Below are 115,343 nucleotides of genomic sequence, written 5' to 3' on the forward strand. Positions count from 1 at the left end.
AGACGCAGAGGACGCGGAGGCCGAGGTCGCGGCGGCGGGCGTGGACGCGGCGGCCCGCGAGGTGAACCCCTCGGCGTCCAGCGGGAACTGCGCCCAGGCCATCTCGTGGCCCGCCTCGGCCCACGGCTGGTCCTGCGCCAGCCGCGCCGTGACGGTCAGCCACAGCTCGGCTGCGTCCTGGTTGTCCTCGCCATCCTCGCCGACCTCGCCGACCGAGGAGAGCAGGTCCTCGATCACGAGGGTCGACGTGTCGCCCGCCACCGTTTCGGGAAAGTCGAGCGTCCCGCTCGCGACCTGGTGACCGTCGCGTGCGACGGACCAGGCGAAGGCCAGGTGATCGAGCGATCGGAAGTCGTAGCGATTGGTCACCGAGATCGCGTTGAGCGTCAGATCCAGATCGAACCTGATCGGCGTGATCACCTTGGCGAACTCGATCAGCCCGGGGGAGGGAGTGCGGTCGGGGAAGACCAGCCCGTCGGCGATGAAGTTGCCGTCGTGCAGCGGCTCGCCGAAGTCACCGCCGTAGGCGTACCAGCGGCGGCCGTCAGCGGTCGTCCGCGCGATCCCGTGATCGATCCACTCCCAGACGAAACCGCCCGCGACGCGCGGGTACGTGTCGATCAGCCGCTGGTACTCGCTCAGGCCGCCGGGGCCGTTGCCCATCGCGTGCGCGTACTCGCAGAGCACGAACGGCACGGCACGGCGGTGGGCGTCGAGCGCGGGGTCGTCGGTCGGCGGCTCCTCGCGGCGGCCGATGGCGTCGACCTCGGCGTGGTTGGCGTACATCCGCGAGTAGACGTCGACGTAGCCGCTGTCCCGGTCGCCCTCGTAGTGGATCGGGCGCTCGGGGTCCCGGGAGCGGCACCACTGCGCCATCGCGGCCAGGTTCCGGCCGGTCCCGGCCTCGTTGCCCAACGACCAGAACAGCACCGAGGGGTGGTTCTTGTCCCGCTCGACCGTCCGCCGCATCCGGTCCAGCATCGCCTCCGCCCAGCGCGGGTCGTCGCTGGGGTTGCGCCGCCAGCCGACCTGCTCGAAGCCGTGCGTCTCCAGGTCGCACTCGTCGACGACCCAGAGGCCGTACTCGTCGCACAGTTCCAGGAAGGCGGAATGCGGCGGGTAGTGGCTGGTGCGGACGGCGTTGATGTGGTGCCGCTTCATCAGCAGCACGTCCTGCAGCATGGTGGCGCGGTCCAGGGCACGGCCCTGCTCCGGGTGCCACTCGTGCCGGTTGACGCCGCGCAGCGTGATCGGCGCTCCGTTCACCAGGAGCACGCCGTCCACCACGGCGATCGAACGAAAGCCGACCCGCAGCCGGACCGTCTCGCGGTCGGTCCGCAGCACGGCGTCGTAGCGGCGCGGCGACTCGGCCGACCACGCCTCGACCCGTTCGATCAGGTGTGGTCCGGCCGGATCGACGTCGTGCAGGCCGAGTTCGGGCACGCTGAGCCGGACGCCGGTCCCGGCCGTCTCGATCGCGAGGGTGCCGGAACCAGTGACGTGGTTCCAGTCGGCGTGGACGAAGAAGTCGTCCAGTGCGGGCTCGGGACGGGCCAGCAGGGTGACGTCCCGGAAGATCCCGGAGAGCCACCACATGTCCTGGTCCTCGAGGTAACTGCCGCTGGACCACTGGTGGACCAGGACCTCGACCGTGTTGGTGCCGGGACGCAGCAACGCCCCCACCTCGAACTCGTGGGCCAGTCGACTGCCCTTGGCGTGGCCCAGCGGCGTGCCGTTGAGGCTGACGGCGAAGCACGAGTCCACGCCGTCGAAGCGGAGCAGGCTGCGCGTCACAGGTTCGGCGTCGGCGGTGACCGGCCAGTCCGCGGGTAGCTCGAAAGTGCGGCGGTACTCGCCCGTCGGGTTGTCGTCCGGGACGAACGGCGGCTCGATCGGGAACGGGTAGCTGACATTGGTGTAGGCGGGGGAGCCGTGGCCGTGCAGCTGCCAGTGCGCCGGGACGGGGAGTCCGGTCCACGGGCCCTGGTCCAGCCGGAACTCCCAGAGGCCGTTGAGGGAGAGCGAGGGGGCGTCGGAGTCGGCGGTGGTGCGGGGTGGACGGGCGCCGACTCCCGGTGCGGGGTCGACGACGTAGGCGAAGGACACGGCGCTCCTGGGGTCGCGGGTCACGGGTCGCACGGTGTTTGTCCCGAATCTAGGAAGAGCGACCCCTTGCGTCAAGACTGAATGATCGTATGATCGCGAAACGAAAGATCGGTGCGGATTCGCTCTGCTCGCTCAGAACGTACGGGGTGCTTCCGGTCGTGCCGATCATGTCCGTCGTTCCGTGAGTCGTCATGCGACGCGAGGGGAAGTACATGCGCGCCACCGCCGAGGCCCGGCACCGGCAGATACTCGACCTGCTCAGTGTGCGGACCAGCCTGCGCGTGGGCGAACTCGCCGTCGCGCTCGGCGTCTCCGTCGCCACCGCCCGCCGTGACGTGGAGGCCATGTCCGTCGCGGGCCTGCTCCAGCGCGCCCACGGCCGGGTCAGCCGTCCCCGTCCCGCTCCGGCGGCGGTCGCGGTCGGCTCCACTCCGGGATCCGCCGCCGGACCGGCAGCCGAACCCGGAGTTGTGGGGAACCCGCAGGTCATCGGCATGTTGGTGCCGGTCGCCGACTACTACTACGCCGAGGTCGTCCGTGGTGCCCGCGAGGCGGCTGCCCGGGCGGGAGTTCGGCTGGTGCTGGGGATCTCGCACTACTCGCCGGAGGCCGACCGGGTCCAACTCGCCGCCCTGGTCGAGAGCGGAGCGGCAGGACTGCTGCTCACACCCAGCTGGGCGTCGGGCCGTCCCGGGGTGGCGGAGGAACGTCGCATCCTCGAACTCGGCGTCCCCGCCGTGCTGTTGGAACGGCGTGCCGATCCCGGGACCGGTCTGGCCGAGTTGGACCGGGTGTGCACCGCGCACGCCGAGGGGGCAGGCCTGGCCGTCCGGCACCTCGCCGAGCTGGGCCGACGCCGGATCGGCCTGCTGGTCCGCACCGACACGCCCACCGCGCACCACCTGCGCGCGGGCTACCTCTCCGCCACCGCAGCCCTGGGTCTGGAGCCGCTGTCGCTCGACCTGCCCGGCCCCAAGGGGAGTGGCGGTGCACCCTTCCACGACCTGGTCGAATCGATCCGTCATGCCCGACTCGACGCTGCTCTGGTCCACACCGACGAGGATGCGCTCCGGCTGCTCCAGGCGCTGCACCAGCACGGCCTGCGGGTGCCGGACGAACTGGCCCTGGTCGCCTACGACGACGAGGTGGCGGCCCTGGCCGATGTGCCGCTGACCGCTGTCGCCCCGCCCAAGCGCCGTCTCGGCGCGACGGCCGTGGCGCTGCTGCTCGACCGGCTTCGTACCGAGCCCGCCTCCGCGGCTCCCAGGCCGAACAGCCATCTCGACCTGTTGCCCTCGCTGCGGGTCCGCAGCTCCTGCGGCGTCTCCGTGGGACGCGGCGGGACGGCGGCGGCGCCGACAGTGGCGCCAGCGGCGGCACCGACGGTGCCCGCGTCCGCTCTTCCGCTCAGGTAGCCATCAGATAACGATCGAGTGATCGAATGAAAGTTTTTCGATGATTCGCTCTTGACGACGAGCGACTCGAAGCCAAGGATGACGCATCATCGCCCACGGCCTCACCGCCGTACGGCCCACGAACGTCGCTCGGATGCCTGAACCCCTCCCTCCCGGACTCCACCCACCGGGGCGTCTCCTGACAGGAGCTCAGCAATGACGCACAGCTCGAACCGCCGTCGCCGCATCTCCCTCGCCGCCTGTGCCGCGCTCACCCTGGTCACCGTCGCCGCCTGCGGCAGCAGCGGGGGCAGCGCCGGTGGCTCCGCCAACGCCTCCTCCGGACAGCCCGTCAACATCACCTTCTGGACCTGGACCAAGAACGCCGACAAGGTCACCCAGGAGTTCAACGCGACCCACAAGGACGTCCACGTCACCTTCGTCCAGACCAGCGGCGGCCCGGCGGGCTACGCCAAGGACGTGGCCGCGATCAAGGCGGGCAACGGCCCGGACCTGTTCAACGTCGAGTACGCGCAGCTCCCCAACTTCGTCAGCCAGGGCCTGGTCCAGGACGTCAGCTCGCTGGTCGGCAGCTCCACCCGCTCCGCCCTCGGCAACGCGATGAACCTGACCACCCTGGGCGGCAAGACCTGGGCGGTCCCGTTCGACATCGAGCCGGAGGTGTTCTACTTCCGCAAGGACCTGTTCCAGAAGTACCACCTGACCGTGCCGTCCACCTGGGACCAGTTCAAGACCGACGCCGCCGCGTTGAAGCAGGCCGACCCCGGTGCCAGCCTGGTCAACTTCCCGATCGACGACCCGAGCATGTTCGCTGCCCTCGCCTGGCAGGCCGGTGGTCAGTGGTTCGGCACGTCGGGCAACACCTGGAAGGTCAACTTCCAGGACCCGGCCACCCTGAAGGTCGCCGCCTACTGGCAGGGCCTGCTCGACAGCGGCCAGGTCAGCCACCTGGTCAGCGCCAGCCCGGCGCTCACCGCCGGGATCGGCGACGGAAGCATCATCGGCATGATCAACGGCCCCTACGAGGCGGCCTACCTCAAGCCCATGACGTCCGGCCAGGACGGCAAGTGGGCCGAGGTCCCGCTGCCGACCTGGGACGGCACCCCGGCAGCAGGCACCGTCGGCGGCTCCAGCTACGCGGTCAGCAAGAACAGCGCCCACGCCGCAGCCGCGATCGAGTTCGCCACCTGGATGGCCACCAACGCCGACGCCGTCTCCACTCGCGTCGCGGGCGGCGCGTCCAGTTCCCTGCCCGCCGACCCCGCCATGGCCGACGTGGCTCAGAAGGCCTTCGACAGCAGCCTCTTCGGCGGCCAGGACATCTACGCCGTCAGCAAGCAGGCCGCCACCACTGTCAAGAGCGGCTGGACCTGGGGCCCGCTGATGCTCTCCACCTGGTCCGACTTCTCCGACGAGTGGGCCAAGCTGGGTGCCGGCGGTTCGATCACCACCGCGCTCCAGTCCGCCCAGTCCCAGACGGTGTCGCAGATCAAGGCGGCCGGCCTGAACGCCCAGGGCTGAGGACCGCGACATGGCCGTTCTCTCCGACCGGGCCTCCGGGCCGGGCCCCGAGCCGGACTCCGGCTCGGGCGTCGGCCCCGACACCGCACCCCGCGGCCGGGCCTCGCGCACCGGGGAATCCCGCGCCCGGACGAAACGCCCCCGGACCGACCGCACCAGGGCAACTCGCACGCGCGGCGCTGCCACCGTGCTGCTCGCCCCCTTCTTCGTGCTCTTCGCCGCCGCGACGCTCGCACCGATCGTCTACGCGCTCTGGTTGAGCCTCTTCAAGCAGCACGTCTCCGGGCTCGGCTTCGGGGGTCCGCCGACGAACATCTTCGCTGGGCTCAGCAACTACCTGGACGTGCTGAAGGATCCGGCCTACCGCGACGGCTTCCTCAACGTCGCGCTCTTCGCCGTGATCTACGTCCCGGTCATGCTGGTCGGCTCGCTCGGCGTGGCGCTGCTGCTCGACTCGACGCTGGCCAAGGCGAAGCGCTTCTTCCAGCTGAGCCTCTTCCTGCCGCACGTGGTCCCCGGCATCATCGCCGCCATCGTCTGGCTCTACCTCTACACGCCGGGTGTCAGCCCGGTGGTGAGCGCGCTGCAGAGCGGCGGGATCAGCTTCGACATCGCTTCGCCCTGGGTCGCCGTCCCCTCCCTGGTCAACGTGGCGCTGTGGGAGGTGCTCGGCTACAACGTGGTGGTCTTCTACGCCGCGCTCCAGGCGATCCCGAAGGAGGTGCTGGAAGCCTCGCTGATTGACGGAGCGTCAGAACTGCGCACCGCGTGGTCGATCAAACTGCCCAGCATCCGCGCCAGCGTGGGGCTGGTCGGGCTGTTCACCTCGATCGGCGTGCTCCAGCTCTTCCAGGAGCCGCTCCAACTCAACCAGGCGTTCCCTGCCGTCATCGGCTCCCAGTGGACGCCCAACCTCTACACCTACGTGGCCGCCTTCAAGAACTCCAACTACGGCTACGCCTCGGCGGGTTCGATCATGTTGGCCGTGATCTGCGGCCTGCTCTCCTTCGGGGTCACCCGCCTGTCCAACCCGTGGAGGCAGTCATGACCACCGCGCTCGACTCCGACTCCAGGGCTACCACCCCGGCACCTCGGCCGACCGCGTCCACGCGACCGGCCAGACCCCGCTGGATGTCCAAGGCCGCGGTCAACACGGCCCTGGTGCTGGCCGGCGTCTACACCTTCTTCCCCGCCGTCTGGATGCTGATGGCCGCGGCCAAGAACGCCAGCGGCATCATGAGCGGGCGCGTCCTCAGCCTCTCCGACTTCGATCTGATGGGGAACCTCTCGGGGTTGATGCACCTTCAGGGCGGCATCTACTTCCGCTGGTTGCTCAACTCCTTCTTCTACGCGGGTGTCGGCTCCGTCGTCTGTGCGCTGGTCTGCTGCGCCGCTGGGTACGCGTTCGACAAGTACCAGTTCCGGGGGAAGGAGAAGCTGTTCGGGCTGGTGCTGCTGGGCGTGCTGGTGCCGAGTGCGGCCACCGTGCTGCCGCTCTACCTGTTGGCGAGCAAGGTCCATGTGGTCAACACCGTCTGGGCGGTGCTGATCCCCTCCCTGGTCAACCCCTTCGGCGTCTACCTGGCCCGCGTCTTCTCCCAGGGCTACGTGCCCGACGAGGTGGTGGAGGCGGCCCGGGTGGACGGCGCGGGGGAGTTGCGCATCTTCGGCTGGATCGGCCTGCCGATGATGAAGTCCGGCTTCGCCACCATCATGCTCTTCCAGTTCTCGGCGATCTGGAACGGCTTCTTCCTGGCCCTGGTCATGCTGGCGGACCAGAACCTCTACCCGGTCAGCCTCGGCCTGTACATCTGGAACAACGCGGTGGCGGGCGACGCGCCCTCGCTGGTCTCGCTGGTGATCAGCGGCTCCGTCATCGCGGTGCTGCCCGTCATCGTCCTGTTCGTCTGCCTGCAGCGCTTCTGGCGCTCCGGACTCACCGCCGGCGCCGTGAAGTAGCCGGGTTCCGTGAAGGAACCGGTGCTCACCGGCGCCGACGAAAGGAGCCTGATCGAATGACCGTGTCCCGACTCCACCGGCCGCGTACCGCGCTGGCCATGGACCCGGGCCTGATGCCGCGCGTCCTCGGACCGGAACAACTGGGACGACTGCACGAGGTCGCCGAGGTAGTCCCGGTGGACGGCGTGCTGCACGACTTCTCGACCGAGGAGGCGCGGGCCGTGCTGGCCGACACCGAGGTGCTCCTCACCTTCTGGGGCTGCCCGCCGGTCGACGCTGCGGTGCTGGCCGCGGCACCCCGGCTGCGTGCCGTCGTGCACGCTGCCGGATCGGTCAAGACCCTGGTCTCCGACGCCTGCTGGCAGCGCGGCGTGGTGGTCTCCTCGGCGGCGTGGGCCAACGCCCTGCCGGTCGCCGAGTACACGGTGGCTGCCGTGCTGATGTCCAACAAGGCCCTGCTGCGGGCCCGGGACGACCTCCGCCGACTGCGGGTCTGGGACGACTGGCACCACCGCTACGCCGACATCGGCAACTACCGCCGCACGGTGGGCGTGATCGGGGCCTCCCGAATCGGTCGCCGGGTGATCGAACTACTGCGACCGTTCGATCTGGACGTGATCGTGAGCGACCCCTACCTGGGCGAGGAGGAGGCGCGCACCCTGGGCGTGCGGGTGGTGACGCTGGACGAGCTGTGCGCGCAGTCGGACGTGGTGAGCATTCACGCACCGTCCCTGCCGGAGACCTTTCACCTGATCGATCGCTCACGCCTCGCCCTGATGCGCGACGGCGCCACGTTGATCAACACTGCCCGCGGCGCGCTGCTGGACGCCGACGCGCTGGTCGACGAACTGTCCACCGGGCGGCTCAACGCGGTGATCGACGTGACCGATCCGGAGCCGCTGCCCGCCGACTCGCCGCTCTACGACCTGCCGAACGTCCTGCTCACCCCGCACATCGCGGGTTCGGTCGGCGGCGAGCTCCATCGGATGGCGGACTCGGCCATCGCCGAAATCGCCCGCCTCGGCCGTGGGTTGCCCTTCGCCCACCCCGTCCTGCGGGAGGAACTCGACCGCACCGCGTAGGCGCCCGCGCTGCCTGCCAGGGAAAGGACCTACACGGGCTGGGCGACCGGGACGTACGGAGTGTGTTGGCGCCTGGCCTGCACGGCAGCCGCCTCCGGTGCGATCCCGGATTCGGTGAACGCCCGCCCGTCGAGCGTCCAGTGACGGTCCGCCAGTATCCCCAGCGAGGCGAAGACCTGGGGTGCGACGTCCACGTGGCGCAGCGGGCGAAGTTGCTCGCCCGGCGCGAAGTCCGGCCCGCAGCAGGCGATCCACGCCGTGCGCTCCAGGTCGCTGTCACCACCGTGCCCGCCCTCGTCGACGTGGCCGTGGTCGGTGACCACGATCACCGTCCACGCCTCCTCGGCATGGCCGGGCCGGGACCGGACCGCGTCGAGGAGCAGCCCGAGTCGCTCGTCGGCCCGCCGGATCGAGGCGTGGTAGTCCTCACCGCAGCCGCGCAGGTGCGCGGTCTCGTCGACCGCGCCGAGGTAGACGAACGAGGCCTCCGGGTCCTCCTCGCGCAGCACCCGGACGGCGTCGGCCACCACGGTCCCGTCGCAGTCCTCCCAGTCCTCGCAGGTCTCGGCGGTCGGCGCGGCGAAGCTCAGCCGCGACGGCCCGTTGAACAGCGGCCCGCCGCCGCGCGCAAGCACCAGCGGCTCCCAGCCCGCGGCCACGTAGGTGCGGCGGCCGAAGCCCCGACTGAGCCGGGTGAGGAAGTCCGGGTAGACCGCGAGCCGGTGGCCGCTGAAGTCGTTGTTCCACACGGCGTGCTTGAGGACGTGCACGCCGGTCGCCACCGTCGCCCAGCACGGCCCGGACATCGTCGGCGTGCCGTCGTCTATCCGCACGGGGGAGAGAAAGCCCGCGCGCACGACGGAGTCCAGGTGCGGGGTCGGCACCTCCCCGAGCAGGTCGAGCCGCACGCCGTCGATGCCCACGACGAGCACGCGACGACGCGGCACGGAGCCGTGCTCCGGGGAGGGCTGGGGTTGGAACGGCATCGCGGTGGGCTCCCCGTGGCGGTGAAGAGAGACGGCTGACTGTGCTGGTTGTGCGGTCACCTTAGCGGTAGGGAGGCACTCCGGAAAGCGCTTTCCATCTGTCTGCTTCTTCGCCGTCGACCAGGCGTCGGCTCACGGCCACCGCGGACCCGTCGGTTCGCCCGGCGAGAGCTCAGGCTCTCGTGGACGCGCGGACGTGGAGGGCGGGGAGCAGGTCGAGGTGGCGATGGGGGAGTTGCTCGTCCGGGCCCTCGGTGAGGCGCTGGAGCAGCAGGTCGACCGCAGTGGCGCCCAGGGCGTGCTTCGGCGGGGCGATCGCGCTGAGCGGGACGTCGGCCAGGGCGGCGGTCTCGTCGTCGTAGGCGACAATGGCCAGGTCGTCCGGCACGCGCAGCCCGTGCGACTGCAGCTGCTGGAGCAGCACCAGCGCGTCCGAGTCGGTGTGGACGAGCGCGGCGTCGATCTCGCCCTCGGCGATCGCGGTCGCCAGGGCCTCCAGCCGCTCGGTGAAGTCCTCCGCGACCGGTGTCCGTGGCGGACGCAGGCCGAGCGCGTCCATGCCGACGCGGTAGCCGGTAGCGATGTAGTCGGCGGTCGGAGTACCGGGTCGGGCCAGCACGGCGATCCGGCGGCGGCCGAGCGAGGCCAGGTGGCGGACGGCGACGCACGCGCCGTGGACGTGGTCGGTGCAGACCCGGTCCAGCGCGGCCAGCGGCGAACCCGGCGTCACTCGGCGCTCCAACAGCACGGTGGGGACGCCGAGTTCGAGCACGGCGTCCTCCTCCTCGGCGCTGGGCGCACCGCTCGGCCAGGTCGGCGTGAGCAGCAGGCCGCCGACGCCCGCGTTCAGCATGGAGGCGATCTGCGCCCGGTCCTGTTCCGGCCGGTAGTCCGAGATCCCGAGGATCAGCCGGACCCCGGCGGCAGCGGCGGCGCTCTTCGCCCCGCGGATGACCTCGGCGTAGTAGTACGAGGCGGCCGGAACCAGCAGGCCGAGCACCGTGTCCGGCGGCAGCACGCGTCGGGTCGGGGCGGCGGCGCCGAGCAGTTGACCGGAGCGCGGCTCGGCCGCCGGGTCGGGCCAGGTGACGAAGCCGTGCGCACGCTGCAGCCGACCGGCTTCGGCGAGGATCTCGACGTCCCGCCGCGCCGTGACCGCGGACACCCCGAGGGCCTCGGCGAGGTCGGTGACCCGCAGCGAGCCGTGTTCCCGGACCAGGAGCAGGATCTGCTCGTGCCGTTCGTCGACGGAAGGGCGCACGGTTTCCCCCAGAGTGAGCGGCTGCGGTGGTGGTGCGGCTGAATCCCTGGGACCGGGACTGGCAGCGCGTCAGGGGAAGCCTAGCGAATCGCCGTACCGGTGCTTTCGCAAAACAATCATCCGGTCACTCGATCAGGTTTGCCGCTGCACAGTTGGACGGGATCCCGCCACCGTCCTGGGGTCGGACGTGGTCAGCCGTGGTCAGCCGGGCTTGTTCGGCCAGGCCGCCGCGTCCGCGAGCCGGACCAGAGCGAACGGGCCGCCCTGCGGGTCCTGCAGGTAGGCGACCTCGCCGTAGCGGCGGGCGCGTGGGGTGGCGACGAGCCGGCCGCCCAGCGACTCCGCGGACTTCACCGCGAGGTCGACGTCGTCCACCGCGAAGTAGACCCGCCAGCGCGGATGCGGCTGTTCCGGACCGGCCTCGCGGATGCCCGCCACCCGGTGGCCGTCGAGCTTCAACAGGATCGCGTCGTCGTCCCGCTCCACCTCCGCCGCGCCGTCCGCGACCGAGTCCATGCCGAAGGACTTGGCGTAGAAGTCGGCGGCGTCCAGTACCGAGGGAGCGAGCAACTCGCTCCACACCACTGACCCGTGGGCACGGCGCAGTTGCCAGCCGACGTGGGCGTGCGCCTCCCAGATGCCGAAGGTGGCACCCCACGGGTCCGCGGCCAGAGCCAGGCGGCCGGCGTCCCCGGAGTCGAGCGGTCCGAGCGCGACCGTGCCGCCGCAGTCGCGGATCCGCTGGGCGACCTGGTCCGCGCTGTCGACGGCGAAGTAGGTGATCCAGTCGACCGGATACCCGGCCTCCTCCGCGATCTCGCCGATTCCGGCGACCAGCCGCCCGCCGACGGAGGCGCGGACGTACGGCCCGAGCCGGGCGGGTCCGGGCCCGAAGTCCCAACCGAGCAGCGCGCGGTAGTAGTCGCACGCCCCCTGGAGATCGTGTGCCATCAGACTTACCCAGCACGGTGTGCCCTGCGGATGTCGCACGGAGTCACTCACTCTCCCGATGCTCCCACCTCACGGCTGCGGAAACCGTCCAAGGCACGAGAATGTCCGCTATGAATGCTCAGTCGTCATCGAATGCCGCGCCGACATCGCTGATCGCTCCGGCGGACCTCGCCGAACTGCTCGCAGGCGATCGCCCGCCCGTGCTCTTGGACATCCGTTGGGCCCTGGGCGGCCCGCCCGGCGCCGAGGAGTACGCCAAGGGTCACCTGCCCGGCGCCCACTTCGTGGACCTGGACCGCGATCTCGCCGCTGCGCCCGGCCGGGCCGGACGGCACCCCCTCCCCGACCCGGCCGTGCTGCAGGCGGCACTGCGCCGCGCCGGCGTGAGCGGCGACCGCGAGGTGGTCGTCTACGACGCCGCCACGTCGATGTCCGCCGCCCGCGCCTGGTGGCTGCTGCGCTGGGCAGGTCACGACGCGGTCCGTGTGCTCGACGGCGGCCTCCAGGCCTGGGCGGACGCCGGACTTCCGGTGTCGCTGACCGAACCCCCGGTCGTGGAGGGCGACTTCACGGTCCGTCCGGGCAGCCTGCCGACGGTGGACGCGGACGGGGCGGCGACCTGGGCGGACCGTCCGGCGGGCGTGCTGCTCGACGCACGGGCGGGGGAGCGCTACCGCGGCGAGACGGAGCCGGTCGACCCGCGCGCCGGCCACATCCCTGGCGCGACCTCCGCACCCACCGGCGACAACGTCGACGCGAACGGCAGTTTCCTCCCGGCCAACGCGCTGGCCGCGCGCTTCGCCGCCCTGGGCGCGACGCCGGACGCGGAGGTCGCCGTCTACTGCGGCTCCGGCGTGACCGCGGCGCACGAGATCCTCGCCCTGCACCTGGCCGGTGTTCCGGCGACGCTGTACCCGGGCTCGTGGAGCGAGTGGTCCGGGGACCCGTCCCGCCCGGCCGCGACGGGCCCCGACCCGCGCTGAGCGACCCGCGCTAAGTGAACCGTGCTGGGCGATCCGGCGGGGAACGGACGAAGGGCCTCGGGCAGTCCGCCCGAGGCCCTCACGCTTTCGTTCGTCAGTCCCGCCTTCGTCAGTCCTGCTTCTTGCGGCGGGTGCCGAAGACGATCTCGTCCCAGCTCGGTACCGCGGCCCGGCGGCCCGGGCGGACGCCGTCGGCCTCCGCCTGACGGTCGGTCGAACCGACCAGGCGGTCGCGGTGGGGGCTGGCGGTGCGCGGCATCAGGATGTCCGCGTAGGCCGAGCCCGCGCCCACCGCCGCCGCGGCCGGAGCCTCCGGCTCGACCGGGACCGATTCCGACGACTCGTCGGACACCGCTCCGGGCGTGGCCACGTCGAGAATGCTGGTCAGCGAGTCCACCGGAGTGACCGGTCCGACCTGCGACACCAGGGCGGAGGGGGACGACGCGGACGCAGCGGCAGAAGCGGCCGGCGGCTCTGCCGTCCGGTCACCTGCCGTCCGCTCACCCGTCGGGCGTTCGATCGGCTTCCGTTCGATCGGGACTCGCTCAACCGGCACCCGTTCAACCGGCACCCGTTCAACCGGCACCCGTTCGACCGGCGTGCGCTCGGGCGCGTGCGGACGCATGCCCATGCCGCGGTCGGCTCCGGGCAGGCGGGCGATGCGCGGGACGAACGGGAAGGTCGGCTCCTCCACCCGCTCCGGCGTCTCGCCGATCAGTGCACGGGCCTCGTCGTCGAGCGGCTGGACCAGACGGCGCGGCGGGTCGTACGTCCAACGGGCCTGCCGTGCGGCGCCCTCGGCGGCGAAGCTGAGAACGATCTCCCAGGTGCTGTCGTCGCGCCGCCACGAATCCCAGCCGGTGCTGTCCTTGTCGGCGCCGCGCAGCAGCAGGCGCTCGGCCACGGCGTCACCCAGCTGCGGACCGGTGCTCTCGCCCGCACGGCGGACCGAGGTCTTGCGGGCCCGCTCGGCCATGAACGCGCGCTCGGCCAGGACCGGGCCCTCGAAGCGGCGGACCCGCTCGACGGAGATGCCCGCCTGCTGCGCCACCTCCTCGGCGGTCGCACCGGCGCGGATCCGCGCCTGGATGTCGCGCGGACGCAGGTGGCTCTCGACGTCGATCTGGCCCAGCCGCGGGCGGTCGCCACGCACGGCGGCGCGCAGCCGCTCGTCAATCGGAAGAAAGTATTCCGTCGAATCGGCAGCCTTGAGCACCAGTCGTGAGCCGTCATTGCTGACGGCTACGACACGCAGTTCGGGCACGGTTACCTCCCGGGTGGTGCCTGCCGACGTCACCTGCGTCGCTGCTCCCGTAACGAGTGTGGCGTGCCGACGGCCGGCCGACCACAACATTGCAGAGTTACCCGGTGTGTCGGCCTCTATCCGCGACTCACCGTTATGGCACAGTTACTTCTTTTGCGTCATGTGACGAGTTGTCACTGCTGCAGCCGATGTTGTCGTTCCTGTGTGCTGTTCTCTTTCCATGCTGTCGCCACGCCTTGCGTGGCGATCACCCCGGGATGAGCGTTCCCGACCGCGCGCAGCCAGGCGTCATGAACGGTACTCCATTCGTGGCATCCAGGTGGTGCGGCTCGCGGCTCAAGTCTCCCCTGAATCATCGGATTCTCAAGGGTCGCCACTCCGATGGGCGTCGACCGACCGACGTACGGTGATCATCTTCACACATTTCGGCCATCCGGAACCATCACATCCATCGAACGGTCGTACCTGGTGCAGTATGGAGAAAGGCGGATATCGAGGGGCATTGGTGGAGGATCTGGAAAAGTCGGCCCGAACGTCCGGGCGAAAGCGCCTCGATCTGAGCTTCACTCAGGTGGCCGCGAGTGCGTTGGCGGCGGTGGTCGGCGCGCTGCTCGCATCCCAGCTCGGGGTCTACGGGACGATTCTCGGTGCGGCGGTGGTCAGCGCGGGCGCGACCACCGGGAGCGCGCTGTTCCAGCACGTCTTCCGGCGCACCGGCGAACAGCTGCGCGAGATATCCGGCGGTTCCGTGCCCCTGGGGCAGACCCGTCGGGTGGAGGCCCTCAGCGGCACCGAGGAGCCGGTCGGGAAGGTGCCTCCGGGCGGGCTGGAGGAGAAGCCGGAGGAGAAGACGCAGGTCTTCGACCCGTTCGACCCGGGCGGCGAGCACACCCGGATGATGGCGCAAATCAACCCGCCGGATCCGGCCGAGACGGTGGCGGTTTATCGCGGGCGCACCACCTGGAAGCCGAAGGGCTGGCGGGTCTACGCGATCACGGCGACGCTCGTCTTCGTGATCGCGCTGGGCGCGGTCGGCGCGATGGAGTTGGCCGTGGGCAAGCCCGCCGGCCAGTTCTTCGGCGGCAGCGGGGGCGGCGGACCGAAGCCGGGCTCGGGCGTGTCCGCGCCGGCGGACCCGTCCGGTTCCTCTTCCTCCTCCACCTCGGCGGACCGCAGCGGCTCCGACCGCCAGGGGCAGGGCAACAGCTCGGGGTCCGGCGCCGCCTCTTCGGGCACGAGCGCGAGCCCTTCTTCCTCGCCGACGCCGACACCGAACCCGAGCCCGAGCTCCAGCGCGGGCGGCGGCACCGGCGGGACCGGCGGGACCGGCGGAGGTGCCTCGCCCTCGCCCGGCGCGTCGTCCTCGACCGGTGCGGGCTCCGGCACGGGCGGATCCGCCGTCTCGGGCGAGGGTGTGGCGCCGAGCGTCACGCCCAGCCCCTGAGAGGCTGTCGGGCCTCTGAGGCTGCCCGGAACCGGGCCCACCGCGTCCCGCGCGTTCGCACGCGCTCAGTCGCCCAGTACGCGGCGCAGATGGTTGTTGCCGAACCGGCGGTCCGGGTCCACCCGGTCCCGCAGCGCGGTGAAGTCCGCGAAGCGCGGATAGACGGTGGCCAGGTACTCCGCGTCGCGGGTGTGCAGCTTGCCCCAGTGCGGGCGTCCCTGATGCGCCGTCATGAGCTTCTCGACCTCGGTGAAGTAGCCCTGGTCGGCGGTACCCCGGTAGAGGTGGACGGCGATGTAGGCGGTGTCACGCCCGCTCGCGGTGGAGAGCCACAGGTCGTCGGCGGGCGCGACGCGCACCTCCACCGGGAACGAGATCCGCCAGTCCGACCGCGCGACCAGCCGCTTGAGCTCGCGCAGCACGGTGATGGCCGCCGCGCGCGGGACGGCGTACTCCATCTCGACGAAGCGCACCCGGCGCGGGCTGGTGAAGACCTTGTAGGAGACGTCCGTGTAGGTCCGCTCCGACCAGGCCTTGCTGGCGATCTTCGCGATGGCGGGAATCGTCCCCGGCAGCGCCCGGCCCACGCGGCAGGCGCCCTCCCAGACGGTGTTGGAGACGAAGTCGTCGTCCAGCCAACGCCTGAACGCCGGCAGCGGTGCGGCGGGGCCGTCGCTGCGGTTGTTGCGCTTGGTGGTGCAGCCCTCGGTGTGCGGGAACCAGTAGAACTCGAAGTGTTCGTTGTCGTCGGCCAGTTCGTCGAAGCGGCCGACCACCTCGTCGAAGGTCATCGGGGCCTCGTGCGCGGTGAGCAGAAAGGCGGGCTCGACGCCGAAGGTGATCGCGCTGACCACGCCGAGCGCGCCGAGGCCGAGCCGGGCGCCCTGGAACAGCTCGGCGTTCTCGGTCGGTGAGCACTGGGTGATCGTTCCGTCGGCGAGCACGATCTCCAGCGCCTTGATCTGCGCGGCGAGTGAGCCGGAGGCGCGGCCGGTGCCGTGGGTTCCGGTGCTGGTCGCGCCCGCGACGGTCTGCACCATGATGTCGCCCATGTTGGTCAGGGCGAGCCCGGCGTGCTCCAGCAGCCGGTTCAGCTGCTCCAGCGGGAGGCCCGACTCGACGGTGACCGTTCCGCTCTGGTGATCGATCTCCCGGATCCCGGTCAGTCGATCGGGACGGACGAGCATTCCGTCGGTCGCGGCGATCGAGGTGAACGAGTGACCGCTGCCGACCGCCTTGACCGTGAGGTCGTCCGCGGCTGCGGCGGATATCGCCTCGGCCAGTTCGGCCACCGATCCCGGGGTGACCACCCGGCGCGGACGCGCGGTCTGGTTACCGGCCCAGTTGCTCCACAGGCCGTGCTGGGTCTCTGTCGACACGTGCTCGCTCCTGCTGTTCCGGCGCCGACCGGAGCCGGCGAGAGCCGAGGAAGGCCGTGGCGACCGCGAGCGACGCCGCGGCCACGGTCACCCAGTAGCCCGCGGAGGCACCCGAGGCGTCCACCACCCAGCCCGCCGCGGAGGAGCCGAAGGCCACGCCGACAGCCAGACCGGTGGTGGTCCAGGTCATCCCCTCGGTCAGCTTGGCCGCAGGAACGATCCGCTCCACCAGCCCCATGGTGGTGACCATGGTGGGCGAGATGGACAACCCGGCGACGAACAGCGCCGCCGCCAGAGCCACGAGGTTCTTCACGAATAGGAGCGGCAGCATACTCACTGCCAGCGTGACGATCCCCACCAGGAACCGCCGGGACAGCGGTCCGTTCAACTTCAGTGCCCCGAAGACGATTCCGGCGATACAGGAGCCGAGCGCGTAGACGGCCAGCACGACCGAGGAGAGCGCCTTGTGGTGGAGGTGGTCGGCGAAGGCCACGGTCACCACCTCGACGCTGCCGAAGACGGCGCCGACGCCCACGAAGGTCAGCACCAGCACCAGCAGTCCGCGGGTCCGCAGCGCCGACGTCCCGCCGGCCTCGTGGCTGTGCGGGTGCAGCGGCGGTTCGGTGCGCGACTGCGTGCAGAAGAGCAGCACCCCGACGGAGAGGAAGACCGTCGCCAACAGCGGTCCAGCCTCCGGGAACCAGGAGGTCGACAGCCCGACCGCCAGGATCGGCCCGACGATGAAGACGATCTCGTCGACCACCGACTCGAACGAGTAGGCGGTGTGCAGCAGCGGCGAGCCCTTGTAGATGTGCGCCCAGCGGGCGCGTACCAGCGACCCCATGCTCGGGATGACGCCGGTCGGCACGGCGCAGGCGAAGAGCGCCCAGTCCGGCGCGCCGAGGGCGGCGCAGAGCAGTAGCGCACCCATCGAGGCGACGGCGACGCCGGTGGCGCGCAGCGCGACCCGGTTCTGGCCGTACCGGTCCACCAGCCGTCCGACCTGCGGCCCGAGCACCGCGGCCGAGAGCGCGACCGTCGCCGAGACCGCGCCGCCGAGGCCGTAGTCGCCGCGCAGCGTGGAGAGCATGGTGACCATGCCGATGCCGACCATCGAGAGCGGCATCCGCGCGACGAACCCCGTGACCGAGAAGGCCAGGCTGCCGGGGGCCTCGGCGAAGATCCGGCGGTACGCGGAGAGACCTGACAGCGCGGCGGACAAGAACGGCTCCGTAAGTCCGTAGGGGCAGGTATCGGCGAAACAGACGGCTCGGCGTACGGGACGTGCCGTAAGGGATGTGGTTTGTCATGACAGCTTACGTGGACATACATGGGATGTCCTACCAATTCTCACCGCTCCTCCGCCCGCCCGCCGCCGCGTCCGGCCCGCTCCGGCGGGCCTCGACCGGGCCTCGGGCGGGACGCCGGGACCGGTCCGGCAGGCGGAGGCGTGCCGGACCGCGGCGCGGGGGATGGCAGGATCGGAGCATGTCCGACGCGCATGCCCATGCTCCCTACGACGCCCTGCTGCTGCTCTCCTTCGGCGGTCCCGAGGGGGAGGACGACGTCGTCCCCTTCCTGGAGAACGTCACCCGCGGGCGCGGCATCCCCAAGGAACGCCTGGTCGAGGTCGGCCGGCACTACTTCCTCTTCGGCGGGGTCAGCCCGATCAACGCCCAGAACCGCGAGCTGCTCCAGGCACTGCGCAAGGACTTCGCCGACCACGGCCTGGACCTGCCGGTCTACTGGGGCAACCGCAACTGGGCCCCCTACCTGCCGGACGCGCTGCGCGAGCTGCTCGCCGACGGCCACCGCCGGGTGCTGGTCCTGGCCACCAGCGCCTACGCCAACTACTCGGGCTGCCGCCAGTACCGGGAGAACCTCGCCGCCGCGCTGACCGTGCTGCGGGAGGAGGGGGTTCCCGGTGCGGCCGAGCTCCGGGTCGACAAGCTCCGGCTCTTCTACAACCACCCCGGTTTCGTCGAGCCGATGATCGAAAGCACGCTTGCGGCGATCGACTTGCTGCCGGCGAGCATTCGATCGAACGCTCGCCTGGCATTCACCACCCACTCGATCCCGAACACGCTCGCCGACTCCTCCGGCGCACCCGGCGACCCCGCCCACGGCCGACCCGGTGGCGCCTACGTCGCCCAGCACCTGGAGGTCGCCCGGCTGATCGCCGAGGCCGTCAGCGCGGCGACGGGCGTGGCGGACCGTCCCTGGGAGCTCGTCTACCAGAGCCGCAGCGGCGCCCCGCACACCCCGTGGCTGGAGCCGGACATCTGCGACCACCTGGAGGCGCAGCACGCGGCGGGCGCGGCGGCGGTGGTCATGGTGCCGATCGGCTTCGTCTCCGACCACATGGAGGTCAAGTACGACCTCGACACCCAGGCCCGGGAGAAGGCCGAGGAGCTCGGCCTCCCGGTCGCCCGCGCGGCCACGGTCGGCGCGGACCCGCGCTTCGCCGCGGCGGTACGCGAGTTGGTCCTGGAGCGCTCCGCGATCGAACGCGGCGAGTCGCCCACCCGCTGTGCGCTGGGTCTGCTCGGCGCCTCCCATGACGTCTGCCCGGTCGGCTGCTGCCCGGCGGCACGCGGCGCGTCCCCGGCCGCGGCAGGTGCGGACTGGACCGACGCGTAGGCGGCCGTGACAACGACGACACCGGCAGACGCAACTGCACCGGCAACTGCAACGTCAAGTGAACAGGAAGCAAAGGGATCATGACGGATCATCAGGACCTGTACGCGGAGCTGCTGGAAATCGCCGTTGACGCCGCGTCACGTGCGGGAACGCTGCTGCGCGACGGTCGTCCCGTGAACCTGGGTGTGGCGGCGACCAAGAGCAGCGCGGTCGACGTGGTCACCGAGATGGACATCGCCGCCGAGAAGCTGATCACCGAGCTGATCGCGGAACGCCGCCCCGACGACGGCCTCCTGGGCGAGGAGGGTGCCTCGCGCGAGGGCACCACGGGCGTCCGCTGGGTGATCGACCCGCTGGACGGCACGGTCAACTACCTCTACGGACTGCCTGCTTGGTGCGTGAGCATCGCGGTGGAGCTGGACGGCGAGGTGGTCGTCGGCGTCGTCGACATCGCCCCGCGCGGCGAGCGGGTGCACGCGGTGCGCGGCGGGGGCGCGTACCTCAACGGCCACGCCCTCTCGATCCGTCCCGCGCCGCCGATGGACCAGGCGCTGGTCGCCACGGGCTTCGGCTACCTCCGTGACCGGCGGGCCCGCCAGGCGGAGGTGGTGGCCGCGCTGCTGCCGTCGCTCCGCGACATCCGCCGCGGCGGCTCGGCGGCGGTCGACCTCTGCGACGTCGCCGCGGGGCGGCTCGACGGCTACTACGAGCGCGGCCTCAACCCGTGGGACTACAGCGCGGGCGCGCTCATCGCCGCCGAGGCCGGGGCGCTGGTGGCCGGCCGCCCGGGCACCCCGCCCAGCCCGGAACTCACCGTCGCCGCCCCGAGCGGCCTCTTCGAGCCCCTGCAGGAGGCGCTGGAGCGCCTGGGCGCCTGGCACGACTGAGCCGCGCTCCCGCCCCCCACAGGTGGGCGCCGCAGGGCACCTCGCCCGCCCACGGCATGGCATAGCAACGCCCCGGACGTTGGTGCTTGTCCGGGGCGGGCGGGGTGCGGGTCGAGGGTGGTCGGGGGTGCGGCGTTACGCCGCAGTAGGCGGAGCGGAAGGCATCAGCTCGATGCCGTGCTCTGCCGCGAGTCGTCGAAGGTCGTCGAGCTCTGACTGCTCGACCTCGGCCAGGAAGTCGTCACCCGACTCCAGGGCGCGATGAAGATCCTGTTCTGCGTTCCTTATGCGCTGAAGGATGCCGGCGGTGAAGGCGTCCATGAGGCATGACCCCCTTGCTGAGTGTCGGGCGACCCCGGCCTCCGAACGTTCGGAGAAACCGGCGCGGATGGCCGCACGGCGGGCGGGTGCGACGCACACGAGTGCCGGAGCGCCAGGAGCGCTCGTGCATCGCGGGTGTACGGAGCTTCCTGCCCACGGCCTCTTCGGGGGAAACCTCGCCGGGGACGAGAAATCCCTCACACCCTCGAACCGGCCCGGAAGCCGGCCCGGAGCCGTCCGGAAGCCGTGCGTAAGCCGTCTGCGCAGCCCGGTTCCGGGGCCGCTTACCAGTGCTTTACAGGCAGGCGAGGCAGGATGGAAGCCTGTGAGCGCGCCCGCAGCGGGTGTGCCGTGCCCGAAAGGACCTGCGGTGCGAGTTCTCGTGGTCGAGGACGAGCAGTTGCTCGCCGATGCTGTCGCCACCGGTCTGCGTCGGGAGGCGATGGCTGTGGACGTGGTGTACGACGGCCAGGCCGCCCTGGACCGGATCGCCCTGAACGAGTACGACGTGGTCGTGCTCGACCGTGACCTGCCCCTGGTCCACGGGGACGACGTCTGCCGCAAGCTGGTCGAGGAGGCGCTGCCCACCCGCGTGCTGATGCTGACCGCTGCCGGTGACATCAGCGACCGCGTCGAGGGGCTGGAACTGGGCGCGGACGACTACCTGCCGAAGCCGTTCGCTTTCAGCGAACTTGTCGCGCGGGTCCGGGCGCTCGGCCGCCGGGCGACGACGCCGCTGCCGCCGGTGCTGGAGCGGGCCGGGATCAGCCTGGACCCGGGGCGGCGCGAGGTGCTGCGGGACGGGCGCCCGATCTCGCTGGCGCCCAAGGAGTTCGCGGTGCTCGAGGTGCTGATGCGGGCCGGCGGCGCGGTCGTGTCCGCGGAGCAGCTGCTGGAGAAGGCCTGGGACGAGCACACCGACCCGTTCACCAACGTCGTCCGGGTCACCGTGATGACCCTGCGGCGCAAGCTCGGCGAGCCGCCGGTGATCATCACCGTGCCCGGCTCGGGATACCGGATCTGACCCGTGGCAGAGCAACGCAGCGTGACCGTGACGCCTCAGCCCGCCACCGGCTCCGGAACGGCGCAGGCGCCGAAGCAGAGCCACTGGTCCGGGGCCGAGGTGCGGGAGTCCGTGCTCCCGTTCCGGCCGACCCTGCGGATCCGGCTGACCATGTTCTACGGCGGGATGTTCCTGCTCGCGGGGCTGGTCATGGTGCTGGTGATGTACCTGTTCGTGGACCAGGCGTTCGGTTCGGCGACGCAGATGCCGCACTTCCGGGTGGGGCAGGGCGTCTTCATCACCACCCCGGACGGCCAGCAGCTCACCGGTGACCAGCTCAACCAGTACCTCTACGGCTACCAGCACGCGCACACCGGCGAGGCACTGCACCTGCTGGTGCTGAAGTCGCTGGCGGCGCTGATAGCCCTGCTGATCATGGCCGTCTTCTTCGGCTACGCCATGGCCGGCCGGGTGCTCAGCCCGTTGGGGCGGATCACCCGCACCGCACGACAGGTGGCCGGATCCGACCTGCACCGGCGGATCGAGCTCGACGGTCCGGACGACGAACTCAAAGAGCTGGCGGACACGTTCGACGAAATGCTCGATCGTCTTGATCGATCTTTCGAATCGCAACGAAAGTTCGTCGCCAACGCCTCGCACGAGCTGCGCACCCCCCTGGCGATCAACCGCACCCTGCTGGAGGTGCAGCTCTCGGACCCGGGCGCCACGGCGGAGCTGCAGCAGCTGGGGAAGACCCTGCTGGCCACCAATGAGCGCAGCGAGCAGCTCGTCGAGGGCCTGCTGCTGCTCGCGCGCAGCGAGAACGAGCTCACCGAGCGGAAGCCGATCGACCTGACCGAGGTCGCCCGGCAGGCCGTGGAGCAGACGCGCGGCGAGGCCGCCTCCCGGCACGTGCGGCTGACCGCGACGCTCCCGCGGGTCCCCGGCGAGGTGGTGGTCTCCGGCAACGGCGTCCTGCTGGAGCGGATGGCGCTCAACCTGATCCAGAACGGGGTCAAGTACAACCTGGCCGCGGACGGCTGGGTGGACGTCCAGGTCCACGCCGCTCCGGACGGCGCCGGGGAGCTCGTGGTGGCCAACAGCGGCCCTCTCGTGCCCGGCTACGAGGTCGAGCACATCTTCGAGCCGTTCCGTCGCGGCAAGGGCCGGGAGCGGACGCACAGTGACAAGGGCGTCGGGCTGGGTCTTTCGATCGTTCGATCGGTCGTGCGCGCCCATGGAGGTTCGATCGAGGCGGTGCCGCGGACCGAGGGCGGCTTGCTGATCCGGGTGCGTATCACGCGCGGCCTGACCTCCTGACCCTCGGTTCCGAAGGCGCAGATCGCCGATTTCGAACGAAAAGTGCTTATCCGACATATCAATCATATCGATCACGCCGTCGAGGCCGCCCGCAGCGGCCTCGACGGCGTTTCAGTTGACCGTCCAGTAACCAGAAAAGCGGCTGTGACGTGCGTCCGTGCCCCTTGCCAGCAGGCCCGTTAACAACCTACGGTGGCGTAACCTACGGAAGCGTAGGTGAGCGTCGTACCGAGAGTTGGATTCACGTGACCATCGCCCCCGACCGCCCCGCCGCCGGCCGCGCACACTGGACCGACGTACAGTTGATCCACGCCCTTGAGGAGGTGGTGGAGCGCGAGCTCAACCGCCATCTGGGCGTGGCCAAGGAGTGGATGCCGCACGAGTACGTGCCGTGGAGCCTGGGGCGGGACTTCGACGGCGTGATGGGCGGGGAGGCCTGGGCGGTCGGGCAGTCGCCGGTCACCGAGGTCGGCCGGGTGTCGCTGGTGGTCAACCTGCTCACCGAGGACAACCTGCCGAGCTACCACCACGAGATCGCGACCATGTTCGGCCGCGACGGCGCGTGGGGCACCTGGGTGCACCAGTGGACGGCCGAGGAGGGCCGCCACGCGATCGTCATGCGCGACTACCTGCTCACCTCGCGCGCGGTCGACCCGGTCGCCCTGGAGCGCGCCCGGATGACGCACATGACCGAGGGCTTCGAGTCCGACAACAACCATTCGATGCTGCACTCGGTGGCCTACGTCGCCTTCCAGGAGCTGGCCACCCGGGTCTCGCACCGCAACACCGGCCACAACTCCGGCGACCCGGTCTGCGACCGGATGCTGGCGCGCATCGCGACCGACGAGAACCTGCACATGGTCTTCTACCGGAACCTGCTGAAGGCCGCGCTGGAGATCGCCCCCGACCAGGCCATGCGCGCGATCGCCGACGTGGTGATCAACTTCCGGATGCCCGGTCACGGCATGCCGGGCTTCGAGCGCGCTGCGGCCAAGATGGCCCTCGGCGGTATCTACAACCTGCGGATCCACCACGAGGACGTGCTCACGCCGGTGCTGCGCCACCTCAAGGTGCCGGAGCTCACCGGACTCGGCGCGGAGGGCCAGAAGGCGCAGCAGGAGATCGGCCTCTTCATGGACGGCCTCGACGCCCAGGCCCGGCGCTTCGAGGAGCGTCAGGAGGCCATCAAGGCCCGTAAGGCGGCTGCTGCGGCCGCTCGCGGCTGAGTCCCGTCGTCGCCTCCCCGGCGGTCCGTCGGGAGGCGACGGGGCCGACAAGTCCGACTTTCCTGAACTGTGATGAACGTCACATTTCATGGAGTCACGACCGGAGGCACGCAGTTTCGGCCAATTTGTAGCCGAAGCGGCGATTACCGACAGTGAACGGCGGCTTTGTGTACAGGCCCTGCGGTTACAGCGTTTCCACAGGTCATGATCACGGTAAGTGGTCAGTGAAGCATAAGCCCGACTCTGTCGTGCACCCGGCGAACGGGGGCATTGATCACCCGCACGAGGGGCAACTCGGGTGTCGATTGAGTAACGGGCCTTGAAGTAAGGCAAAATCTCGCCCTCGGGTCGGGCACAAGTCCGACTCCCTGCGCGTTACCTGCGCTGGAGATACCCGTAAGCACCCATAGGGGGAGAGTGAAGTGGCGACTGACTACGACACCCCACGCAAGACTGATGACGACCTCAACGAAGACAGCATCGAGGAACTCAAGGCACGCCGGAACGAGAAGACGACCAGCTCGGTCGATGTCGACGAGTTCGAGGCTGCCGAGGGTCTGGAGCTGCCGGGCGCGGACCTGAGCAATGAAGAGCTCTCCGTCCGTGTCCTGCCGCGACAGGCCGACGAGTTCACCTGCATGAGCTGCTTCCTGGTGCACCACCGGAGCCAGCTGGCCAGCGAGAAGAACGGCCAGCCGATCTGCCGGGACTGCGCCGCCTGATCGAGCGGTGAGAGGAAGGGGACTCATGGGACCGTTCCGCAAGCCGCAGAGATCCTCGGACGGAGACCGGTCGCACGGTCGGCCGGCCGAACGCTCGAAGGCGGATCCGCTCGCGGATTCCGTCGCCATGGACGACTCCAGACGTGACTCCACCGACGGCTCCGACGACGGAGCCTCGCAGTCGCAGGTCCTGGAGGCGTCCCTGGACGAGACGTCGGCCGATCTGGCACGGATCGCCGCCGAGATGGAGGTCTGGGACGGGTCCGCTCCCGCGGACTCCGTCCCCGCTGAACGGGGTCGTCTGGCCTCGCTCAGCAGGAAGCTGGGGCGTGGCCTCGGCAAGGGCGCCCATGGCGCCAAGGGAGGCGCCGTCGGTCTGGTCGACCGGCTGGTCGACGCGGCTCCCCGGATCGCGATCCGTGACGTGTCCAAACTCCGGGCTCACCACCCCAATGCAGCGAGCGCCGAGGAGTTGGCCGACCGGATCGCCGCCACCGCCGCACGCGTCTCGGGCGCGGTCGGTGCGAGCGTCGGTACCGCCGCGATGATGCCGGTTCCGCTGACGATGCCGGTCGAGATCGCCGCGGAGCTCCTCGCCGTGGCGGCGGTCGAGTTCAAGATGATCGCCGAGCTGTACGAGGCGTACGGGCAGCCCGCCCCCGGAAATGCGAAGCAGCGGGCCACGGCCTATCTGACCGTCTGGTCCGAGCGGCGCGGCATGGACGTGTCCAGCCCTGCCACCGTGATCGCCCTGGCCCGGAGCGCGGGTCTGCGCAAGGCGCTGCGCAAGCGGCTCACGCATGCGGGTGTGCGCAGGTTTCCCTCGTTGACGCCGCTGATGATCGGCGCCGCCGCCGGTGCCTACGTCAACCGCAAGGACACCGCGCGGCTGGCCAAGGAGATCCGCCGCGACCTGCGGGAACGCCGTCCCACCGACCCGGAGTACTGGCACCGGGCCCGCGTGGCGACCACGGACGTCCGGTCCCACTCCCGACGCGCACGGCGCGCGGAGCGCGGCGAGTAGCGCCGACGCGGACGCACGCTCCTCGCAGTCACCCGGAGCGCACTGCCTCCCGAGCGCACTGCCTCCCGAGTGCACGGCCCTCCAGCGCACTGCCCCTGAACGCCGAAGACCGGCCGCGGGCTGTGCCCGTGACCGGTCCGAACGATCGCTTCTCCGTCTGTCGTGCCGCAGGCCTCAGGCGGCCGGGATGGTCTCCGCCTTCGCGGACTCCAGGACCTGGGCGAGACGCTCCGGCGTGCGCGTGGAGAGGTACAGGTACGGCGTCGGGTCGTCCGGGTCGGTGACCGGGATCCGGATGGCCGTCGGGATGTAGCCGCGCAGCAGCATGAAGGCGCGGGCGTCGGCCTTGGCGGTGCGCCAGGTGAAGGCGGCCTCCTTGTCCAGGACCTCGGCCGTGCCGAGCGCGGACACCGGAACACGTGCGTCACCGGCCACCAGGTGGCCCTGCACGACGCGGATCCGCGGGGAGCCGTAGCTGCTCACCAGCATCGCGGCCGCGGCGCCGCCGATGACCAGTCCGAGCAGGCCGGGAATGGGCCCGAAGATCACAAAGACCAGCATGAAGGAGATGCCGCTTCCTACAGGAAGCAGCCACATGGCCGCCGGGGCGGAGAGGCGTTCGTCGTACATGGCTCCCATTGTGCGCCGGGCCGCGACGCGTCAGGGCTCCGGGGGCCTCTGCCTGTAAGGTCGCGGGGTGACCGATCGTCCCCGCCCCAGTCTCACGCCACCGCCTGACGCGGCTCCGCCGGTCCGGCACCCGGACGCACCCGCGCCCGGCAAGGCGATCGAGCCGCACTACGAGCACTGCTTCGCCTGCGGCCCCGCCCAGCCGCACGGCCTGCACCTCTCGTCCCGTGCGGGTGAGGGCGTGGAGGTCTTCGCCGAGTTCACCGTGGCCGCCGCCCACCAGGGTGCGCCCGGACTGGCCCACGGCGGCGTGCTGGTCACCGCGATGGACGACGCGCTCGGCACGCTCAACTGGCTGCTGCACACCACGTCCGTGACCGCCCGCCTGGAGACCGACTTCCGCGCTCCGGTGCCGGTGGGCTCGACGCTCTACCTGCACACCTGGGCCGAGGCCGTCGTCGGCCGCAAGATCTACTGCCGGGGCGAGGCCCGGCTGGACGCGCCGGACGGGCCGCTGGCCCTGACCGCGCGCGCCCTCTTCATCCAGGTCACGCTGGACCACTTCGTCAGCCACGGCCGCCCCGAGGACATCAAGGCGGTCATCGAGAACCCCGACCTGATCAAGCGCACCCGCGCCTTCGAAGTGAACCCGTGAGTCCTCGAAGCGGAGCGCGAAAGATTCACCTGTGAGTGGCGAGCTGAGGACAGGAATGAGCACCGAGATCCACCCCGTCGACGTCCTGCTGCGCCGTCTCGACGACGAGATGCCGGCCCCGGCGTACGAGCACCCCGGCGACGCGGGCGCCGATCTGCGCACCACCGTCGACGCCGTGCTGGAGCCCGGCGAGCGCGCCGTGCTGCCGACCGGGATCGCGATCGCGCTGCCCGACGGATACGCGGCCTTCGTACACGCGCGCTCCGGGCTGGCCGCGCGGTGCGGGGTCGCTCTCGTCAATGCCCCCGGAACGGTCGATGCCGGGTACCGTGGTGAGATCAAGGTGATCGTCGTCAACCTCGACCCGCGCGAGCGGGTGGTCTTCCGTCGCGGGGACCGGATCGCCCAACTGGTCGTCCAGCGGGTGGAGAAGGTCCGGTTCCACGAGGTGGTGGAACTGCCGGGGTCGGCACGCGCCGCAGGAGGCTTCGGGTCGACGGGGGGCCATGCCGCGGTTAGCATTCCCGCGGCCGGGCAGAAAGACTCTTCGGTACCCGACCGGGAAGGACAGTGACCGTGTTCCGTCGTCGCGCCAAGGGCGAGGACGCTGCCGATCAGCTCGACGAGATCGTCGACGCCGACAGCGAGGAGATCGCAGGGGCGACCTCCGAGGATGAGGACGACGCAGACGAGCGCGTGGGCTTGCCGCCCGCGCCCCGCCCCGATGGGCCGTTCGACTCCTCCGAGGTCGACGACGCCAAGGAGGGCCGGGTCGACCTCGGCGGCCTGCTGGTGCCCGGAGTCGAAGGCATGGAGCTCCGGGTGGAGGTCGCCGGTGACGCGATCGTCGCGGCCACGCTCGTGCTCGGCAACAGCGCCGTCCAGTTGCAGGCGTTCGCCGCGCCCAAGAACGAGGGCATCTGGGGCGAGGTCCGCAAGGAGATCGCCGACGGGATCGTCGAGCAGGGCGGTGCTGTCGACGAGGAGGAGACCGCGCTCGGTTGGGGCCTGCGGGCCCGCGTTCCGGTGCAGCTGCCGGACGGCACGCAGGGCGTGCAGCTGGTCCGCTTCGTCGGTTGCGACGGACCGCGCTGGTTCCTGCGCGGCGTGATCTCCGGCCAGGCCGCGGTGCAGCCGGAGTCGGCCGACGCGCTGGAGCAGATCTTCCGCAAGACCGTCGTGGTCCGCGGCGAGGCCCCGATGGCCCCGCGCGACCCGATCGTGCTGCGTCTGCCCGAGGACGCGCAGATGGTCGCCGACGGCATGCCGCAGCAGCAGGGTCACCCCGGTGTGGACGACCTGAACCCGTTCGAGCGCGGCCCGGAGATCACCGAGGTCCGCTAGGGCAGCGCTGTCACAGCCGGTACGACGTGTGCCCGCCCCTTTCCAGGGGCGGGCACACGTGCGAGAGTTCCCGTCGGCGAGGCCCGGAGATTGACCGGACAGCGGGGGGGAACGCGTGACAGGCAGGGACGTGGACGCCGTGGCGAGCGGCGGGGCGACGCAGACGGAGCTGCCGCCCATGGTCGAGGTCGTCGACCTGCACAAGTCCTTCGGCAGCGGACCCACGGCGGTGCACGCGCTGCGCGGGGTCTCGTTCACGGTCCGGCGCGGCGAGCTGACCGCGCTGAAGGGCCGCTCCGGCTCCGGCAAGACCACGCTGCTCAACCTCGTCGGCGGGCTGGACCGGCCCTCCGGCGGGCAGATCAGGATCGACGGCCGCGACCTCGCCGGGCTGGGCGAGGACGGGCTGCTGGACCTGCGCAGGGACCGGATCGGCTTCGTCTTCCAGTCCTTCGGGCTGCTGCCCATCCTCACCGCCGCCGAGAACGTGGGCGTCCCGATGCGGCTGTGCCGGACGCCGGTCGCCGAGCGCGAGGAGCGGGTGCGCGAACTGCTGGCCCTGGTCGGGCTCGCGGACCACGCCCGGCAGCGGCCCGGCGAGCTCTCCGGCGGTCAGCAGCAGCGCGTGGCCATCGCCCGCGCGCTCGCCAACCGCCCCGAACTGATCATCGCGGACGAGCCCACCGGCCAACTGGACTCGGACACCGGCCGCTCCGTGATGCGGCTGCTGCGCGCGGTCGTGCGCAGCGAGGGCGTGACCGCCCTGGTCGCCACGCACGACCCGACACTGATGGAACTGGCCGACCGCGTCCTGGACCTGCGCGACGGGCAGATCGTGTCCGCCTGAGTGCGCTTGCACCGCGAGGCAGTCGTACGACCCAGGGCGCGGGGCTGGTGTTGACGTGCGGCTCCTCTCCTGCCTTCGGCGGGGGGACCCCCAGCGTGGGCGCGACAAGCCGAGCCTGCACTCTCGCAGGTGGTTGCACTGTCCAGGGGCGCGGGGCACTGCGCGAGAAGCCACCCACGCAGGTGGCAGGCCGAAGGTGCGGGGCCATCCGCACGCGGGTGGTGTCTCGCGCGCGCAGTTGATCAAGCAGAGCCCCGCGGCCCTGATCAGAGTGCGACTACATCGCCTTTGCCCCGGCCTACCAGACCTCGGGCTTGCGTCCTGCCCACGGCCTGGCGGCCTCCAGCTGGGCGGAGAGGGAGATCAGGGTCGCCTCGGCGCCGTAGTGGCCGCCGAGCATCACGCCGATCGGGAGGCCCTCGGCCGACCAGTGCAGCGGCAGGTTGACCGCGGGCTGGCCGGTGGCGTTGAAGAGCGGCGTGAACGGCGTGAAGTGGGCCAGGCTGTCGAACTCCGCGCTCGGGTCGGCGTCGTTGCGCAGGCCGCCGACCAGCGCGGGTGGCTTGGCCAGCGTCGGGCTGAGCACCACGTCGTAGTCGGCCATGAGCTGGGCGACCAGCTGGCCGACCGCGCGGAAGGTGTAGAGCGCTGTGGCGAACTCCGGGCCGGAGACCTGCTGGCCGAGGCCGCGCAGGTGCCGGGTCAGCGGTATCAGCTTCTCCTCGTCCTCGGGCGCGACCGGGCGCTGGGTGGCCATCACCGCCCAGACCTGGCGAAAGACGCGAGCGAGCGTGTCGTCCGCAGGGAGCGCCATCTCGTCGACCCGGTGACCGAGACCGCTCAGCAGCTCGGCGGCGTCCCGCGTGGCCTCGACGCAGTCGGCGTGCACCTCGACGCCCGGCACCGGCGCGGCCGTCAGCACGGCGACCCGCAGCGTGCCGGGGTCCCGCTCGGCGTGTGCCCGGAAGGTCTCGCCCGCAGGCAACTCGGGTGCGACGTACGTGTCGCCGGGCATCCTGCCCGCCATCACGTCGAGCAGCGCGGCGGCGTCGGCGACGGTCCGGGCCAGCGGGCCGCTGGTGGAGAGGCCGCTGATGTCGTGCAGGGTCGGGCCGGCGCTGATCCGGCCCCGGCTCGGCTTGATCCCGAACAGCCCGCAGACCGAGGCGGGGATGCGGATCGAGCCGCCGCCGTCGCTGCCGTGGGCGAGCGGCGCGAGGCCGGACGCCACGGCGGTGGCCGCGCCGCCGCTGGAGCCGCCCGCGGATCGGTCCAGGTCCCAGGGCGTCCGGGCGGGCGGGGCGACCTCGTTCTCCGAGTAGCAGGGCAGGCCGAACTCGGGCGTCTGGGTCTTGCCGAGCATGACCGTTCCGGCCTGGCGCAGCCGGGTGACCACATGGTCGTCGACGTCCGGAACATGCTCGGCGTACGCGCGGGAGCCGAGCGTGGCCCGCACTCCGGCCACGAAGTTGAGGTCCTTGACGGGCACGGGCACGCCGTGGAGCGGCGCGAGGGTGCGCCCCTCGCGGCGGGCCTCGACGGAGTCCTCCTCCGCCTGCGCGGCCTGGGCGAGCGCCAACTCCGGGGTGACGGTGACGTAGGCGCCGACGGTCTCGTTGAGCTGCTCGATCCGCTCCAGGTAGTGCTGGGTCAGCTCGACCGGGGAGAGCTTGCCTGTCGCGATCAACTCGCCCTGCTCCAACGCGGTCAGATCGTGCAACTGCGGCATACCGGCCTCCCAGAGTCCTACCAGCGGGTAGCTCCCGCTTCCCGCCCGCGATCCTCGCACCGCGACGGGAGCCTGGCCAGGGGTGTGCGGGCGGCGGATCCACCGCTCGTAGCGCTTGGGGCCGGGGCGGGGGCGGCGGGTGCTGAGTGGCCTGGCGGCGTCGTGCACCAGCACGGCCCTTGGTGGCCCCGGTCCGGCTCTTCCCTCCACGCGCCCGACCGGGGCCTTCCCCGAGGTGTCCTCAGAGCACGACGGTGACGTCGAGCTCGGACGTGCCACCGCCACCGCCGCCGTCCTCGGCCGCGTCGACGACCGCGATCCGGGCGATCCGCCCTGCGGCGCGGACGTCGGCGAGCGCCTGGTCGGCGAGGGGACGCAGTGCGGGTGGGGCGGTGATCCGGGCCTCGGCGACCTCGGTGCGCATGGAGACCTGAGCCTCGGACTTGGCCTTGCGGACCGCGGCGATCATCTCGGCTGCCAGGTCGAGCACCTGCGGCTGCGCGCGCGGACCGGCCAGTTCGCGCAGCTCCTCGGCGTCGGGCCAGGCGGCGACGTGGACCGAACCCTGCTGCCACCAGGACCAGACCTCCTCGGTGGCGAACGGCAGCACCGGGGCGAAGAGGCGCTGCAGTGCGGAGAGGGCGACACGCAGCGCGGCACGGGCCGAGGCTGCGCCCGACGGGTCGGAACCGTCGCCGCCCTCGTCGCCGTAGGCGCGCGACTTGACCAGCTCCAGGTAGTCGTCGCAGAAGCGCCAGAAGAAGGTCTCGGTCCGTTCCAGCGCACGGGCGTGATCGAGGGCTTCGAACGCTTCGGTCACCGCAGCGACCGTTTCTGCGAGTTGTGCCAGCATCGACCGGTCGATCGCCTCGGTGATCGCTTCGGTGGTCGTTGCTTCGTGGCCTGTCTCACCGCCGAGAGTGAGGACGAACTTGCTCGCGTTGAGCAGTTTGATCGCCAGTCGTCGGCCGATCTTCATCTGACCGGTGTCGAAGGCGGTGTCCGTGCCGGGACGGGCGCTGGCCGCCCAGTAGCGGACCGCGTCCGAGCCGTGCTGGACCAGCAAGTCGTGCGGGGTGACCACATTGCCGACCGACTTGGACATCTTCTTCCGGTCCGGATCCAGGATCCAGCCGGAGATGGCCGCCTGACGGAACGGCAGTTCGCCGAACTCGCTGTCGGCGCGGACCACCGCCGAGAAGAGCCAGGTGCGGATGATCTCGTGGGCCTGCGGGCGCAGGTCCATCGGGAAGACCCGGGTGAAGAGGTCCTCGTCCGCGCTCCAGCGTCCGGCGATCAGCGGGGTCAACGAGGAGGTGGCCCAGGTGTCCAGGACGTCCGGGTCGCCGACGAAGCCGCCGGGGACGCCGCGTTGCTCCTCGCGGTATCCGTCCGGCACGTCCGTGCTCGGGTCGACCGGCAGCCGCGACTCGTCGGGGAGAAGTGGCCGGTCGTGGCGCGGCGCGCCGTGCTCGTCCAGCTCGTACCAGACCGGGATCGGGACGCCGAAGAACCGCTGCCTGCTGACCAGCCAGTCTCCGTTGAGGCCGGAGACCCAGCTCTCGTAACGGGTCTTCATGAATCCAGGACTCCAGCGCAGTTCGTCGCCACGTGCGAGCAGCCGGGCGCGCAGCTTCTCGTCCCGGCCGCCGTTGCGCAGGTACCACTGGCGGGTGGTGACGATCTCCAGCGGGCGGTCGCCCTTCTCGTAGAACTTGACCGCGTGCGTCACCGGCCGTGGCTCGCCCAGCAGTTCGCCGCTCTCGCGCAACGCGGCGACGACCCGCTCCCGCGCTGTGTGCGCGGTGGCGCCGGCCAGGGTGGCGTAGACGGACAGAGCCTGATCACTCGTCAGTCCCGACGGCGGCTCGGGCAGGAACCGGCCGTCGAAGCCGATGACGGGTCGGGTGGCCAGCTGCAGCTCCCGCCACCAGACCACGTCGGTGGTGTCGCCGAAGGTGCAGACCATGGCGATGCCGGTGCCCTTCTCCGGATCGGCCAGCGGGTGTGCCAGGACCGGGACTTCGACACCGAAGAGCGGGGTGCGGACGGTCCGTCCGAAGAGCGCCCGGTAGCGCTCGTCGTCGGGGTGGGCGACCAGGGCGACGCAGGCGGGCAGCAGTTCCGGGCGGGTGGTGGCGATCTCCACTCCACTGTCGTCCGGAGCGTGGAAGAGCAGGTGGTGGTAGGCGCCGGGGCGCTCCCTGTCCTCCAACTCGGCCTGGGCGACTGCGGTGCGGAAGGTGACGTCCCAGAGCGTCGGGGCCTCGGCCAGATACGCCTCGCCCCGGGCCAGGTTCCGAAGAAACGCTCGCTGCGAGATCGAACGCGCACGGGTGTCGATCGTTCGATAGGTCATCGACCAGTCGACGGAGAGGCCGAGCCGACGCCAGAGCTCCTCGAAGGCCTGCTCGTCCCGCTCGGTGAGCCGGTCGCAGAGCTCGATGAAGTTCCGGCGCGAGATCGGCAGTTGCTCCCGGCCCGGATGCTCAGGCGGGGTGAAGTCCGCGTCGTAGGGGAGGGACGGTTCGCAGCGGACGCCGAAGTAGTTCTGGACCCGGCGCTCGGTGGGCAGGCCGTTGTCGTCCCATCCCATCGGGTAGAAGACGGCCCGGCCGCGCATCCGCTGGTAGCGGGCGACGGTGTCGGTGTGCGTGTACGAGAAGACGTGGCCGACGTGAAGTGAGCCGCTGACCGTGGGCGGCGGCGTGTCGATGGAGAAGACCTCGGCCCTGGGCCTGGTCCGGTCGAAGGCGAATACCCCGGACTCGTCCCACCGGCGCGACCAGCTCTCTTCGAGCCCGTCGAGGGAGGGCTTCTCGGGGACGGCGGCGGCCCTGCGGGCCGGCGGGTTCTGTTCCATGACGCACCATAACGCCGACACGGGCGCGGACGCCCGGCAATTTCCGGGTGTCCGCGCCCCGCGCCGAAGCGAGCTCGCCTTACGACCTGGTGCCGCGCTACAGCCCCTGCCAGTGCGGCTTGGCCGCGTAGGTGGCGCGGAAGTAGTCGGCCAGCTTGAGCCCCGCGGCGGCGGCCTCGTCGACGACCACGGTGGCGTGCGGGTGCAGTTGCAGCGCCGAGGCCGGGACCAGGGCGGCGACCGGGCCCTCGACCGTCGCGGCGACCGCTTCGGCCTTGCCCGCGCCGGTCGCCAGCAGCACCAGGTGGCGTGCGTCCAGGATGGTGCCGATGCCCTGGGTGATCACGTGGTGCGGCACCTGGTCGATGTCGTCGTCGAAGAAGCGCGCGTTGTCGATCCGGGTCTGCTCGGTGAGCGTCTTGATCCGGGTGCGTGAGGCGAGTGACGAGCAGGGCTCGTTGAAGCCGATGTGGCCGTCGGTGCCGATGCCGAGCAACTGCAGGTCGACCCCGCCCGCGGCGGCCAGCGCCCGGTCGTAGTCCGCACAGGCGGCGGTGATGTCGGCGGCGGAACCGTCCGGGCCCATGAACGAGGACTCGGAGAGCCCGAGCGGCCCCACGACCTCGCGCAGCACCACGGAGCGGTAGGACTCGGGGTGACCGGGCGGGAGGCCCACGTACTCGTCGAGCTGGCAGATCCGGGCCCGGGAGGCGTCGACCGCGCCGGAGCGCACCTTGGTGGCGAGCGCCTGGTAGATCGGCAGCGGGGTCGATCCGGTGGCCACGCCGAGCAGTGCGTCCGGCCTCCGGGTCAGCAGATCGGCGATCGCCGTGGCGATGAGCTCGCCGCCCGCCGCGGCGTCAGGAACGATCACAACTTCCACGCTGGCCTACCTACCGATCTGGACGAAGCTGGACGAAGCTGGGACGAGGAGAAGGGCTCCACGGGGCGCGCACGGTGCTGTGCTGGGGCCGTGTACGGCTCGTACGGGGCATGCACGAGGCGCGTACGCACTATGTGGTATAGACCAATCTAGCAGCAGTGAGGCCTCCCGCGCGCCCCCTCGGCCAGGCCATCTCCGGCTCCTGTCCTGCCCGTCCTTCCTAACAGCGGACCCCCGACCACGCCGCCGGTGTCATGCACGACTGGTCCACTCGGGCGACGGTCTGCCGTACCCTCGCTGTTCGGCTCAGGGAGTCGGCAAGGAGAATGGACGTTATGGGACGTGGCAGGCTGCGCATCTACCTCGGGGCAGCCCCCGGGGTGGGCAAGACGTACGCCATGCTCAACGAGGGCAAGCGCCGGGCCGAGCGTGGCACCGACGCGGTGGCGGCCTTCGTGGAGACGCATGGCCGCGCCCACACCGCCGCCCAGATCGAGGGCCTCGAGGTGGTGCCGCGGAAGGCGATGACCCACCGCGGCGCCGAGTTCACCGAGATGGACGTCGACGCGGTGCTGCGCCGGCGCCCCGCCGTGGCGCTGGTCGACGAGCTCGCCCACACCAACGTGCCGGGCTCCCGCAACGCCAAGCGCTGGCAGGACATCGACGAGCTGCTCGACGCGGGCATCGACGTCATCTCCAACCTGAACATCCAGCACCTGGAGTCGCTGGGCGACGCCGTCGAGGGCATCACCGGGGTGCGCCAGCAGGAGACCGTGCCGGACGAGGTGGTGCGTCGGGCCGACCAGATCGAGCTGGTCGACATGGCCCCTGAGGCGCTCCGCCGCCGACTGGCGCACGGCAACGTCTACGCGCCCGAGAAGATCGACGCGGCGCTGGCGCACTACTTCCGTCCCGGCAACCTGACCGCGCTGCGCGAGCTGGCGCTGCTCTGGGTCGCCGACCGGGTCGACGAGTACCTGCAGCGGTACCGGGCCGAGAACCACATCGCCTCCACCTGGCAGGCGCGCGAGCGGATCGTGGTCGGTCTGACCGGCGGTCCCGAGGGCCGCACCCTGATCCGGCGTGCGGCGCGGATCGCGGCCAAGGGCTCCGGCAGCGAGATCCTGGCCGTCTACGTGGCCAAGAGCGACGGCCTGACCAGCGCCTCGCCCAAGGAGCTGACCGTCCAGCGCGGCCTGGTCGAGGACCTCGGCGGCAGCTTCCACCACGTGCTCGGCGACAACGCGGCCGAGGCGCTGCTGGAGTTCGCCCGAGGCGTCAACGCCACCCAGATCGTGCTGGGCAGCAGCCGCCGCAAGCCCTGGCAGTGGATCTTCGGCCCCGGCGTCGGCGCGACCGTCGCCCGCGAGGCCGGGGACATCGACGTCCACATCGTCACGCACGAGCACGTGGCGCGTGGCCGGCTCCGCCCGATCCGGCGGATCGCCAGCCTCGGCCTGCCCCGCACGGTGGCCGGCTGGCTGGTCGGCGTGGCCGGCCCGTTGCTGCTGACCTGGGTGCTGGTACTGCTGCCGAGCAGCAGCACCACCCACACCGAGATGCTGCTCTACCTGGGCCTGACGGTCGGCGCGGCGCTGCTCGGCGGGCTGTTCCCGGCGCTGGCCTCGGCGGTCGTCGGCTCACTGCTGATCAACTGGTACTTCACCCCACCCCTGCACACGCTCACGATCGGATCGATCGCCAACGTGATCGCCGTGGGCGTCTTCTTCGGGGTGGCGCTGTCGGTTGCCTACGTGGTCGACCTGGCCGCACGCAGGACCGCCGAGGCGGCGCGCAGCCGGGCCGAGGCGGAGACGCTGAGCTTCCTGGCCGGCAGCGTGCTGAGCGGCCGGAACGGTCTTCCGGCGCTGCTGGAGCGGGTGCAGGAGACCTTCCAGATGGAGTCGGTCGCCCTGCTGGAGCGACCCGACGACTTCTCGACGTGGCGCCTCGCCGGGGCAGTCGGTCCCGACCCCGTCTCCCGGCCCGAGGACGCCGACGTCGACGTGCCCGTCGGCGACCGGCTGGCGCTGGCGTTGAGCGGCCGGGTGCTGCCCGCCGCCGACCGTCGTGTGCTGGTCGCCTTTGCCGCCCAGGCCGCGGTGCTGCTGGAGAAGCGCCGACTGGAGACGGAGGCCGCCGAGGCCCGCCGGATGGCCGAGGGCAACCGCATCCGCACCGCACTGCTCGCCGCCGTCTCCCACGACCTGCGCACCCCGCTGGCCGGGATCAAGGCCTCGGTCAGCTCGCTGCGCGCCGAGGACGTGGCCTGGACGCCGGACGACGAGGCCGAACTGCTGGCGGGTATCGAGGCGGGCGCTGATCGACTCGATCATTTGATCGGTAATCTGCTCGATATGAGCAGGCTGCAGACCGGAACGGTCGTTCCGATCGTTCGCGAGACCGATCTCGACGAGGTCGTGCCCCTCGCCCTGCTCGGCGTCCCCGAGGACGCGGTGCGCACCGACATCCCTGAGGAGCTGCCGATGGTCTCGGCCGACCCGGGGCTGCTCGAACGTGCGCTCGGCAACGTGATCGAGAACGCGGTGAAGTACAACGCGGGTAGCCGCAAGCAGGTCAACGGTGTTCCCTGCCAGGTCGGTGTCTCGGCCAGCGTGTTGCACGGCCGCGTGGAGGTCCGCGTCGCCGACCACGGTCCCGGTATCCCGGACGAGGCCAAGGAGAAGGTCTTCGAGCCCTTCCAGCGCTACGGCGACGCCCCGCGCGGCGCGGGCGTCGGCCTGGGGCTCGCCGTCGCCCGCGGATTCGTCGAGGCCACCGGCGGCACCCTGACGGCGGAGGACACGCCCGGTGGCGGTCTCACCATGGTGTTCACTCTTCCGTGTGCGCAGGTCGCGCACGAGAGCAGCGAGGCGTCCGACGGCGCGACCGGGACCGATCCCGAGGTCAGTTCCGAGGCCGGTTCCGAGACCGATCTCGAGACCGGTCCCCGGATCGCGGTCGAGGCCGTGTCCGCAGAGCCGCTGCCGCTGGAGCAGCAGACCGAAAGGCAGCAGCGTTCATGATCCGGGTCCTGGTCGTCGACGACGAACCGCAGATCGTCCGCGCCCTGGTGATCAATCTCAAGGCCCGCCACTACGAGGTGGACGCCGCCCACGACGGCGCCACCGCGCTGGAGCTGGCCGCGGCCCGTCACCCCGACGCGGTGCTGCTCGACCTCGGCCTGCCCGACATGGACGGCAGCGAGGTGATCCGCGGCCTGCGCGGCTGGACCAAGGTGCCGATCATCGTCCTCTCCGCCCGGCAGACCTCGGACGAGAAGGTCCAGGCCCTGGACGCGGGCGCGGACGACTACGTGACCAAGCCCTTCGGCATGGACGAGCTGCTGGCCCGGCTCCGCGCGGCGGTCCGGCGCGGTGCGCCGGCCGGTCCGGAGAGCGAGAGCGCCGTCATCGGCACCGAGAGCTTCACCGTGGACCTGGCGGCCAAGCGGGTCAGCCGCGACGGCAAGGACATCCGGCTCACCCCGACCGAGTGGCACCTGCTGGAGGTGCTGGTCCGCAACAGCGGCCGACTCGTGAGCCAGAAGCAGCTGCTCCAGGAGGTCTGGGGGCCGGCGTACGGCACCGAGAGCAACTACCTGCGGGTCTACATGGCCCAGCTGCGCCGCAAGCTGGAGGTCGACCCGGGCCACCCGCGGCACTTCGTCACCGAACCGGGTATGGGTTACCGCTTCGAGCCGTGAGTACGCGTGTTCGGGAGGCCGCTCGGACTGCGCGAGGACGCCTCCCGGCGGGGGCGCGGCCTGTACCCTTCGGGCATGAGCAGTGAGATCTCCAGCGCACGGCCGCAGGGCCGGCTGAGGCGCATGTTCAGCAAGCTCGGCACCTCCAACGAGGAGCTGAACGCGGAGCAGCTGCGCCACGACGCCGAGGAAACGGGTGCCACACCCATCGCGGCCTGCGGCGACCGTCAGGAGGTCACGGTCACCGGCACGCTCCGGGCGGTCACCCTGCGTCCGCGCGCCGGCGTCCCCGCGCTGGAGGCCGAGCTGTTCGACGGCAGCGACGCACTGGACGTGGTCTGGCTCGGCCGTCGCTCGATCGTGGGAATCGAGCCCGGCCGCAAGGTGGTCGCTCGCGGCCGGATCAGTCACGCGCGCGGGCGCCGGGTGCTCTTCAACCCGCGCTACGAACTCCGCCCGACGGGACAGGAGTGATCGCGTGAGCCACCGCGCCCCTCTCGCCGACGCGAGCCCGGCTGCCACGAACCCCACGGACGCCGGGGACCGTTCCAAGCAGCCCGTCGACACCTCGCTGATCGACGCCTTCGGCGGCGTCCGCGGCATGATCGACATGACCGTGCCCGGCCTGGTCTTCGTCGTCCTCTACACGATCACCCAGAACGTCGCGATCTCGTCCTGGTCCGCGGTCGGCGTCACCGTCCTGCTCGCGGTGGTACGCGTCGCGCGGCGGGAGACGCTGAAGCACGCCTTCGGTGGCGTGCTGGGCGTCGGCATCGGCGCGTTCATCGCGATGCAGTCCGGCAAGCCGCAGGACTTCTACCTGCCGTCGATGATCTACGGGCTGGTCCTGCTGGTCGCGTACGCGATCTCGGCGCTCGTGAAGTGGCCGCTGCTCGGCGTCATGCTGGGCCCGGTCCTCGGCGAGAACATGACCTGGCGGACGCAGAACCCCGGCCGCCTGTCCGCGTACACGAAGGCGACCTGGGTCTGGGTCGCACTGTTCGCCCTGCGGGCGGCGATCCTCTTCCCGCTGTACTGGGCGGGGCAGGTGACGTGGCTGGGCGTCGCGAAGATCGGACTGGGCGTCCCGCCGTGGTTGGTCGCGATCTACCTGTCGTGGTTGATCCTGTCGAAGGCCCCGGCGCCGATCAAGGTGAACGTCGAAACCGAGGACGCCGAGTCCGAGCAGGCAGTCGAGAGTTAGTCAGGGCACGCAGGGAAGTTGCAGCATCTCCGGGGGCGCGGGGCTCTGCTCGATCAACTGCGCGCGCGAGTAACCACTGTCCCCCAGCCTTCGGCCGGGAGGTGCCCCCATGCGGATGGCCCTGCGTGTTCGGGGCTCTACCTTCGTGGGATGGGGGTCCCCCTGGCCGAAGGCTGGGGGATTGTCGTGCAGTTCCCCGGGCCCCTGAGCGTTGCAACTACCTGCGGCAGCGCAGGCTCGCTTGTCGCGCCCACGCGGCGGAGCCGCACATCAGCAGAGCCCCGCGCCCCTGAACAGCGCAACTGTCCCTCTCACAAAACGGGGAAGCGGCCGCAAGTCCGAAGACCCGCGACCGCTTCCGCGGCGTGCGAACGCTCAGCTCGCCGACGGCGAGAGCAGTGCCTCCAGGTCCGCTTCCCTCTCCGCCGTTGCGACGAACAGCAGTTCGTCGCCGCCCTCGAGGGTGTCGCTGCCCGACGGGACCAGCACGCGGCCCTCGCGGATGATGGTGACCAGCGCCGTGTCGTCCGGCCAGGCGATCGCCTTGACCTGGGTGCCGACGTGCGGCGCGTCCGAGGCGAGCGTCAGCTCGACGAGGTTCGCGTCGCCCTGGCTGAAACGCATCAGGCGGACCAGGTCGCCGACGCTGACGGCCTCCTCGACCAGCGCCGACATCAGCCGCGGCGTGGAGACGGCGACGTCCACGCCCCAGGCCTCGTTGAAGAGCCACTCGTTCTTCGGGTTGTTGACCCGGGCGACGACCCGAGGGACGCCGTACTCGGTCTTCGCCAGCAGCGAGACCACCAGGTTGACCTTGTCGTCACCCGTCGCTGCGATCACCACGTTGCAGCGCTGCAGCGCCGCCTCGTCCAGTGAGGTGATCTCGCAGGCGTCGGCGAGCAGCCACTCGGCCTGGGGCACCCGCTCGACCGAAATGGACTTCGGGTTCTTGTCCACGAGGAGCACCTCGTGGCCGTTCTCCAGGAGCTCTCCGGCGATGGAGCGGCCGACCGCGCCCGCTCCGGCGATTGCTACCCGCATCAGTGCTCCTCCGGGCCCTTGGCGAAGATCGCCTCGACGGCGTCCAGGTCGTTGGTGCGCATCATCATGTGCACCAGGTCGCCCTCCTGCAGGACCATGTCCGGGGTGGGCAGTTGGCCCTGGCCGAGCCGGGTGACGAAGGCGACGCGGACGGGCGCGGCCTGCTCCAGCCTGACGATGCGGTGGCCGATCCAGGCCGTCGCCACCGGGACCTCGGCCAACTCGACCGCGCCGCTGGGGTCCTGCCAGTGCGGCTCGACGCCGGACGGGAGAAGGCGGCGCAGCATCTGGTCGGCCGTCCAGCGGACGGTGGCCACCGTCGGGATGCCCAGGCGCTCGTAGACCTCGGCGCGGCGCGGGTCGTAGATCCGGGCCGCGACGTTCTCGACGCCGAAGTTCTCCCGGGCCACGCGCGCCGCGATGATGTTGGAGTTGTCACCGCTGCTGACCGCGGCGAACGCGCCGGCCTGCTCGATCCCCGCCTCGCGCAGGGTGTCCTGGTCGAAGCCGACCCCGGTCACCCGCTTGCCGGCGAAGTCCGAACCGAGACGGCGGAACGCCGTGGGGTCCTGGTCGACCACGGCGACCGAGTGACCCTGCTTCTCCAGGGCGCGCGCGAGGGAGGAACCCACGCGACCGCATCCCATGATGACGATGTGCACGACCGTCCTTCCGGTTCGGTGTCGGTGTCTCGGTGTCTCGTGCTCGATAGTGACAGTCTCTTAACGCCCTCTTGTCACCAGGGTGGCACCCCCAAGGCGATTTTGTATGCAGTCGGCACAACCACCGCACAGAATCCCCGGCGATCGTCCGCTGCCCGTCACCGCAGGTGGAGAGCCTGCGGCACCTACGAACCGGGTTATTTCCCGGGCTCCCTGCCTGCGAACCTGGGAGACCCTCTACGATCCTCCTCGTGTCAAAACTCACTGACCTCCCGAAACGGATCCTTATCGGGCGAGCGCTGCAGAGCGACAAGCTCGGCGAGACGCTGCTGCCCAAGCGGATCGCCTTGCCCGTCTTCGCCTCCGACGCGCTCTCCTCGGTCGCCTACGCCCCCGAGCAGATCTTCCTGACGCTGTCGGTGGCGGGCATCGCCACGATCCACTTCTCGTGGTGGATCGGCGCGGTGGTCGCGTTGGTGATGCTCGTGGTCGTCGCCTCCTACCGGCAGAACGTGCACGCCTACCCGAGCGGCGGCGGCGACTACGAGGTCGCCACGGTCAACCTGGGCGGCAACGCCGGTCTGACCGTCGCCTCCGCACTGCTGGTCGACTACGTGCTGACGGTGGCGGTGTCGACCACCTCGGGCGTGGCCAACATCGTCTCCGCGGTGCCCGCGCTGCACGGCCACGAGGTGCTCATCTCGGTGGTCCTGGTGCTCGTGCTGATGGGCATGAACCTGCGCGGCGTCCGTGAGTCCGGCACGGCCTTCGCCGTCCCCACCTACGGGTTCATGGGCGGGATCTTCCTGCTGATGATCTGGGCGGCGGTGCGCGACTTCTTCTTCGGTCAGCACATGCAGGCGGCCAGCGCCGGGTTCCACCTGGTGCCCGAGGCCGGGCACATCGATCCGACCGGCATCGCGCTGGTCCTGCTGCTGCTCAAGACCTTCTCCTCCGGCTGCGCCGCGCTGACCGGTGTCGAGGCGATCAGCAACGGCGTGCCTGCCTTCCGCAAGCCGAAGAGCCGCAACGCGGCGACCACGCTGCTGATGATGGCCGTGGTCGCGGTGACGATGCTGATCGGCATCATCTGGATGGGCAACCTCACCGGCCTGAAGATGGCCGAGAACCCGGCCCAGCTGATCGGCGCCCCGGCGGGCTACCAGCAGAAGACCGCGATCGCGCAGATCTCGCAGGCGATCTTCTCCAACTTCACGCCCGGCTTCTACTTCATCGCCGCCGTCACCGGCCTGATCCTGGTGCTGGCCGCCAACACCGCCTTCAACGGCTTCCCGGTGCTCGGCTCGATCCTCGCCCAGGACCGCTACCTGCCGCGGCAGTTGCACACCCGCGGTGACCGGCTGGCCTTCTCCAACGGCATCATTCTGCTGGCGGGCGTGGCGATCGTCTTCATCATCGGCTACGGCGCGGACCCGAACCGGCTGATCCAGCTCTACATCATCGGCGTCTTCGTCTCCTTCAACATGAGCCAGACCGGCATGATCCGGCACTGGACCAGGCTGCTGAAGACCGAGACCGACCCGGCGGAGCGCCGCCGGATGATGCGCAGCCGGGTCATCAACACGATCGGCCTCGCCTGCACCGCCTGCGTGCTGGTGGTCGTGCTCTCCACGAAGTTCATGTCCGGCGCCTGGATGTCCTGCCTGCTGATGGTGGTCTTCTTCGTGCTGATGAAGGCGATCAACCGCCACTACAGCCGGGTCTCCACAGAGCTCGCGCTGGACGACGCGGCGGACGAGGAGGAGGCGCTGCCGGCCCAGATCCACAGCGTGGTGCTGGTCTCGAAGCTGCACAAGCCGACCCTGCGGGCGCTGGCGTACGCCCAGCTCTCCTCGCGCGGCACGGCCCGTCTCGAGGCGGTCACCGTGGACGTCGACCCGGTCGACACCAAGGCGCTGCAGGAGGAGTGGGACCGCCGCGGCATCGACGTCCCGCTCAAGGTGCTGCACTCGCCGTACCGGGAGATCACCGGCCCGGTGGTGGAGCACGTGCGCCAGCTGCGCAGTAACAACCCGCGCGACGTGGTGACGGTCTACATCCCGGAGTACGTCGTCGGCCACTGGTACGAGCACCTGCTGCACAACCAGAGCGCGCTGCGACTCAAGGGTCGCCTGCTCTTCAAGCCCGGGGTGATGGTGACCTCGGTACCCTGGCAGCTGGAGTCCTCCGAGCGCCGCCGCAAGCCGCGCCCGTGGATCGCGCCGGGACAGGTCCGGCGCGGCGATGTCGGACGCCGCGAGGAACGGCCCATGGCCGCCGCCTCCGCGACGACCGGACCCGCACCCGTGCCCGCACCCGCAGCCGCTAAGGACGACCAGGCGTGACATCCCGCCGCACCACCCGCTCCCGTTCCGCCTCCACCAACTCCGGCGCGCGTCCCGCCGCACGCCCTTCCGGCGCACCGGAGTCGCCGTCGCTCGTCGGCGAGCGCTACGAGGTCGAGGTGGGCCCGGTCGCCCACGGCGGCCACTGCGTGGCCCGGCACGAGGGCCGGGTGCTCTTCGTCCGGCACGCGCTGCCGGGCGAGCGGGTGGTCGCCCTGGTGACGGACGGGACGGAGGCCTCGCGCTTCCTCCGCGCGGACGCGGTCGAGGTGCTGGAGCCGGCCAAGGAGCGGGTCACCCCGCCCTGCCCGTACGCGGGCCCCGGCCTGTGCGGCGGCTGCGACTGGCAGCACGCCACCCCGGGTGCGCAGCGCAAGCTCAAGGCCTCCGTGCTGACCGAACAGCTGGCCAAGCTGGCCGGTCTGACGCCGGAGCAGGCGGGCTGGGACGGCAGCGTCGAGCCCGCGCCGGGGGACAAGCTCCCGGCGGGCGAGGTGCCCGCGTGGCGTACCCGGGTCCAGTACGCCGTGGACCAGGAGACCGGCCGGGCCGGTCTGCGGCGCCACCGCTCGCACGAGGTGGTTCCCGTCGAGCGCTGCCTGATCGCCGCACCGGGCGTGCAGGAGCTGGGCATCGAGAAGCGCGAGTGGCCGCAGATCGACACCGTCGAGGCCGTGGCGGCGACCGGCTCCTCCGACCGCGCGGTCATCCTGACGCCCGTCGCGGGCGGACGGCTGCCGATCGTCGAGCTGGACCGGCCGGTCTCGGTGCAGCGGATCGACGACCACGGCGGCGTGCACCGCGTCCACGGGCGCAACTTCGTCCGCGAGCGCGCGGCGGAGCGCACCTGGCGGGTCAGCGACGGCGGCTTCTGGCAGATCCACCCGGCTGCCGCGCAGACCCTGGTCGACGCGATCCTTGACGGCCTGCAGCCGCGCGAGGGCGAAAACGCGCTGGACCTCTACTGCGGCGTCGGCCTCTTCGCGGGTGCGCTGGCGGAGCGGCTCGGGGAGGACGGCGCGGTGCTGGGCATCGAGTCGAGCAAGCAGGCCGTCGCCGACGCCCGCCACAACCTCGCCGACCTGGTGGGCGAGAAGCGCGTCCGGATCGAGTGCGACAAGGTCGAGAAGCTGCTGCCGCGCACCGGCATCACCGAGACCGACCTGATCGTCCTCGACCCCCCGCGCGCCGGCGCGGGCCGCGAGACCGTCGCCCACCTGGCCGGTCTCGGTGCCCGCCGCATCGCCTATGTCGCCTGCGACCCGGCGGCGCTCAGCCGCGACCTGAAGTTCTTCGCCGACGCCGGCTACCGCGTGGCCGGGCTGCGGGCGTTCGACCTCTTCCCGATGACGCACCACTTCGAGTGCGTGGCGATTCTGGAGCCCGTCGGCGGGGAATGAGTTCTCCACAGCTGCTCGGAACTGTCCGGAAGTGACCGCTTGCGGAACGTCGCCAGAGGTTCGGGTGAAGCGCCGGGGAGCTGTCCGAAAATGACCATGTTGATACCCCTTCCTGTGCTAGCGGAATCGCGCTAGCTTCGAGCTATGAGTAAAAAGCAGCTGAACGTCCGGGTCGACGTCGCCACGGCGGAGGTCGCCCGGGCCCGCGCGGAACAGGAAGGGATCAGCATGAACCAGTACATCGAGAAGCTGGTCCAACAGGACATGGGCGAGACCGGACGCGCTTTCGTGGACGCTGCCGCACAGTTCATGAAGGAGTACGAGTCCGTCTTCCTCGCCGAGTTCGGTGGCGAGCGAGAGGGCGCGGGGACGCGCCGTTGAACATCGAGATCGATCTGTCCTGGCTGCTCATGGTCGCCGAGCAGTACACCCCTGGCGACCCCCGGGTCACCGACTACGGCGCGTTGGTCGCAGCGGTGACCCGGCATCAGGCGGAGATCTTCGACGTCCTCGTCTACCCCGAGCCCGAGGACCGCGCTGCCGCGCTGATGCACCAGCTGATCCGGGTGCCCGCGCTGGAGCGCAACAACGAACTCTTCGCCACCGCCGTGGCCTTCGCCTACCTGGTGGCGGGTGGCGCGACGGTGGCCACCACCACGCGCGAGATGCGCTCCCTGGCCCGCGCGCTGCGCGACGGCCGCCTCGGCGTCGCCGGCACCGCCGAGCGGCTTGCGGGCTGGGTCGTCGACCAGGCCCCCGAGTCGGAGTCGATCGGAGCCGAGGGCGGGGACGACGAAGACGAAGACGACCAGGACGACCGGGACGACCTCGGCGATGAGGGCGGCCGGGACGACGACGAGCACGGCAGCGCCGACGGCGGGGCCGGGGACTGAGCGAGCCGAACCACCCATGCCCACCACCTCTGTGAACCCCGTGCTGCAGCGGGTCGCCGCGTGGCTGCGCTGTCCCGTCTGCGCCGAGGAACTGACGCTCGCTCAGGACGGCGGCGCCCTGCGTTGCCCGGCCCGCCACAGCTTCGACGTCGCCAAGCAGGGCTACGCCAACCTGCTGCCCGGCGGCGCCCACACCGGCACCGGCGACACCACCGCGATGGTCGCCGCCCGCGTCGACTTCCTGGGTGCGGGCCACTACGCGCCCATCGCGACCGCCCTCGCCGAGTCGGTCCGCGAGGCCGAGGCCGGACGCGTCGTCGACCTGGGTGCGGGCACCGGTCACTACCTGGCCGCCGCCCTCGACGCGGTGCCCGGAGCGACCGGACTCGCCCTCGACATCTCCAAGTTCGCGCTGCGCCGCGCAGCCAAGGCGCATCCGCGCGCGGCGGCCGTGGTCTGCGACGCCTGGAAGCCGCTCCCGTTGCGGGACGGGGTCGCCGACGTGATGCTCAACGTCTTCGCCCCGCGCCGGGGCGAGGAGATCCGGCGGGTGCTGCGGCCCGGCGGCGAACTGTTGGTCGTCTCGCCGACGTCGAAGCATCTGCGGGAGCTGGTGGGCGAGTTGGGTCTACTTGGGGTCGACGAGCGCAAGGACGAGCGGCTGGCGCGCACGCTGGTGCCGCATCTCTCCCCGGCGGGTGCACGGGAGTTGACGTTCGGCGTCCGGCTCTCCCACGCCGAGGTCGCCACCGTGGTGGGCATGGGCCCGAGCGCCTGGCACACCGATCCGGACGCGCTGGCGGCACGCATCGCCGCACTGCCGGACCCGGTCGAGGTCACCGCGTCGGTGACGCTCAGCCGTTTCGTTCGCCTGTCCGGGTGATCTGGGCGTCGCACCCGGTGGACGGGATGGCTGGAGGGACGTTTCCGCAGGTGGTGGGCGGTCTAGCCTCGCGGGTGTGACCATCCCCATGCCCAGGCCCGAAGTGCTCCACCCCGATGCGCTCTCCTCCGCTGTGCCCCGCCCCGATGCGCTTTCTCCCCCCGTGCTCCGCCCCGCCTTGGTCGAACTGCGCCTCGGTGCCTTCAAGTCCTTCCGGGACGCGGTACTGCCGTTGCGACGGGTCACCCTGCTGCACGGTCCGTCGGGCGCGGGCAAGTCCAACGCCCTTGAAGCCCTGCGCGTGTTGGCGTCCCTGGCCGAGGGCGAGGACGCCGACGAGGCGCTCGCCCTGGTCCGGGGCGGCGTGGCGGGCTGCCTGCCGTTCGGCGCGGACACCGTCCGGCTGGGCTGCTCGGTCGCCGCGGCGGTCGGGGAGGTGCGGCTCGACGTCTCCTTCCAGCGCGTGGGAGGGACCGTGCTGCTGACCTCGGAGCGGCTCACTGCCGGCGGCCGACTGCTGCTGACCACCGGCGCATTGGACGCGTCGAGCAGCCGGATCGACGCCGCCTGGCACAGCGACGGCCGCCAGGGCGACATCCGCGCACCGCTCGGGGCACACGGCCTGGTCACGGCCCAACTGCCGCTGCGCGTCGCCGGTGCGACGCCGGGGGAGCGGTTGGTCCTGGCAGCCGCGGAGGCGGTGCTCACCGCGCTCCGGGAGAGCTTCGCGCTGGAGCCGGTTCCGGTGGCGATGAGGGAGTGGGTCCGCGCGGACGACGACGCCCGGCTGCGCGGCTCGGCGGAGAACCTGTCGGCGGTGATCGCCCGGATCGAGGGCGAGTGCCGGATCCGTTTCGGCAAGCTGGTCCAGGCGACCCGGGCGATGAGCCCGGTGCTGGTCTCCGGCCTCGGCGCGCTGCGCTCGACCGCCGCCGACGGGACGACCCGGGTCTGCGCGGCGCTGCAGCTCGGTGACGGCCGTCGCCTGGGAGCGGAGCTGCTCCCTTCGGGCGTGCTGCGGCAGTTGGCCTTCGCGACGGTGCTGTTGACCGGCCCCGGCGTGCTCCAGATGAGCCCGGCGATGGAAGTCCCGGACGCGGAGCGGCTGTTGACGGTGCTGGGGGAGGGTCTTGACCTGGGACTCGGCGCCGCGCAGGTCGAGTCGCTGCTCCGGCTGGCGGTGGAGGTGGCCTCGCGCGGCCACGTCCGGCTGCTGGCGACGGCGACGGAGCGGGCGGTGGTGCCCGGGGTCTTCCCGGTCCGGTGCGCGGTCGATCCGGCATCGGGGCGGAGCGAGTTGGTGCCGGAGGACGCTCCGGTGAGTGCGCCTGTGGATCACCCCGCCGTTCCGGTCGGCTGATCCGCGAGAATGACCGTATGGATGACGTCACCCCTGCTTCCGGCCGCGACCACGACCACGGCCATGACGAAGGCCACGACCAGGGCTACGGCCAGGAGCAGGACCAGGACCAGGACCTGACCGTCGAGGCGCTGCAGCAGCGGCTGCGCGACTTCGCGGCGGCGCGCAACTGGCAGCCGTATCACACGCCCAAGAACCTCGCGGCCGCGCTCAGCGTGGAGGCGTCGGAGCTGCTGGAGATCTTCCAGTGGCTCACCCCGGAGCAGGCCGCCGAGGTCATGTCCCACCCCAAGCGGGCCCACCAGGTCGAGGACGAGGTCGCCGACGTCCTCGCCTATCTGCTCCAGTTCTGTGGCGTCCTCGGCGTCGACCCCCTCACGGCCCTTGCCGCCAAGATCGACCGTAACGAGCTCCGCTTCCCCGCGGCGGAGCCGCAGCCGCTGGACTGATCCGGTCCGACGGCCTCGCCGACTCACCCCTGCGGGTGGTCGGGTTTTCCACACCCCCGGGTTGTCCACAGCCTGGTGGCCGGTTCGTCGCGGCAGTCCGCGGGCGGGCGGAGGCTGGGCGCAGACTCGGTGGAGAGGCCGCCGGGCGGCTCCCGAGGGGCGGGTGGCGTCGTGGACGCAGTGCGGTTGATCAAGGCGACCCGGCACGCGCTGGCAGAGGCGCGGACCGCGTCCGACGTGATGGTCGAGGCCTGGCAGGCCTGCCGCTTGGCGGAGGCGGTGGGGCAGACCTCGGCCCTGGTGCTGACCGAGCGGGCGCTTACCGGCGGCGGCTGCGGGGCGGTCGAGATCGCCAGGGCCCTGGCCGAGGCCGCGTCGCATGCGGCCGAGTGCATCGGGCGTCCGCCGGACGAACCGGTCACCGGGGAGCGCGCCTCCCGGCTCACCGCGCTCGCGGATCTCGGCGGGACGTTGCGCGAGCTGCGGTCGCTGATCCAGGAGGCCGCCGAGTCACTGCTGGTGGTGGCCTGCGGCGCGGACGAGCAGGAGCTGTACTGGAGTTGCGTCGACGGCGTCGACGCCGCCCATCCGGCACGGGAGTTGCTCACCGAGCTGCTGCGCGCCGTCGGCGCGGAGGACGCGGACGGGGCAGAGGAAGCAGCGGAGGAAGCAGCGGAAGAAGCGCCGCAGGCCGAGAGGCTGGACGAGCCGGGCCCTGTCGGCGTCGGCTCCCGGGAGCTGGGGCGGGCCGTCCTCGGCCCGGCTGCCGCGGTGGTCCGGCTGGAGCCGCCGGCGGGGTGAGCAGGGGGAGGGGCAGTGCAGGGGAGCGGGAGGGAGCGGCAAGCCGGTGCGGGCCCGGTTGGCACGGGCCCGGCGGCGGCAGGAGGCTACCCGGGGCTACTCGTGTGCGAGTTCGTCCGGCTGCTGCGCGTCGTCGCTGCCGCTCGCGTGGCCGGTCGCGTGCGAATCGGGTGTCTGCAGGTCCGCGTCGAACTGGGACAGGTCGGCGTTGAGGGCCGCCAGCATCTGCTCCATCTGCGCCAGCAGGCTCTGCGGGCTGTCGGGAGCGGGGGGTGCATCGGACATGGGTGGCTGACCCTTCAGGGGGCGGGCACGGACAGGGGCGCCGGCAGACGGTGCCGGTCCCGTGCGGCCAACGATCGGCCCCCACCGCCGGTCACTGCCTGTCACACCGACGGGCGCTCCCACGGGCCGCCGGTTCACCCGCGTTCACCCCGAGGCGGGACGCCGCTTGAGCCGTAGGCCCTCGGCCTGGTAGGGCGCGTTCGCGGAGTTCGAGGAGTCTGCGGCGGTGCTGCGGGGACGCGGGAGGGAGCCGGGCGCACGCCGCCCGACCCCCTCACCACCTCTGTCGGCTGCCGACCGACAGCTGTCGGCTGAAAGCTGCCAGCTGTCTGCACCCTGAGCTGAGCATGGCTCAGTTGTGCGTGTGCAGCTCCGCGTTGAGGCCGCCCCAGGAGCCGGAGCGGGCGATGACCTCGACCGCGCCGCTCTGCGAGTTGCGGCGGAACAGCAGGTTGGACTGGCCGGAGAGCTCGACCGCCTTGGCGATCGCGCCGTCCGGGGTGGTCACCCGGGTGCCTGCGGTGACGTAGAGACCGGCCTCGACCACGCAGTCGTCGCCGAGCGAGATACCGATACCCGCGTTGGCGCCGAGCAGGCAGCGCTGGCCCACCGAGACGACCTGCTTGCCGCCGCCGGAGAGCGTGCCCATGATCGACGCGCCGCCGCCGATGTCGCTGTGGTCACCGACGACCACACCGGCCGAGATCCGGCCCTCGACCATCGAGGTGCCGAGGGTCCCGGCATTGAAGTTGACGAAGCCCTCGTGCATCACGGTGGTGCCCTCGGCCAGGTGCGCGCCGAGGCGGACCCGGTCGGCGTGGGCGATGCGGACGCCGGTCGGGGCGACGTAGTCGGTCATGCGCGGGAACTTGTCGATCCCGTAGACGGCCAGCTGGCCGCCCTCGGCACGGACGGCCAGACGGGCCGCCTCGACGCGGTCGACCGGGGTGGGGCCGATGCTGGTCCAGGCGACGTTGGCCAGCATGCCGAAGATGCCGTCCAGGCTCTGGCCGTGCGGCTGCACCAGGCGGTGGCTGAGCAGGTGCAGACGCAGGTAGACGTCGTGCGTGTCGAGGGGCTTGTCGTCGAGCGAGCCGATGACCGTGCGGACCGCGATCACCTCGACGCCGCGACGGGCGTCCGAGCGCAGCGCGGCAGCGGCACCGGCGCCGAGCGCGGCCTCCGCCTCCTCGGTGCTGAGCCGGACGGTCCCGGCCGGACCGGCCTCGGCGACCAGCTCCGGAGCGGGGAACCAGGTGTCGAGGACGGTGCCGTCCGCGGCGATCGTGGCCAGGCCGGCGGCGACGGCGCCGCCCTTGGGGGCGGTGGAGGAGGTGGAAGTCTCAGTAGTCACGCCAGAACGCTAACCAATCGGGTGCCCGGATGCCGAACCGTCCCGGGTGTCGGACGTGATCAGTGGGTGACCGGATCGTTCCGTAGGCGGACCCGATCCGGCCTTCTCCCGGTGTTCCCGGCCAGGCCAGGATTGGTTCCATGAGTCGCGCACTGATCGTTATCGATGTCCAGGAGTCCTTCCGCGCCCGGGGCGAGGACTGGCCGCTGGTGGAGAATCCGAAGATCGCCGAGCCGGTGAACCGCCTGGTCCGGCTGGCCCGTGAGCAGGGCGACACCGTGGTGTGGGTGCTGCACCAGGAGCCCGGCAGCGACACCGTCTTCGACCCGGCCCAGGGCCATGTCCGGCTCCTCGCGGAGCTGGAACAGCCGCGTCCCGGCGAGCTCACGATCCACAAGACCAGCCACAACGCGTTCACCACGACCAACCTGCAGCAGCAGCTGACCGAGCGCGGCGTCACCGAGCTGGTGCTCTGCGGCATCCGGACAGAGCAGTGCGTGGAGACCACCACCCGGGTCGGCAGTGACCTCGGCTACCGTTGCACCTTCGTCGTCGATGCCACGACCACCCACCCGATCGGGGGGCTGAGTGCCGCCGCGATCATCGAGCGGACGACCGCCGTCCTGCGCGACCGGTTCGCGCGTATCGCGACGGTGGACGAGCTGGTCGCCGCCGGGGCGGCCTCGGCCGAGTGACGCGAGCGGGCGGCAGGCGACACAGGTAACACCCCAGGACTGTCCGGACTGTCAGTGCCCTGCGGGATGATGACTTCGTGAGCAACCGCGTCGTGTTCGTGCTGGTACCCGGGGTCCATCTGCTGGACCTCGCGGGCCCGGCGCAGGTCTTCGACACGGTAGGGGACTTCGGCTTCCCCTACCGGCTGGACTACGTCGCGGAGCAGGAGTTGGTGCCCAGCGCCCAAGGGCTGCCGCTGCACGCCGCGACGGTGTGGCCCGAGCTCGACGCCGACGACCTGCTGGTCGTGCCGGGCTGGCGGGTGCCGGATGCCGATGTAGGCGCGCCACCCGCAGTCGTCCCCGCACATGTCCCCCCAGTCGTCCCCGCAGTCGCCCCGGGGCTCGTCCCACCGCTCGGCGCAGGCGTGTTGGAGGCCTTGCGGGCCCACCACGAGGCGGGCGGCACCGTCGCGAGTATCTGCGCCGGTGCCGCCGCGCTCGGCGCGGCCGGGCTGCTCGACGGGCGGCGCTGCACCACGCACCACGACATCCAGGACGAGCTGGCACGCCGTCACCCGCGCGCCCAGGTGGTGCGCGACGTGCTCTTCACCACGGACGACCGGGTGGTCACCTCGGCCGGGATCGCGTCCGGGATAGACCTGGCCCTGCATCTGGTCGCGGGTCGCCACGGACCGGCGGTGGCCGCGCAGGTTGCCCGCGACATGGTCGTCTATGCCCGGCGCAACGGCCACGAGCCGCAGGCCAGCGCCATGTTGCGACACCGCGCGCACCTCGACGACACGGTGCACCGGGTGCAGGACCTGATCGACGCACGCTTCGCCGAGACGCTGCCGCTCGCGCTGCTCGCCGCGTCCGCCGGGGTCAGTGAGCGCACTCTGACCCGGCTGTTCACCCGTGCGACCGACGGCCTGACTCCGCTGCGCTACCAGCAGACCTTGCGCGTCGAGCGAGCGGAGCACCTGATCAGCCACGGCACGACGGTCGAGACGGCGGCCAGGGAGGTCGGCTTCGACGACGCCCGGATGCTGCGCCGCCTTCGTGCTCGCGCCGAGACGCCCGCGTACGCCGACGGGGCGCAAGCGGCCGGACCAACCGGATCAGCGGAGAGGGGTCTTGATGTCGGAGGCAGCGTTGGACTTCGCCCGGTTCACGACGGTGGCGACCGGTCACACCCCCTACCCGTACCAGGCCGAACTGGCGGCTGAGCCGCTCGATCCGCGCGTGCCAATCGATCCGCTGCCGGAGCGTCTGGCCGCGCCTCCGGGTGGCGGCGGGGCCGAGGCCGTCGTGCTCGCCTGGCTGTACCGGCGCCTGATCGCCGATCTGCCGGGCACCCCGCGCAGGCTGGTCCATGTCCTGCCGGAGGGCAGCCTCGCGGGCAGCATCCACGCCACCGTCGCCCGCTGGCTCGAACGCCTCGGCACGCTCGGCGGTGCGGACCAGGTCGGTCTGCACCTGCTCACCGGCGCGTCGGCGCGCGACGGCGGTTGGCGCCGCGCCCCCGAACGCACCGCGATCCTGATCGGCACCCAGGAGGTGCTGCTGAGCCGGGCCCTGCTGCGCGGTTTCGCCGACGGGCCGACGATGATCGACGTCTCCTTCGCACTGCTCCACAACGACGCCCACTGGGTGCTCGACGAGCCCACGCTCCTCGGGGCGGGCGCGCGAACGGCGTTGGCGTTGCAGGGGCTGCGCGAGCGGCTCGGCACGTCGGCGCCGACCGGCACGACGCTGGTGTCGAGCGTCCGCTCCGCGTTCGACGGGCCGGACGCTGTCGCCGGTCCGGGCGACGCGGACTGGGAAGGCGGGTTGGGCGCGCGATCCGGCGGATCGTTCCGGGTGCGCAGACTCGATCCGGGCCTCGACCCGCAGGACATCGGCTCCCTTGCCGCCGCACTCGACGCAGCGCACGTCGCGGGTACGCAGACCCTGGCCGTGCTCGGCTCCCTCGCCCGTGCGCGAGCCCTGGTCCGCGCACTGCGTGCGCGTAACGCGGACCGGGAGCTGCTCTTCGCCCACCCCTACCGTCGTGAGCCCGAACTGCGGGAGTTGACCGAGGCATTGGAGCAGCCGGCCGACGACCGGATCGTGGTCGCCGTCGGCCACGCCCTGGACCTGGGCGGGGAGCTGCCCGCCCGCACGGTCTACACGGAGCTCGCACCTTGGGCGGCCGTCACTCTTCGCGCGGGCCGACTCACCGACGGAGCGGGCGAACTGCTGTGGAGTGCCGGGCCGGATGCGGGCTCCGATTCCTCAGCAGACCCCTCCGCGCTCGCGCCGGTCGCGGACTGGCTGGAGGCGCACGACGGACGGACCGTCAGCTTGCGCGACCTGCATGAGGCCCAGGTCAGCACGCCCGCCGTCGGTCCGCCGCCGCCCGACGACGCAGACCTGTTCCGCCTCTTCGACACCGCTCCCGACATCGACGTCACCCCTTGGGTGAGTCGGCCAGGCCGTGACCCCGGAACCGTCCTTGTCGCCTGGCGCGACTGGTCCGACGCGCGGACCGACGCACGAACCGACGCACCCGACGGTGAGACTCCGGACCGCCCCGGCCCGGAGGAGAACGACCCGACCCGCCAGGAGCTGTGCCCGGTCCCGCTGTCCGAACTTCGTGCCGCGCTGGCCGCCCAGCCCCGGAAGGGGACACGTACCCGCACGGCGTGGATACGGGACCGGCGGCTCGACTGGGCGTGGCGGCCGGTCGACCCGGAGTCCTCGGCGGCGGACCTGCGGCCCGGCGTCACCATGTTGCTCGACGCCGCCGACGGCGGCTGGACGCCCGAGGAGGGCTGGACCCCGGACAGCGCGGCCGATGTGGAACCGCTCGGCGACGGGACCGCCGCCCCCCGGGCCTTCGCCTGCACCGCGTGGGTCAGCCTGGACCAGCACCTGCAGGAGACCGAGCAGGAGGCGCGCGCCCTGCTGGACTCCCTCGCTCCGGAGCCCCTCGCACTGGAGTCCCTCACGCACCCCGGCCTGACGGTGGATCACCGAGACGCGGTCACCCGCGCCGCCCGTTACCACGACCTCGGCAAGAGCCACGACCTGTTCCAGGACATGATTCGCAGTGGCGGCGGCGACCCTCCCGCCGGGCTGCTGGCCAAGTCCAAGGCGCCCCACAACGGCGGCCGTTACGCCCGTCCGTACTTCCGTCACGAGCTGGTCAGCGCACTGATCCTGCTCCACCAGTCCCCGGCAGGCGCAGACTTTGCCGCTCTGCTGCCCTACCTCGTCGCCGCCCACCACGGCCGGATCCGGGTCAGCGTGCTGCCCGAGCCGGACGAGCAACCCGCCCTGCTCGGAGTCCTCGACGGCGACCGGACCCCGCCAGTCGAGCTGTCGAGCGGCGAGCGGTTCGCCGCTCAGGTGTTGGACACCGGCAACGCCGCACGTCTGACTGCGAACGCCGTTGCGCTGCTGCGCCGCGCCGACCTGGGCCCGTTCCGGCTGGCCTTTCTGGAGACCCTGGTCCGCGTGGCGGACTGGCGGTCCAGCGCACGCCACGACGGGCCGGTCGAGGAGGTGACCACGTAACGCCCGTCCGCCGAAAAGTCTGTGGGCGAAATCCGGCCGCGGGACGATACTCGTCCGTGTGTTCCTGACGATCAGCACTCACGGCACTGACCAGCGTCCCGCGACCGATCTGGGCTTTCTGCTGCACAAGCACCCCGGCAAGGCGCAGTCGTTCAGCACCGCCCACGGTCGTGCGCACGTCTTCTATCCGGAGGCGACGGCCGAGCGGTGCACGGCCGCGCTGCTGTTGGAGGTGGACCCGATCGCGTTGGTGCGTCGGGGCCGCGGCGGCAAGGGACGCGGGGGGTCCTCGCCCGACTTCGCGCTCGCGCAGTACGTCAACGACCGTCCGTACGCGGCGTCCTCGCTGCTGGCGGTGGCGATGAGCGCGGTGTTCAAGAGCGCGATGAAGGGCGTCTGCACCGCCCGTCCCGAGCTGGCCGACCAGCCGCAGCCACTGCGTGTCGAGCTGCCTGCCGTCCCCGCCAAGGGCGGGGTGGAGTTGGTGCACCGGCTCTTCGAGCCGCTCGGCTGGCAGGCGGAGGCGGAGCCGATCGTGCTGGATCCGACCTTCCCGGAGTGGGGCGACTCGCGCTATGTCGAGCTGCGGCTGACCGGGACGCTGCGGGTGGCGGACGCCCTCAGCCAGCTGTACGTGCTGCTGCCGGTCCTGGACGACGCCAAGCACTACTGGGTCGCGCCGGACGAGGTCGACAAGTTGCTGGCCCGTGGCGAGGGTTGGCTGCCGCGCCACCCGGAGCAGCAGCTGATCACCCGTCGCTACCTCGCCCGCCGCTGGTCGCTGGCGCGCGCCGCGACGGCCCGTCTGGAGCTGGCCCGGCTGGCCGAGGCGGACGACCGCGAGCTGGAGGAGATCGACAACGCCGTCCCGCAGGAGACGCACGAGACGCAGGAGACGCACGAGACGCAGCAAACCGCCGAGCTCCCGGCGGACGCCGCGGCCCGGTCGGACGCCGACCCCCAGCCGGACGCCGACGCCAAGCCGGTGTCCCTCGCGGTCCGCCGTCGCGAGGCGATCCTCGCGCGGCTGCGCTCCGCCGGGGCAACACGCGTACTGGACCTGGGCTGTGGCGAGGGCGCGCTGCTGACCGAGCTGCTCAAGGACCGCACGTTCACCGAGGTGGTCGGTGTCGAGGTGTCGGCACGCGCCCTCGTGATCGCCGCGCGCCGTCTGCGGCTGGACCGGATGAACGAGCGTCAGGCCGCCCGGATCAGGCTGCTCCAGGGCGCGCTCACCTACACCGACTCCCGGCTGACCGGCTACGACGCGGCCGTCCTTTCCGAGGTGATCGAGCATGTCGACCCGCCGCGCCTGCCCGCGCTGGAGTACGCGGTCTTCGGAGCGGCCCGGCCGCGAACGGTCGTGGTGACCACGCCCAACGCCGAGTACAACGTGCGCTGGGAGACCCTTCCGGCCGGGGAGATGCGCCACGCCGACCACCGTTTCGAGTGGGACCGCGGGGAGTTCCGCGCCTGGGCGGAGAGGGTCGGGCGAAGCTACGGGTACGAGGTCGCCTTCGGCCCGGTCGGAGACGACGACCCGGAGGTGGGCGCGCCCACCCAGCTCGCCACGTTCAGCCTCGGCCGCGCCGACGACGCCCCCGGCACCGACGCCCCGGGCACCGACCGCCCTGAACTCCCCGACCACCCCGACACCAGCACCACCACCAACACCCAGACCGCGAAGGGAGAGTGACCCAGATGACCGACGCTACGGACCCCACACCAGCCACCGGCGCCGAGCGGGTCACCCGCAAGGTGACCGTGCCCGACCTCTCCCTGGTCGTCCTTATCGGTGCCACCGGCTCCGGCAAGTCCTCCTTCGCCGCGAAGCACTTCCTGCCCACCCAGGTCGTCTCCTCGGACGCCTGCCGCGGCATGGTCTCCGACGACCCCAACGACCAGTCGGCGAGCAAGGAGGCCTTCGAGCTGCTCCACTACATCGTCGGCAAGCGCCTCGACGCCGGGCGGCTGACCGTCGTCGACGCGACCAACGTGCAGCAGGAGGCGCGGCGGCAGCTCGTCGAGCTGGCCCGCGCGCACGACGTGCTGCCGGTCGCCGTCGTTCTCGACGTGCCGCAGCAGCTCTGCGCCGAGCGCAACTCCCGTAAGCCGGACCGTGCTCACTTCCCGCCGCACGTGCTCCAGCGCCACCAGCGCGACCTGCGCCGTTCGCTCCGCCACCTGGAGCGCGAGGGCTTCCGCAAGGTGCACGTGCTGCGCTCGGAGGCAGAGGTCGACGCCGTCCGGATCGTGCTGGAGAAGCGCTACAACGACCTGCGGCACCTCACCGGACCGTTCGACATCGTCGGCGACATCCACGGCTGCCGCTCCGAGCTGGTCACCCTCCTCGGCCGACTCGGGTACGAGGTCCTGCGTGACGCCGAGGGGCGCGCGGTCGACGCCGTGCACCCGCAGGGCCGCACCGCCGTCTTCGTCGGTGACCTGGTCGACCGCGGCCCGGACACCCCCGGCGTGCTGCGCCTGGTGATGGGCATGGTCGCGGCCGGGCACGCGCTCTGCGTCCCGGGCAACCACGAGAACAAGCTGGGCCGAGCGCTGTCCGGCCGCAAGGTGACGGTCAGTCACGGGCTGCAGGAGTCGCTGGACCAGCTGGCCGCCGAGCCGCCGGAGTTCGTGCAGCGGGTACGCGACTTCATCGGCGACCTGATCAGCCACTACCTGCTGGACGACGGCCGGCTGGTGGTCTGCCACGCCGGTCTGCCGGAGAAGTACCACGGCCGTACCAGCGGCCGGGTGCGCTCGCACGCGCTCTACGGGGACACGACCGGCGAGACCGACGAGTACGGGCTGCCGGTGCGCTACCCGTGGGCGGAGGAATACCGGGGCCGGGCCCTGGTCGTCTACGGCCACACCCCCACGCCCGTGGCGAACTTCCTCAACAACACCATCTGCCTGGACACCGGCTGCGTCTTCGGCGGGACGATGACCGCGCTGCGCTACCCGGAGCGGGAGCTGGTCGAGGTCCCGGCCGAGCAGGTCTGGTACGAGCCGGTGCGTCCGCTGGCGACCGACGCGCCGGGCGGGCGTGAGGGGCGTCCGCTCGCGATCGAGGACGTCGCGGGCAAGCGGATCGTGGAGACCCGCCACCACGGACGGGTCGCCGTCCGCGAGGAGAACGCGGCGGCGGCGCTGGAGGTGATGAGCCGGTTCGCGATCGATCCGCGCCTGCTCGCCTACCTGCCGCCGACCATGGCCCCGGTCGCGACCTCGCAGCGCGAGGACTGGCTGGAGTACCCGGACGAGGCCTTCGCCGCGTACCGGGCTGACGGTGTGCGGCACCTGGTGTGCGAGGAGAAGCACATGGGTTCGCGCGCGGTCGTCATGGTCTGCCGGGACACCCCTGACGGTGACAGGGAAGTTTCGGCAGGCGAGAAGCGGTTCGGCGTGCCGACCGGCGGACAGGTCTGGACCCGCACCGGGCGTGCCTTCCTCGACGACCCGGCGCTGAACGACGCTGTGCTGACGCGGCTGCGTGCCGCCGCCGAGGCGGCCGGGCTCTTCGCCGAGCTGAAGAGCGACTGGCTGCTGCTCGATGCCGAGTTGATGCCCTGGTCGCTCAAGTCGACCGGCCTGCTGCGCCGTCAGTACGCGGCGGTCGGCGCGGCGTCGGGCGCGGCGTTGGCGGCGGCACGGGCGGCGCTCGACGCGACGGCCGCACTCGGCGTGGACGTCCGAGAGCTGTCGGAGCGTCAGGCCGCACGCGCGGCGGACGCGTCCGCGTTCACCGACGCCTACCGCCGCTACTGCTGGACGGTGGAGGGGATCGACGCGATCCGGCTCGCGCCGTTCCAACTGCTCGCGGCGGAGGGCGCCAACCTGGCTGTGCGCCCGCACGACCAGCACCTCGACTGGATCGACCGGATGATCGCCGCGGACGACACCGGCCTACTGCACGGCACGCGCCGCCTGCTCGTCGACACCGCCGACGCGGACTCCTGCGCGGCGGGCGCGGCCTGGTGGGAGGAGCTGACCGCGCGCGGCGGCGAGGGCATGGTGGTCAAGCCGCTTGCCTCGCTGGTCCGTACCGAGAGCGGTCGGCTGGTCCAGCCGGGCGTCAAGGTCCGTGGGCGCGAGTACCTGCGGATCATCTACGGCCCCGACTACACCCGTCCCGAGCACCTGGGCCGGCTGCGGGCCCGCGCCCTGGGCCACAAGCGCTCGCTCGCGCTGCGCGAGTACGCCCTGGGCCTGGAGGCGCTGGACCGGCTGGCCGAGGGCGAGCCGCTGTGGCGGGTGCACGAGTCGGTCTTCGCCGTCCTCGCGCTGGAGTCGGAGCCGGTCGACCCCCGGCTCTGAGCGGCGCGACAGAGACCGCGACAGAGACAAGGAATGTGCACATGACCTACCGCATCGACCGCGTCCAGCCGGCGGACTGGGAGCGCGTCCGCGACATCCGGCTGCGGATGACCAAGGACACGCCCATGGCGTACATCGAGACGCACGAGACCGCGCTGACCCTGGGCGAGGACAAGTGGCGCTTCCGGGCCGGGCGCAGCACCCAGCCGGGCAACACCGGCTACGCGGCGGTGGTCGCGGCGACGGGGGAGTGGGTGGGCACCATGAACTCCTACCTCCCCGTCGCCGATCCCGGTGAGCTGCCGCCCTACGGCGTCTGGGTCGACCCGGCCCACCGCGGTCGGGCGCCCGGGGTGACCGACGCGCTGCTGGACGCCTGCCTGGCCTGGGCACGGGACGAGGCCGGGGTGCCCGAGATGCGGCTCCACGTGCACGAGGCCAACCCGCGTGCCCGGTGCTACTACGAGCGCCGGGGCTTCACGTTGACCGGGGACACCATGCCGTACTCGCGCGATCCGAGCTTCGCCGAACTGGAGATGAAGCTTGGGTTGAGGAGCTCGGGCTGAGGGTTGAAGAGCTCGGACTGAAGCACGCACAACCGAGCCAACTCATGCATAATCATTCGGCTCGTCGTATATGCTTCCTGGGTAGCGTCCCCGTACAAGCTCTGGAGCCCGGCATGGCCTTCAACCTGCGCAACCGGCACTTCCTCAAGGAGCTGGACTTCACCGCCGAGGAGTTCCGCTTCCTGCTCGACCTGTCGGCCCAGCTCAAGGCGGCCAAGTACGCGGGGACGGAGCAGCCGCGGCTGCGCGGGAAGAACGTCGCGCTGATCTTCGAGAAGTCCTCGACCCGCACCCGCTGCGCCTTCGAGGTGGCCGCTGCCGACCAGGGTGCCAACGCCGTCTACCTCGACCCCAGCGGCTCCCACCTGGGAGCGAAGGAGTCGGTCAAGGACAGTGCCCGGGTGCTCGGCCGGATGTTCGACGGGATCGAGTACCGAGGCCACGGTCAGGAGATCGTCGAGGAGTTGGCTGCCTACTCGGGCGTCCCGGTCTGGAACGGTCTGACCGACGAGTGGCACCCGACCCAGATGCTGGCCGACATGCTCACCATCCGGGAGCACTGCGACAAGCCGCTCGGCGAGGTGGCCCTCGCCTACCTCGGCGACGCGCGCAACAACATGGGCAACTCGCTGCTGGTCACCGGTGCGCTGCTGGGCATGAACATCCGCATCGTCGCGCCCAGGCAGCTCTGGCCGACCGACGAGGTCCAGGCCGAGGCCCGCCGCCTGGCCGACGACAGCGGCGCGCGGATCACCCTCACCGACGACGTGGCCGCCGGCGTGGCCGGGGCGGACTTCCTCTACACCGACGTCTGGGTCTCCATGGGCGAGCCCAAGGAGGTCTGGGCCGAGCGGATCGCACTGCTGACGCCCTATCAGGTCTCCATGGACACCATCCGCGCCACCGGCAACCCGGACGCCAAGTTCCTCCACTGCCTCCCTGCCTTCCACGACCTCGGCACGGCGGTCGGCCGCGAGATGCACGCGGCCACGGGCATGTCCGAACTCGAGTGCACGGACGAGCTGTTCGAGTCCAAGCACGCCATCGTCTTCGACCAGGCGGAGAACCGCCTGCACACCATCAAGGCCGTGATGGTCGCCACGCTGGGCGACTGATTCGTCCCTGATTCGTCCGGAGCCGTCCTGGTCCGTCCTGGCCCGTCTCCTCCCCCCCCCCGGGCCTCAGCCGAGCGCCTGCTGCGCCCGCGTGCCCAGCAGGCGGATCTGCTCGACCAGCGCCGGGGGCGACTCGACCCGGAACGGCAGGTCGAGCATGAGCAGGCGGACGGCCGTCCAGTCGAGGCGGTCGGCGTCCAAGCGCCAGCGGGAGCGGCCGTCGCCCAGGTCCTCGACCTCGCCCAGCGGACCGAGCCGGTTGCGCAACGCCTCGGCCGGGGCGTCCACGAGCACCACCGCGCTCGCCCCCTGGTGAAGATCGCGCAGCTTCTGTTTGACGAACGCCGCCGCGTCGGACGCCGGGAGCTCGCGCGGGGTCGCGCGGGCGCCGGTCGCCTGCGGCGCGTCCAGGCGGTCGACGCGGAACATCCGCCAGTCGTCGCGCTCCAGGTCCCAGGCGACCAGGTACCAGCGGCGCCCGGTGGCGACCAGGCGCTGCGGCTCGACGTGCCGTCGTGTCTCCGTGCGGTCCGCGGCGCGGTAGGCGAAGCGGACCCGCTCGTGGTTGCTGATCGCGCCCGCCAGCACCGTCAGCACGGACGGCTCGACGCGCGGGCCGCCGCCCGTCATCGTCACCACCGCCGACCCCAACGCCCCGACCCGGTAGCGCAGTCGTGACGGCAGCACCTGCTCCAGCTTGGTCAGGGCGCGCAGCGACGCGTCCTCGATCCCGCCCACGGCGCTCCCGGCCGCCGCGCGTAGGCCGACGGCGATCGCGACCGCCTCCTCGTCGTCCAGCAGCAAGGGCGGCAACGCCTTTCCGGCCACCAGCCGGTACCCGCCCACCGCGCCGAGCGTCGCCTCGACGGGGTACCCGAGCTCACGCAGCCGGTCGACGTCCCGCCGGATGGTCCGGGTCGTCACCTGGAGCCGCTCGGCGAGCTCGCTGCCGGGCCACTCCCGGGGCGTCTGCAGCAGGGAGAGGAGGTTCAACAGCCGTGCGGAGGTGTCCATCATGCTTTCCAGATTCGGCGTCCACTAGGACAAGACCTGTCCTATATCGCTCCTAGCGTAGGTCCCGTCAACGAGAGAGCGGCGGGAGAGCCCGATGAGTAGTAGTACGGACCGCAGGCGGTGGCTCGCATTGGCTGTCGTGATGACGGCCAGCTTCATGGACCTGGTGGATGCGACGATCGTCAACGTCGCGATTCCGAGCATCGAACGGGACACGGGTGCGGGCTTCAGCGCGATCCAGTGGATCACCGCGGGCTATGCCCTCGCCTTCGCGGTCGGGCTGATCACCGGCGGGCGGCTCGGCGACATCTACGGGCGCAAGCGGGTCTTCCTGCTGGGCACGGCCGGCTTCACCGCCGCGTCGCTGCTCTGCGGGCTCGCGGTCAACCCGGAGATGCTGGTCGCGACGCGGATGCTGCAGGGCGTCACGGCGGCGCTGATGGTGCCTCAGGTGCTGTCGATCATCCACGCGACGTTCACCGGCGAGGAGCGCGGCAAGGTCTTCGGAATGTTCGGCGCGATCATCGGCCTGGCGGCCGTCACCGGACCGCTGCTGGGCGCAGTGCTGACGCAGGGGAACCTGTTCGGGCTGGAGTGGCGGCCGATCTTCCTGATCAACCTGCCCTTCGGGATAGCCGGGTTGGTGCTGGGCCGCCGGTTCATCGACGAGTCCAAGGCCCCGCAGGCGCTGCGGCTGGACCTGGTCGGCGTGGCGCTGGCGACGGTCGGATTGCTGCTCGTGGTCTACCCGCTGGTCCAGGGACGTGAGCTGGGCTGGCCGGTCTGGGGCTACCTGCTGATGGCGGGCGGGGTGGCAGTGCTCGGCGGCTTCGTCCGCTACGAGCGGCGCAAGACCGCCAAGGACGGCTCGCCGCTGGTCGAGCTGACGCTCTTCCGAGCCAAGAGCTTTGCGGCCGGGGTCGGCGTGCAGTTGGTCTTCGGTGCGGCGTGCGGCATCTTCTTCCTGGTCTGGACCCTCTACATGCAGATCGGCCTCGGCTGGAGCCCGCTGCACGCCGGGCTGACCGGCCTGCCGTTCACGGTCGCGTGCTCGGCCACGGCGGGACTCTCGGTCCAGTTGCTGGTGCCCCGCGTCGGCAGTCGCCGGGTGCTGCAGGGCGGCGCGCTGATCACGGCGACGGGCGTACTGCTCTACATCGGCGAGGCCTACCGCTACGGCCACGCGGTCCACTCCTGGCAGATGGCCCTCCCGCTGCTGGTGATGGGCGCCGGGATGGGCATGATCTTCTCCCCGCTGACGGACGCTGTCCTCTCCGAGGTCCCGCGCGAACACGCGGGCTCCGCGTCCGGCCTGATCAACACCACCAACCAGCTCGGCAACGCCTTCGGCCTGGCCCTGACCTCGGTCGCCTTCACCGGCACCACCGTCGTCCACGCCTTCGGCCACGCGATGCTCTGGATGGTCGGCGCGCTGGCCGTCGTCACCCTCCTGATCACCGCCCTCCCCAAGCGCTCCACGCACGCGCCGGACGCGGCTGGTGCGGAGGCGACGAGCGACGCCGCGGAGGATGCGAACGCGCCGGTGCTGATCGGCTGAGGCGGTACCTGCCGGGCGCCGGGGTCACGCGACTCCGGTGCCTTGCGGCGCTAGCGTTGCCGCCGTGCCGATGCAGTGGATCAGCGTGTATGAACTGGACTGCTTTCCAGGCCGCCGCTGCCGAGCCGCAACCGCTGTGGGCCACCTGAACCAATCGTTCGGCCCTTGGTTTCGCACCATTCCACGGCGTGTACTAGGGTGGTATCTCGACATCAAGATATCTGCCGCTACACTCGACCCTGATCGCGTGAGCAGCGCGCTCGGAACCACCCGCGCCTCGTCAACGCCGCCGCGCATCCGTGCTTGTCGATAGACCCAGAACACAGGGAGAAGTCGTGTCCGCGAACAGCTTCGACGCCCGCAGCGCGCTGCAGGTGGGCGACGAGTCGTACGAGATCTTCAAGCTCGACAAGGTCGAGGGCGCCGCGCGCCTTCCCTACAGCCTGAAGGTCCTGCTGGAGAACCTGCTCCGCACCGAGGACGGCGCGAACATCACCGCCGACCACATCCGGGCGCTCGCCGGCTGGGACCCGTCCGCGGAGCCCAGCGAGGAGATCCAGTTCACCCCCGCCCGTGTGATCATGCAGGACTTCACCGGCGTGCCCTGTGTCGTCGACCTCGCCACCATGCGTGAGGCCGTCAAGGAGCTCGGCGGCGACCCGTCCCGGATCAACCCGCTGGCCCCCGCCGAGATGGTCATCGACCACTCGGTCATCGCCGACAAGTTCGGCACCAAGGACGCGTTCACCCAGAACGTCGAGATCGAGTACGGCCGCAACAAGGAGCGCTACCAGTTCCTGCGCTGGGGTCAGGGCGCGTTCGACGAGTTCAAGGTCGTCCCGCCGGGCACCGGCATCGTGCACCAGGTCAACATCGAGTACCTGGCCCGCACCGTCATGGTCCGCAACGGCCAGGCCTACCCCGACACCTGTGTCGGCACCGACTCGCACACCACCATGGTCAACGGCCTGGGCGTGCTGGGCTGGGGCGTCGGCGGCATCGAGGCCGAGGCGGCCATGCTGGGCCAGCCGGTCTCCATGCTGATCCCGCGCGTGGTCGGCTTCAAGCTCACCGGCGCGCTGCCGGACGGCGCCACCGCCACCGACCTGGTGCTGACCATCACCGAGATGCTGCGCAAGCACGGCGTCGTCGGCAAGTTCGTCGAGTTCTACGGTGACGGTGTCGGCGCCGTGCCGCTGGCCAACCGCGCCACCCTCGGCAACATGTCGCCGGAGTTCGGCTCGACCTGCGCGATCTTCCCGATCGACGGCGAGACCATCAACTACCTGCGCCTGACCGGCCGCAGTGAGCAGCAGCTGGCGCTGGTCGAGGCCTACGCCAAGACGCAGGGCCTCTGGCACGACCCGGCGCAGGAGCCGGTCTACTCCGAGTACCTGGAGCTGGACCTGGCCACCGTCGTTCCGTCGATCGCCGGCCCGAAGCGCCCGCAGGACCGCGTGGTCCTGGCCGAGGCCGCCACCAAGTTCCGCTCCGCCGTGCGTGACTACATCTCCACCTCGGACGAGTCGGGCGAGGAGTCCTTCCCGGCCTCCGACTCCCCGGCCTCTTCCAACGGCATCCACAACCCCTCTCCGGTCACCGCCCCCGACGGCACGACCTACGAGATCGACAACGGCGCGGTCGTGATCGCCTCGATCACCTCCTGCACCAACACCTCCAACCCCTCGGTCATGCTGGGCGCCGCCCTGCTGGCCAAGAAGGCCGTGGAGAAGGGCCTGACCGTCAAGCCGTGGGTCAAGACCACGCTGGCGCCGGGCTCCAAGGTCGTCATGGACTACTACGAGAAGGCCGGTCTCCTCCCGTACATGGAGAAGCTGGGCTTCAACCTGGTCGGCTACGGCTGCGTGACCTGCATCGGCAACTCGGGCCCGCTGCCCGAGGAGGTCTCGAAGACCGTCAACGAGCACGACCTGGCCGTCGTCTCGGTCCTCTCCGGCAACCGCAACTTCGAGGGCCGGATCAACCCCGACGTCAAGATGAACTACCTGGCCTCGCCGCCGCTGGTGGTCGCCTACGCCATCGCGGGCAACATGAACGTCGACATCACGCGTGACGCGCTGGGCGCCGACGCCGACGGCAACCCGGTCTACCTGCACGACATCTGGCCGACCGAGCAGGAGGTCGCGGACGTCGTCGCGAGCTCGATCGACCAGGCCATGTTCACCAAGGACTACGCGGACGTCTTCGCGGGCGACCACCGCTGGCAGTCCCTGCAGGTGCCGACCGGCAACACCTTCGAGTGGGACGCCGAGTCCACCTACGTCCGCAAGCCCCCGTACTTCGAGGGCATGGCGCACGAGCCGGCTCCGGTCACCGACATCTCCGGTGCCCGCGTCCTGGCCAAGCTGGGCGACTCGGTCACCACCGACCACATCTCCCCGGCCGGCAACATCAAGGACGGCACCCCGGCCGCCGAGTACCTCAAGGCCCACGGCGTCGAGAAGCGTGACTTCAACTCCTACGGCTCGCGCCGTGGCAACCACGAGGTCATGATCCGCGGCACCTTCGCCAACATCCGTCTGCGCAACCAGATCGCGCCGGGTACCGAGGGTGGCTACACCCGCGACTTCACGCAGGTTGACGGCCCGGTGTCGTTCATCTACGACGCCTCGCAGAACTACCAGAACGCCGGCACCCCGCTGGTCGTCCTGGCCGGCAAGGAGTACGGCTCCGGCTCGTCCCGCGACTGGGCGGCCAAGGGCACCGCGCTGCTCGGCGTCAAGGCCGTCATCGCCGAGTCCTACGAGCGCATCCACCGCTCCAACCTGATCGGCATGGGCGTCCTGCCGCTGCAGTTCCCGGAGGGCCAGACGGCCGACTCCCTCGGCCTGACCGGCGAGGAGACCTTCTCCTTCGCGGGCGTGACCGAGCTGAACGAGGGCCGCACCCCGAAGACCGTCAAGGTCACCACGGACAGCGGCGTCTCCTTCGACGCCAAGGTCCGGATCGACACCCCCGGCGAGGCGGACTACTACCGCAACGGTGGCATCCTGCAGTACGTGCTGCGCTCGCTGATCAAGTAATCACGCGCTGCTGCTCCGAGCGGCCCCGCTCCCTTCCGGGGGAGCGGGGCCGCTCTGCGTTTTCCTGGTTCTCCGACAGGCCGTTGACGACAGGCCATTGACGGATATAACCCTGCCTGTAACCCTAGATGGGGTTAGAGATGAGGGACTCTCCGTCGGAGGTATGCCATGCCCAAGATCAACGTCTATCTGCCCGACGAGCTCGCCGCCGCCGTGAAGGCCGCCGAGATCCCCGTGTCGGCTGTCTGCCAGAAGGCGCTGGCTGACGCCGTGCAGGTGGTGACGGTCGCGCGCAAGGGGATCGCGGCGCTGCGCAACCCGGACTTCGACCCCGACGCCCGGCCGGAGTTCGCCACCCGGCTGGCCAACCGGATGACCGACCGCCTGCGCAGGTCCATCGAGCTCGGCCGCGAGGCCGCGGCCGGGCAGCCGGTGGGCACCGGGTCGCTGCTGGTCGGCGTGATCGACGAGCACGACAACCTTGCGGTGCGACTGCTCCAAGCCCTCGACGAGGACGTCGACGAACTGCGCGAGGCGGCGCTGACGAGCACCGTGGCGGAGCCGATGCCGACGGCCGCACCGACCGCGCCCACCGCGCCGACCGATGGCAGCGAGGGCGGCTTCTGGTCGGGGCTGACCCTGTCGGCCCGAAGCGCGATCGGCGCGGCGCTGGAAGCGTCGATCGACCTCGGGCACAACTACATCGGTTGCGAGCACCTGCTGTTGGGGCTGCTTGCCGACCCTGGGAGCGGGGCGGGTCGGGTGCTTCAGCAGGCGGGCCTCGACGCGGCGGGGGTCCGCAGGTCGATCAGCTCGGCGCTCGCGGGCTTCGCCCAGTCGCGCGCGTCGGCGGCCTCGGCCGCTTCGGCGACGACGGCGGTTCTCGACAAGCTGGTCCAGCGGCTGGACGCGATCGAACGCCGACTGGGCAATGCCGGTCTCTGACCGCTCCGGCTGAGCCGGGTGCGGCGTGCCCGGCTCAGTCCCCGTTCGGTGGACGGAACGTCAGCCGTTCCAGACCTTCATCGAGTTGACGCTGTCGTTCCACTGGTCGCCGACGTAGGACACGTCGCCGCGGCGGTTGCCGCTGCCGTAGCCGTTCTGACCGCTCTCGGTCCAGATGGCCGAGAGGTTGCAGCTGTTGTAGACGCGGTACGAGGAGATCCCGTTGACCAGGCCGTTCGCCCCGCTGGTGTCGTTGAAGGTGTAGCCGGAGGAGTCGCAGGGGCCGCTGGCGCCGTAGATGCTGGTCTGGAGGCCGCCGAAGTTGGCGTCCTCCCAGAAGGTGACCAGCAGCGTGTTGCCGGAGCGGACGGCCCGGAGCGCCTTCGCGTCCGGGCTCTCGGCGCACACGGTCTTGATGATGTGGGAGCGGTGCCCGGCGGAACCCGCCTTGCTCACAACCACCGCGCAACTGCGGTGCGAGACGTGGGTGATGGCACTTGCGGGGGAGAACGCGCTGGTCGTCGCCGTGACGAACGCGAGGGCGGCGGAGAGCCGAAGGGTGTGCTTCAGAGCCGTGCGGGACTTTGCCGTGCGGGACATTGAAGTCATGGGATTCCTCTGCTCGATGCTACGTATCCATCCGTATACGCACAGTAGTCGGCCTTGAGCATGCCCGGTCACATTGCGCACGTGGGCGCGTCGTATTCGAAAATATGTTCCTATACTGGAGGAGTGAACACCTCCCCTGTCCCTCCCGGCTGGCCAGAACGCGTCCAGCCACCCGGCAGTCCCGGCTGGGAGGAATCCGCCAGGAGGTGGCTTTTACGACCAGGCCCCCGGGGAGTGGCGGCGGTACCACGTGCTCTACAAGCACCCGCTGATGCTCGCCCGCGACGTGCGCTACCTCGCCGAAGGCTCGCTGCAGGCCGCGAGGTCCGCGTACTCGCGCGCGCGGGTGGAGCTCGCCGACCACTTCGAGCCGCATGCCATCGAGGAGCGGTTGCGCGCGTATGCCGAGGAGGGCGCTCGGCTCAACCTTCTGGTGCGCCAGGTGCAGTCGGTCGAGGACGCCCTCTCGGGGGTGCGCTGGGTGCCCCGTCTGTGAGTGGTGATTTCTCTTGTTCTCTCACGCGGCCGGTGGTACCCATCTCGCATAGCTGAGCTGACTATCCGTCAGTTTGCGGTGCTCGGAAGGGACCAGGCCAGTGACCGTCACCACGCTGCGCTTCAACCAGGTCGCCCCCGGCCTGGACCGCAAGGACGTTGCCGCCCGCTACCGCGCCACCGTCGAGATGGCCGTCCATGCGGAGGCGCACGGCTTCGACCTGATCACGCTGGAGGAGCACCACGGTGTCGACGACGGCTGGAGCCCCGCGCCCATCACGACGGCGGCGGCGATCGCGGGGGCGACCAGCCGGATCCCGATGATGCTCTGCGCGCTGATCACCCCGCTCTACGACCCGCTGCGGCTGGCCGAGGAGCTCACCGTGCTGGACCATCTCGGCGACGGGCGGGTCACCACCGTCGCGGGGATCGGCTACCGGCCGGCCGAGTACGCGCTGATGGGCGTCGAGTGGAAGGAGCGCGGCCGGATCCAGGACGAGGTGCTGGAGACGCTGCTTGCGGCCTGGTCCGGCGAGGAGTTCGAGCACCGGGGCCGCAGGGTGCGGCTCACGCCGCCGCCGTTGACCGCGCCGCACCCGCCGCTGATCGTCGGCGGCTCCTCCAAGGCGGCCGTCCGCCGCGCGGTGCGCCTGCGGCTGCCGCTCTTCACGGCCGCCCACCTGCCCGAACTGGTCGAGTACTACGACGCGTTGGCCGCTGGCGCCGGCTGGGACGGCGGCTTCGTGCTGCTGCCGCCGGAACGCACGCGGATGCTCCACTGCACCGACGACCCGGACCGCGCCTGGGCCCGCTACGGCGAGCACTTCCTCCACGAGGCCCGGACGTACGCGTCCTGGCAGACGGCGGACATCCGCTCGGCGGTCTCCACCAAGGCGCTGACGGTGGATCAACTCCGGGCCGAGGGCGTGTACTGCTGCCTGACGCCCGAGCAGTGTGTCGCGGCTGCGGCGGAGGAAGGGGCGATGGGGACGCTGATGCTGCATCCGCTGTGCGGGGGCATGCCGGTCGAGGCGGGGTGGGAGAGCCTCCGGCTCTTCACGGACGAAGTGATGCCGCAGATCAGGTAGTTGCACTACGCAGTGGTACTGAGCAGGGGCAGTTGCACTACGCGGGGGCGCGCGCAACGCCCCTTGTGCCCAGGGCTGCTCAGTCCGTCGACGCGAGGTAGCCCCGCAAGAGGCGCTTGCACTCCGCGATCAGCACCGGGTCGCCTTCGGGATCGCTGCGGAACGCCAGCCGGAGGACCGCGTCCGCGCACTCCAGTGCGACGTGGAGCGAGACCCTCGCGGCCGCTCGGTCCGCGCCGCCGATCAGGTCGCCGAGGAGGAGCCAGAGGCGGTCCGCGACGGCGGCGTTGTTCTCCAGGACCGCGTCGAGCAGGTGGACGCTCTGGCTGTCCTCGCGGCCGACCGCGCCGAAGTCCACTACGCCGAAACCGGGGACGGCGCGGTGCATGGCGACGTACTCCTCGACCGCGAGGTCGACCAGGGTGGCGATGTCGGAGGGCCGCTCGGCCTCCATTCGCCGGGTGAGACGGTCCATGAAGTGTTCGAGATTGCGCTCCGCCAGCGCGCCCAGCAGCCCGTCGACGCCGGGGAAGAACTGGTACAGCGTCCCGATCGGGACCTCCGCGCGGCGGGCGACCTCCTTGGTGGTCAGCGCGGTGTAGCCGACCTCGTCGAGCAGCCGTGCGGTGGCGTCCAGGATCCGGTCGAAGCGTTCCTGGCTGCGCCGTTGCACGGGCCGACGGCGGACGATGCCTGCGGAGGACGCGGGAACGTGCATGGCCTCACTCTGCCTGATCGAGTGTACGCTTGGCGAGTCTCTAATATGAGTGTTTCTCATGTTCTTGCGTCTCCATGTTCCCGCCTGTGCTCGCTCGTGAGGGTGTGATCCGCATGTCGCCGACCCCGCCGACTTCCCAGGAGCCGAGGTTCCCCGCCTCCTTCGTCTGGGGTGCCTCGACCGCCGCGTACCAGATCGAGGGCGCCGCCGAGGAGGACGGAAAGGGCCGGTCGATCTGGGACGCCTTCGTCCGCCGACCGGGCGCGGTGCGCGACGGGCACACGGGCGACATCGCCTGCGACCACTACCACCGGTTTCCCGAGGATGTCGCGCTGATGCGGCAGTTGGGGCTGGACGCCTACCGCTTCTCGCTCTCCTGGCCGCGCGTGCTGCCCGCGGGTGAGGGGAAGGTCGAGCCGCGCGGGCTCGACTTCTACGACCGCCTCGTCGACGCCCTGCTCGAAGCGGGCGTCACGCCGACGCCCACCCTCTTCCACTGGGACCTCCCGCAGGCACTGGAGGACGGCGGCGGCTGGCTCGCCCGTGACACCGCGTACCGCTTCGGCGAGTACGCGGCGGTCGTCGCGGAACGGCTGGGCGACCGCGTCCGGCGGTGGATCACGCTGAATGAGCCCTTCGTGCACATGGCTTTCGGCTACGCCTTCGGCGTCCACGCTCCCGGGCGGGCGCTGCTGCTCGACGCGGTGCCGGTGGCGCACCACCAACTGCTCGGCCACGGCCTCGCGGTCGCCGCGCTGCGTGCGGCGGTGCCGGGTGCCGAGGTGCTGATCGCCAACAACTGCAGCCCGGTGCGCACGGCAGGCCGGGCCGAGGACCTCGCGGCGGCGGAGGTGTACGACGCGCTGCACAACCGGCTCTTCAACGACCCGCTGCTGCTGGGGCGTTACCCGGACCTGTCGGCGTTCGGGGTGGACGGTCCGAGCTGGGGCGGCGTGGTCAGGGACGGCGACATGGAGATCGTCGGCGCGCCGCTGGACGGGCTGGGGATCAACTACTACAACCCCACCTGGATCAGCGCTCCCAGCGAGGGCGCGGGTCTGCCCTTCGACCTGGTGGAGCCGCAGGAGGCCTACGAGCGCACCGCGTTCGACTGGCCGGTCGTGCCGGACGGGCTGACCGAGCTGCTGGTGGGACTGAAGCAGCGCTACGGCGCGGCACTCCCGCCGGTCTGGATCACCGAGAACGGCTGCTCCCAGCCCGCCGGGCCGGACGACCCGGCGCGCATCGCCTACCTGGCCGGGCACATCGCGGCGGTACGCGACGCGATGGACCAAGGGGTGGACGTGCGCGGCTACTTCACCTGGTCGCTGCTGGACAACTTCGAGTGGGCGGAGGGCTACCACCAGCGCTTCGGCCTGGTCGAGGTCGACTTCGACTCCCCGGAGCGGACCCGCACGCCGCGGGCGAGCTTCGACTGGTACCGGGCCTTCATCGCCGCGCAGCGACAGGCCGCGTCGCCGCGCTGACCAGTGTCGGGGCTCGTTCCGCGTGCGCGGCGCGAGTAGGGTGCGGCCATGGACCTCTCGTGGGACTTGCTGCGCCCCGTGATGCGTGTTCCCTACGTCCCGACTCTCGGCCCGATCCACCCGGATGCGCTCGGCCCGGACCTGCTCGCCGACGTGTTGGCGGTCGCTGGAACCGGGCGGTTCCTGCCGTACGACAAGGACCATCGTTGGTCGGGGGTGAAGGACGAGCGCATCATGCCGCAGGACGTCGAGCACGGCCCGGATCGGACGGTGATCCCGACGATCAGCCCCTGGGGACGCGGGATGGTGAAGGTGCACTACTTCGGCACTGACCCTGCGCCCGTGGCGGAGTTGCTGCAGTTTGCACGGAAGTTGGCCGCCCGCGAGGACGTCGACAGGGCGCGCGCGATCTGGTTCCGGCCCGACCGGCCCGACCAGCCGGAGCAGGTCGACCGGCCCGACCAGGCCGACCGGCCGGAGCGGCAGTCCGGCGTCGCCGTGACCCGCGTGCAGCTCAAGACCTTCCGCCCCGGCGAGAACGAGCCGGTCGACGGTGTCGAGGATCTGCGGCACCTGCCCGAGCAGGTCCGGGCCCGCTTCGCGGTGTTCGCCGAGCAGATGGCTGCGGACGGCTTCGCGTTCCTGTGGCGCCGGTTCCAGGCCGACGCCCAGACCGGACCCGTTCTGACGATCGTGTCCGGTGGACGGATCGTCGGGGCGATCGGACCGATGGAGACGATGAAGGACCCGGCCGGGCGCGTCCGTCTGCTGCCGCAGTACTTCGGTGTCCTGCCCGAGCAGCGCGGCCACGGCCACGGGCGCAGGCTGTGGCGCGCCGCGATGCACTGGGGGCAGTCCAGCGGCGCCGACTACCAGTTGCTGCTCACCCGACTCGGCGGCGCCTCCGACGCGCTGTGCCAGGCCGAGGGCCTCGACACGCTCGGCTTCGTCCACACCGCGAGTGCCTGACGGGCCGGCGGTGGCAAGAATGTGAGGACGCGACCCCTGTTCAAAGGGCTCTCCCGGTCCTAGACTCCGGCGAAAAACATGAGTCATGCTCATGAATGGGCTCATGAATTTCGTCGAGGAGTCGCCATGAAGCAAGCCGTGGAGCAGTCCGCGACTCCTTTCCCGGATGTCTTCGCCGAACCCGACGAGCGCGTGCGGGCGGGCTGGACCGGGGGACTGTCGCTCGCCACGCTCGCTGTCTTCATGGCGTTCATGACCCCGATCCAGATCCTGCTGCCGCTCCAGCTCGAACACATCGACCTGCACGGCAAGGACACCGCGCTCTCCGTCGTCACCGGCGTCGGCGCGCTCGTCGCGGTGCTCGCCAACCCGCTCGCCGGGGCGCTCTCGGACCGGACGACCAGCAGGTTCGGCCGGCGGCGGCCGTGGATCCTGGGCGGGGCCGTGGCGGGGGCCGTCGGGCTGGTGGTGACCGCCGCGCAGCACAGTCTGCTCGGGGTGACGCTCGGGTGGTGCGTCGCGCAGGCCGGGCTGAACGCGATGCTGGCCGGGGTGACCACCCCGATCGCGGACCGGGTGCCGGTCGCGCAGCGGGCGGAGGTCAGCGGCTGGACCGGGATCATGCAGTCGCTCGGGCTGGTGCTGGGCGCGCTGATCACCACGCTGCTGGTGACGGGGATCTGGTCCGGCTACGGCACGTTGGCGCTGCTGACCGTCGTGCTCGCGCTGCCGTTCGTGCTGCGCCACGGCGAGCCGGTGCTGCCGCGTGCGCTGCGGCCAGCCTGGGACGCCCGCGTGATCGCGCGGACGCTGTGGGTCAGCCCGCGCCGGTACCCGGACTTCGGCTGGGCCTGGCTGACCCGGTTCCTGATCAACCTGGGCAACGCGCTCGGCACCCTCTACCTGCTCTACTACCTCACCGACTCGGTGCACTACGCCGATCCGGGAACGGGCGTGCTGATCCTCACCGTGATCTACACCGTCTGCGCCGCGCTGACCGCGATCCCGGTCGGCGTGCTCTCGGACCGGCGCGGTCGGCGCAAGGGGCTGGTGCTGCTGTCGGCGGCGATCATGGCCGTGGCCGCGGTGATCCTGGCCCTGCTGCACAGCTGGGCGGCCGCCATGGTCGCCGCCGCCGTGCTGGGCGCGGGGTTCGGCGTCTACCTCGCGGTGGACCAGGCGCTGGTCACCCAGGTGCTGCCGCAGGCGCAGGACCGGGCCAAGGACCTCGGCGTGATCAACATCGCCAACTCCGGCCCGCAGGTCCTCGCCCCGGCCCTCGCGGCACCGGTCATCGCCCATGCCGGCGGCTACACCGGGCTCTACCTGGCGACGGCCCTGGTCACCGTGGCCGGCGGCCTCCTGGTCCGCCGGATCCGGGGCGTGGCCTGACGCCGCGCACCGCCTGAAGTCAGGCCCTGCCTTCGCCCGCCCCGGACCGCCTTCAGTCCGGGGTGGGCGCGTTTCAGCAACATTTAGGGCATCTCTTTCCCTTCACTCTTGACATGAGTTCACCCTGTTGGCTCTGCTTGAAGTTCAGAAGTTGTATTCAAGGCCGAATTCAAGGCCACGCAGAGGGCTCCGCCGCAAGGACGCGGCGCGGGCGGCGAGGATGGAACGCTCATGTCCGTGGAAACGCCGGGATCCCAGTCGTCGCTGCACCGGGCGAACCTGGAGCGCGTGCTCCGGGCGGTCCGGATGGCCGGCTCGCTGACCCAGGCCGAGATCGCGCGCAGCACCGGGCTGTCCGCCGCGACCGTGTCCAACATCGTCCGCGAGCTCAGCGAAGCCGGGACGGTCGTGGTCACGCCCACCTCCTCCGGTGGCCGGCGGGCCCGCAGCGTCTCGCTCAGCGCGGACGCGGGGATCGTCGTCGGCGTCGACTTCGGCCACTCCCACCTGCGGGTGGCCATCGGCAACCTGGCCCACCGGGTGCTCGCCGAGGAGAGCGAGCCGCTGGACACGGACGCCTCCGCCGAGCAGGGCTTCGGCCGCACCGAGCAGCTGGTCGCCCGGCTGCTGGAGCAGACCGGCTTCGCCCCGGAGAAGGTGATCGGTGTCGGCCTCGGCGTGCCCGGACCGATCGACGTGGAGACCGGCGCCCTCGGCTCGACCTCGATCCTGCCCGGTTGGAGCGGCATCTCCCCGGCCAAGGAGCTCTCCGCCCGGCTCGGCATGGCGGTCCGCGTCGACAACGACGCCAACCTGGGCGCGCTCGGCGAGCTGGTGTGGGGTGCTGGTCGCGGGCTGTCGGACCTCGCCTACATCAAGGTGGCCAGCGGCGTCGGCGCGGGCCTGGTGATCGCCGGTCAGATCTACCGCGGCCCCGGCGGCACGGCGGGCGAGATCGGGCACATCACCCTGGACGAGGCCGGACCGGTCTGTCGCTGCGGCAACCGCGGCTGCCTGGAGACGTTCGTCGGCGCCCGGCACATCCTCGGCCTGCTCCAGCAGAGCCACGGTCAGGACCTGAGCATCCCGAAGGTGGTCGAGCTGGCCCAGCGCGGTGACCTGGGCTGCCGTCGCGTGCTGGCCGACGCCGGACGCCAGATCGGCAGCGGCGTGGCGACCATGTGCAACCTGCTCAACCCGCGCCGGGTGATCCTCGGCGGCGACCTGGCCGAGGCCGGCGACCTGGTGCTGGACCCGATCCGCGAGTCGGTGGCGCGCTACGCGATCCCGAGCGCCGCGCGGCAGCTCTCCGTGGTGCCCGGCACGCTCGGCGGCCGGGCCGAGGTCCTTGGAGCCTTGGCGTTGGTGATGTCGGAAATGAGCGATTCCAACGCATTGCCGATGGGCTGAGGTTCGGCTTACAGGGGCTTGGTTACCCCTGTGTCTTCAGGAAGATAACGAAAGGGTTCGGATTCAACAGAGTGCGGTTTTACTTATTGACGCCATCGGGGTGTGCGGGGTTGACTCCCTCACACCTCGGTCGCAACGTTGCGACCGCGTCAGGGAGGCACCCCACACGATGAACAGCACTCTGCGCCGCACGGTCGTGGTAACCACCGCCGTTTCCATAGCACTTGGTCTGGCCGCATGTGGCAAGGCCGGCAGCAGCTCCAGCTCTTCTTCCTCTTCCTCCTCCGGTTCGAGCGGCTCCCAGGTCATCGGCCTGCTGCTCCCGGAGAACCAGACCACCCGCTACGAGCAGTTCGACAAGCCGCTGTTCGAGGCCCAGGTCAAGCAGCTCGACCCGAGCGCGACCGTCCAGTACGACAACGCCGGCGGCAGTGCGCAGGTCCAGGCGCAGCAGGTGCAGACGATGATCAACCAGGGCGTCAAGGTCCTGGTCGTCGACGCCGAGGACGCCACCCAGATCAAGGCCTCCGTCGTGGCCGCCCACGCCAAGGGCATCAAGGTCGTGGCCTACGACCGCCTGGCCGAGGGCCCGATCGACGCCTACGTCTCCTTCGACAACGAGAAGGTCGGCGAGCTCCAGGGCCAGGGCCTGCTCAACGCCCTGGGCAGCAAGGCCACGCCGACCGCCAAGATCGTCGAGATCGACGGCGACTCGGCCGACCCGAACGCCGCCTACTTCAAGAAGGGCTTCCAGGAGGCCGTCGCGGGGAAGGTCAACATCGCCTACGACGCCTCGGGCCTGTGGAAGGCGGACGTCGCCGCGCAGAAGGCGACCGCTGCCATCAACCAGCTCGGCGCCGGCAACATCGCCGCCTTCTACTCGGCGAACGACGGCATGGCCGCCGGTATCGTCCAGTCGATGAAGACGGCCGGCCTGTCCGCGCTGCCGATCGGCGGTCAGGACGCCCAGCTCGACGCGATCCAGCGGATCGTGGCCGGAACCCAGGCGTACACGGTCTACAAGGCCTACAAGCCGGAGGCCGACGCCGCCGCCCAGCTGGCCGTGGACCTGCTGAACGGCACCAGCATCAGCTCGGTCGCCACCACGACCAGCACCAGCCTGTCCGGCGACAAGGCCCCCTCGGACCTGCTGCCCGCGGTCCTGGTCACCAAGGCCAACATCAAGTCCACCGTGGTCCAGGACGGCCTCTGGAGCGTCAGCCAGATCTGCACCGCTGACTACGCCGCCGCCTGCAAGGCCGCCGGCCTGCAGTAGGCCGCACCTTCCCCCTCGGCACGCCTGGTGCTGAGCTTTCGTCAGACGTCGTCCCCCGCGCGGTGATCCCGCGCGGGCGTCGACCAGCCCATCCGAGGCACCGGGTGGGCAGAAGGAGTTGGTTCACGTGACAAGCGCGCCCGTACTGGCGTTGCGCGGGGTCTCCAAGCGGTTCGGCGCGGTGCAGGCCCTCACCGACGTCGAGCTGGAGGTTCACGCCGGAGAGGTGGTGGCGCTGGTCGGTGACAACGGCGCCGGCAAGTCCACCCTGGTCAAGACGATCGCGGGCGTGCACCCGATCGACGAGGGCGAGATCGAGTGGGAGGGCACCCCCGTCTCGATCCAGCGTCCGCAGGACGCCCAGCAGCTCGGTGTGGCCACCGTCTACCAGGACCTCGCGCTCTGCGACAACCTGGACGTGGTCGGAAACCTGTTCCTCGGACGCGAGTTGAAGCGTCGCGGCACCCTCGACGAGGTGGCCATGGAGCAGAAGGCGCGGGAGCTGCTGGACACACTGTCCATCCGCATCCCGAGCGTGCGCATACCGATCGCCGGACTCTCCGGCGGTCAGCGCCAGGTCGTCGCGATCGCCCGCTCGCTGATCGGCGAGCCCAAGGTCGTGATCCTGGACGAGCCCACCGCGGCCCTCGGTGTCGAGCAGACCGCGCAGGTCCTCGACCTGGTCGAGCGGCTCCGCGAGCGGAACCTCGGCGTCATCCTGATCAGCCACAACATGGCCGACGTCCGCGCCGTCGCGGACACCGTCGCGGTGCTGCGGCTGGGCCGGAACAACGGCAGCTTCCCGGTCCAGGAGACCACCCAGGAGACCATCATCGCCGCGATCACCGGCGCCACCGAGAACGCGGTGACCCGGCGTCAGGCGCGCACGGCGGAGGCCGCGAAGTGAGCAACGACACCAAGACCCCCGCGACCCCCGCGCCGGAGTCCCCCGCCGTCGACCCTCGCCTGCTTCAGCGCGAGGCCGGACTGCAGGGCTACGTCAACGAGTTCGTCCGCAAGGTGCGCGGCGGTGAGCTGGGCTCGCTCCCGGTCATCATCGGCCTGATCGTCATCTGGGCGGTCTTCAGCCTCAACGACGGCAAGTTCTTCGCTCCCTCGACGGCCGAGTTCGTCGCCTACTACATGGTCGGCGTCGGTCTGCTCTCGATCGGCCTGGTCTTCGTCCTGCTGCTGGGTGAGATCGACCTCTCGGTCGGCTCGGTCAGCGGTCTGGCAGCGGCCTTCTTCGCCGTGATATCCGTCAACGACGGGCTGAACCCGTGGCTGGCGGTGCTGCTCACGCTGGCCGGCGGCGCGCTGGTCGGCGCGCTGCAGGGCTGGGTCTTCGCCAAGATCGGCGTGCCCGCGTTCGTGGTCACCCTGAGCGGCTTCCTCGCCTGGCAGGGCGTCATGCTCTGGCTGCTCGGCTCGACCGGCACGATCAACCTCCCGGACACCGGCCTGATCCACTTCCTGTCCGGCAACTCCTACTTCCTCGGCGGCGACATCTCCGGCGCCTACATCCTGGCCGCCCTGGCCGTCGCCTCGCTGGCGGTGGGCAGCTTCCTGGAGCAGGGCCGCCGTCGTAAGGCCGGTGTACCGTTCCGTGCGACCGGCGAGATCGTGCTGCGCTCCGTCCTGCTCGCCATCGGCGCCTTCGGGGTGGCGTATGTGCTGAACCAGGCCAGCGGTGTACCGAACGCGGCCGTGCTCTTCCTGGCGCTGCTGATCATCGCCGACTTCGTGCTCCGCCGCACCGCCTACGGCCGCAAGATCTTCGCGGTGGGTGGCAACATCGAGGCCAGCCGCCGCGCGGGCATCTCCGTCTCCGCGATCCGGATCTCGGTCTACGCGATCTCCGGCGCCTTCGCCGCCCTCGGCGGTCTGGCCATCGCGGCCGAGACCGGCGCGGCCGGCCAGGCGGGCTCCGACCCGAACAACCTGATGATGGCCATCGCCGCGGCTGTCATCGGCGGCACCAGCCTCTTCGGTGGTCGCGGCCGGGTCTGGTCCGCGCTGTTGGGCATGCTCGTGATCTCGTCGATCCAGAGCGGCCTGTACATGCTCGGCCTGAACCTCGACATCCAGTACATGATCATGGGCGTCGTGCTGCTCGCCGCCGTGGTCGTCGACTCGCTGTCGCGCCGCACCCAGAAGTCCTCCGGCCGCGGCTGAGGCTGCGACGACCCACCGACCGCAGGTGCTCGTTCGCCCGTTCGGGCGTACCGACGCCCGTCGGCCCTCCGCAACGCGAACCGGCCTCTTGAGGGGGAGGACCGGGTCGCGGGGCTGACGGACTGCAAGAAGGACCGCCCGGCACCGAACCGCTCCGGTGCCGGGTGGTCGCACGTTCCGGCCAAGGCGGCACTCCGGTCGGTCGCGTCACCGGGACAGGGCCGTAGACTGAGCGGATTCGGACAGACCCACGGTCGAGCCCGGAGTGAACGGGCGGCGGGCGAGGGCGCTCGCGGTCGCTCGCGGCCGACAGAGATAGAGGAGGAACGGGTGGCCCTGCTGACCCGCATTCGGGGACCGCGCGATCTTGACCGTCTCACCCCGGGACAGCTGGCCGTCCTGGCCGAGGAGATCCGGGGCTTCCTGGTCGAGGAGGTCTCCAAGACGGGCGGTCACCTCGGCCCGAACCTCGGCGTGGTGGAGCTCACCATCGCCCTGCACCGCGTCTTCGAGTCGCCGAAGGACCGGATCCTCTTCGACACCGGCCACCAGTCCTACGTCCACAAGATCCTCACCGGGCGTCAGGACTTCTCCAAGCTGCGCACCAAGGGCGGCCTCTCCGGCTACCCGTCGCGTGCCGAGTCCGAGCACGACGTGATCGAGAACTCGCACGCCTCCACCGTGCTCGGCTACGCGGACGGCCTGGCCAAGGCCAACCAGCTCCAAGGCCACGACGACCGCCACGTCGTCGCCGTCATCGGTGACGGCGCGTTGACCGGCGGTATGGCCTGGGAGGCGCTCAACAACATCGCCGAGTCGTCCGACCGCCCGGTGATCATCGTCGTCAACGACAACGAGCGCTCCTACTCGCCGACCATCGGCGGCCTGGCCAACCACCTGGCCACCCTGCGCACCACCCAGGGCTACGAGCGCTTCCTGGCCTGGGGCAAGGACGCACTGCAGCGCACCCCGGTCGTCGGCCAGTCGCTCTTCGAGACCCTGCACGGCGCCAAGAAGGGCCTCAAGGACTTCATCGCCCCACAGGGCATGTTCGAGGACCTCGGCCTCAAGTACGTCGGCCCGATCGACGGCCACGACGTCCAGGCCCTGGAGTCCGCGCTGCGTCGCGCCCGCGGCTTCGGCGGCCCCGTCATCGTCCACTGCCTCACCCAGAAGGGCCGCGGCTACCGCGCCGCCGAGCAGAACGAGGAGGACCGCTTCCACGCGGTCCCGGTGATCCACCCGGACACCGGCCTGCCGGTGAAGTCCTCCGGCGGCCAGGACTGGACCTCCGTCTTCGGCGAGGAGATGGTCGCCATCGGCCGCGAGCGCAAGGACGTGGTGGGTATCACCGCGGCCATGCTGCACCCGGTCGGCCTGGCGCCCTTCGCCAAGGAGTTCCCGGACCGCATCTACGACGTCGGCATCGCCGAGCAGCACGCCGCCGTCTCGGCGGCGGGCCTGGCCACGGGCGGCCTGCACCCGGTCGTCGCGGTCTACGCGACCTTCCTCAACCGCGCCTTCGACCAGGTGCTGATGGACGTCGCGCTGCACAAGTGCGGCGTGACCTTCGTCCTGGACCGCGCCGGTGTCACCGGCTCGGACGGCGCTTCGCACAACGGCATGTGGGACATGTCGATCCTCCAGGTCGTCCCCGGCCTGCGGCTGGCCGCGCCGCGTGACGCCGACCAGCTGCGCGCGCAGCTGCGCGAGGCGGTCGCGGTCGAGGACGCGCCGACGGTCGTCCGCTACTCCAAGGGCACGGTCGGCCCGGCGTTCCCGGCCGTCGCCCGGATCGGCGGGATGGACGTGCTGCGCGACGGTGCCGTTGACGGCGTTGATGCCGATGTCCTGATCGTCTCGGTCGGCGCGATGGCCCAGACCTGCCTCGACGCGGCGGAGAAGCTGGCCGCGCAGGGCATCAGCGCCACGGTCGTCGACCCGCGCTGGGTCAAGCCCGTCGACCCGGAGCTCGCGCCTCTGGCGGCGCGCCACCGTGCGGTCGTCACGGTCGAGGACAACGGCCGCGCGGGCGGCGTCGGCGCGGCGATCTCGCAGGTGCTCCGCGACGCGGGCGTCGACGTCCCGCTCCGGGATCTCGGGATCCCGCAGTCGTTCCTGGACCACGCGACGCGGGACCAGATCCTCGCCGAGATCGGCCTGACGGCCGACGGCGTGGCGGAGAAGACGGCAGCGCTGGTCGCGAAGGTCTCGCTGGACCCGGCAGCAGTGTTGTAGTTGCAACACCCAGGGGCGCGGGGAACTGCGCGAGATACCACCGGCATGCGGATGGCCCTGCGCGTTCGGGGCTCTACCGTCGTGGGTGGCTTGTCGCGCAGTTCCTCGCGCCCCTTGCGGAGTGCAGGGCTTCTCGCCGTCGTCGCCGTACTGACCCATCTCCCCTCCTTCCTACGGCCGTTCTGGAATCCCGACGAGGGCTACCTCGCCACCGAGGCGCGGATGCTGGCTGTCGGGGGGACGCTCTACACGACCGTCGTGGACCGGAAGCCGCCCTTGCTGCCGTGGCTCTACCAGGCCGCGTTCTGGGTCTTCGGCTCCGACTCCCTCTGGCCGCTGCGCGTCCTCGCGGTCCTCGCGCACCTCGCCACCGCGCTACTGCTCGCGTCCGTCGCGCGGCGGCGCTGGGGGCCGCGCGCGGCGCTGGTCGCGGGCGTGCTCGCGTTGCTGCTCAGCGTCGGGCTCTCGCCCGAGGACAGCCAGGCGGCGACCTTCGAGGTCTTCATGCTGCCCGCCACCGCCGCCGCGTTCTGGTGCGCGGACCGGCAGCGCTGGGCCGGCGCGGGGCTCGCGACCGCCGCAGCCGCGATGGTGAAGCAGACCGGGGGAGCGGTGCTGCTCCCCGTCCTCTTCCTTCTCCTCCGCCAACGCGACGGCCGTCGCGCCGCATTGGTTCGCGTGCTGCTCGGCTCAACCGTGCCCGTCGCCGCGCTGGCCGTCCTGCTGGGGCCGCACGACTTCCTCTTCTGGGTCGTCTCCGGCAGCAGCGGCTACGCCTCGCTCGACGGGGCCTGGCTGACGGCGCTCGCCCGTGCTGCAGGTAACGCCGCGCTCCTCGGGGCCGCGGGGCTCGGCGTCCTGCTCGTCGTCGCCCGGGATCCGCGGACGTCGCTGCGGGAGGACGGCGACCTGTGGGTGTGGCTGGGCGGCTCCGCGCTCGGGGTGGTGACCGGGCTGCACTTCTTCGGCCACTACTACCTCCAGCTGGTCCCCCCGCTCGCCCTCCTCGGCGCCTCCGCACTGCACCGCGCGCCCGCGCGCTGGACGCTGGCCGTGCTCGCCTGGAGCGCCGCCGCAGGCGTCGTGTTCGTCGTGCTGGGGCTGACGTGGTCGACCGTGTCCGTGACCCGCGTGCAGGCCGTCGTGCGGGCCGTCGACGCCCGGACCGGGCCAGGGCAGCCGGTGCTGGTCTGGGGGATGCACCCGGAGATCTACTGGCTCGCCGACCGTCCGCCTGCCAGCCGCTATCTGACGGCGGGTCTGCTGACCAACTTCGCCGGGGGCCGCGACGGTCGGGGAGTGGGGCTGGCTCAAGGCGTGAACGGCTCATGGCAGACTTTTGAACAGGAGATGCGTGAGCATCCGCCGGGCCTGTTCGTGGACGACTCCCAGGGCGCCCCGTATGGCCCGGATCACATCGCTCCACTTCAGGCCCTGTTGGCCGCCCATGGCACGAGGGTGGGCACGGTCGGCGGCGCGGTGCTTTATGAGTGGAAGCCGTGATCCAGTTGAAGGCTTCTTAACTCCGCATGACATGCTGAGTCCGATCCACGCGCGCTGACGCAGAAGTGCGGGGACACGAGTGGTTGAGGATGGGTGGAAGTGAGTAGCTCCCCGGACAAGGACCCGCAGCCGGCGGGTGCGTCCATGCGTACGACGCCGTGGACACGGTGGGCGGCCGTGAGCGGTGCGATCGTCGTGGTCTTCGTGATCGCGGGAATGATCGGTTCCGTGGTCCGCAGCAACAAGGAGTCGCAGCTGCAGCTCCCCACCGCCGCCGCAGGCCCGAGCGGTCTGGCCGTCCCCGCATACGGGCACGCGCCGGTCACCCTCAACCTCTACGAGGACATGCGGGACCCGAACTCGCTGAAGTTCGAGAACACCTACGGCGCCACGCTGCGCCAGCTGGTGGCCTCCGGTCAGGCGAACATCTACTACCGCGAGACCGACGGCATCGACGCCGCCCAGGGCGGCAGCGGTTCGCTCCAGGCGGGCAACGCGCTCGGCTGCGCGCAGGACTCGGCCAAGCCGGCGAACGCCTTCGCCGACTACCGCGCGGTGCTGCTGAACAACCAGCCGGCCGTGTCGGACGACGCCTTCGCCTCGACGAACCACCTGATCGACCTGTCCAAGAAGGTCAAGGACCTGGACACCGACGTCTTCCGCGCGTGCGTGACGGGCGGCGACCACAAGGTCTGGGTCAAGGACTCCACCTCGCTGCTCCAGAGCTCCAAGCTGGGCTCCGTGCCGCTGCTGACCATGCAGATCGGTGGCACCGTCAAGGACCCGGCCCCGGAGACGGTGCTGGCCTCCGCGACCCAGTCGATCAGCGTCAAGGACCTGGTCGCGCGCGTCACCGACGCTGCGATCGCGGCCTCGCCGACGGCCTCGGACATGCCGTCCATCCCGGTCACCAACGGCGCGACGCCGCAGGCGGCGGCCACCCCGAGCGCGACCGCGACCGCCAGCGCGAGCCCGAGCGGTAGTGCCAAGGCCGCAGCGGACCACAAGAAGAAGGCGACGGCCTCGGCTTCTCCGTCCGCTACGTCTTCTTCGCACTGACCTGTAGTTGCACTACCAAGGGGCGCGGGGAACTGCGCGACAAGCCACCCACAGCAGATGGTCCTCAACGGTCAGGGCCATCCGCACAGGGTGGTTTCTCGCGCAGTTCCCCGCGCCCCTTGGTAGTGCATGGTCCTCGTCTGCACAGAAAGGGGCGGCCCTCCGATCTCTCGGAGAGCCGCCCCTTGTGTGCTAGCTGCCGGAGTTACGCCGGGACGCTCGCCACGCCCTGGGCGAGGAAGCGCTTGCCGTTGACCCGCTCGGAGACGCCCTCACGGTCCAGGTACGGGGTGATCCCGCCCAGGTGGAAGGGCCAGCCCGCGCCGGTGATCAGGCACAGGTCGATGTCCTGCGCCTCGGCGACGACGCCCTCGTCCAGCATCAGCTGGATCTCCTGCGCCACCGCGTCGAGCGCGCGCTCGCGGACCTGCTCCTCGGTGAGAGCCTTGTCGCCGACCTGCAGCAGCGCCTCGACCTCGGGGTCGAGCTCCTGCTGGCCCGACGCCCAGGTGTAGAAGCCGCGCTTGCCGGCCTTGACCACGCGGCCCAGGTTCTCGGAGACGAAGAACCGCTCCGGGAAGGCCGCGTGCAGGGTCTCCGACACGTGCAGGGCGATGGCCGGGCCGACCAGCTCCAGCAGCACGATCGGGGACATCGGCAGGCCGAGCGGCTCGACGCCCTTCTCCGCCACGGCGATCGGCGTGCCCTCGTCGATGATCTGCTGGATCTCGCCCATGAAGCGGGTGAGGATCCGGTTCACCACGAACGCAGGAGCGTCCTTGACCAGGACGGCGGTCTTCTTCAGCTTCTTCGCGACACCGAACGCGGTGGCCAGCGACGCGTCGTCGGTCTGCTCGCCGCGGACGATCTCCAGCAGCGGCAGGACCGCGACCGGGTTGAAGAAGTGGAAGCCGACGACCCGCTCCGGGTGCTCGAGCTTCGACGCCATCTCGCTGACGGACAGCGAGGAGGTGTTGGTCGCCAGCACGCAGGTGGGCGAGACCACGGCCTCGACCTCGGCGAAGACCTGCTGCTTGACGCCCATCTCCTCGAAGACGGCCTCGATGACGAAGTCCGCGTCGCCGAAGGCGGCGGCCTTGTCCAGTGAGCCGGTCACGAGCGCCTTCAGGCGGTTCGCGTTGTCGCCGTTGACGCGGCCCTTGGCGAGCAGCTTGTCGATCTCGCCGTGGACGTAGCCGACACCCTTGTCGATGCGCGCCTGGTCGATGTCGGTGAGGACGACCGGCACCTGCAGGCGGCGGGCGAAGAGCAGAGCCAGCTGAGAGGCCATCAGACCCGCGCCGACGACGCCGACCTTGGTGATCGGGCGGGCCAGCGACTTGTCCGGCGCGCCGACCGGGCGCTTGCCGCGCTTCTGGACCAGGTTGAAGGCGTAGATGCCGGAGCGCAGTTCGCCACCCATGATCAGGTCGGCCAGCGCGGCGTCCTCGGCGTCGAAGCCCGCCTGCAGGTCGCCGTCCTTGACCTGGGCGATGATGTCCAGCGCCCGGTAGGCGGCCGGAGCAGCGCCGTGGACCTTGCCGTCGGCGACGGCGCGGCCCCAGGCGACGGCGTCGTCCCAGGCCTGGCCGCGGTCGATCTCGGGACGCTCGACGGTCACGGCGCCGGTGAGGACCTCGGCGGTCCACAGCAGCGACTGCTCGACGAAGTCGGCCGGCTCGAAGATCGCGTCCGCGATGCCCAGCTCGAAGACCTGCTTGCCCTTGAGCTGCTTGTTCTGGGCGAGCGAGTTCTCGATGATGACCTGGACGGCCTTGCCCGCGCCGATCAGGTTCGGCAGCAGTGTGCAGCCGCCCCAGCCCGGGACCAGGCCCAGGAAGCACTCCGGCAGCGAGAAGGCGGGGACGCCGGTGCTGACGGTGCGGTAGGTGCAGTGCAGGCCGACCTCGACGCCGCCGCCCATCGCCGCGCCGTTGTAGAAGGCGAAGGACGGGACGGGCAGGGCCGCGATCCGCTTGAAGACGTCGTGGCCGCCCTTGCCGATGGCCAGCGCGTCGCTGTGCTCCTTGAGCACCTCGACGCCCTTGAGGTCGGCGCCCACGGCGAAGATGAACGGCTTGCCGGTGATGCCGACGGCGACGATCTCGCCCGCCGCGGCCTCGCGCTCGACCTGGTCCAGCGCCTCGTTCAGCTTGGCGAGCGAGCCCGGGCCGAAGGTGGTCGGCTTGGTGTGGTCGAAGCCGTTGTCCAGGGTGATCAGCGCGAAGCGGCCGGCACCCAGGGGCAGGTCGAGGTGACGCACGTGAGCGGTCGTCACGACCTCGTCCGGGAACAGCTCGTGAGCCTTGAGCAGCTGCTCGGTGGTGGTGGTCATCACTTGCTCCCGTTACCGTCGAAGTGCGGGTTCTCCCAGATGACCGTCGCGCCCATGCCCATGCCGATGCACATGGAGGTCAGGCCGTAACGGACGTCCGGACGCTGCTCGAAGCGGCGGGCCAGCTGCGTCATCAGACGCACGCCGGAGGAGGCCAGCGGGTGGCCGAAGGCGATCGCGCCGCCGAACGGGTTGACCCGCTCGTCGTCGTCCGCGATGCCGAAGTGGTCGAGCATGGAGAGGACCTGGACGGCGAAGGCCTCGTTGATCTCGAACGCGCCGATGTCGGCGATCGTCAGACCGGCCTTGGCCAGCGCCTTCTCGGTCGCCGGGACCGGGCCGATACCCATGACCTCGGGCTCCACGCCGACGAAGGCGTAGGAGACCATGCGCATCTTGACCGGCAGGCCCAGCTCGCGCGCCACGTCCTCGGCGGCGATCAGGGAGGCGGTGGCGCCGTCGTTCAGACCGGCCGCGTTACCGGCGGTGATCCGGCCGTGCGGGCGGAACGGGGTCTTCAGACCCGTCAGCGACTCCAGCGTGGTGCCCGGACGCATCGGCTCGTCGGCCGTGGCCAGGCCCCAACCGGTCTCGCCGCCATCGGCGTTGGTGCGGCGGATCGCCACCGGCACCAGGTCGGGCTGGATGTTGTTGTCGGCGTAGGCCTTGGCGGCCTTCTCCTGGCTACGGACGGCGTAGGCGTCGCAGCGCTCCTTGGTCAGGTGCGGGAACCGGTCGTGCAGGTTCTCCGCGGTCATGCCCATGAACAGGGCGGACTCGTCGACCAGCTTCTCGGAGAGGAAGCGCGGGTTCGGGTCGACGCCCTCACCCATGGGGTGGCGGCCCATGTGCTCGACGCCACCGGCGAGGGCGATGTCGTAGGCACCGAAGGCGATGCCACCGGCCACGGACGTCACGGCGGTCATCGCGCCGGCGCACATACGGTCGATGGAGTAGCCCGGAACGGACTTCGGCAGGCCGGCCAGCAGAGCGGCCGAGCGGCCGAGGGTCAGGCCCTGGTCGCCGATCTGGGTGGTGGCGGCGATCGCGACCTCGTCCACGAGGGCCGGGTCCAGGTTCGGGTTCCGGCGCAGCAGCTCCCGGATCGCCTTGATCACCAGGTCGTCGGCGCGGGTCTCGGCGTAGATGCCCTTGGGGCCTGCCTTGCCGAAGGGGGTGCGGACGCCGTCGACGAAGACGACGTCCCTCGCGGTACGAGGCACGGTGGCTCTCCTCCCAAGCGCCCGTTCGAGAGCGGGCACGGTGCGGTCACAGAGGAACGGTCGCAGCCGACGGCGAAAAGGGCCCACGGATGCACGTCCCGACAGTGATGCTACCCGCCGGTAACCAACTGGCCAAGGAGGGGAGGAGTGAGCTCTGGGTCACTCCCTGCGCTGCGGCACGCCGTTCTTGGGTGCTGCGGCGCTCTCGATGGCCGCGTCGATGCCCGCGTCGGCGGCGGCTTCCGCGCTGCGAGCCGCCGAGTTCGCGCCCTTTCCGGGGACGACGACGGGCCGGGGCTCGGCCTTCGCGCCCGCGTAGGCCTTGGCGATGACCGGTGCGACCAGCTCCACCTGCCAGTCGCGTGCGCCGAGCGCGTGCAGCGCGTCCCCGACGGTGAGCGCCGTCGCGCTCTTGGGCGGAGTCCAGGAGACCCGGCGCACCAGCTCGGGGGTGATCAGGTTCTCCTGCGGCAGGTGCAGCTGCTCCGCGAGGGCGGTCACGGCGGAGCGGGCGGCGGAGAGACGGGCGGCGGCCAGCGGGTCCTTCTCGGCCCAGGCGCGGGGCGGGGGCGGTCCGTCGTGCGGCGCGGTGGCGGGCGGGAGCTGGTGCTCGGGAATGGTGCGGGCGGTCTCGATCGCCGCTATCCACTGCTCCAGCGCCCGCCGGTGCGCGCGCGGGCCGAAGCCCGGCACCGCCTGCAGCGCGGGGATCGTCGACGGCATCACCAGTGCGGCGGCCACGATCGCGGAGTCCGGCAGCACCCGCCCGGGGGAGACGTCGCGCTCGCGCGCCAGCTGGTCACGCGCCAGCCACAGCTCCCGCACGGCGGCGAGCTGCCGCCGACGGCGCACCTTGTGCACGCCCGACGTCCGTCGCCACGGATCCGTGCGCGGTCCCGCCGGGGGAGCGGCGACGATCGCCGCGAACTCCTGCAGGCCCCAGTCCAACTTGTTCTGCGACGCCAACTCCCGCTCCAGCGAGTCGCGGAGCTGCACCAGCACCTCGACGTCGAGCGCGGCGTAGCGCAGCCACGGCTCGGGCAGCGGACGCGTCGACCAGTCGACGGCGGAGTGTCCCTTCTCCAGGGTCAGCCCGAGCACGTTCTCGACCATCGGCCCGAGCCCGACCCGGGGGAAGCCGGCGAGCCGTCCGGCCAGCTCGGTGTCGAACAGGCGCGTCGGCCGCATGCCGAGCTCGGAGAGGCAGGGGAGGTCCTGCGTCGCGGCGTGCAGCACCCACTCGGTGTCGGCCAGCGCGGCCCCGAGGGAGGAGAGGTCCGGGCAGGCCACCGGGTCGATCAGCGTGCTGCCGGCGCCTTCGCGCCGCAGCTGAACCAGGTACGCGCGCTGTCCGTAGCGGTAGCCGGAGGCCCGCTCGGCGTCGATCGCGACGGGCCCGTGCCCGGCGGCGAAACGTTGCACTATCGCGGCGAGCGAGTCCGCGTCGGAGACGACGGGTGGGATGCCCTCACGCGGTTCCAGCAAGGGGACCGCCTGCCCGTGGGCGGTTTCGCTGGCGTCGTCGATGGCATCTTCACGGGCGTCGGTCACGCCCCCAAGCGTACGCCCGGACCACGACACCGCTCCCGCTGACGGAAGGACACGGGCGGGCGGGGAATGGATGGGCAAGTGGGGACCACGCACCACCTGGGGGTGGGGGTCTGGTGGCGTGCAACTTCCTCGCGCGCCCGTTTGGCGGCCTGCCAGCGCACGTCTCGGCCCCGCTTGCCGGGGAACGGGGAAGAAAGAAACGTTCCCTCGCAAGCGGGGCCGGGAGTCGGTCTAGTGGATGATGCCCGTCCGCAGCGCCACCGCGACCATCCCCGCACGGTCGCCCGTGCCGAGCTTGCGAGCGATGCGGGCCAGGTGGGACTTGACCGTCAGCGCGGAGAGGCCCATGGCGACGCCGATCGCCTTGTTCGACTGCCCTTCCGCGACCAGCCGCAGGACCTCGACCTCGCGGCCGGACAGCTCCCGGTACGCCTGCGGCGGAGCCGCCTGCGTCGCGCCGGGAGCGCCGTTCGGAGCGCCGGGGACGCCCGCGCCGACCGGCGCGCCCGGCATGCCGGGACGGCGGACGTGGCCGGACATGCCGGGCCGGAGCCCGCCCGTGCCGGGCATGCCCGGACGCTGCGGCATGCCGCTGCCGACGCGGGTACCGGTGACGACGTAGCCCTTCACGCCGCTGGCCAGCGCGCTCCGGACCGCACCGATGTCGTCGGCTGCGGAGAGGGCCAGCCCGTTGGGCCAGCCTGCGGCGCGGGTCTCGGCGAGGATCGCCAGTCCGGAGCCGTCGGGGAGATGGACATCGGCGACGCAGATGTCGCGTGGGGTTCCGACGCGCGGACGCGCTTCGGCGAGTGAGGACGCCTCGATCACGTCGCGCACGCCGAGGGCCCAGAGGTGCCGGGTGACCGTGCTGCGGACGCGAGGGTCGGCGATGACCACCATGGCGGTGGGCTTCGTCGGACGATAGGCGACCAGGTTTGCGGGGTGCTCAAGGAGAACGGACACCAGGCCTCCTGATTGAGAGGTGCCGGGAAGAGGGTCACTGTCTGCTTCGGCACCATCGGTGCCCGGCTTTAGCGAATGATCACGATTGAGTGAGGGGCAATTCGGGCAGTTCGGATATTTTGTTCAACCCGATTGAGCCTAAGTCACCCGTAAGTGATCAAAAGCGGTCGACACGCCGAACGTCTGACCGAAATGTCCGAAATGGCAACCTAAGCGTACGTCGAAGCTGACGATCCTTCACCTGATCGCGCAGCGACCGCTTCACGCGCCGCCGCGCGGCTGCCGCCGCGTCGGCATCGGCACGACGCTGCTGACCTGGCCCGATCCCTCGCCCACCACGGGCGTGGCCGGATAAGGAACCGTGAGCGGCGGCAGCCCGGCGCACTGGCACAGGAGCTCGCACCACGCACGCAGGTGCGCACCCAGCCCGAGCCCGGTGACGGCTGCCCCGCCCCCGGTCACGGACGGCATCGACGGTAGTGACGGGATCGCGGAGTGGGCGGGCGGCACCGGTGTCCAGGACGCGCGGATCTCGATCTCGGTGCTGGACGGACGCTCGACCATCGAACCGAAGTACTGGGAGTACGCGCGCGACACCGTCCCGCCGGGCTCGACGTAGGCGCAGCCGAACTGCTCCAGTGCGTCGACCAGCCAGGACCAGCCCACCTCGGCCAGCATCGGGTCGTCCGCGATCTCCCGTTCCAGGTCCGCCTGCGTCAGCGAGACCAGCCGGAACTGGCCCTGCCAGGCCTCGTGCCCGGACGGGTCGTGGAGCAGTACGAGCCGACCGTCGGCCAGCTCCTCCCCGTCGACCTCGACGGAGGCGGTCAGTGCGTAGGCGTACGGTGCCAGCCGTCGCGGTGCGGGGGTGTCGTCGATGCGCACCTCGGGACGCACCCGGGTGCTCTTCAACTCGGCCACCGCGGCGCGGAATGCGGCTGGCGCGGTCTCCGCCCCCGTGGTCCCTTCGCCGAATGCGGAACCACCCTCGTACATCGGCCTCCCGCCGTTCACCGCAGCCATGCCGGAAGACTATGCGCCCGGCCAGCCCGCTGAGTGCCGACACCACGAAGGACGCGTGGTCCGGCGTGCGAAGATTTCTGCGTGACCGAGAGCCAGAGCACCCGCCCCGAGAACCTGCCGACGTACGACTCCGCGTTCCTGCGCGCCTGTCGCGGGGAGGAGGTTCCGCACACGCCGGTCTGGTTCATGCGCCAGGCGGGCCGCTCGCTGCCGGAGTACCGCAAGGTCCGTGAGGGCATCGCGATGCTCGACTCCTGCATGATGCCGGAGCTGATCAAGGAGATCACGCTCCAGCCGGTCCGCCGCCACAACGTGGACGCGGCCATCTACTTCAGCGACATCGTGGTCCCGCTCAAGGCGATCGGCGTCGACCTCGACATCAAGCCCGGCGTCGGCCCGGTCATCGCGAACCCCGTCCGCACGGCCGCCGATTTGGAGCAACTGCGTCCGCTGGAGCCCTCCGACGTCCCGTACGTGACCGAGGCGATCGGCCTGCTCGTCGCGGAGCTCGGCGCGACCCCGCTGATCGGTTTCGCCGGTGCGCCGTACACGCTGGCCAGCTACCTGGTCGAGGGCGGCCCGTCGCGGACCTACGAGAACACCAAGGCCATGATGTACGGCGCGCCCGACCTGTGGGCCGCGCTGGTCGACCGGCTCGCGGTGATCACGGCCGGGTTCCTCAAGGTGCAGATCGAGGCCGGGGCCTCGGCCGTGCAGCTCTTCGACTCCTGGGCGGGCGGCCTGGCCCCCGAGGACTACCGCCGCTCGGTCATGCCGGCCTCGGCGAAGGTCTTCGCGGAGGTCGCCTCGTACGGCGTCCCGCGGATCCACTTCGGCGTCGGCACGGGCGAGCTGCTCGGTCTGATGGGTGAGGCGGGCGCGGACGTGGTCGGCGTCGACTGGCGCGTCCCGTTGGAGGAGGCGTCCCGCCGCGTGGGCGGCGGCAAGGCGCTCCAGGGCAACCTGGACCCGACGGTCCTCTTCGCCCCCGAGTCGGTGGTCCGCGAGAAGGCCGACGAGGTCCTCGCCTCGGCGAAGGCCTCCGGCCGCGGCCACGTCTTCAACCTCGGCCACGGGGTTCACCCGACCACCGACCCGGACGCCCTGACCAAGCTGGTCGCCCACGTGCACGAGCGCACTGAGCGCTGACGCGCGGGTGTCGGCATCCAGGGGCGCGGGGAACTGCGCGACAAGCCACCCGCCCACGGGGCAGGCCGAGCGAGCAGGACCGTCCGCGCGGGGTGGCTCTCCGCGTAGCGCCCCACGCCCCTGACGTGCTGCAACTCCCCGTGTTTCCCGACGAGTTGTCGGCAACGAGGCGGGCAAGGGGCGGGAGGCCGCCGCGCTTTCGGGGACCCGAACGGGGGTGTGCGAGAGTGAGGGCATGAACAGCACGACGTCCGCCTCCGAGGCCCCTTCTCTCCCGCACGTCCTTGTGGTCGGCGGGGGTATCGCCGGCCTCGCCGCGGCGGCTCGGCTGGCCGGGGCGGACGGGCATGCGGCCCGTGCGCGGGTGACGCTGTTGGAGGCCGGGCCCCGGCTCGGCGGCAAGCTCCGGACGGGCGAGGTCGGCGGCGTCACCGTCGACCTGGGCGCGGAGTCCATGCTGGCCAGGCGGCCCGAGGCGGTCGCGCTGGGCCGTGGCGTCGGCCTTGACGACGCCCTCCAGCCGCCGACCACCGCCAAGGCCGCGATCTGGACGCGTGGTGCGCTGCGCCCGATGCCGACCGGTCATCTCATGGGCGTGCCCGGGGACCTCGACGCGCTCGCCGCCTCCGGCGTGCTCTCAGCCGAGGGGTTGGCCCGCGCGGCGGAGGACGAGACCCTGCCGCGTACCGAGGTCGGTCAGGACATCGCCGTCGGCGAGTATGTCGCCGCGCGCCTCGGCCGGGAAGTGGTCGATCGACTGGTCGAACCGCTGCTCGGCGGCGTCTATGCCGGTCACGCTGATCGAATTTCGCTCAGTGCCGCTGTTCCGCAACTGCTTGCGATCGCTCGGCGCGATCGATCGGCGATCGAAGGCGTGCGGGCGACCCTGTCCGCAGCCGCGAAGAACCCCAACCCGGCCCCGGTCTTCATGGGCATCGAGGGCGGTATCGGCCGTCTGCCCGTCGCGGTGGCCGAGGCCTGCCGCGACGCGGGCGTCACCATCCGCACCGAGACCCCGGTCGACTCGCTCCGCCGCACCGCCGACGGCTGGACCGCGGTGCTCGGCGGGAGCGCGACCGGCGAGGCGCTGGCCGCCGACGCGGTGGTGCTCGCCGTTCCCGCGAACGTCGCCGCCCGCCTGCTCACCTCCCACGCGCCGCGCGCCGCCGCCGAGTTGGCGGAGGTCGAGTACGCGGGCATGGCCCTGGTCACGCTGGCCTTCCGCCGCGCGGACGTCGGCGCGCTCCAGGGCAGCGGCTTCCTGGTCCCGCCGGTCGACGGTCGGTCGATCAAGGCGTCGACCTTCTCCAGCAACAAGTGGGGCTGGCTCGACCGGTCCGCCCCGGACACGTTCGTGCTCCGCACCTCGCTCGGTCGCCACGGCGAGGAGGCCGTGCTCGATCAGGACGATGCGGATCTGATCGAACGATCGCTCTCCGATCTCCGCGAGGCGGCCGGGATCACCGCGCGACCGTATGCGCATACGGTCACCCGCTGGCGTGGCGGCCTCCCGCAGTACCCGGTGGGCCACCCCGAGCGGGTCGCCCGGATCGAGGCGGAGGTCGCCGCGCTGCCGGGCCTGGCGCTGTGCGGCGCGGCGTACCACGGGGTGGGCATCCCCGCCTGTGTCGGCAGCGCGTGGCGAGCGGTGGACCTGGTGACCGGAGCGTTCCGAGCAAGGGAGACAATGAGCGCATGAGTGAGCACAGCGAGCAGAACGCGCACGAGGCGCAGGGCAGCGAGAAGTCGCAGAAGCCGAAGGCGCGTGAGCTGAACGACGTCATCCGCTACACCCTCTGGTCGGTGTTCCGGCTCAAGGACGTGCTGCCCGAGGACCGCGCGGCCCTGGGCACCGAGGTCGAGGAGCTGTTCGCGCAGCTGGCCGAGAAGGACGTCACGGTGCGCGGCACCTACGACGTGTCCGGCCTGCGCGCCGACGCTGACCTGATGATCTGGTGGCACTCCGGCGACAGTGACAACCTGCAGGAGGCCTACAACCGCTTCCGTCGCACGCGGCTCGGCCGCGTGCTGGAGCCGGTCTGGTCGAACATGGCCCTGCACCGTCCCGCGGAGTTCAACAAGTCCCACATCCCGGCGTTCCTCGCGGACGAGACGCCGCGGTCGTACGTGTGCGTCTACCCCTTCGTCCGCTCCTACGAGTGGTACCTGCTGGAGGACGCGGAGCGGCGCGAGCTGCTGTCCGAGCACGGCAAGATGGCCCGCGGCTACCCGGACGTCCGCGCCAACACGGTCGCGTCCTTCGCCCTCGGCGACTACGAGTGGCTCCTCGCCTTCGAGGCGGACGAGCTGCACCGCATCGTGGACCTCATGCGGCACCTGCGCGGGAGCCGCGCACGTCTGCACGTGCGCGAGGAGGTCCCGTTCTACACGGGCCGGCGCAAGGAGATCAGCGAGCTGCTCGCGGGGCTGGCGTAACAAGAAGTAGGTGCATTTGTCCGGGGGCGCGGGGCCCTGCTTGACCAACTGCGTGGGTGGTTTGACGCGTGCGCAGTTGATCAAGCGGAGCCCCGCGCCCCCGACGTGTTGCAACGCCCCGTCTGCCGTCCCTACAGCGCTCGGGAGGGCTTGAGGGCTGCGCGGAGGTACGGCTCGCGCAGCGCGTTGGGGCCGCGGAGGATCAGGGCGAGGGTCTGGTCCGCGCTGCGGGAGTGTGCGCGGTGGGCGCGGGCACGGCGCGTGCCCGCGCGCAGGCCGCGGAGGAGGTCCTGGCCCGGGGGAGCGGCCCAGGGGGTGACCGGGTAGACCTCGATGCGGGCCATCAGCAGGGTGCCTGCGCTCAGCACCAGCGGCAGGGTGAACCACGCCGCCAACGCGGCAAGGCCGATCCTCGCGCCGGTGAGGTCACGCGCGCCCGCGGCGCCCAGCGCGGCGGCGAAGAGGCCGAGGGTGGCCACCAGGGACCACCGCACGCCCGTGACGGCCTGCGCCAGGGTGTCCCGTGTGCCGGGGGCGACCGCGAGGCCCCGGCGGGTGAGCCGGTCGGCGATCTCGCGTACCGCCGCGCCGTGGGCGACCTCGCGGCGCAACTCGTCGGTGCGGCACTGGCCTTCGGGGCCGATCGCGGTGAGGACCGCCGCCTCCAGCTCGTTCTGCGGGTGGGGGCGGGCCACGGAGGTCCAGCCGGTGTGGGCGAGGTGGAGCACGCCCTTGGCCACCATGCGGACCAGGGTCAGCTCGACCACCCGCTCGGGGCCGCCGGCCAGGTACGCCGCGTCGAAGAGGTCCGGCGCGTGCTCGTCGTCGGACAGCTCCTCGGAGCCGGTCTCAGGCGACCCGCCCGGCGTGGACGTGCCGTTGACCGCTGGGTCGATCGTCGCGACCAGGCGGCACAGTCTCAGCGCGGAGAGCATCGCCAGCAGGCACGCGGGGATCAGGAACACGTACGCCATGAGGCATAACCAACCTCACTCCTGACCGCCGCTCAAGATCCGTGTGCGGACGGATATCCAACCGTGATCGGCGGTCGCTCCGCCGGCGCAGGCCGATGACCAGGACCGGCAGAGCCGTCGCAGCGAGTGACAGGAAGGCCAGCAGCGGCGGCGGCCAGAACGGTGCGGAGGCGCCCGAGGGCGTCGCGCTCCCGGTGATCGTCGCGTCCGACCAGCGGAAGGTCGCCACTGTCGCCAGAGCGAGAGCGAAGAACAGCGCGCCGAGCAGCAGTCGGATCGCGCCGCGTACCGCGCGCTGCCTCGGCGCGGTGCGCAGGGATGTCCAGAGCACCCGTGCACCGGCGAGACCGACCGCCGTGGCGGACGCCAGAAAGAACGGATCGACGAACGGATCGAAGAAAGGACCGAGGCTCATCAGGACACCCCTTCCCAGGAATGGGAGGAGCCAGGTCCCCCGCACCTGGCTCCATGGGGAGAGCATGTCGGCTGGCTGCGAGCCAAGGAAGACGGCGGCGCGATTCTCAGAGCTAGATTTGAGCTTTCACGGGCTTGCCTCGCGGGTCGCCCTGATCGCGGCCGTCTCGGCCGACGATCACCGTGGGCCGAGCAGATCCTCGGGGCCTGCACTGATGCGATGCAGGCGGCGTCCGGCCCCGGTCATCCGCAGCAGCAAGCCATGGCCCTCGGCGGCGTCGACGAGCTGCTCCCTGACCGCGGCGCGGACCAGGTCGAAGGTCTCCAGGGTGGTGATCCCGCGCCTACGAGCGTAGCGGGCGGCGTCGCGGTCGTCGGAGATCCAGACGGCGTGGCGGAAATCTCGGCGGCGGGTGATCAGGGTCAGCGTCTCGGCCTCGCCCAGGTGTTGGGTCGGGCGGCGGCGGTCGCCGCCGAAGACCGCGCGGCGCAGGCGTTCGACCTCGGTGCGTTCGTCGGGGTCGCTGATCTCCACCGGTTCGCCGAGGCTGCCGCGTTCGGCCAGTCCGGCGAGGGGCGGCAGATGCCGGGTGGAGAGCCGGGCCTCCCGGGCGACCGCCTCGGACCAGCGACCCCGGCCGTCGAGCACCTTCTCGAGTAACGCGACCCGGTCCACGGCGGCGAAGTTGCACAGGACGGTGTTGTCGGGGAACCACCACTCGGTCATGGCTGGTAGACCAGCTCCCCGCCGTCCCGCTCGACGGCGCCGTCCTGCGGTCGGTCGTCCTGCAGCAGGTCGTCCTCCAACTCCTTCGGCTCGACGCCGAGGAGTGCGGCGAGCGGACGGAGGGTCGTCTCCCCGGACCGGAACGCCAGGTAGAGGCCCTCGGCCAGCCGTGCCGGTGGGCGTTCCGCCTCGGCGAGGGCCGCCTCGCGCAGGTAGGCGTCCATGGCCCCGACCGCGAGATGGCACTCCGCAGTCGTCCGGCGCCGGAGCCGTGTCTGCTGGGACGCGTCGATCAGGCCGAGTCGCCGCAGCCGGGCCGCGAGCGCGCTGGGGGAGACCCGGAACCTCACCACCAGCTCGGCGAATTCGACATTGAAGTCGACATCGAAGTCGACACTGAAGTCGGCGCCGGACTTGGCCGCGGATTCGGGCCCCGACTGGGCCGCAGCCCGGCGGATGTCGGCCTCCGGCATGAGCAGCGCGGCCGCGAAGGCGTTGGCGCGGACCTCGTCGGGCTCGGCCTGGTGGCCCGGCGCGACCGGGGACTCGGTGCGCGGCTCGGCCGCGTCCCCGGCGAGGAGATGGCCGAGTTCGTGGGCGAGGGTGAACCGCTGCCGGGTCCAGCGGTCGTCCCTGCGGGCCAGGGCGAGGCGTGGGCCGCCCTCCTGCTGCCAGGAGAACCCGTCGACCGGGCCCGGGAGTTCGACGACGGCGAAGTCCACGCCGAACGCCCGCTCGATGACGGAGAGGAGCTCGCCGGTGGGCAGCAGCGCCGGATCGGTGGCGAGCGGCTCGCCAGGGCCCAGGGTCTGCCCCAACCAGGCGCGTACGGTGGCGGCGAGTTGCTCGCCCTGTTCGTCCGGGTCGCCCGGGCCCACCTCCGGCAGCGTGGGCATCTCCGGTGCGCGGCCGAGGAGTTCGAGGACCTCGTAGGCGGCCGTGAATCGCTCGGCGATGTCGCTCAGGCTGCTGCTGTGCGCGGCGGCGTCCCCGCGTCCGGCCACGCCGGCCCGGCTCAACTGACGGCCAGTCAGCAGCCAGTCCACGGTGACCGATCCGGCCTCCGCGATGAGCGCGAGGTCGGTGGAGCTGAAGCGGCGGATGCCGTTGAGGGATTTGGAGAGCTTGTCGGGCGTGATCCCTACGCGTGCGGCGAAGGCGGCGTGGCTCATCCGCGCCGCCGTGATCACCGTGCGTACCCGCCCGGAGACGGATTCGTCCATGGGCCCACGGTACGACCTGCTTGCGAGAATCGCAATGGACGCGCAGGACACAGGAAGGCGCAGGGCACAGGAAGGCGCAGGACACGGGAGAGCAAGGCGCGCAGGCGCTGCCGCTCGGCGTGAAAGGATCAGGGCGTGGCGATGGCGAAGCCGGCGAGGTACCGGGAACTGGCGGCGGCCGTGCGTGCGGGCGTGCTGAGCGGCGAGTACGGCGCGGGCGGACGTCTGCCCAGCGAGGAGGCCCTGGCGGCCGCCCATGGCGTCTCACGCGGCACCGTCCGCCAGGCGCTGGCGCTGCTGCGCACCGAGGGCGTGGTGACCTCCCGTCGGGGCACCCGCCGTGTGGTGCTGGAGCAGCCGCGTCTGCAGAGCTTCACCGAACTGCTCAGCTTCACGCGTTGGGCCCGCTCGCTCGGCGAGGAGCCGGGCGGGTCGGTGGTCGCCCTGCAGTGGCGCGAGGCCGACGCGACGGAGGCGGCGCAACTGCGGCTGACCGAGGGCGACCGGGTGCTGTCCGTGCGCCGCTGCCGCACGCTCGGCGGCCGCCCGGTGATGGTCGAACGGACCGTCTACGGCGAGCCGATCGGCGCGCTGGTCGCGGAGATGCCGGGCGACGCCGTCTCGGTCACCGAACTACTCGAGTCCAACGGCCTGGTTCTGGCCGACGCCGACCACACCATCGACCTGACCCTCGCGGACGCGGACGACGCCGCCCTGCTCGGCTGCGAGCCCGGCGCGCCGCTGCTCCGCGAGCGCCGCCGGACGACGGATCCGACGGGCCTCCCCATCGAGTGGTCCGAGGACCGTTACCTGCCCGGAACGGTCGCCTTCACCGTCCACAACTCCCTTGCCGCGACGACGCTCGCGCGCCTGCGGGAGGCGGGGAGCTGAGGGTGGTCAGCGGGCCTGCGCCGGTGCGGAGGCCAACTCGACCAGCAGGTCCCGGAAATGGGCGAAGGGCGGCGTGACCGCGTCCGGGTCCTTGGCGTCGTCGTCCCAACGGCGGAGCCGTACTGCTGCTTCGGCGTGCGGAAGTTGGGCGAACGCCGCCGCCTCGTCCGGGTCCATCGGGCCGCCCTGGAGCGAGAGCGTGTGGACGGACGCCTCGGAGAGCCTGTCGAAGTACGCGGGCTCGACCGCGCACAGGTAGCGCTTGGCCGCGACGTGGAGGCGGACCGGCTCCGTCACCGCCGGACCGAACCAGGGGGCGAGCCAGTCCGCGCCCTGGTGGCTGTGGCGGTTGTCGGCGGTCCCGGCCATCAGTTCGCGGCCGTGGATCGCGCCGCGGAAGTGACCGACGTCGTGCAGCAGGGCGGCGGCGACCAGCGCGGGCTGGGCCCCCTCGGCTTCGGCCAGAGCGGCTGCCTGGAGCATGTGCTCGGCCTGGGTGACGTGCTCGCCGAGGTAGTCCGCCGCACCCTCGCCGGCGAACAGTTCGCCGATGGCGGTCACGATCTGATCGGGCGTCATTTCAGTTCTCCTCACTGGGACGCGTGCGGCCCAGCAGCGCCACCGTGCTCAGCAGGGCATCCAGATCCGCGTAACAGCCCTGGAGATGCCGGGCACCACCGCGCTCGAACGCCGTGCGGGCGTGCAGCAGACGGGTGTTGTCGAAGATCAGGCAGTCGCCGGGCTCGAGCCGGAACTCCAGCTGCGCCTCCGGTGCCAGCAGCAGCTCGGCGAAGGCGCGGTAGGCCCGGTAGAAGGCGTCGGTCCGCTCCTTGGGGAGTCGGAGCGTGCCGAGCGAGCGGTTGTTGAAGCGCACTTCGCGGATCCGGCCCTCGGCGTCCAGGTCGATCAGCGGTCGGCGCGCGCTCAGCTCCGTCACCGCGTCCCGGAAGGCGAACTCGACCGGGGTGGTGGTCAGTACGGCGAACGCCTCGGGGTCCTCCTCGCGCAGTTGCGAGGCGACGGCGAAGCCGTCGACCAGGCCGGAGTCACCGCCCAGCGCGTTGTTGACCAGGCAGTGCAGCAACTGCAGGGTCGGCACCGGGTCGCGGTAGGGGTTGTCGGTGTGCGGGGTGATCGCGACGTTCGTGAAGGCGAGGTTGTTGGGTTGCTCCTCAACCCGGACCTCGAACTGCAGGCCGTAGTTGGTCTCCCGGACGAAGCCGAACGCGCGGGCGGCTTCCTGCACCTGGCCGTCGCGCAGCGGCACATCCCGCAGCAGGCAGAAGCCCAGGCGGTGGACGGCGCCCAGCATCCGCCGGCGCTCCTCGTCGCTTCCCATGAACGCGTCCCAGGACGCCTCCGGGAGGCGTCCGTTCAGCGTTTCGGCGCGCAGCCACAGCTCCTTGCCGTCCTCGGCGCGCGGGTCGGGCTCGGCCGCGGCGGCGAGCCAGTCGGCGTCGTAGCGCGAGCGGTGGCCGTCCGGGGACCAGACGACGTCCCAGCCGTCGCGTCCGGCCTCGGAACGCCGCTCGGCCGCGGCGAGCGCCAGAGCCTGCGGCACCTCGGTGATCTGGAACAGCTTCTGGCCCGTCCCGGGGTCGCGGCATTCGGCGCAGCCGCAGTTGTCGCGCAGCCACATCGCCGACAGGCCGGCGGGCCGCGGTGCGTGAGCTCGGCCCGTGCCTGCGGCGGCCGTCTCCGTGGTGGTCATTCGATTTCGACCTCTCTCCAAAAGTTGTATAGCCAACTTTGACCCATGCCCTCCGCGGTCGCCAAGAGGGCTCCAGGTGAACGGAGGCTGAATGACCGGTGTTCAGCCACGCGGGGTAGGGTCGGGCCGGCCCGTCGCGCTGCGGACGGACCGGACTTATCCACGGGGAAGGCAGGGGAACCACATGAGCACGCCCGGCTACCAGCAGGTTCAGCTCAACGAGATCGCGCGCGGTCGTCTGGACGGGTCGCGACAGGGGCGTCCCTGCTTCACCTCGGACCTGTCGGTCAACGAGTTCGTCCTGGTCACCGAGTCGGGCTTCGAGCCGCTCGGCATGGTGATGGGCACCAGCGTCTACCACGTCGGTGTCCAGTACGGCGGTTGGAAGACCAGCCAGGAGCTGGGCATACTCACCCAGGCGATGTACAACGTCCGCGAGCTGGCCATGAGCCGGATGGAGGCGGAGGCCGCCGAGCTCGGCGCGGACGGCGTCATCGGCGTGACACTGCGGCCGGTGAACTACGCCTTCATGTCGGACGTCGTCGAGTTCTTCGCCACCGGCACCGCCGTCAAGGCCACCGACGGAACCAACTACCGTGCGCCGAACGGCAAGCCGTTCACCACGAACCTCACCGGGCAGGACTTCTGGACGCTCTGGCAGCACGGCTGGCTGCCGCGTCGACTGGTGCTGGGCAACTGCGTCTACCACGTCGCACATCAGACGATGCGTCAGCTGCTGTCGCAGGTGGGCCAGAACGCGGAACTGCCGCAGTTCACCCAGGCCCTCTACGATGCCCGCGAGCTGGCGATGGCGCGGATGCAGTACGAGGGCCAGCAGCTCGGCTCCGACGGCATCGTCGGCACTTTCGTCAACGACCACCGCTACTGGGGCGAGCACGCGATCGAGTTCTTCTCGATGGGTACGGCGGTCAGCCGGGTCCGGCCGGACGTCACGCCGGTCAAGCCGACGATGACGATGCCGCTCAGCCGCTGACGAAGCGTCAACCGTCAACCACGGGGCTGTACACCCGTCGGCCGCCCTCCCGGATCCCTGATCCCTGATCCGGGAGGGCAGCCGACCGTCACAGCGCCTTGCGTACCCGGGTGACCCGGACCTCCTCGACCCCCAGCAGGCCGAGCAGCGGCACCTTGGCGCGGCGCTGGTCCGGGTCGACGGTCAGCCCGTCCGCACGGAGCCGGTCGAGCAGCAGTTCCGCCAGCGGCATCACCATGTGCCGTCCCCAGCAGCGTTCGGAGACGTGGCCGAAGGGCAGGTAGCCGGGCGTGTGGTCGGGATCGAGGTCGTCCCAGCGCTCCGGACGGAACTCGTCCGGGTCCTCCCACAGCGCCGGGTCGCGGTGCGAGAGCAGAGGGAGCACCAGCACGTCGTCCGCCGGGCCGATCCGGGGATCGATCTCCGGATACTCGGGCGAGGAGCGGCGCAGGATGTTCCAGGACGGCGGCAGCAGGCGCAGCGACTCCAGGACGATGTTGCGGTTCGAGACCCTCTCGTCGAAGGGCGCGCCCAGCCAGAGCGCGTTGGCCACCAGCGTGGAGACGGTGAAGCAGACGGGCGCGGCGGCCCGCCGGTAGATGCCCATCGCGTGGCGCCGGTCCTGGTAGCCGCCCGCCTGCGCGGTCAGCTCGGCGAGGTTGCTGGACGCCGCAGTGGCCCGGAGGCGGATCGGCAGCGCCGCACCGGCGGCGATCACGGTCCAGGTCAGGACCGGCGTCAGTTCCAGGTTGCGGCTCATCAGCATGGTGAGCCGACGCGGGTCGCCACCGAGGACCAGGTCGCGCAGCAGCATGTGGCCGGTGAGCGGCCACGGGCCGGAGAGGTCCGCGCCCGCCGGGATCGGGTGTTCCAGGGCTCGGCGCACGTCGCGACCGACGGTCTGGGTCACCGAGGACGCCTCGGGTCGGGAGATGGACCGGCCGTGCAGCGGCTTGAAGGTCGGGCGCTCGGTCTCGGTGGCACGCCGGGCCGCGAGGATCCGGTCCGTCAGCTCGTGGCCGGCGACCCCCATGGTGTCGGGTTCCAGGCGGAAGGCGTCCTGCCCGAGGTGGTTGTCGAGCAGGGCGGCCAGGCGCGGCGAGAGGACCGTGGTCCGGCCGGTGGTCAGGGTGCGGGCAGCGGGCATCACGCGTCTCCGGGGGCCGGGAGTTCGGGAGTTCGGCCGAAGGGCAGAGCCCACGCCCGGCACGCCGTGGGAACGGCGGTGCCGGACGCGGGCCCGGTGGTGCATCACCCCGCAGGGCGCGGGGATGGGGTCCGTCGGCTCAGTACCACAGGTACCAGGCGTTGGCCTTCAGGCTCTTCTGGGCGAAGACGGCGTTGCGAACGGCGAACAGGACCTTCATCTCTGTCCCCTTTCTGTGGAAACGGGGTGATGCACAATCCGCTTGTGGCGGCGTGTGCCTGACAGGGACACAGGCTGCCTGACGGGGATCAAGGTCGGATCTACGCGCGCATAGACGGGACGTAGACTCCGCTCCGGCATGCTCACGTGCACCGCTACGGGAGGAACAGCACGCCATGAGCGCCATGAGCGTCGGCACGCAGGACTGGAACACGATCGTCACCGGAGGCGGCGCCGGTCCCCGGTGAACGGCTCGGTCGGAACGAGTGCCGGGGAGAGCGCCGGAGCGACTGCCGCGCACGTGCGGTCGAGCAGCCGTCGGGCGCTGTGGCGGTCGGCCGCGCTGCCGGAGTTCTCGAACTCGTCGAGCGCTGCCTCGGCATGGACGCGCGCCCGGTCCGACTCGCCGGCCCGATGCAGGAGTACGGCGAGCCGGTGGTGGGCGTGCGCGGCGCGGCCGGGCAGGGCGGCCACGGTCCACGCCTCCGCCGCCGCGGTCAGGTGTGCGACGGCCTCGGCGGGGTGGTCCAGCGCGTCATGGGCGAGGCCGAGGACGAAGAAGGTGTGCGCGGTGCCTGCGCAGTCCCCCTCCGTCCGGAGCCGGGCCAGCAGCGGACGGCACTGCTCCAGCACCTCCTCGGCGCGGCCCGTGCTGATCCGTGACACGGCGGCGTTCAGCAGGGAGGCGGTCTCCCCACTGCGGTGACCGAGGACGCGGGCCAGCGCCACGGCCTCGCCGAACCGCAGCACGGCCTCCTCGTCCCGGCCCTGCGCATGGGCGATCGCGCCGAGGTCGTTGAGCGCCTGACGCAGGATCACCAGATCGCCGTCCTCCTGGCACAGCTCCACCGCGCGCAGCGTCTCCGGCTCCGCTGAGGCCCAACGGCCCGCACCCACCGCGATGTTGCCCGCGAGGAACCGGGCCCGCCCCTCCGTGTGCCGGTCCCCGTGCCGGGCTGCGGCGCGGGCCAGCGCGTCGACGGTCTCCACGAGTTGGCGACGCCGGGGTCCGGGGCCGAACGGGCTGAGCGCGATGAGCAGGTTGACGGCTCGGGGGAGCAGCGCCGCATAGCCGGGGCCGCTGCCGCTCTGCTCCGCGTGCCCGCCCTGCTCCGTTCTCCCGTCGCGCTCCGCGCTACCGACGCGCTCGTCGGGCTGGGCGTGCCCGTCGCGCTCGTTGCTCTCGTCGAGCGACTCCCGTGCGATCCGGGCGGCCAGGTCCACCGCGCCCGGACCCTCCGTCCGCGCCCAGTTACGGGCCGCTGCCGCGCTGGGGAAGTCGGGACCCGGCAACGGCAACGGCCCCAGTGCGTCCCGGACACAGTCGCCGGGAACCGCCCGCTCGAACGCGGAACACGCCCCGGCCAGCAGGAAGTCCAGCAGCCGCGCTCGCGCCGCCCGCTCCTCGCCGGGCGCGGTGCGCAGCGAGACGCGGCGGGCGAAGTCGCGGAGCAGGCCGTGGTGCCGGTAGCGGTTCTCGGCGGGCGACTCCAGCATCGCGATGTCGACCAGGGACTCCAGCAACTCCTCGGCGCGGGTCGGGTCGGTGTCCAGCAGGGCCGCGGCCGAGGCCAGCCCCAACTCGGCCGCGTCGACGGCTCCGAGCAGACGGAACGCCTCCGCCTGCGCCTCCGTGAGCTGGCCGTAGCCGAGTTCGAAGGCCGCCGCGACCGCCAGCTCGCCGATCCGCAGTTCGTCGATCCGGCGTCGCTCGTCCGTCAGCCGCCCGACCAGGGCCCGCAGCGTCCAGGACGGCCGCGCAGCCAGGCGGGTGGCCACGATGCGCACCGCCAGCGGCAGTCGGCCGCAGGCCTGGACCAGCTCGACCGCCGCCTCGCGTTCGGCGTCGACGCGTGCCTCGCCGGTCACGGACCGCAGTAGGCGCAGCGCCTCGGCAGGCTCGAAGCCGCCGAGGTCCGGTTGGGCGGTGATGGGCAGACCGGCCAGTCGCATCCTGCTGGTCAGCACCACCGCGCAGGCGGCAGCCCCCGGCAGCAGCGGGCGGACCTGGGCCGCCCCCGCCGCGTTGTCGAGCACGATCAGCAGCCGACGCCCGTCCGCCGTCGACCGGAACAGCGCCGATCGGGCCGTGACTCCGTCCGGTACCTCCTCCGGAGCCAGGCCCAGGGCGCAGAGGAAGCCGCCGAGAACCTCCTCCGGGTCGGCGGCGCGACCGGTGTTGCCGCGCAGATCGACGTAGAGCTGGCCGTCGGGGAAGGCCGGACGGCTGCGGTGGGCGAGGTGCAGCGCCAGTGCGGTCTTGCCGACGCCGCCCATCCCGGACAGCGCCAGCACCGGCGGCGCGGTCCGCTCCGGCCCGGCCAACGCCGCGCAGAGGTCCTCGACCAGCCTGGTGCGCCCGACGAAGTCCGGCTCCTGCGGCGGCAGTTGTGCCGGTACGGGCGGGGACCTGCGTTCGGCCCGGAAGGCCCCCTCGGCCCGGAACGCCCCTTCGGACCGGAGTACGCCCTCGGGCCGCGCGCCGGGCTCGGCGGTCGCGGCCGGAGGCACCACCTCGCGCGGCCTCTGCGGTGCGGCTGCGGCCGCGGTAGCCGGACCACCGCCCTCCAGGACGGCAGCGTGGACGGAGGTCAGTTCATGGCCCGGATCGACCCCCAACTCCCGGGCCAGGCGACGGCGCACGTCCTGATAGAGCGTCAGCGCGTCGCTCTGGCGGCCGACCTGGGTCAACGCCTGCATCAGCAGCCCGTGCAGGCGTTCGCGCAGCGGGTGTTCGGCGGTCAGCGCGGTCAACTCGGGTATGCACGCGGCTGCGCGTCCCAGCGTCACGTCCAGCCCGATCCGCTGCTCGACCAGGCTCAGCCGCAGCTCGGCGTAGCGGTGCCGCTGCCGCTCGGCGAAGGGGCCGGGGACGCCGGCCAACGGCTCGCCCTGCCACAGCGCGACCGCCTCGCGCAGCAGGTCCGCCGCTTCGTGGAGGCGCTCGGCGGCCCGCGCCTGTTCGGCGCGTGCGGCCAGCAGTTCCGCCTGCGCGGCGTCGACGGCCTGGTCCGGCAGGTCCACCCGGTAGCCGCCGGAGACCGAGAGCAGGATCCCCGGGCCGCCGTCAGCGGCGCTGTCGCAGCGTAGCGCCTTGCGCCAGCGCCAGGCGTAGGTGCGCAGGATCGACCTGGCCCGGCAGGGCGAGCGGTCGCCCCACAACGCCTCGATCAGCTCGTCCGTCCCGGCCGAACGGCCGGGACGCAGCAGCAGGGTGGCCAGCATCGCCTGCTGCTGCGGCGTGCCCATCGCCAATGCCGAGGAGCCGCGTCGGCCCCGCATCGGACCGAGCACCTGGAACTCGATGGCAGGCACGACCTCGTCTACCCGTTCTCTGCAAGTTGTGCGGGTGAGCAGGGAGCCAGGCTAGTCGAGGTCTGATCAGGTTTCCTTACTGGATTTCGGCCAACTACTCCCCGGCAGCGCGCAGTCGCAGCGAGATGCTGTTGATGCAGTAGCGCTGGTCGGTCGGCGTCGGGTAGCCCTCGCCCTCGAAGACGTGGCCCAGGTGCGAGCCGCACTTGGCACAGCGCACCTCGACCCGAGCCATGCCGTGCGTGCGGTCCTCGATCAGCTCCACCGCTGACGAGTCGCGCGGGTCGTAGAAGCTCGGCCAGCCGCAGTGTGACTCGAACTTGGTGCCCGAGGTGAACAGCTCGTTGCCGCAGGCGCGGCAGGAGTAGACGCCCTCCGTCTTGGTGTCGGTGTACTCGCCGACGAAGGGGCGCTCGGTGCCCGCCTCACGCAGCACCGCGTACTCGGCGGGCGTCAGCTCCTCACGCCACTCGGCGTCCGTCTTCTCGATGTCGTAGGCCATGATCGCGCGCTCCTTCGGTCAGCCGAGGGTGTCCAGGCGGGAGAGGATCTCCGGGCCGAGGAAGGTGACGTCCCCGGCGCCCATGGTGAGAACGAGATCACCGGGCTTCGCGATTCCCGCGACCAGCTCCGGAACGGCCGCCAGCGAGTGGACGCCCTGGACGTCGGTGCCCTTGGCGCGGGCCGACTCGATGACGATCTCGCTGGTGATGCCCGGGATCGGGTCCTCGCGCGCCGGGTAGATGTCCAGCACCAGGACCTGGTCGGCCAGGGCGAGCGCCTCGCCCATCTCCAGGCCCAGCTCCCGGGTGCGGCTGAAGAGGTGCGGCTGGAAGACCACGACCACGCGCCCCTCGCCCGCCGCCCCGCGGATGGCCTGCAGGTCGGCGGCGATCTCGGTCGGGTGGTGCGCGTAGGAGTCGATCACCTGGACGCCCGCGGACTCGCCCTTGAGCTGCAGCCGACGCCGTACGCCCTGGTAGCTGCTGAGCGCCGGGGCCAGCTGTGCCGCCGGGATGCCGAGCTTCACGCCCGCCGCCAGCGCGGCCACGGCGTTGTGCGCGTAGTGGCGGCCGGGGACGTTGACGGTGAAGGTCAGTTCCTCGCGGGTCTGCCCCTCGCCACCCGGCAGGGCGACGGTCACCTCGCTGGTCATGCCGCGCGGCACGATCCTCAGGATCCGCACGTCGGCGCGCTCGCCCTCGCCGACGGTGACAATCTCGAACTGCCGTCCGGCGACCCGGGAGGCCAGCTCGGCCGCACCCGCGTGGTCGATGTCGACGACCAGCGCACCGCCGGGCGTGATCCGGTCGGCGAAGGCCTCGAAGGACTCGTAGATCTCGTCCATGGACGCGTAGTTGGCGTGGTGGTCCAGCTCCACGTTGAGGACGATGGCGACCTCGGGCGTGTACTTCTGGAAGCTGCGGTCGCTCTCGTCCGCCTCGGCGACGAAGATCTCGCCGGTGCCGTGGTGGGCGTTGCTGCCCGGCTCGTTGAGGTCGCCGCCGATGGCGAAGGACGGGTCCACGCCGAGCGCGGTCAGGCTGACCGCCAGCATGCTCGTCGTGGTGGTCTTGCCGTGCGTGCCCGCGACGGCCAGCGCCCGGCGGCCCGCCATCAACGCGGCCAGCGCGTCGGAGCGGTGGATGATCGGCAGGTCACGTCGCCGCGCCTCGACGATCTCCGGGTTGTCCTCGCGGATCGCGCTGGAGACGACGATGCAGCTGGCCTCCGCCGGGACGTGCTCGGCGGCGTGGCCGACGTGGACCTCCGCGCCCAGCTGACGCAGGGCGAGGACGACCGTGGACTCCTTGGCGTCGCTGCCGGAGACCTGGGCGCCGCGCAGCGCCAGGATCTTGGCGAGCCCGGACATGCCGGCGCCCCCGATGCCGATGAAGTGCGGGGCGGACAGAGGCGCGGACGTTGCTGACGTGGCTGCCGGGGCGGCGGTCATGGTGTCGGGCTCCGAGGGTCGTGCCGGCCCGACGGGCCGGGCGTGCGGTCGCCTCGATTCTGCCGCATCCGGCTCACCGCCCGTCGCAGGCATGCGCTCCGGCAATGAGTTGCACTATCCGGGGGCGCGAGCTCTGCTGATCTGCGGCGCCGCCGCGTGGGCCCGACAAGCCGGTGCTTCTGCTCTCGCGCCTGGTTGCACTACCAGGGGCGCGAGGAACTGCGCGAGAAACCACCCTGCGAGGTGGAGTCCCGAACGCTCCGGCCATCCGCTCATCAGGGGTTGTTCGCGCAGTTCCCCGCGCCCTTGAGGTGCATGGCACCTCGCCTGCAGAAGTCCCCCGCGCCGGGGGTCAGCTCTGCTGCGCGAAGAGCTGCAGTACCGGGACCCCCACCTTGTGCCGAGCCTGCGAGGCCCAGTCGCGGTGGAACAGGCCCTCGACCCAGTGCGGAGCGGCCAGCACGATGACCTCGTCCGCCTGGACCTCCTTGACCAGGTCCTTCAGGCCGTCCAGCGGGTTGTGGTCCACCACCGCGCCCTCGGCGCGCCCCGCGCCGTGCTCGCGCAGCAGCCGCAGGGTGTGCTGGAGGGCGGTGTCGGCGGCGGTCAGCGCGTCCTGGCCGTGCGGCTCGTCCCGCTCCTTCGCGGCCTGCTCCAGATAACCGAAGGCGACGTCGTCAATCGCGCGCAGCAGTTCGTCCTGCTTGCCGCGCGGCTGCATGACGACGTGGAACGAGACGGGCTCCTCGCCGTGCAGGGTGGTCACCATGTCGGCGTCGGCATCGGAGAGGGCCCTCTCGATCAACAGTACGGTGGTGAACACGTGCTTCCTTTCGGTTGTCCCGGCCATCGTTCTCGATCTCGTCGAACCCGTGGTTCAGACCCGTCGTGCATCCTCTCGCAATAAGTGGAGTCTCTTGCTCCGTTATTGCGCAATCTTCACGCTACGGGCGTAGCGAGCAAAGAGGAAACCTTTCTCCTCCAGCAGGCCGAGCAGCTCCATGTGCTGTGCCACGGAGGTCGCCCCGTGGGCGATCCGCGGCGCGTCGCCGGCCGCGATCAGGGGTGCCAGGGTGAGGCAGAGCTCATCCAGCCGCCCGGCTTCGGCCAGTTGCCCGAGCAGGCGCGGCCCGCCCTCGGTCAGCTGTCGCAGCAGTCCCCGCTCCGCCAGGGCCGTCGCGGCACGGGCCATGTCGACCTCCTGCTCGCCCGCCAGGACGACGTCGGCGACCTGACGCGCCTTTACCAAGCGGTCCGCCGGGGCACGCTCGGCGGTGACCACGATCGTCCGCACCACCGGCTCGGTGAACAGGGGCAGCGAGAAGTCCAGGTCCAGGCTCGCCGTGACGACGGCGATCACCGGCGCGGGGTTCTGCCCGCGCGCCGCGCGCTCGGCCGCGAAGTGCTCCCGCGCACGGGCCGGACGGTAGCCCTCCGCCCGCACGGTCTGCGCGCCGACCAGCACCACGTCGGACAGCGCCCGCAGGACGCCGAAGATCCGCTTGTCCGCGGCCGAGGAGAGCCCCTCCGACAGGCCGTCCAGCCGGGCCGCGCCGTCCAGGCTGCTGACCATGTTGCCGCGCAACCACGGCCGTCCCGCGTCCACGACCTCGGTGGGATACGCGTAGGCGGCGGCCAGCTCGTCAAGGCTCCACTCGACGTCCGCGGTCCCCGCGCCGCTCCCCGCGCCCGTGGGGGTCTGCGGGGTGAGGTCGGTCACATCAGGGGCGTGAGGAAGCAGTCTGCGCACATGGGGCAGTCTTCCACGCCCCCGCGGACCGTACCCTTGGGACTCGTGTCGCCTATAGCCCTGTCCGAGCGCCGGCCCGTTGTCGCAGCCGAGCGGCTGATCGCCGAGATGGTCCCGCCGCCGCGCTTCCAGGGAGCGCGCTTCGCCACGTACATCCCGGACCCGCAGCAGCCGAGCCAGAGCGAGGCCGTACGGATCCTGGAGGCGTTCGCGTCCGGCCTGGCCGCGCGCGGCACCGTGCCCGCGCCCAGGAAGCGCTGGTTCGGCCGTTCGACGCAGCCCGCGACCCCGGCCGGTCCAGGCGGCGTCTACCTCGACGGCGGCTACGGCGTCGGCAAGACCCACCTGCTCGCCTCGCTCTGGCACGCCACGCCCGGCCCCAAGGCCTTCGGCACCTTCGTCGAGCTGACCAACCTGGTCGGTGCGCTCGGCTTCCAGCAGGCGGTCCAGGCGCTGTCTGGGCACACCCTGCTGTGCATCGACGAGTTCGAGCTCGACGACCCGGGCGACACCGTCCTGGTCTCCAGCCTGCTGACCCGCCTCGCCGAGGCGGGCGTGAAGCTGGCCGCCACCTCCAACACCCTCCCGGGCAAGCTGGGTGAGGGCCGTTTCGCGGCGTCCGACTTCATGCGCGAGATCCAGGGCCTGGCCTCGCGCTTCCGCAGCGTCCGCATCGACGGCCAGGACTACCGCCACCGCGGCCTCCCCGAGGCGCCGCCCCCGTACGTCGACGCCGAGGTCGCGCAGCTCGCCGCGTCCTACGGCGAGGGGGCGTCCCTGGACGACTTCGACGCGCTCCTCAACCACCTCTCCGAGGTCCACCCCAGCCGCTACGGCGCCCTGCTGGACGGCGTGGACGCCGTCTTCCTGCGCGGCGTCACCCCGGTCGCGGACCAGAGCACGGCGCTGCGCCTCGTGGTCCTCGCGGACCGGATGTACGACCGCGAACTGCCGATCGTCGCCTCCGGCGCGGGCTTCGACTCCATATTCAGCGACGAGATGCTGGCCGGGGGGTACAAGAAGAAGTACTTCCGCGCGATATCCCGCCTCGTCGCGCTGGCCCGCGACAGCAAGCAGATAGCGGCGACCGCCTGAGCCGGACCGGGGGGCGTTCTCCGCTTACGTGACGGGTTTGTCAGTGGGGGGTCGTACGGTTGGTCGCGTGAGACCCATCACCGATCTTCAGCGGTCCGTGGCGCCTTTCGAGGTCGTCAGTCCCTACCAGCCCAACGGCGACCAGCCCGCCGCCATCGCGGAGCTGGAGCGTCGCGTCCGTGCGGGTGAGAAGGACGTGGTCCTGCTCGGCGCCACCGGCACGGGCAAGTCCGCCACCACGGCGTGGATGATCGAGAAGCTGCAGCGCCCGACGCTGGTCATGGCGCCGAACAAGACGCTGGCCGCCCAGCTGGCCAACGAGTTCCGCGAGCTGCTGCCGAACAACGCCGTCGAGTACTTCGTCTCGTACTACGACTACTACCAGCCCGAGGCGTACATCGCGCAGACGGACACCTACATCGAGAAGGACTCCTCGATCAACGAGGAGGTCGAGCGGCTGCGCCACTCGGCGACCAACTCGCTGCTGACCCGGCGCGACGTGATCGTCGTCGCCTCCGTCTCCTGCATCTACGGCCTGGGTACGCCGCAGGAGTACGTGGACCGGATGGTCCAGCTCAAGGTCGGCGACGAGATCGACCGGGACGCGCTGCTGCGCCGCTTCGTCGACATCCAGTACAACCGGAACGACCTCGCCTTCACCCGCGGCACCTTCCGGGTGCGCGGCGACACCATCGAGATCTTCCCGGTCTACGAGGAGCTCGCGGTCCGGATCGAGATGTTCGGCGACGAGATCGAGGCGCTGAGCACGCTCCACCCGCTCACCGGCGAGGTCATCAGCGAGGACCAGTCGCTTCACGTCTTCCCCGCGTCCCACTACGTGGCCGGCCCGGAGCGGATGGAGCACGCCATCGCCGGCATCGAGGCCGAGTTGGAGCAGACCCTCGCCACGATGGAGAAGCAGGGCAAGCTCCTGGAGGCCCAGCGGCTGCGCATGCGCACGACCTACGACATCGAGATGATGCGTCAGATCGGCACCTGCTCCGGCATCGAGAACTACTCCCGGCACATCGACGGCCGCGACCCCGGCAGTGCGCCCAACACCCTGATGGACTTCTTCCCGGAGGACTTCCTCCTGGTCATCGACGAGTCGCACGTCACTGTGCCGCAGATCGGCGCGATGTACGAGGGTGATGCCTCGCGCAAGCGGGCGCTGGTGGAGCACGGCTTCCGGCTGCCCTCGGCCATGGACAACCGCCCGCTCAAGTGGGAGGAGTTCGTCGAGCGGATCGGTCAGACGGTCTACCTGTCGGCCACCCCGGGCGCCTACGAGCTCTCCCGCTCCGACAGCCAGGTCGAGCAGATCATCCGTCCCACCGGCCTGATCGACCCGGAGGTCGTGGTCAAGCCGACGGAGGGTCAGATCGACGACCTGGTCCACGAGATCCGGCTGCGCACAGAGAAGGACGAGCGCGTCCTGGTCACCACGCTGACCAAGAAGATGTCCGAGGACCTCACCGACTACATGCTCGAACTCGGCATCCGGGTCCGGTACCTGCACAGCGACATCGACACGCTGCGCCGCGTCGAGCTGCTGCGCCAGCTGCGGGCCGGCGAGTACGACGTGCTGGTCGGCATCAACCTGCTCCGTGAGGGCCTCGACCTGCCCGAGGTCTCGCTGGTGGCGATCCTGGACGCCGACAAGGAGGGCTTCCTGCGGTCGCCCACCTCGCTGATCCAGACGATCGGCCGTGCCGCCCGTAACGTCTCCGGCCAGGTCCACATGTACGCGGACCGGATCACCCCGGCGATGGAGCGGGCCATCGACGAGACTAACCGTCGTCGCGAGATCCAGCAGGCCTACAACCGCGACCACGGCATCGACCCGCAGCCGCTGCGCAAGAAGATCGGCGACATCCTCGACTCGCTCGCCCGCGAGGACATGGACACCGCCGAGCTGCTCAGCACCGGTTACCGCCAGGGCGGCGGTGGCGGCGGGCGCGGTCAGAAGGCCCCGGTCCCGGCGCTCGGCGCCAAGGCCGCAGCCGCCGCGGGAAAGAAGGACGCCAAGAGCCTGCCCGCCGCCGAACTGGCCGAGCTGATCGGCGAGCTGACCGACCGGATGCACGCCGCCGCGGCCGAGCTGCAGTTCGAGGTCGCCGCGCGGCTCCGCGACGAGGTGAACGAACTGAAGAAGGAGTTGCGCCAGATGCGCGAAGCCGGCCTCGCCTGAGTGCACCGCTTGAGTGCGCCCGAGTGCACCGCTTGAGTGATCGTCGGCACTCCCGGGGAACCCGCAGGCCCGTCCGGGTCGTATGGTGCAGTGAGGGCTGCGTCGGAGCCGGACGGGCGCCGGTACCGAGGCTGCGGTTCGCGAACGAGTTCGGGAGGGGCGTGCCGTGTCGGTGAATCTGAGCAAGGGTCAGAGCGTAAGTCTGGAGAAGGACGACGGGGGCATGCTGTCCCTGGTGCGGATGGGCCTGGGGTGGCAGGCGGCGCCGCGCAAGGGCCTGTTCGGCACCCGCCGCCGCGAGATCGACCTGGACGCCTCGGCGGTGCTCTACTCCCAGGGCTCGCTGGCCGACGTGGTCTTCTTCCAGCACCTGGTGAGCAACGACGGCTCGGTGCGCCACACCGGCGACAACCTGGTCGGCGGCAAGGGCGGGGAGGACGACGAGTCGATCCTGGTCGACCTGCGCCGGGTCCCCGACCGGATCACCCAGATCGTCTTCACCGTCAACTCCTACAACGGCCAGAGCTTCCAGGAGGTGCAGCGCGCCCACTGCCGCCTGGTCGACGAGGCCACCGGCGACGAGCTGGCCCGCTTCACGCTCAGCGGCGGCGGCCCGCACACCGGCCAGGTGATGGCCAAGGTCTACCGGGACGCGGGCGGCAGCTGGCAGATGGCGGCGATCGGCATCCCGGCACAGGGCCGCACCTTCCAGGAGATGCTCCCGGCGATCGAGCAGGCGCTCTGAGCAGGGTCGGCTCAATGGCCTCGGCAGGGCCTTGGCAGCGCCTGAGCAGGCTCTGAGCAGGGCCTTCTGCGTCGTGTAAAGGATCTGTGAGATAGCCCTCAATACCCTTCGAGGGCTTGGGGCGCGCCGACCTCATCTGCCTAACCTGCCCGAGTCCGTCGCCACAGACGGGCACCGTGCGCCGGTACGCCTTGTCCTGCCCGTCGACGCCGGATCGCACGAGTACCACGGGCCGGAGCGGGGGAACCAGGTAAGCGCCCCGCTCTGCCCTGCGCCCACGCGCGGGACCGGTCGGGGCTCGGGGTGAAGCCGCCGCCGCGCGGCCGGGCCAGCCTTCCGGCCCGAACCCGACAGCTCACCTCGCAGGCGTCGGAGAGGCGCCATGCGATCCACCCTGTCCACCCCTGCCCGAATACTGGCCTTCACGGCCGCGCCCGCCCTGCTGCTCGGCGGCGCCGTGGCGACCCAGGCCCAGGCGGCCACGCCGAGCGTCAGCGAGACCGGCCTGACCGCGACCACCAGCGGGAACACCGCCAACGTCACGCTCACGGTCCGCTCCACCGCCTGCACCACCGTACGGAGCCTCGGCGTCGCCGTCCGTGACGCGTCCGGCAACAACGTCGACTTCCCGCAGTGGGACAGCAACGCGCGGATCTGCCCGACCGGGCTCACCTTCCACGCCGGCAGCCGCACCTTCGCGCCGGGCCGCTACACGATGATGGGCGCCTACCTGGACGCCGCAGGCTGGCACAACCTGGCGGCCAAGACGCTGGCCGTCGGCTCCGCCGCCACCACGGGCACCCCGGCCCCGGCCCCGAAGCCGACGTCCGCGTCGACGCCCAGCCCGGCACCCACTTCGGCTCCGTCGACGCCTGCTCCGAGCAGCAGCCTGCCCGCCGGTGTCGCCACCTCCACCACCCCGGTCTGGGACGAGGAGTTCAACAACCCGATCACCTGGGGCCAGCGCTGGGTCGGCACCACGACCTCGTCCTACCAGTACGGCGACCACAACCCCAGCGACAACAAGCTGGACTGGCTCGACCCGAACGACGTCGCGGTTGCGGGCGGCGTCGCCACCTTCACCGCCCAGCCGAGCTCGCACACCCTGGAGAACGGCCGGCAGGCCTGGACCACCGGTCTGCTCACCACCGAGGGCTCGCAGGAGGGATTCCAGGTCAAGACCGGCGACTACATCGAGGCCCGCGTCAAGCTCCCCACCCAGCAGGGCGCCTGGCCCGCGCTCTGGACCTGGAAGAACGGCAACGGCGA

The 115,343-nt window shown here is 71.2% G+C and carries 97 protein-coding genes, 1 pseudogene and 1 riboswitch (2 of these 99 cut by a window edge); of the genes and pseudogenes, 61 read left to right on the plus strand and 37 right to left on the minus strand.

The annotated features are described in order from the left end of the window. Positions 1-2,130 carry the 5' portion of a glycoside hydrolase family 2 TIM barrel-domain containing protein gene (locus ABH928_RS20355; RefSeq protein WP_370068438.1) on the minus strand. 813 nt of this gene lie to the left of the window's left edge, so 2,130 of the gene's 2,943 nt are visible here — the first part of the coding sequence; its start codon is at positions 2,128-2,130; its stop codon lies beyond the left edge, outside the window. A gap of 188 nt (positions 2,131-2,318) precedes the next feature. On the opposite strand from ABH928_RS20355, the gene ABH928_RS20360 reads away from it, so the two are divergent. The 5 genes from ABH928_RS20360 to ABH928_RS20380 all read left to right on the plus strand — a co-directional run bounded on the left by ABH928_RS20360 (position 2,319) and on the right by ABH928_RS20380 (position 8,083). Next, entirely contained in the window at positions 2,319-3,521 is a 1,203-nt protein-coding gene (locus tag ABH928_RS20360; protein ID WP_370068440.1) for a substrate-binding domain-containing protein, read from the plus strand. A 195-nt stretch (positions 3,522-3,716) separates the two neighbouring features. Next, on the plus strand, positions 3,717-5,042 hold the full coding sequence (locus ABH928_RS20365) for an ABC transporter substrate-binding protein (RefSeq protein WP_370068442.1): 1,326 nt from the start codon (positions 3,717-3,719) through the stop codon (positions 5,040-5,042). 10 nt (positions 5,043-5,052) lie between these two features. Beyond that, entirely contained in the window at positions 5,053-6,090 is a 1,038-nt protein-coding gene (locus ABH928_RS20370; protein WP_370068444.1) for a carbohydrate ABC transporter permease, read from the plus strand. Next, positions 6,087-7,001, plus strand: a complete 915-nt coding sequence (locus ABH928_RS20375) for a carbohydrate ABC transporter permease (protein ID WP_370068446.1) — start codon at positions 6,087-6,089, stop codon at positions 6,999-7,001. The genes ABH928_RS20370 and ABH928_RS20375 overlap by 4 nt, the downstream gene beginning before the upstream one ends. A 56-nt stretch (positions 7,002-7,057) precedes the next feature. Next, the gene (locus tag ABH928_RS20380) at positions 7,058-8,083 is read left to right on the plus strand and encodes a hydroxyacid dehydrogenase (protein ID WP_370068448.1); all 1,026 of its coding nucleotides are present in this window, start codon (positions 7,058-7,060) and stop codon (positions 8,081-8,083) included. A gap of 29 nt (positions 8,084-8,112) precedes the next feature. On the opposite strand, the gene ABH928_RS20385 is transcribed toward ABH928_RS20380, so the two are convergent. From ABH928_RS20385 to ABH928_RS20395, 3 genes are all read right to left on the minus strand, one after another. Next, positions 8,113-9,069 carry an alkaline phosphatase family protein gene (locus ABH928_RS20385; protein ID WP_370068450.1) on the minus strand — a complete coding sequence of 319 codons (957 nt, stop codon included), beginning with the start codon at positions 9,067-9,069 and terminating at the stop codon, positions 8,113-8,115. A 172-nt stretch (positions 9,070-9,241) separates the two neighbouring features. Next, positions 9,242-10,330 (minus strand): LacI family DNA-binding transcriptional regulator, encoded by a 1,089-nt coding sequence (locus tag ABH928_RS20390; RefSeq protein ID WP_370068452.1) that lies wholly within the window; start codon positions 10,328-10,330, stop codon positions 9,242-9,244. A 201-nt stretch (positions 10,331-10,531) separates the two neighbouring features. Beyond that, on the minus strand, positions 10,532-11,281 hold the full coding sequence (locus ABH928_RS20395) for a VOC family protein (RefSeq protein ID WP_370068454.1): 750 nt from the start codon (positions 11,279-11,281) through the stop codon (positions 10,532-10,534). Between the two features lie 110 nt (positions 11,282-11,391). Between ABH928_RS20395 and ABH928_RS20400 the strand changes: the two genes are divergently transcribed. Next, positions 11,392-12,264: a sulfurtransferase gene (locus ABH928_RS20400; RefSeq protein ID WP_370068456.1), complete on the plus strand. Its 873-nt coding sequence runs from the start codon at positions 11,392-11,394 to the stop codon at positions 12,262-12,264. Positions 12,265-12,373: 109 nt separating this feature from the next. Here ABH928_RS20400 and sepH read toward each other — a convergent pair whose 3' ends face one another. Beyond that, positions 12,374-13,561, minus strand: coding sequence for a septation protein SepH (sepH, locus tag ABH928_RS20405; protein WP_370068458.1), 1,188 nt, complete (start codon positions 13,559-13,561; stop codon positions 12,374-12,376). A gap of 538 nt (positions 13,562-14,099) precedes the next feature. Between sepH and ABH928_RS20410 the strand changes: the two genes are divergently transcribed. Continuing rightward, complete coding sequence (locus tag ABH928_RS20410) at positions 14,100-14,972, plus strand: hypothetical protein (protein WP_370068460.1); 873 nt, start codon at positions 14,100-14,102, stop codon at positions 14,970-14,972. A gap of 65 nt (positions 14,973-15,037) precedes the next feature. On the opposite strand, the gene ABH928_RS20415 is transcribed toward ABH928_RS20410, so the two are convergent. Then, positions 15,038-16,351, minus strand: coding sequence for a D-arabinono-1,4-lactone oxidase (locus ABH928_RS20415; protein WP_370068462.1), 1,314 nt, complete (start codon positions 16,349-16,351; stop codon positions 15,038-15,040). Then, positions 16,305-17,573, minus strand: coding sequence for an MFS transporter (locus ABH928_RS20420; RefSeq protein WP_370068464.1), 1,269 nt, complete (start codon positions 17,571-17,573; stop codon positions 16,305-16,307). Before ABH928_RS20420 ends, ABH928_RS20415 begins: the two co-directional genes overlap by 47 nt. A gap of 266 nt (positions 17,574-17,839) precedes the next feature. On the opposite strand from ABH928_RS20420, the gene ABH928_RS20425 reads away from it, so the two are divergent. Together ABH928_RS20425 and ABH928_RS20430 are read left to right on the plus strand one after the other, a co-directional pair. Next, on the plus strand, positions 17,840-18,991 hold the full coding sequence (locus ABH928_RS20425; protein WP_370068466.1) for a ferrochelatase: 1,152 nt from the start codon (positions 17,840-17,842) through the stop codon (positions 18,989-18,991). Between the two features lie 80 nt (positions 18,992-19,071). Next, positions 19,072-19,878: an inositol monophosphatase family protein gene (locus ABH928_RS20430; RefSeq protein ID WP_370068468.1), complete on the plus strand. Its 807-nt coding sequence runs from the start codon at positions 19,072-19,074 to the stop codon at positions 19,876-19,878. A gap of 135 nt (positions 19,879-20,013) precedes the next feature. On the opposite strand, the gene ABH928_RS20435 is transcribed toward ABH928_RS20430, so the two are convergent. Next, positions 20,014-20,199, minus strand: a complete 186-nt coding sequence (locus ABH928_RS20435; protein WP_196196677.1) for a hypothetical protein — start codon at positions 20,197-20,199, stop codon at positions 20,014-20,016. 370 nt (positions 20,200-20,569) lie between these two features. Here ABH928_RS20435 and ABH928_RS20440 point away from each other — a divergent pair, with 370 nt between their 5' ends. From ABH928_RS20440 to ABH928_RS20460, 5 genes are all read left to right on the plus strand, one after another. Then, on the plus strand, positions 20,570-21,223 hold the full coding sequence (locus ABH928_RS20440) for a response regulator transcription factor (RefSeq protein ID WP_370068471.1): 654 nt from the start codon (positions 20,570-20,572) through the stop codon (positions 21,221-21,223). A 21-nt stretch (positions 21,224-21,244) separates the two neighbouring features. Next, positions 21,245-22,522, plus strand: coding sequence for a sensor histidine kinase (locus ABH928_RS20445; RefSeq protein ID WP_370068473.1), 1,278 nt, complete (start codon positions 21,245-21,247; stop codon positions 22,520-22,522). A 245-nt stretch (positions 22,523-22,767) separates the two neighbouring features. Beyond that, complete coding sequence (locus ABH928_RS20450; protein WP_370068475.1) at positions 22,768-23,748, plus strand: acyl-ACP desaturase; 981 nt, start codon at positions 22,768-22,770, stop codon at positions 23,746-23,748. 422 nt (positions 23,749-24,170) lie between these two features. Continuing rightward, positions 24,171-24,470 (plus strand): DUF4193 domain-containing protein, encoded by a 300-nt coding sequence (locus ABH928_RS20455; RefSeq protein WP_196196674.1) that lies wholly within the window; start codon positions 24,171-24,173, stop codon positions 24,468-24,470. A gap of 127 nt (positions 24,471-24,597) precedes the next feature. After that, positions 24,598-25,494 carry a hypothetical protein gene (locus tag ABH928_RS20460; RefSeq protein ID WP_370068478.1) on the plus strand — a complete coding sequence of 299 codons (897 nt, stop codon included), beginning with the start codon at positions 24,598-24,600 and terminating at the stop codon, positions 25,492-25,494. A 174-nt stretch (positions 25,495-25,668) separates the two neighbouring features. On the opposite strand, the gene ABH928_RS20465 is transcribed toward ABH928_RS20460, so the two are convergent. Next, positions 25,669-26,124, minus strand: a complete 456-nt coding sequence (locus tag ABH928_RS20465) for a DUF3093 domain-containing protein (protein ID WP_370068480.1) — start codon at positions 26,122-26,124, stop codon at positions 25,669-25,671. Positions 26,125-26,191: 67 nt separating this feature from the next. Between ABH928_RS20465 and ABH928_RS20470 the strand changes: the two genes are divergently transcribed. The 4 genes from ABH928_RS20470 to ABH928_RS20485 all read left to right on the plus strand — a co-directional run bounded on the left by ABH928_RS20470 (position 26,192) and on the right by ABH928_RS20485 (position 28,970). Next, positions 26,192-26,779, plus strand: a complete 588-nt coding sequence (locus tag ABH928_RS20470) for a PaaI family thioesterase (RefSeq protein ID WP_370068482.1) — start codon at positions 26,192-26,194, stop codon at positions 26,777-26,779. Between the two features lie 55 nt (positions 26,780-26,834). Then, complete coding sequence (dut, locus tag ABH928_RS20475; protein ID WP_370068484.1) at positions 26,835-27,353, plus strand: dUTP diphosphatase; 519 nt, start codon at positions 26,835-26,837, stop codon at positions 27,351-27,353. Positions 27,354-27,355: 2 nt separating this feature from the next. Then, positions 27,356-28,123, plus strand: coding sequence for a DUF3710 domain-containing protein (locus ABH928_RS20480; RefSeq protein WP_370068486.1), 768 nt, complete (start codon positions 27,356-27,358; stop codon positions 28,121-28,123). A gap of 178 nt (positions 28,124-28,301) precedes the next feature. Next, positions 28,302-28,970: an ABC transporter ATP-binding protein gene (locus tag ABH928_RS20485; protein WP_370068674.1), complete on the plus strand. Its 669-nt coding sequence runs from the start codon at positions 28,302-28,304 to the stop codon at positions 28,968-28,970. Between the two features lie 298 nt (positions 28,971-29,268). On the opposite strand, the gene ABH928_RS20490 is transcribed toward ABH928_RS20485, so the two are convergent. From ABH928_RS20490 to nagB, 3 genes are all read right to left on the minus strand, one after another. Continuing rightward, positions 29,269-30,699: an amidase gene (locus tag ABH928_RS20490; protein WP_370068676.1), complete on the minus strand. Its 1,431-nt coding sequence runs from the start codon at positions 30,697-30,699 to the stop codon at positions 29,269-29,271. Positions 30,700-30,940: 241 nt separating this feature from the next. After that, positions 30,941-33,562: a valine--tRNA ligase gene (valS, locus tag ABH928_RS20495; protein ID WP_370068488.1), complete on the minus strand. Its 2,622-nt coding sequence runs from the start codon at positions 33,560-33,562 to the stop codon at positions 30,941-30,943. 97 nt (positions 33,563-33,659) lie between these two features. Beyond that, a complete protein-coding gene (gene nagB, locus ABH928_RS20500; RefSeq protein WP_370068490.1) occupies positions 33,660-34,445 on the minus strand; it encodes a glucosamine-6-phosphate deaminase in 786 nt (261 codons plus the stop codon). Positions 34,446-34,780: 335 nt separating this feature from the next. On the opposite strand from nagB, the gene ABH928_RS20505 reads away from it, so the two are divergent. The 4 genes from ABH928_RS20505 (at position 34,781) to ABH928_RS20520 (ending at position 39,355) form a co-directional block, all read left to right on the plus strand. Beyond that, positions 34,781-37,471 (plus strand): ATP-binding protein, encoded by a 2,691-nt coding sequence (locus ABH928_RS20505; protein WP_370068492.1) that lies wholly within the window; start codon positions 34,781-34,783, stop codon positions 37,469-37,471. After that, entirely contained in the window at positions 37,468-38,151 is a 684-nt protein-coding gene (locus tag ABH928_RS20510) for a response regulator (RefSeq protein ID WP_370068494.1), read from the plus strand. Before ABH928_RS20505 ends, ABH928_RS20510 begins: the two co-directional genes overlap by 4 nt. A gap of 75 nt (positions 38,152-38,226) precedes the next feature. Further along, on the plus strand, positions 38,227-38,625 hold the full coding sequence (locus ABH928_RS20515) for an OB-fold nucleic acid binding domain-containing protein (protein WP_370068496.1): 399 nt from the start codon (positions 38,227-38,229) through the stop codon (positions 38,623-38,625). A 4-nt stretch (positions 38,626-38,629) separates the two neighbouring features. Beyond that, complete coding sequence (locus ABH928_RS20520; protein WP_370068498.1) at positions 38,630-39,355, plus strand: DUF3159 domain-containing protein; 726 nt, start codon at positions 38,630-38,632, stop codon at positions 39,353-39,355. A 375-nt stretch (positions 39,356-39,730) separates the two neighbouring features. On the opposite strand, the gene ABH928_RS20525 is transcribed toward ABH928_RS20520, so the two are convergent. After that, a complete protein-coding gene (locus ABH928_RS20525; RefSeq protein WP_370068500.1) occupies positions 39,731-40,396 on the minus strand; it encodes a TrkA family potassium uptake protein in 666 nt (221 codons plus the stop codon). Beyond that, positions 40,396-41,058 carry a TrkA family potassium uptake protein gene (locus ABH928_RS20530; RefSeq protein ID WP_370068502.1) on the minus strand — a complete coding sequence of 221 codons (663 nt, stop codon included), beginning with the start codon at positions 41,056-41,058 and terminating at the stop codon, positions 40,396-40,398. The genes ABH928_RS20525 and ABH928_RS20530 overlap by 1 nt, the downstream gene beginning before the upstream one ends. A gap of 251 nt (positions 41,059-41,309) precedes the next feature. Here ABH928_RS20530 and ABH928_RS20535 point away from each other — a divergent pair, with 251 nt between their 5' ends. The 8 genes and pseudogenes from ABH928_RS20535 (at position 41,310) to ABH928_RS20570 (ending at position 49,189) form a co-directional block, all read left to right on the plus strand. Continuing rightward, positions 41,310-43,403: an APC family permease gene (locus tag ABH928_RS20535; RefSeq protein ID WP_370068504.1), complete on the plus strand. Its 2,094-nt coding sequence runs from the start codon at positions 41,310-41,312 to the stop codon at positions 43,401-43,403. Next, positions 43,400-44,803 (plus strand): class I SAM-dependent RNA methyltransferase, encoded by a 1,404-nt coding sequence (locus tag ABH928_RS20540; protein ID WP_370068506.1) that lies wholly within the window; start codon positions 43,400-43,402, stop codon positions 44,801-44,803. The genes ABH928_RS20535 and ABH928_RS20540 overlap by 4 nt, the downstream gene beginning before the upstream one ends. 144 nt (positions 44,804-44,947) lie before the next feature. Next, the gene (locus tag ABH928_RS20545) at positions 44,948-45,184 is read left to right on the plus strand and encodes a toxin-antitoxin system HicB family antitoxin (RefSeq protein ID WP_370068508.1); all 237 of its coding nucleotides are present in this window, start codon (positions 44,948-44,950) and stop codon (positions 45,182-45,184) included. Beyond that, a pseudogene (locus ABH928_RS20550) lies at positions 45,181-45,543 on the plus strand (fic family toxin-antitoxin system, toxin component); the annotation flags it as partial. The gene ABH928_RS20545 and the pseudogene ABH928_RS20550, both read left to right, overlap by 4 nt. Positions 45,544-45,736: 193 nt before the next feature. Beyond that, a complete protein-coding gene (locus ABH928_RS20555) occupies positions 45,737-46,579 on the plus strand; it encodes a putative RNA methyltransferase (RefSeq protein ID WP_370068678.1) in 843 nt (280 codons plus the stop codon). Between the two features lie 163 nt (positions 46,580-46,742). Then, positions 46,743-47,939, plus strand: a complete 1,197-nt coding sequence (locus tag ABH928_RS20560) for an AAA family ATPase (protein WP_370068510.1) — start codon at positions 46,743-46,745, stop codon at positions 47,937-47,939. Between the two features lie 116 nt (positions 47,940-48,055). After that, complete coding sequence (locus ABH928_RS20565; RefSeq protein ID WP_370068680.1) at positions 48,056-48,388, plus strand: nucleotide pyrophosphohydrolase; 333 nt, start codon at positions 48,056-48,058, stop codon at positions 48,386-48,388. Positions 48,389-48,559: 171 nt separating this feature from the next. Continuing rightward, positions 48,560-49,189, plus strand: a complete 630-nt coding sequence (locus ABH928_RS20570) for a DUF6099 family protein (RefSeq protein ID WP_370068512.1) — start codon at positions 48,560-48,562, stop codon at positions 49,187-49,189. Positions 49,190-49,285: 96 nt separating this feature from the next. Here the strand turns inward: ABH928_RS20570 and ABH928_RS20575 are convergent, their stop codons facing one another. Together ABH928_RS20575 and dapD are read right to left on the minus strand one after the other, a co-directional pair. Beyond that, on the minus strand, positions 49,286-49,474 hold the full coding sequence (locus ABH928_RS20575) for a hypothetical protein (protein WP_370068514.1): 189 nt from the start codon (positions 49,472-49,474) through the stop codon (positions 49,286-49,288). 352 nt (positions 49,475-49,826) lie between these two features. Then, a complete protein-coding gene (gene dapD, locus ABH928_RS20580; RefSeq protein WP_370068516.1) occupies positions 49,827-50,828 on the minus strand; it encodes a 2,3,4,5-tetrahydropyridine-2,6-dicarboxylate N-succinyltransferase in 1,002 nt (333 codons plus the stop codon). A gap of 140 nt (positions 50,829-50,968) precedes the next feature. Between dapD and ABH928_RS20585 the strand changes: the two genes are divergently transcribed. From ABH928_RS20585 to argF, 7 genes are all read left to right on the plus strand, one after another. Then, positions 50,969-51,523 (plus strand): cysteine hydrolase family protein, encoded by a 555-nt coding sequence (locus tag ABH928_RS20585; RefSeq protein WP_370068518.1) that lies wholly within the window; start codon positions 50,969-50,971, stop codon positions 51,521-51,523. Positions 51,524-51,600: 77 nt separating this feature from the next. After that, complete coding sequence (locus tag ABH928_RS20590; protein WP_370068520.1) at positions 51,601-52,731, plus strand: GlxA family transcriptional regulator; 1,131 nt, start codon at positions 51,601-51,603, stop codon at positions 52,729-52,731. Further along, the gene (locus tag ABH928_RS20595; RefSeq protein ID WP_370068522.1) at positions 52,643-55,063 is read left to right on the plus strand and encodes a CRISPR-associated endonuclease Cas3''; all 2,421 of its coding nucleotides are present in this window, start codon (positions 52,643-52,645) and stop codon (positions 55,061-55,063) included. Before ABH928_RS20590 ends, ABH928_RS20595 begins: the two co-directional genes overlap by 89 nt. 58 nt (positions 55,064-55,121) lie before the next feature. Then, positions 55,122-56,759: a 3' terminal RNA ribose 2'-O-methyltransferase Hen1 gene (locus ABH928_RS20600; RefSeq protein ID WP_370068524.1), complete on the plus strand. Its 1,638-nt coding sequence runs from the start codon at positions 55,122-55,124 to the stop codon at positions 56,757-56,759. A gap of 5 nt (positions 56,760-56,764) precedes the next feature. Beyond that, positions 56,765-59,383, plus strand: coding sequence for a polynucleotide kinase-phosphatase (locus tag ABH928_RS20605; RefSeq protein WP_370068526.1), 2,619 nt, complete (start codon positions 56,765-56,767; stop codon positions 59,381-59,383). 41 nt (positions 59,384-59,424) lie between these two features. Beyond that, a complete protein-coding gene (locus ABH928_RS20610) occupies positions 59,425-59,949 on the plus strand; it encodes a GNAT family N-acetyltransferase (RefSeq protein WP_370068528.1) in 525 nt (174 codons plus the stop codon). A 113-nt stretch (positions 59,950-60,062) separates the two neighbouring features. Continuing rightward, positions 60,063-61,064, plus strand: coding sequence for an ornithine carbamoyltransferase (gene argF / locus ABH928_RS20615; protein ID WP_370068530.1), 1,002 nt, complete (start codon positions 60,063-60,065; stop codon positions 61,062-61,064). Between the two features lie 66 nt (positions 61,065-61,130). Here the strand turns inward: argF and ABH928_RS20620 are convergent, their stop codons facing one another. Further along, positions 61,131-62,081 (minus strand): helix-turn-helix transcriptional regulator, encoded by a 951-nt coding sequence (locus ABH928_RS20620; protein ID WP_370068532.1) that lies wholly within the window; start codon positions 62,079-62,081, stop codon positions 61,131-61,133. Between the two features lie 91 nt (positions 62,082-62,172). Here ABH928_RS20620 and ABH928_RS20625 point away from each other — a divergent pair, with 91 nt between their 5' ends. From ABH928_RS20625 to ABH928_RS20635, 3 genes are all read left to right on the plus strand, one after another. Continuing rightward, a complete protein-coding gene (locus tag ABH928_RS20625; protein ID WP_370068534.1) occupies positions 62,173-63,636 on the plus strand; it encodes an MFS transporter in 1,464 nt (487 codons plus the stop codon). A 335-nt stretch (positions 63,637-63,971) separates the two neighbouring features. Continuing rightward, positions 63,972-66,680 (plus strand): aconitate hydratase AcnA, encoded by a 2,709-nt coding sequence (gene acnA / locus ABH928_RS20630; protein ID WP_370068536.1) that lies wholly within the window; start codon positions 63,972-63,974, stop codon positions 66,678-66,680. A 168-nt stretch (positions 66,681-66,848) separates the two neighbouring features. Beyond that, a complete protein-coding gene (locus ABH928_RS20635; RefSeq protein ID WP_370068539.1) occupies positions 66,849-67,625 on the plus strand; it encodes a Clp protease N-terminal domain-containing protein in 777 nt (258 codons plus the stop codon). A gap of 60 nt (positions 67,626-67,685) precedes the next feature. On the opposite strand, the gene ABH928_RS20640 is transcribed toward ABH928_RS20635, so the two are convergent. Next, positions 67,686-68,225: a hypothetical protein gene (locus tag ABH928_RS20640; RefSeq protein ID WP_370068541.1), complete on the minus strand. Its 540-nt coding sequence runs from the start codon at positions 68,223-68,225 to the stop codon at positions 67,686-67,688. Between the two features lie 259 nt (positions 68,226-68,484). Here ABH928_RS20640 and ABH928_RS20645 point away from each other — a divergent pair, with 259 nt between their 5' ends. Continuing rightward, on the plus strand, positions 68,485-68,730 hold the full coding sequence (locus ABH928_RS20645; RefSeq protein ID WP_370068543.1) for a hypothetical protein: 246 nt from the start codon (positions 68,485-68,487) through the stop codon (positions 68,728-68,730). A gap of 100 nt (positions 68,731-68,830) precedes the next feature. After that, entirely contained in the window at positions 68,831-69,817 is a 987-nt protein-coding gene (locus ABH928_RS20650; RefSeq protein WP_370068545.1) for an LLM class flavin-dependent oxidoreductase, read from the plus strand. A gap of 79 nt (positions 69,818-69,896) precedes the next feature. On the opposite strand, the gene ABH928_RS20655 is transcribed toward ABH928_RS20650, so the two are convergent. After that, positions 69,897-70,535, minus strand: coding sequence for a TetR/AcrR family transcriptional regulator (locus tag ABH928_RS20655; protein WP_370068547.1), 639 nt, complete (start codon positions 70,533-70,535; stop codon positions 69,897-69,899). 113 nt (positions 70,536-70,648) lie between these two features. On the opposite strand from ABH928_RS20655, the gene ABH928_RS20660 reads away from it, so the two are divergent. From ABH928_RS20660 to ABH928_RS20705, 10 genes are all read left to right on the plus strand, one after another. After that, positions 70,649-72,022, plus strand: coding sequence for a GH1 family beta-glucosidase (locus ABH928_RS20660; RefSeq protein WP_370068549.1), 1,374 nt, complete (start codon positions 70,649-70,651; stop codon positions 72,020-72,022). A gap of 48 nt (positions 72,023-72,070) precedes the next feature. Then, entirely contained in the window at positions 72,071-72,991 is a 921-nt protein-coding gene (locus ABH928_RS20665; RefSeq protein ID WP_370068551.1) for a GNAT family N-acetyltransferase, read from the plus strand. 126 nt (positions 72,992-73,117) lie between these two features. Then, on the plus strand, positions 73,118-74,383 hold the full coding sequence (locus ABH928_RS20670) for an MFS transporter (RefSeq protein WP_370068553.1): 1,266 nt from the start codon (positions 73,118-73,120) through the stop codon (positions 74,381-74,383). Between the two features lie 237 nt (positions 74,384-74,620). Continuing rightward, a complete protein-coding gene (locus ABH928_RS20675; protein ID WP_370068682.1) occupies positions 74,621-75,793 on the plus strand; it encodes an ROK family protein in 1,173 nt (390 codons plus the stop codon). Between the two features lie 169 nt (positions 75,794-75,962). Further along, the gene (locus ABH928_RS20680; RefSeq protein WP_370068555.1) at positions 75,963-77,069 is read left to right on the plus strand and encodes a substrate-binding domain-containing protein; all 1,107 of its coding nucleotides are present in this window, start codon (positions 75,963-75,965) and stop codon (positions 77,067-77,069) included. 118 nt (positions 77,070-77,187) lie between these two features. Then, the gene (locus ABH928_RS20685) at positions 77,188-77,976 is read left to right on the plus strand and encodes an ATP-binding cassette domain-containing protein (protein WP_370068557.1); all 789 of its coding nucleotides are present in this window, start codon (positions 77,188-77,190) and stop codon (positions 77,974-77,976) included. Beyond that, positions 77,973-79,244 carry a sugar ABC transporter permease gene (locus tag ABH928_RS20690; protein WP_370068559.1) on the plus strand — a complete coding sequence of 424 codons (1,272 nt, stop codon included), beginning with the start codon at positions 77,973-77,975 and terminating at the stop codon, positions 79,242-79,244. Before ABH928_RS20685 ends, ABH928_RS20690 begins: the two co-directional genes overlap by 4 nt. A gap of 330 nt (positions 79,245-79,574) precedes the next feature. Next, positions 79,575-81,482, plus strand: coding sequence for a 1-deoxy-D-xylulose-5-phosphate synthase (gene dxs, locus ABH928_RS20695; RefSeq protein ID WP_370068561.1), 1,908 nt, complete (start codon positions 79,575-79,577; stop codon positions 81,480-81,482). Positions 81,483-81,563: 81 nt separating this feature from the next. Next, positions 81,564-82,985 (plus strand): glycosyltransferase family 39 protein, encoded by a 1,422-nt coding sequence (locus ABH928_RS20700; protein WP_370068563.1) that lies wholly within the window; start codon positions 81,564-81,566, stop codon positions 82,983-82,985. Positions 82,986-83,162: 177 nt separating this feature from the next. Further along, positions 83,163-84,044 carry a DsbA family protein gene (locus ABH928_RS20705; RefSeq protein WP_370068565.1) on the plus strand — a complete coding sequence of 294 codons (882 nt, stop codon included), beginning with the start codon at positions 83,163-83,165 and terminating at the stop codon, positions 84,042-84,044. Positions 84,045-84,249: 205 nt separating this feature from the next. On the opposite strand, the gene ABH928_RS20710 is transcribed toward ABH928_RS20705, so the two are convergent. The 5 genes from ABH928_RS20710 to ABH928_RS20730 form a co-directional block, all read right to left on the minus strand. Then, complete coding sequence (locus tag ABH928_RS20710) at positions 84,250-86,379, minus strand: 3-hydroxyacyl-CoA dehydrogenase NAD-binding domain-containing protein (protein WP_370068567.1); 2,130 nt, start codon at positions 86,377-86,379, stop codon at positions 84,250-84,252. Beyond that, positions 86,379-87,602: an acetyl-CoA C-acyltransferase gene (locus ABH928_RS20715; protein WP_370068569.1), complete on the minus strand. Its 1,224-nt coding sequence runs from the start codon at positions 87,600-87,602 to the stop codon at positions 86,379-86,381. Before ABH928_RS20715 ends, ABH928_RS20710 begins: the two co-directional genes overlap by 1 nt. A gap of 159 nt (positions 87,603-87,761) precedes the next feature. Further along, entirely contained in the window at positions 87,762-89,153 is a 1,392-nt protein-coding gene (locus ABH928_RS20720) for an HRDC domain-containing protein (protein WP_370068571.1), read from the minus strand. 231 nt (positions 89,154-89,384) lie between these two features. Next, entirely contained in the window at positions 89,385-90,116 is a 732-nt protein-coding gene (locus tag ABH928_RS20725) for a LuxR C-terminal-related transcriptional regulator (RefSeq protein ID WP_370068573.1), read from the minus strand. A 261-nt stretch (positions 90,117-90,377) separates the two neighbouring features. Then, positions 90,378-91,139 (minus strand): DUF3000 domain-containing protein, encoded by a 762-nt coding sequence (locus ABH928_RS20730; RefSeq protein WP_370068575.1) that lies wholly within the window; start codon positions 91,137-91,139, stop codon positions 90,378-90,380. 81 nt (positions 91,140-91,220) lie between these two features. On the opposite strand from ABH928_RS20730, the gene hemE reads away from it, so the two are divergent. The 3 genes from hemE to hemQ all read left to right on the plus strand — a co-directional run bounded on the left by hemE (position 91,221) and on the right by hemQ (position 94,724). Continuing rightward, a complete protein-coding gene (gene hemE, locus ABH928_RS20735) occupies positions 91,221-92,288 on the plus strand; it encodes a uroporphyrinogen decarboxylase (protein ID WP_370068577.1) in 1,068 nt (355 codons plus the stop codon). 235 nt (positions 92,289-92,523) lie between these two features. Beyond that, positions 92,524-93,987 (plus strand): protoporphyrinogen oxidase, encoded by a 1,464-nt coding sequence (gene hemG, locus ABH928_RS20740; protein WP_370068579.1) that lies wholly within the window; start codon positions 92,524-92,526, stop codon positions 93,985-93,987. Further along, positions 93,984-94,724 carry a hydrogen peroxide-dependent heme synthase gene (gene hemQ, locus ABH928_RS20745; RefSeq protein WP_370068581.1) on the plus strand — a complete coding sequence of 247 codons (741 nt, stop codon included), beginning with the start codon at positions 93,984-93,986 and terminating at the stop codon, positions 94,722-94,724. Before hemG ends, hemQ begins: the two co-directional genes overlap by 4 nt. A gap of 131 nt (positions 94,725-94,855) precedes the next feature. Here the strand turns inward: hemQ and ABH928_RS20750 are convergent, their stop codons facing one another. The 4 genes from ABH928_RS20750 to ABH928_RS20765 all read right to left on the minus strand — a co-directional run bounded on the left by ABH928_RS20750 (position 94,856) and on the right by ABH928_RS20765 (position 98,062). Beyond that, complete coding sequence (locus ABH928_RS20750; protein WP_370068684.1) at positions 94,856-95,689, minus strand: TIGR04222 domain-containing membrane protein; 834 nt, start codon at positions 95,687-95,689, stop codon at positions 94,856-94,858. After that, positions 95,574-96,113: a hypothetical protein gene (locus ABH928_RS20755; RefSeq protein WP_370068583.1), complete on the minus strand. Its 540-nt coding sequence runs from the start codon at positions 96,111-96,113 to the stop codon at positions 95,574-95,576. Before ABH928_RS20755 ends, ABH928_RS20750 begins: the two co-directional genes overlap by 116 nt. A gap of 177 nt (positions 96,114-96,290) precedes the next feature. Next, positions 96,291-96,839, minus strand: coding sequence for a hypothetical protein (locus tag ABH928_RS20760; RefSeq protein WP_370068586.1), 549 nt, complete (start codon positions 96,837-96,839; stop codon positions 96,291-96,293). After that, on the minus strand, positions 96,836-98,062 hold the full coding sequence (locus tag ABH928_RS20765) for an ImmA/IrrE family metallo-endopeptidase (RefSeq protein ID WP_370068588.1): 1,227 nt from the start codon (positions 98,060-98,062) through the stop codon (positions 96,836-96,838). Before ABH928_RS20765 ends, ABH928_RS20760 begins: the two co-directional genes overlap by 4 nt. Before the next feature lie 141 nt (positions 98,063-98,203). Here ABH928_RS20765 and ABH928_RS20770 point away from each other — a divergent pair, with 141 nt between their 5' ends. After that, the gene (locus ABH928_RS20770; protein WP_370068686.1) at positions 98,204-98,953 is read left to right on the plus strand and encodes a GntR family transcriptional regulator; all 750 of its coding nucleotides are present in this window, start codon (positions 98,204-98,206) and stop codon (positions 98,951-98,953) included. 6 nt (positions 98,954-98,959) lie between these two features. Here the strand turns inward: ABH928_RS20770 and ABH928_RS20775 are convergent, their stop codons facing one another. Together ABH928_RS20775 and ABH928_RS20780 are read right to left on the minus strand one after the other, a co-directional pair. Then, complete coding sequence (locus tag ABH928_RS20775) at positions 98,960-99,532, minus strand: phosphonate degradation HD-domain oxygenase (RefSeq protein WP_370068590.1); 573 nt, start codon at positions 99,530-99,532, stop codon at positions 98,960-98,962. 1 nt (position 99,533) lies between these two features. After that, positions 99,534-100,664 carry a TauD/TfdA family dioxygenase gene (locus ABH928_RS20780; protein WP_370068592.1) on the minus strand — a complete coding sequence of 377 codons (1,131 nt, stop codon included), beginning with the start codon at positions 100,662-100,664 and terminating at the stop codon, positions 99,534-99,536. A 184-nt stretch (positions 100,665-100,848) separates the two neighbouring features. Between ABH928_RS20780 and ABH928_RS20785 the strand changes: the two genes are divergently transcribed. Then, complete coding sequence (locus ABH928_RS20785; protein ID WP_370068594.1) at positions 100,849-101,658, plus strand: heavy metal-binding domain-containing protein; 810 nt, start codon at positions 100,849-100,851, stop codon at positions 101,656-101,658. Between the two features lie 88 nt (positions 101,659-101,746). Here the strand turns inward: ABH928_RS20785 and ABH928_RS20790 are convergent, their stop codons facing one another. From ABH928_RS20790 to ABH928_RS20820, 7 genes are all read right to left on the minus strand, one after another. Beyond that, positions 101,747-102,805, minus strand: coding sequence for a cytochrome P450 (locus ABH928_RS20790; RefSeq protein ID WP_370068596.1), 1,059 nt, complete (start codon positions 102,803-102,805; stop codon positions 101,747-101,749). A gap of 139 nt (positions 102,806-102,944) precedes the next feature. Further along, positions 102,945-103,211 (minus strand): tryptorubin family RiPP precursor, encoded by a 267-nt coding sequence (locus tag ABH928_RS20795; RefSeq protein ID WP_370068688.1) that lies wholly within the window; start codon positions 103,209-103,211, stop codon positions 102,945-102,947. 32 nt (positions 103,212-103,243) lie between these two features. Further along, positions 103,244-106,339 carry a BTAD domain-containing putative transcriptional regulator gene (locus tag ABH928_RS20800; RefSeq protein WP_370068598.1) on the minus strand — a complete coding sequence of 1,032 codons (3,096 nt, stop codon included), beginning with the start codon at positions 106,337-106,339 and terminating at the stop codon, positions 103,244-103,246. 94 nt (positions 106,340-106,433) lie between these two features. Further along, complete coding sequence (gene msrB, locus ABH928_RS20805) at positions 106,434-106,841, minus strand: peptide-methionine (R)-S-oxide reductase MsrB (protein ID WP_370068600.1); 408 nt, start codon at positions 106,839-106,841, stop codon at positions 106,434-106,436. A gap of 18 nt (positions 106,842-106,859) precedes the next feature. Continuing rightward, complete coding sequence (gene murC, locus ABH928_RS20810) at positions 106,860-108,293, minus strand: UDP-N-acetylmuramate--L-alanine ligase (protein ID WP_370068602.1); 1,434 nt, start codon at positions 108,291-108,293, stop codon at positions 106,860-106,862. Between the two features lie 352 nt (positions 108,294-108,645). After that, a complete protein-coding gene (locus ABH928_RS20815; RefSeq protein ID WP_370068604.1) occupies positions 108,646-109,116 on the minus strand; it encodes an indole-3-glycerol phosphate synthase in 471 nt (156 codons plus the stop codon). Between the two features lie 102 nt (positions 109,117-109,218). After that, positions 109,219-110,013, minus strand: coding sequence for a pyrimidine reductase family protein (locus ABH928_RS20820; protein ID WP_370068606.1), 795 nt, complete (start codon positions 110,011-110,013; stop codon positions 109,219-109,221). Positions 110,014-110,043: 30 nt separating this feature from the next. On the opposite strand from ABH928_RS20820, the gene zapE reads away from it, so the two are divergent. The 4 genes from zapE to ABH928_RS20840 form a co-directional block, all read left to right on the plus strand. Further along, positions 110,044-111,138 (plus strand): cell division protein ZapE, encoded by a 1,095-nt coding sequence (gene zapE / locus ABH928_RS20825; RefSeq protein ID WP_370068608.1) that lies wholly within the window; start codon positions 110,044-110,046, stop codon positions 111,136-111,138. Between the two features lie 67 nt (positions 111,139-111,205). Further along, entirely contained in the window at positions 111,206-113,329 is a 2,124-nt protein-coding gene (uvrB, locus tag ABH928_RS20830) for an excinuclease ABC subunit UvrB (protein WP_370068610.1), read from the plus strand. A 166-nt stretch (positions 113,330-113,495) separates the two neighbouring features. Next, a complete protein-coding gene (locus ABH928_RS20835) occupies positions 113,496-114,074 on the plus strand; it encodes a TerD family protein (protein ID WP_370068612.1) in 579 nt (192 codons plus the stop codon). Between the two features lie 262 nt (positions 114,075-114,336). Beyond that, positions 114,337-114,458, plus strand: a riboswitch (cyclic di-AMP (ydaO/yuaA leader). Further along, positions 114,457-115,343, plus strand: the 5' portion of a protein-coding gene (locus ABH928_RS20840) for a family 16 glycosylhydrolase (RefSeq protein WP_370068614.1). It continues 322 nt past the right edge of the window; only the first 887 of its 1,209 coding nucleotides appear in the window; the start codon lies at positions 114,457-114,459; its stop codon lies beyond the right edge, outside the window. It overlaps the preceding riboswitch by 2 nt.

Source organism: Streptacidiphilus sp. MAP5-3 (genome assembly GCF_041262505.1).
Classification (GTDB): domain Bacteria; phylum Actinomycetota; class Actinomycetes; order Streptomycetales; family Streptomycetaceae; genus Streptacidiphilus.

Bases quoted from the DNA above. Each gene is read 5' to 3' on its own strand.
- ABH928_RS20360 (WP_370068440.1), top strand. From the start codon at position 2,319: ATGCGCGCCACCGCCGAGGCCCGGCACCGGCAGATACTCGACCTGCTC.
- ABH928_RS20365 (WP_370068442.1), top strand. From the start codon at position 3,717: ATGACGCACAGCTCGAACCGCCGTCGCCGCATCTCCCTCGCCGCCTGT.
- ABH928_RS20370 (WP_370068444.1), top strand. From the start codon at position 5,053: ATGGCCGTTCTCTCCGACCGGGCCTCCGGGCCGGGCCCCGAGCCGGAC.
- ABH928_RS20375 (WP_370068446.1), top strand. From the start codon at position 6,087: ATGACCACCGCGCTCGACTCCGACTCCAGGGCTACCACCCCGGCACCT.
- ABH928_RS20380 (WP_370068448.1), top strand. From the start codon at position 7,058: ATGACCGTGTCCCGACTCCACCGGCCGCGTACCGCGCTGGCCATGGAC.
- ABH928_RS20385 (WP_370068450.1), bottom strand. From the start codon at position 9,069: ATGCCGTTCCAACCCCAGCCCTCCCCGGAGCACGGCTCCGTGCCGCGT.
- ABH928_RS20395 (WP_370068454.1), bottom strand. From the start codon at position 11,281: ATGGCACACGATCTCCAGGGGGCGTGCGACTACTACCGCGCGCTGCTC.
- ABH928_RS20400 (WP_370068456.1), top strand. From the start codon at position 11,392: ATGAATGCTCAGTCGTCATCGAATGCCGCGCCGACATCGCTGATCGCT.
- ABH928_RS20425 (WP_370068466.1), top strand. From the start codon at position 17,840: ATGTCCGACGCGCATGCCCATGCTCCCTACGACGCCCTGCTGCTGCTC.
- ABH928_RS20430 (WP_370068468.1), top strand. From the start codon at position 19,072: ATGACGGATCATCAGGACCTGTACGCGGAGCTGCTGGAAATCGCCGTT.
- ABH928_RS20435 (WP_196196677.1), bottom strand. From the start codon at position 20,199: ATGGACGCCTTCACCGCCGGCATCCTTCAGCGCATAAGGAACGCAGAA.
- ABH928_RS20460 (WP_370068478.1), top strand. From the start codon at position 24,598: ATGGACGACTCCAGACGTGACTCCACCGACGGCTCCGACGACGGAGCC.
- ABH928_RS20465 (WP_370068480.1), bottom strand. From the start codon at position 26,124: ATGTACGACGAACGCCTCTCCGCCCCGGCGGCCATGTGGCTGCTTCCT.
- dut (WP_370068484.1), top strand. From the start codon at position 26,835: ATGAGCACCGAGATCCACCCCGTCGACGTCCTGCTGCGCCGTCTCGAC.
- ABH928_RS20485 (WP_370068674.1), top strand. From the start codon at position 28,302: ATGGTCGAGGTCGTCGACCTGCACAAGTCCTTCGGCAGCGGACCCACG.
- ABH928_RS20490 (WP_370068676.1), bottom strand. From the start codon at position 30,699: ATGCCGCAGTTGCACGATCTGACCGCGTTGGAGCAGGGCGAGTTGATC.
- valS (WP_370068488.1), bottom strand. From the start codon at position 33,562: ATGGAACAGAACCCGCCGGCCCGCAGGGCCGCCGCCGTCCCCGAGAAG.
- ABH928_RS20505 (WP_370068492.1), top strand. From the start codon at position 34,781: ATGGGACGTGGCAGGCTGCGCATCTACCTCGGGGCAGCCCCCGGGGTG.
- ABH928_RS20510 (WP_370068494.1), top strand. From the start codon at position 37,468: ATGATCCGGGTCCTGGTCGTCGACGACGAACCGCAGATCGTCCGCGCC.
- ABH928_RS20515 (WP_370068496.1), top strand. From the start codon at position 38,227: ATGAGCAGTGAGATCTCCAGCGCACGGCCGCAGGGCCGGCTGAGGCGC.
- ABH928_RS20525 (WP_370068500.1), bottom strand. From the start codon at position 40,396: ATGCGGGTAGCAATCGCCGGAGCGGGCGCGGTCGGCCGCTCCATCGCC.
- ABH928_RS20545 (WP_370068508.1), top strand. From the start codon at position 44,948: ATGAGTAAAAAGCAGCTGAACGTCCGGGTCGACGTCGCCACGGCGGAG.
- ABH928_RS20575 (WP_370068514.1), bottom strand. From the start codon at position 49,474: ATGTCCGATGCACCCCCCGCTCCCGACAGCCCGCAGAGCCTGCTGGCG.
- ABH928_RS20585 (WP_370068518.1), top strand. From the start codon at position 50,969: ATGAGTCGCGCACTGATCGTTATCGATGTCCAGGAGTCCTTCCGCGCC.
- ABH928_RS20595 (WP_370068522.1), top strand. From the start codon at position 52,643: ATGTCGGAGGCAGCGTTGGACTTCGCCCGGTTCACGACGGTGGCGACC.
- ABH928_RS20605 (WP_370068526.1), top strand. From the start codon at position 56,765: ATGACCGACGCTACGGACCCCACACCAGCCACCGGCGCCGAGCGGGTC.
- ABH928_RS20610 (WP_370068528.1), top strand. From the start codon at position 59,425: ATGACCTACCGCATCGACCGCGTCCAGCCGGCGGACTGGGAGCGCGTC.
- argF (WP_370068530.1), top strand. From the start codon at position 60,063: ATGGCCTTCAACCTGCGCAACCGGCACTTCCTCAAGGAGCTGGACTTC.
- ABH928_RS20620 (WP_370068532.1), bottom strand. From the start codon at position 62,081: ATGATGGACACCTCCGCACGGCTGTTGAACCTCCTCTCCCTGCTGCAG.
- ABH928_RS20625 (WP_370068534.1), top strand. From the start codon at position 62,173: ATGAGTAGTAGTACGGACCGCAGGCGGTGGCTCGCATTGGCTGTCGTG.
- ABH928_RS20635 (WP_370068539.1), top strand. From the start codon at position 66,849: ATGCCCAAGATCAACGTCTATCTGCCCGACGAGCTCGCCGCCGCCGTG.
- ABH928_RS20640 (WP_370068541.1), bottom strand. From the start codon at position 68,225: ATGTCCCGCACGGCAAAGTCCCGCACGGCTCTGAAGCACACCCTTCGG.
- ABH928_RS20655 (WP_370068547.1), bottom strand. From the start codon at position 70,535: ATGCACGTTCCCGCGTCCTCCGCAGGCATCGTCCGCCGTCGGCCCGTG.
- ABH928_RS20660 (WP_370068549.1), top strand. From the start codon at position 70,649: ATGTCGCCGACCCCGCCGACTTCCCAGGAGCCGAGGTTCCCCGCCTCC.
- ABH928_RS20665 (WP_370068551.1), top strand. From the start codon at position 72,071: ATGGACCTCTCGTGGGACTTGCTGCGCCCCGTGATGCGTGTTCCCTAC.
- ABH928_RS20670 (WP_370068553.1), top strand. From the start codon at position 73,118: ATGAAGCAAGCCGTGGAGCAGTCCGCGACTCCTTTCCCGGATGTCTTC.
- ABH928_RS20680 (WP_370068555.1), top strand. From the start codon at position 75,963: ATGAACAGCACTCTGCGCCGCACGGTCGTGGTAACCACCGCCGTTTCC.
- ABH928_RS20710 (WP_370068567.1), bottom strand. From the start codon at position 86,379: ATGACCACCACCACCGAGCAGCTGCTCAAGGCTCACGAGCTGTTCCCG.
- ABH928_RS20730 (WP_370068575.1), bottom strand. From the start codon at position 91,139: ATGGCTGCGGTGAACGGCGGGAGGCCGATGTACGAGGGTGGTTCCGCA.
- hemG (WP_370068579.1), top strand. From the start codon at position 92,524: ATGAACAGCACGACGTCCGCCTCCGAGGCCCCTTCTCTCCCGCACGTC.
- hemQ (WP_370068581.1), top strand. From the start codon at position 93,984: ATGAGTGAGCACAGCGAGCAGAACGCGCACGAGGCGCAGGGCAGCGAG.
- ABH928_RS20755 (WP_370068583.1), bottom strand. From the start codon at position 96,113: ATGAGCCTCGGTCCTTTCTTCGATCCGTTCGTCGATCCGTTCTTTCTG.
- ABH928_RS20760 (WP_370068586.1), bottom strand. From the start codon at position 96,839: ATGACCGAGTGGTGGTTCCCCGACAACACCGTCCTGTGCAACTTCGCC.
- ABH928_RS20765 (WP_370068588.1), bottom strand. From the start codon at position 98,062: ATGGACGAATCCGTCTCCGGGCGGGTACGCACGGTGATCACGGCGGCG.
- ABH928_RS20770 (WP_370068686.1), top strand. From the start codon at position 98,204: ATGGCGAAGCCGGCGAGGTACCGGGAACTGGCGGCGGCCGTGCGTGCG.
- ABH928_RS20775 (WP_370068590.1), bottom strand. From the start codon at position 99,532: ATGACGCCCGATCAGATCGTGACCGCCATCGGCGAACTGTTCGCCGGC.
- ABH928_RS20780 (WP_370068592.1), bottom strand. From the start codon at position 100,664: ATGACCACCACGGAGACGGCCGCCGCAGGCACGGGCCGAGCTCACGCA.
- ABH928_RS20785 (WP_370068594.1), top strand. From the start codon at position 100,849: ATGAGCACGCCCGGCTACCAGCAGGTTCAGCTCAACGAGATCGCGCGC.
- ABH928_RS20790 (WP_370068596.1), bottom strand. From the start codon at position 102,805: ATGCCCGCTGCCCGCACCCTGACCACCGGCCGGACCACGGTCCTCTCG.
- ABH928_RS20795 (WP_370068688.1), bottom strand. From the start codon at position 103,211: ATGGCGCTCATGGCGTGCTGTTCCTCCCGTAGCGGTGCACGTGAGCAT.
- msrB (WP_370068600.1), bottom strand. From the start codon at position 106,841: ATGGCCTACGACATCGAGAAGACGGACGCCGAGTGGCGTGAGGAGCTG.
- murC (WP_370068602.1), bottom strand. From the start codon at position 108,293: ATGACCGCCGCCCCGGCAGCCACGTCAGCAACGTCCGCGCCTCTGTCC.
- zapE (WP_370068608.1), top strand. From the start codon at position 110,044: ATGGGGCAGTCTTCCACGCCCCCGCGGACCGTACCCTTGGGACTCGTG.